Genomic DNA, 113,950 nt, shown 5'->3' with positions numbered 1-113,950 from the left:
AATTCGCCGCCGAGAAAAAACTCCGTGAAGCACTGGGCGACCTGCACATCCAGATCGTCAACGTCAGCGGTGGCCAGCAGATCCTCGAACTCAGCGGCCCGAACGTGCGTCAGGTGCTGATGAAGTCCACCAGCTACGACGTGCACCCCAACAACTTCCCGGTGGGCAAGGCTGTTGGCACGGTGTTCGCCAAGTCGCAACTGGTGATCCGCCATACCGCCGAAGACACTTGGGAACTGCTGATTCGCCGCAGCTTCTCGGATTACTGGTGGTTGTGGTTGCAGGATGCGTCGGCTGAGTACGGGCTTAGCGTTCAGGCCTGACATGATCGTTCCCACGCTCTGCGTGGGAATGCATCCCGGGACGCTCCGCGTCCCAAAGCGGACGCAGAGCGTCCATGGCGGCGTTCCCACGCAGAGCGTGGGAACGATCAGTTTCGCTACAGGAGTCACCGCACTATGAGCCGCGCCCCAGACACATGGATTCTGACCGCCGACTGCCCCAGCGTCCTCGGCACCGTGGATGCGGTGACCCGCTTTCTGTTCGAGCAGGGCTGCTACGTCACCGAGCACCATTCCTTCGATGACCGGCTCTCGGGTCGTTTCTTCATTCGCGTGGAATTTCGGCAACCCGACGGTTTCGACGAACAAGCGTTCCGCGCCGGTTTGGCAGAGCGTGGTGACGCCTTCGGCATGGTCTTCGAACTGACTCCGCCGAACTACCGGCCGAAAGTGGTGATCATGGTCTCCAAGGCCGATCACTGCCTCAACGACTTGCTCTACCGCCAGCGCATCGGCCAGTTGTCGATGGACGTGGTCGCGGTGGTCTCCAACCACCCGGACCTCAAGCCGTTGGCCGACTGGCACCAGATTCCGTACCACCACTTTCCGCTGGACCCCAACGACAAACCATCGCAAGAGCGCCAGGTCTGGCAGGTGATCGAAGAGGCCGGCGCCGAGCTGGTGATCCTTGCCCGCTATATGCAGGTTCTGTCGCCAGAGCTGTGCCGCAAACTCGATGGCAAGGCAATCAACATTCACCACTCCCTGCTGCCGGGCTTCAAGGGCGCCAAGCCGTATCACCAGGCCTACAACAAAGGCGTGAAGCTGGTCGGCGCCACGGCGCATTACATCAACAACGATTTGGATGAAGGTCCGATCATCGCCCAGGGCGTGGAAGCGGTGGATCACAGCCACTATCCCGAAGACTTGATCGCCAAGGGGCGGGATATCGAAGGGCTGACCCTGGCGCGGGCCGTGGGTTATCACATTGAAAGACGCGTGTTCCTTAACGCTAACAGGACAGTTGTTCTCTAGCGTTTTTACTGCCTGAAAAGATCGCCTGTCTCTGTAGGAGCTGCCGGAAGGCTGCGATCTTTTGATTTACCGAGCAATCAACGCGCCGCCGCTTCCTGGCGACGCGACCGCTACATAAAAACAACAGCGAGGTGAAAGCATGTCTGGTAATCGTGGTGTGGTGTATCTCGGCGCTGGCAAGGTCGAAGTACAGAAAATCGACTATCCCAAAATGCAGGACCCGCGTGGCAGGAAGATCGAGCACGGTGTCATCCTGCGCGTAGTTTCCACCAACATCTGTGGTTCCGATCAGCACATGGTGCGCGGGCGTACCACCGCTCAGACCGGTCTGGTGCTGGGCCACGAGATCACGGGTGAAGTGATCGAGAAGGGCAGCGGTGTCGAGAACCTGCAGATCGGCGACTTGGTGTCGGTTCCTTTCAACGTTGCCTGTGGCCGTTGCCGTTCGTGCAAAGAGCAACATACTGGCGTCTGCCTGAGCGTTAACCCGGCGCGTCCGGGCGGTGCCTATGGTTACGTCGACATGGGTGACTGGACCGGTGGCCAAGCCGAATACGCGTTTGTGCCGTATGCCGACTTCAACCTGCTGAAACTTCCAGATCGCGACCGGGCCATGGAAAAAATCCGTGACCTGACCTGCCTCTCCGACATCCTGCCCACCGGTTACCATGGCGCAGTGACTGCCGGCGTTGGCCCTGGCAGCACCGTGTACATCGCCGGCGCCGGCCCGGTTGGCCTGGCAGCTGCCGCTTCCGCTCGCCTGCTGGGTGCTGCGGTGGTGATCATCGGTGATGTCAATCCGATCCGCCTGGCCCACGCCAAGGCACAGGGTTTCGAAATCGCCGACCTGTCGACGGACACCCCACTGCACGAACAAATCGCTGCACTGTTGGGCGAACCGGAAGTGGACTGCGCCGTCGATGCCGTAGGCTTCGAAGCTCGCGGTCACGGTCATGCCGGCGTGAAGCACGAGGCTCCGGCCACCGTACTCAACTCGCTGATGGGCGTGGTTCGCGTCGCTGGCAAAATCGGTATTCCTGGCCTGTACGTCACCGAAGATCCGGGTGCAGTGGACGCCGCCGCGAAAATGGGCAGCCTGAGCATTCGCTTCGGCCTGGGCTGGGCCAAATCCCACAGCTTCCACACCGGCCAGACGCCAGTGATGAAGTACAACCGCCAGCTGATGCAGGCGATCATGTGGGACCGCATCAAGATTGCCGAAATCGTGGGTGTGGAAGTCATCAGCCTGGATGACGCGCCACGGGGTTACGGCGAGTTCGACGCGGGCGTGCCGAAGAAGTTTGTGATCGATCCGCATAAGTTGTTTAGTGCGGCGTAAGGCTTGGAGCAAGACGGAAAAAAGGGCGACAGTGATGTCGCCCTTTTTTATTCTTCTATGGGGTTCTTAACGCTTGGTGAGAAGTTGTAATAGAGTCGATATAACTATATTGCCCGGATTAAATAAAAACAGGTGCTGCAGGTTAGAAAGGAAATGTGTGGGCTAGCTGTCGAGGGGCAGTGGTTTGTTGGTGTATTCGTGGCCGACAATTGTAATGTTGATTGCGTAGAGCTGTCCGTTGTCACCTTGGACGACATCATACGTTACCTTATCGCCGACCTTCGGATGATAGTCGCCTGGGTTGATGCAAAAAATAATCGGCTGAATGTCCGAATCTATATTTTCCAAGCTTTTCGATGGCAGCGACGTAGAGTCGTTCATAACCAAGTTGCCAAATTGTTCTAGTAGTTTCTCCATCACTGCGACCCCCTTAAAAATAGCCTGCGCATACGGCTATACAGCGCAGGCCTTATTGGATGCTCATACACAGAACGGTGTTTTTTTACTCTGGTTGCACTTGCTCGGCCTGCATTCCTTTCTGCCCTTTTGTTGCTACAAAAGAGACTGTCTGACCCTCTTTCAGGGATTTAAAACCATCGCTTTGAATTGCTTTGAAATGCACAAAAAGGTCTGCGGCACCACTATCTGGTGTAATGAATCCAAAGCCCTTTTCATCATTGAACCATTTAACTTTACCCTTTTCTCTGTCAGACATGTTGATGCTTCCTACCTAAGCGAAAACGAAGAAATGTGAGCTGCTTTTTACTGATTTACTCACAATTGCTGTTGTTACGAATTCAGCTTAATTATGCTGGACGGAAGCAGCAACTGTCAGAACTGACAGTTTTTTATATCGGTTGGATGTAAATGAAAGCTTTTTTATAGCTGCGAACAAGCCGAAGTATTCCATTGCTATTTTGGCGCTCCGTTCCAGAGGTAAAAATGGCTAACCCCGCAAGGAACAATGCCCCGCAAACCCCGGTCAAATCGGCAGTTTTACCGCTCCTGTTACCGGGCGGTCTTCATGTGGCACAAGAGGATGTCTGGATGAACGTTTCACGCGGTTTTGCATTGGCATCGCTCATGGCTGTCGCTTCGTTGACGACGCTGGCCGCCAGCCCGGCCTTTGCACAGTTAAGCCTTAGCGATGCGGTCAAGGCGGTGTCATCGATACAGGACGACGATGATGTCGAGGGTGTCGAGGCCGATGATGTCGATGGCATCGTGGCGGCGGCGCCCAAGGCGGCCGGTTTGCTCAATACCCTGGGTTCGCAGCTCGACATTACCCCCGAGCAGGCCATCGGCGGTGCCGGTGCGATGCTGGGGCTGGCGAGGAATCAGCTCAGCGGCCAGGACTTCTCCGAGCTGAGCAAAAATGTGCCGGGCCTCGCTCAGATCGCCGGCAACAGTGCCATGGGTAGCCTGACCGGATTGGGTGGGCTGCTTGGCGCCGGTTCGGACAAGAATGCGTTGCTCAATGGCTTGCTGGGTAACGTCAAGGACACCAAGGACCTGAACAACGCCTTCAGCGCTTTGGGCATGGACACCGGGATGGTCGGCGTGTTTGCCCCGGTGATCCTGCAATACCTCGGTCAGCAAGGCGTTGCCGGTTCGTTGCTGCAAAACCTCGGCGGGATCTGGGGCACAGGCGCCGGTAGCTGAGTCAGCCCTCGGCGCGTAGCGCCTGGATGCGCCGGTCCTTCTCGATCCAGAGCTGGTTGACCCAGTTCTGGATTGTTTCGCGAAACACCGGATCGTTTTCGTAATCGCCTTGCCACAGTGCCGGGTCCAGTTCGCGGGTGTGGATGTCGATGATCACCTTGGGCACGTTGCCGCTGAGCAAATCCCAGAACCCCGGAATCTTCTGCTGCGGATACACCACCGTCACATCGAGAATGGCGTCCAGCTGTTCGCCCATCGCCGCCAGCACAAACGCCACACCGCCCGCCTTGGGCTTGAGCAGGTGGGTGAACGGTGACTGTTGTTGGGCGCTTTTCGCCGAGGTGTAGCGGGTGCCTTCCAGGTAGTTGACCACGGTTACCGGCTGGCGCTTGTACAACTCGCAAGCTTGTTTGGTGATCTCCAGGTCCTTGCCGGCCAGCTCCGGGTGCTTCTCCAGGAACGCCTTGCTGTAGCGCTTCATGAACGGATAGTCCAACGCCCACCAGGCCAGGCCCAGGAACGGCACCCAGATCAGTTCTTTCTTGAGGAAGAACTTGAAGAACGGTGTGCGCCGGTTCAGCGTCTGGATCAGCGCCGGGATATCGACCCAGGACTGATGGTTGCCAATCACCAGATACGAGGTGTCGCCGCGCAGCTCATCGCCGCCGCGAATGTCCCATTGAGTAGGAATGCACAGGCGGAAGATCAGCTTGTCGATCTCGGCCCAGGTTTCGGCAATCCACATCACCGCCCACGAGGCGTAATCGCGAAAGTGCCCCGGCAGGAGCAGTTTGAGCAGCGCGAACACCATCAAGGGCCCGAACAGGACCAGGGTGTTGAGCAATAGCAGCAGGGTAACGAAACAGCCGGTGAGCAGGCGGCGCATAGGTAACTCTTGAAAGCGTGTGGGCGCGCCATGATAAGCAGCTTCGGTTGGCAGGCCAAATCGGTGGTGACGAATGTTTCACTTTCGCGGCGGTATGCTGGAAAAGTTCTGTAGGCGCTGCCGCAGGCTGCGATCTTTTGATTTTGGCCATTTCAGCGTCCGTCGAAATCAAGATCACAAGATCGCAGCCTTCGGCAGCTCCTACGCTGATATCGAACGAATTCAAAGGCAGCGGTTCTAAAATCCCGCTGTCCACTCTCCAAGGAAGCCCCTTACGTGAAATCTCTCCTTGCACTGCTTACCCTCGTGGCCCTGCCGGTCCTGGCCGCCGAGCCGACCCTGTACGGGCGTTATGAATACATCGCGCTGCCGGAAATCGGCGGTGAAGTCCTCAAGGCCAAAATGGACACCGGCGCCCTGACCGCGTCGCTGTCGGCCAAAGACATCGAAACCTTCACCCGCGACGGCGACGAGTGGGTGCGCTTTCGCCTCGCCACCAAAGGCGCGAGCAACAAGGTCTATGAACATAAGGTTGCGCGGATCAGCAAGATCAAGAACCGTGCCGATGAAGAAGATGAAGACAAGGTCGTGAGCGAAGTGACCAAACGCCCAGTGGTCGATCTGGAACTGTGCCTGGGCAACGTCAAGCGCACCGTCGAGGTCAACCTCACCGACCGCAGCAGCTTTAACTACCCGCTGCTGATCGGCGCCAAGGCCCTGCGCGAATTCGGCGCGGCAGTGAACCCGGCGCGTCGCTTTACAGCCGACAAACCCGACTGCTGATTGACGGCGAATCAGCCTTGGGGCACCGTTCGCCCACTTAACTTGCGGGCTCGGACGCCATGCCTCATATCCTGATTGTCGAAGACGAAGCGGCGATTGCCGACACCCTGATTTTCGCCTTGCAGGGCGAGGGCTTCACCACCACCTGGTTGAGCCTTGGCGCGGCGGCGCTCGAACATCAGCGCGCCACGCCCGCCGACCTGATCATTCTCGATATCGGTCTGCCGGATATCAGCGGCTTCGAGACCTGCAAGCAGTTGCGGCGTTTCAGCGACGTGCCGGTGATTTTCCTCAGTGCCCGTGACGCCGAGATCGACCGCGTGGTGGGCCTGGAAATCGGCGCCGACGACTATGTGGTCAAGCCGTTCAGCCCTCGGGAAGTGGCGGCGCGGGTCCGGGCGATTCTCAAGCGCATGGCGCCACGACCGGTGGCGGAGGTGTCGGAGGTGGCTTCAGCGCTGTTTCGCGTCGACGGCGAACGGGTGCAGATCAGCTATCGCAACCAGCCGCTGAGCCTGACTCGCCATGAGTTTCGTTTGCTGCAATGCCTGCTGGAACAACCTGAGCGAGTCTTCAGTCGCGAGCAATTGCTCGATGCGCTGGGCGTGGCCGCCGATGCCGGTTACGAGCGCAGCATCGACAGCCACATCAAGAGCGTGCGCGCCAAATTGCGCCTGGTGAAGGCCGACGCCGAGCCGATCCAGACTCATCGCGGCCTCGGCTACAGCTACAGCCCGGGGCACAGCTGATGTCACTGGGGATCCGGATTTTTCTGGTCTACGTGCTGTTCATCGGCCTGACCGGCTACTTCGTGCTCAACACCGTGATGGAAGAAATCCGTCCCGGTGTACGCCAGTCCACCGAAGAAACCCTGGTGGACACCGCCAACCTGATGGCCGAAATCCTGCGCGACGACTTCAAGGCCGGCACCCTCAGCCAGAACCGCTGGCCCGAGTTGCTCAAGGCTTATGGCGAGCGCCAGCCGAAGGCGAAAATCTGGGGACTGTCGAAGAATCAGGTCAACCACCGCATTTACGTCACCGATGCCAAGGGCATCGTGGTGCTGGATTCCAGCGGGATTGCGGTGGGCCAGGACTACTCGCGCTGGAACGACGTCTACCTGACCCTGCGTGGCGAGTACGGCGCGCGTTCGACGCGCAGCAACCCCGATGATTCGAACTCGTCGGTGATGCACGTCGGGGCACCGATTCGCGATAACGGCCAGATCATCGGCGTGGTGACGGTGGCCAAACCCAACAGCTCACTGCAGCCTTACGTCGATCGCACCGAGCGGCGATTGCTGGTGTATGGCGCCGGGCTGATCGGCCTCGGTTTGTTGTTCGGTGCGCTGTTGTCCTGGTGGCTGAGCGCGGCGCTGCGGCGGTTGACGGCCTATGCCCAGGCCGTCAGTGAAGGCCGCCGGGTCGAGGTGCCGCATTACCGCGGCGGCGAGCTGGAGCAACTGGCCACGGCACTGGAGCACATGCGCACTCAGCTCGAAGGCAAAGCCTACGTCGAGCGTTATGTGCACACCCTGACCCATGAATTGAAAAGCCCGCTGGCGGCGATTCGTGGCGCGGCGGAGCTGCTGCAAGGCGAGATGCCGCCGGCCCAGCAGCAGCGCTTCGTCAGTAACATCGACAGCGAAAGCGCGCGCATGCAGCAGTTGATCGAACGACTGCTGAACCTGGCGCAGGTCGAACAACGCCAAGGATTGGAGGAGCGGGTGGCGGTGCCGCTGGCGGACTTGGTGGAAGGACTGTTGAGCGCCCAGGCTGCACGAATCGAAGGCAGGCAGTTGCGTGTGGAACGGCAAATTGCAGCGGATCTGAATCTGCTTGGCGAGCCGTTTCTATTGCGCCAGGCGCTGGGCAATCTGCTGGAGAATGCCCTGGACTTCACCCCAGCGCATGGCGTGCTGCGATTTTGTGCCGAACGAGTCGGTGAGCAGATTGAGTTCAGGCTGTTCAACCAGGCCGAGGCGATTCCCGACTATGCGCTGCCGCGTTTGAGCGAGCGTTTCTACTCGCTGCCGCGTCCGGACAGTGGACGCAAGAGCACCGGTTTGGGGCTCAACTTCGTTGAGGAAGTGGTCAAGTTGCATGGTGGTGTGATGAGTATCGGCAACGTCGACGGCGGTGTTCAAGTGCGTTTGCGGTTGCCTTCAGGCCGCTGAAGATCGCAGCCTTCGGCAGCTCCTGCGCCGAGCGCAAATTCCACACACTCTCCACATTCTTCCCACAAAACCCCCACATACCCAATCCAGACTTTCCCCATCCAAACAGGGAGAGTCCCATGAACCGAAGCCTGACCCTAAAACTCGGGGCAATAGCCCTGCTGATTCTGTTGCTGCTGATCCCGCTACTGATGATCAACGGCGTGATCCAGGAGCGCCAGCAACTGCGTGACGGTGTACTCGAAGACATCGCCCGCAGTTCCAGTTACAGCCAGCAATTGAGCGGCCCGCTGATGGTGGTGCCCTATCGCAAAACGGTGCGCACCTGGAAAACCAACGAAAAAACCAACCAGCGTTATCAGGATGTCGGCGAGGAGCGCGGGCGTTTGTATTTCTTGCCGGAGCGTTTCGAACTCGACGGCCAGGTCCAGACGGAGCTGCGCGCCCGGGGTATCTACGAGGCGCGACTGTTCCATGCCGATAACCGCATCAGCGGGCATTTTTCGGTTCCGGCACAGCTGGGCATCAAGGAGGACTTCGCCGATTACCGCTTCGATCAGCCGTTCCTGGCCGTTGGCATCAGCGACATTCGCGGCATCGAGAATGCGCTGAAACTCGAACTCAATGGCCAGAAGCTGGATTTTGTACCGGGTAGCCAGGTGGGCTGGCTGGGCGAGGGTGTGCATGTGACGTTGCCGGCGCTGGACACCCAACAGGCCACGGAGCTGGCCTTCGGTTTCGACTTGCGTCTGCAAGGCACCGGCCAATTACAGGTTCTGCCGGTGGGCAAGACCAGCAAGGTTTCACTGGCGGCCAATTGGCCTCACCCCAGCTTCATCGGCAATTACCTGCCGGCCCAGCGGGAAATCACCGATCAGGGCTTTACGGCCAATTGGCAGACCTCGTTTTTCTCCACCAACCTGCAAGAAGCGTTGAACAGTTGCGTGTCGGGCGGTCATTGCGAGGCGTTCAGCGGTCGCAGTTTCGGCGTGAGTTTCATCGACCCGGTGGACCAGTACCTGAAAAGCGACCGGGCAATCAAATACGCATTGCTGTTCATCGTCCTGACCTTCGCCGGTTTCTTCCTGTTCGAAGTGCTGAAAAGCCTGGCGGTGCACCCGGTGCAGTACGCCTTGGTGGGGGTAGCGCTGGCGTTCTTCTACCTGTTGCTGCTGTCGCTGTCCGAACACATCGGCTTTGCCCTTGCGTATCTGCTGTCGGCGAGTAGCTGTGTGGCGTTGATCGGTTTTTATGTCTGCCATGTGCTGCGCAGCGTGCGTCACGGTTTGAGTTTTTCGGCGGGGTTGGCGGCGTTATACGGGCTGCTTTACGGCTTGTTGAGCGCCGAGGATTACGCGCTGTTGATGGGCTCGCTGTTGTTGTTCGGGCTACTGGGTGTGTTCATGGTGCTGACCCGCAAGCTGGACTGGTACGGGATCGGGCAGAAAACCGCGAAGCCCTTGGACTTTGATATAGGTGCCGTGGAATGAGCCGGTGGTTGGGGTTGCGCGAGGATCAGCGAGTGGGTGAGGTGTTGGCGACGCGGATTTGCCAGTTATTTCCGTCAGATCCGGTGTGGTGCCATCGCGAGCAGGCTCGCTCCCACATTGGAACTCAGTTGCGCACCTATTGTGTGAACAACACAAATCCCCTGTGGGAGCGAGCCGGCTTGCGATGAGGCCGGTACAGCCAGCGAAGATTTAAGCCTTGGGCATCGTCGCGATCATCGAAGGCCGCTGACTCACTTCGAAATACCACTCGGCCAACTTTGGATTTTCCTTGCGCCATTCCAGATCCGGATGGCGCAAATCCAGATAACCCAAGGCACAGGCCACACTGATCGCTGCCACATCGAAATGGCTGGTCAGCTCGGCAATCGCATCGGCCTCCAACAGCGCCAGGGCGCGACGAATCTTGTCGCGCTGACCGTCGAGCCATGCGTCCCAATGTTTCTCCGGTGAGCGCAGGGCCACTTCATAGCGAATCATCACGGCGGCATCCATGATCCCGTCTGCCAGAGAAGCCAGGGTCAAGCGCCGCCAGCGCGCCGAGCCTTCACGAGGAATCAGCGGATTGCCGACGTGCTGGTGATCGAGGTAATCGAGGATCACCCGGCTGTCGTACAACACATTGCCGTCGGCCAGGCGCAGCGCCGGAATCTTGCCCAGCGGGTTGTCTTTATTGAGAGCCTGATCCGGGCTGACCGGCGTGAGCTGGCAGGCTTGCAGCGCCACGCGGTTCGTTTGGCCGGTCTCGTACAGCAGCACCATGACTTTGCGAACAAAGGGCGAGGCGGGGTTGTGGAACAAGGTCATGCTGGGGGCGGACATGGCGGCATCTCGATCATGGGCAGTGTCGGGAGCATAGCGCTTTGGTGTTTGAGCTCAAGCTCGTTCCCACAGCAATTGTGTCGTTTGCCGATTTCGTGAACAGCACAATCCCTGTAAGAGCGAGGCTTGCCCGCGAAGGCGTCAGAACAGGCGCCGCTGATTCAGAAAGAAGGCGCTTGCCGCCGCCGCTTCCACTGACTCAGCCGCTGCTGCAGGTTCAACGGGCTATGAATCTGCTGCTGTCGCGCCCGGCTGAACAAAATCAGCATCAGCTCCGCCGTTGCCAAGGCATCGGCGCTGGCGTTATGCCGTTCGAAGACCTCCAGCTTGAACCAGTCGATCCACTCATCCAGCCCGGCCTCGCGAAAGTGTGCCTGGGGGCAAAGCAGCGGGGCGATGTCTGCCACGTCCAGAAACGGATGCTGCAGCTTGTAACCCAGATGTTCTTTCAGCGCACGCCCGAGCATGTGCTGGTCGAACGGCGCATGAAACGCCAGCACCGGACTGTCGCCGACAAACTCCATGAACTCGAGCAAGGCCTGCACCGGGTCGCTGCCCGCGGCAATGGCGCTCGGGCCCAGCCCATGAATCAACACGCTGGGGCCGAGTTTGAGTTCAGTGCATTGCAGCGTGCGTTCGAACTGCTGACTGAAGTCGATCGCGCCGTCCTCGATCACCACGGCTCCGATGGACAGCAGCCGATCCTTGTTCAGATTCAGCCCGGTGGTTTCCAGGTCGAGCACCACCCAGCGTTGCTCGCGCAGGCTGCAGTCGCTCAGCTGGGCCACGGCCGGCAAGCGCTGCAGACGGTGTTGCAGTTCGCCGGGCAAAACGGGACTGGCCGGGCGCAGCCATGAAAACAGGCTCATAACTGATACCGCAGGGTCAGGCTGCTTTGCAGGCGTTGGGCCTGGCGCAGGGATTCTCGCAGGATGCGTCGGTCCAGATGATTGAGGCTGTCGGGATCGACCCGGTTTGAGTAGGGCAAGTTCTCTCGGGTCTGTAGCTGATGTTGCTGCATGCGGGTTTGCTGGATGAAGTGATACGCCTCCTCATAGGCCGCGCCGTCCAGCTGTTCGATGACTTCTTTTTCCACCAGTTGGCGAAAGCGCTCCAGGGTATTGTTGGCGTCGATGCCGTGGGCCAGGGCCAGCACTCGCGCGCCGTCGACGAATGGAGTCAGGCCCTGGAGTTTCAGGTCGAGGGTGGCTTTCTCGCCATTCTTGCGCGCCAGCACGAATTCGCGAAAACGTCCTACGGGCGGACGGTTGCGCAGGGCGTTCTCGGCCATCATGCGCTGGAACAACCGGTTGTCGCCGACCTGATCGAGAATGCCTCGGCGCAGTTGCTCACAGCCTCGCTCATCGCCCCAGACCACGCGCAGATCGAAATAGATACTCGACCCCAGCAGGTTTTCCGGCGTTGCCTCGCGGATAAACGCCGCAAAGCGTCGTGCCCACTCGACCCGGGACAAACACAGCTCGGGGTTGCCGGCCATGATGTTGCCTTTGCACAAGGTAAAGCCGCACAGCGCCAGGCTCTGATTGACCTGCTGGGCGATGGGCAGCAACTTGCCGCGAATCTCGGCGGCGTGGGCCGCATCGCGAGCTTCGAACAGAATGCCGTTGTCCTGATCAGTGTGCAGCGTCTGTTCGCGGCGGCCTTCACTGCCGAAGCACAGCCAACTGAACGGCACGCCGGGGTCACCTTTCTCCGCCAAGGCCAGTTCGATCACCCGGCACACGGTGTGGTCGTTGAGCAGGGTGATGATATGGGTGATCTGCGTCGAGGACGCGCCGTGGGCCAGCATCCGCTCGACCAATTGGCCGATTTCGCCGCGGATCGCTACCAGGTTCTCTACCCGTTGGGCGCTGCGGATGGTCCGCGCCAGGTGCACCAGATCGACCCTTTGCAGGGAAAACAGGTCACGCTCCGAAACCACGCCGCACAGGCGCTGATCCTTGACCAGGCAGACGTGGGCGATGTGTCGCTCGGTCATGGCGATCGCTGCGTCGAAGGCACTGTGGTCCGGCGTCAGGAAAAACGGCGCCCGGGTCATGTGCCGCTCGATGGATTCATTGAAATCGCTGGTGCCGTTGGCCACCACATGCCGCAAGTCGCGCAGGGTGAAAATGCCCAGCGGCGCCTTTTGTTCATCGACCACCACAATGCTGCCGACTTGCTGATCGTGCATCAGCGTCACCGCTTCACGCAGGGGGGTGATCGGGCTGCAGGTAACCGGGTGACGCATGGCCAACTCGCCCAGCCGGGTATTGAGCGAATACTGGGTGCCGAGGGTTTCCACGGCTTTTTGCTGGACTTGCTGATTGACCTGGTCCAGCAAGCTGCTGACACCACGTAGGGCAAAGTCGCGGAACGGGTTGGACAGTGCGAACAGTTTGATGAACGCGAGCTTATTCAGCTGTAGGCAAAAGGTATCTTCGGCCGCCAGATGTTCGGTGCGGGTTGCACGTTCGCCCAGCAGCGCGGCAAGGGGGAAACACTCGCCGGTGGTGATTTCGAAAGTGGTTTCGGTGCCGCCCTTGGCCGTGTGCGGGCGTTCCCCCACGACCCGGCCCTGTTTGACGATGTAGAAATGCTCAATCGGGCCATCGGCAGGTTTGATGATGCTCTCGCCGGGGGCATAAAAACGCAGCTGGCATTGCTCCACCAGATAGGCCAGGTGGGCGTTTTCCATCTGATTGAAGGGTGGGAAGCGCTGCAGGAATTGCAAAGTGCCCTGGATGTTCTGCAATACCGCGGTTTTCCCTGCCTGGGTGAAGGCGTCCGCTTTACTCATAACCATTACCGCAGTCTTTTTCTGATGGTTGTGTCGGATCGTTGTGTCAGATCGTTCCAGGCATGGTCGACCCCTGCGGGCAGGGTGCCCATTGGACGTAAGTCTAGGTAGGCAGTGCAGCGGCCGGAATATGGGAAATGTCTGACACAACGGTGGGAAAAACCTCCTACATTGTCTATTGGAAAAGTTTCCGACGAAGTGCACATTGAAGTCTGCTGAGCGATGTCTGACACCCTGTATCAGGGATCGCATCGAAAACGTTGAGAACGCCATGTCCGACCACGATATTTTGAGTGATGCCGAGCGCGAAGCGCTCAGCGCCATCATGCTGGAACCAGACTTGCCGCCGCAGCGGGTGCTGATCGTCGATGACGATAAGGATGCCCGCGAATTGCTGTCGGAAATTCTGGGGCTCGATGGCATTTACTGCATGACGGCGGCCAGTGGCGAAACGGCGCTCAAAATGCTGGAAGAGAAGTCATCGATCGGTCTGGTGATTACCGACCTGCGGATGGGGCACGTCGATGGCCTGGAGCTGATCCGCCAGGTGCGGGAATCGCCACGTGCGGCGTTGCCGATCATCATCGTTTCCGGCGACGCCGACGTGAAGGATGCGATCGAAGCCATGCATTTGCACGTCGTGGACTTTTTGCTCAAGCCCATCGATAGCGAAAAATTGCTTGAGTTGGTCAAGCATGAGCTGGGGATGGATGTGTAGCGGCACAAATGAAAAGCCCTGATCTCTCGATCAGGGCTTTTTCACGTCCGGCGTCAGCGTTTACTCAAAGGCCGTTGGCAGCCTTGAACTCACGACGACGACGGTGCAGGACCGGCTCGGTGTAGCCGTTCGGCTGTTTGGTGCCTTCGACCACCAGCTCGACCGCCGCCTGGAAGGCGATGTTGCTGTCGAAGTTCGGGGCCAGCGGGCGGTACAGCGGGTCGTTGGCGTTCTGACGGTCAACCACCGGCGCCATGCGCTTGAGGCTTTCCATCACTTGCGCTTCGGTAACGATGCCGTGGCGCAGCCAGTTGGCGATGTGCTGGCTGGAAATACGCAGCGTCGCACGGTCTTCCATCAGGCCGACGTCGTTGATGTCCGGCACTTTCGAGCAACCTACGCCCTGGTCGATCCAGCGCACCACGTAACCGAGAATGCCCTGGGCGTTGTTGTCCAGTTCGTTCTTGATCTGTTCCGCAGTCCAGCTCGGATTCACAGCCAGCGGGATAGTCAGGATGTCGTCCACCGAAGCACGCGCACGTTTGGCCAGCTCGGCCTGACGGGCGAACACGTCGACCTTGTGGTAGTGCAACGCGTGCAGCGCAGCAGCGGTCGGCGATGGAACCCAGGCGGTGTTGGCACCGGCCAACGGGTGAGCGATTTTCTGTTCCAGCATGGCGGCCATCAGGTCGGGCATGGCCCACATGCCTTTACCGATCTGGGCACGACCTTGCAGGCCGGTGCTCAAACCGATGTCGACGTTCCAGTTCTCGTAGGCACTGATCCACTTCTCGGCCTTCATGTCGGCCTTGCGCACCATCGGGCCGGCTTCCATGGAGGTGTGGATTTCATCGCCCGTGCGGTCGAGGAAACCGGTGTTGATGAACACTACGCGCTCGCTGGCAGCCTTGATGCAGGCCTTGAGGTTGACCGTGGTACGACGCTCCTCGTCCATGATCCCGACTTTCAGCGTATTGCGCGGCAAGCCGAGGACATCTTCGATGCGACCGAACAGCTCATTGGTGAACGCGGCTTCCTCCGGGCCATGCATCTTCGGCTTCACGATGTAAACCGAGCGGGTGCGGCTGTTCTTGCGCGAGCTGTTGCCGTTGAGGCTGTGGATCGCCGCGAGGCAAGTCACCAGACCGTCGAGAATGCCTTCCGGCACTTCGTTGCCGTCTTTGTCTAGGATCGCGTCGATGGTCATCAGGTGACCGACGTTACGCACGAACAACAGCGAGCGACCGTGCAGGCTCAGTTCGCTGCCATCGACGGCGGTATAAGTGCGGTCGGCGTTCATGGTGCGGGTAAAGGTCTGACCGCCCTTGGAGACTTCTTCCGACAGATCTCCCTTCATCAGGCCGAGCCAATTGCGGTAGATCACCACTTTGTCATCGGCATCGACCGCGGCAACCGAGTCTTCGCAGTCCATGATGGTGGTCAGCGCGGCTTCCATCAGGATGTCTTTGACACCGGCCGCGTCGGTCTGGCCGACCGGGGTGCTGGCGTCGATCTGGATTTCGAAGTGCAGGCCGTTGTTCTTCAGCAGGATCGCGGTCGGAGCCGCTGCATCGCCGTGGAAACCGATCAGTTGAGCATCGTTGCGCAGGCCTGTATTGCTGCCGCCTTTGAGCGCGATAACCAGTTTGCCGTCAACGATTTTGTAGCCGGTGGAGTCGACGTGGGAGCCGGCAGCCAATGGCGCGGCTTCGTCGAGAAAGGCGCGGGCGAAGGCAATGACCTTATCGCCACGCACCTTGTTGTAGCCTTTGCCTTTTTCCGCGCCATCCGCTTCGCTGATGGCGTCGGTGCCGTAGAGCGCGTCATACAGCGAACCCCAGCGGGCGTTCGAGGCGTTGAGCGCGAAACGCGCGTTCATTACCGGCACCACCAACTGTGGGCCGGCCATGCGGGCGATTTCGTCATCGACGTTTTGCGTCGTTGCCTGGAAATCGGCCGCTTCTGGCAGCAGATAACCGATGTCTTGCAGGAAGGCTTTGTAGGCCACCGCATCGTGCGCAACACCTGCACGAGCCTGGTGCCAGGCATCAATGCGAGCCTGGAAATCATCGCGTTTGGCGAGTAGGGCTTTGTTCTTCGGTGCCAGGTCATGGATGACCTTGTCGGCACCGGCCCAGAACGTGTCGGCGGTGAGGCCGGAACCGGGAATGGCTTCGTTGTTCACGAAGTCGAACAGGACTTTGGCGACCTGCAGGCCACCGACTTGAACGTGTTCAGTCATTGCTTGCCTCACTCTGCTCAGCTATTTCGCTTTTCAGCTCTTCAATTTAACAATCAAGCCTCTGGCCATTTAAACCACAAACCCTTCTACCAGTACATGCCATTGCTGGCGGCTGGGTTCGGTCCGATCAACGGCGTTGCGGCCTTGCTGACGGGGCTTTCAGGGTTGCGAGTGTGCCTGCGGCAGACATCGATCCAACGTTATGTAGTGCGCGCTGCGGCATACTACATGATGAATTGCGGTTGTGAAAATTAGACTAATTACGTCGTTCTGCGACCCCATGACGCATTGCAGTCATGTCGGGGAACGGGATGTTCTCAAAAAACTATTGGATTGTTCCAGCTAAATATAAAAACTTGTACACGATTTATTGTTGGCCGTCGGATCGGCGGTGTCTTCTTCGCCAGGCGATACGACATCGAATTCGGACCTGCCACGGCGCCCGTCTCACCCTTGCCTATACTTGCCTTTCCATAACAAAAGTCATGACAAGAGGGCTGCGCCATGGACCATCTCGTACTCACGGTATTCGCCCCGGACAAGCCCGGGCAGGTCGAGCGCATTGCCCAATGCATTGCCGAGCACGGCGGCAACTGGCTGGAAAGCCGCATGTCGCGCATGGCCGGGCAGTTCGCCGGGATTCTTCGGGTGGGCGTACCGGCCGAAGCCTACGATGAACTGGTAGACGCCCTACAGGGGCTGTCGACCCAGGGCATCCGCGTGATGATCGCCGAAAGCAGCATCGAACAATCCTGCACCTGGAAGCCGATTGCCATGGAACTGGTGGGCAATGATCGTCCGGGCATTGTGCGGGACATTACGCGTCTGCTGAGTGAGCAAGGGGTGAGCCTGGAGCGGCTGGTGACCGAAGTGCGTCCGGCGCCAATGAGCAGTGAGCCGTTGTTCCATGCCGAAGCAATTCTCGCGGTGCCCCTGACCTTGTCGCTGGAGGTGCTGCAATCGCGCCTGGAAACCCTGGCCGACGATCTGATGGTCGAATTGGTGCTGCGCAGCGAACCTTGAACAGGTTATCCAAGTTATACGTGCACCTGCCTGTGGATAACCTGTAGAGACACCCCGCCAGCCCACGCCGGCCGGGCCTCTTCAGGATTTGATCAAAAAACCAGCAGTTTCAGTGACTTGCGCACAAACGCCGGGGATCACGCTGTGGATAACCTTGGGAAGGATGGATGCAGGCCACGGGAGACGTGGCCTGTAGAGGTTTGTACGTTTTCTGATCAGCTGCGGCGGCGCAGACTTATCCACGCGTCGACGCTGTATACCGCCAGACCTGCCCAGATAAAGATGAACGCCACCAGCGTGCTGGATGATAAGTGCTCGCCAAAAAGCAGAACGGCTTGCAACAACACCAGTGTCGGCGCCAGGTACTGGAGAAATCCGAGGGTGGTGTAGGGCAAGTGCCGTGCAGCGGCGTTGAAACACACCAGCGGCACCAACGTCACCGGACCGGCGGCTACCAGCCACCAGGCTTCGGAGCTGGTCCAGAATGCGGCTTGCGCGCTGGTCGCCGTCGGGTTGAACAGCAGCCAGGCGACAGCTATCGGCACCAGCATCCAGGTTTCCACCACCAGCCCCGGCAACGCCTTGACCGGTGCCTGCTTGCGGATCAAACCGTAGAAGCCGAAGGTCAATGCCAGCACCAGCGACACCCACGGCAGACTGCCGACCTGCCACACTTGCTGCGCGACACCGACCGCCGCCAGCCCCACCGCGATCCACTGCATGCGCCTTAGCCGTTCGCCGAGGATCAGCATCCCCAGCAGCACGTTTACCAAGGGGTTGATGTAGTAACCGAGGCTGGCCTCAAGCATGCGTCCGTTGTTCACCGACCAGACGTAAGTCAGCCAGTTGGCCGCGATCAGCGTGCCGCTCAGGGCCAGGATCGCCAGCCGCCGTGGATTCTCACGCAGCTCACGCCACCAGCCGGGATGTTTCCAGACGAGCAACAGCAAGGCGCCGAACAACGCGGACCAAAGCACTCGGTGGATGATGATCTCCACGGCGGGTACGTTGGCGATGGCTTTGAAGTAGAGCGGGAAAAGTCCCCAGATGATGTAGGCACTCAGGCCCAGGATGTACCCGCGACGCAGGTTGGCGGCTTGCATGAGAATCCTTGCTTAGGCAGCTAACAAAGTGGGGATTGTATAGATGTGTCATGACTTTTGTAGGCGCGAGGCTTACTCGCGAAGAACTTTAACGCCGTTTGCCGGGTAGCCCGCATCGATCTTTTCGCGGGCAAGCCTCATTCCTGCAAGGGGCGCGGCGTCAAAAGAGTTTCAACGGCTCTTCATTCAACGCAGCCAATTGCTCACGCAACGCCAACACTTGATCGCCCCAATAGCGCTCGGTGCCGAACCAGGGAAAGCTGCGCGGGAAGGCCGGGTCGTCCCAGCGGCGGGCGAGCCAGGCGCTGTAGTGCATCAGGCGCAAGGCGCGCAGCGGTTCGATCAGTGCCAGTTCCCGCGGGTCGAAGTCATGGAATTCGCTGTAGCCGTCCATCAGTTCCGACAATTGCCCCAGACATTCCTGACGGTCACCCGCCAGCATCATCCAGATATCCTGCACCGCCGGGCCCATGCGGCAGTCGTCGAGGTCGACGATGTGGAACATTTCGTCGCGGCACATCATGTTGCCGGGGTGGCAATCGCCATGCATGCGGATGTTCTGGTGCGGCGTGGCCTGATAGACCTCTTCCACGCGCTTGAGCAGGTCGCGGGCCACGGACTCGTAGGCCGGCAGCAGGCTGCGCGGGATGAAATTGCCTTCGAGCAAGGTGGTCAGCGAGTCATGGCCAAAATTCTTCACCCCTAGCGCTTCACGATGCTCGAACGGCTTTGTAGCACCGACCGCATGCAGACGCCCCAGCAATTGGCCCAGCCGATACAGCTGATCAAGGTTGCCCGGCTCCGGTGCGCGACCACCCCGGCGAGGGAACAGGGTGAAACGGAATCCGGCGTGTTCGTGCAGGCTTTCATCGTTGTGGATCAGCGGCGCGACCACCGGTATATCGCACTCGGCGAGTTCGAAGGTGAATTGGTGTTCTTCGAGAATCGCTTCGTCGGTCCAGCGCTGCGGACGGTAAAACTTGGCGATCAGCGGCTCGGAGTCTTCGATGCCGACCTGATAGACACGGTTCTCGTAGCTGTTGAGCGCCAGAATGCGCGCGTCGCTGAGAAAGCCGATGCTTTCGACGGCATCGAGCACGAGGTCTGGGGTGAGGGTTTCAAACGGGTGGGCCATGCTGACTCCTGCGCGCGGCAGGCTGCCGCGTCCGGCCAAGCATGGTAGCGCAGACGGGGCCTCTTTAGGGGGTGGGCTTGAGGTAAGTGTTGTTTGGGCTGACGCTTTCGCGGGCAAGCCTTGCTCCTGCAGTAGGCACGAGACTTGCCGCGAAGAGGCCCTGTCAGGCGCCGACGATCCCGCCATCCTCGCGGGTAATCGCCATCACCGAAGACCGCGGCTTGCCGTTGGGCAGGTGTTCCGGGAATGTCGACCCGCCGTTTTCCCCCGGATGCTGAATCCCGACAAACAAGGTCTTCTGATCCGGCGAGAAGCTGATCCCCGTCACTTCACAGCCCACCGGCCCCACCATGAAACGACGGATCTCGCCGGTCATCGGGTCGGCGCACAGCATCTGGTTATTGCCCATGCCAGCGAAGTCGCCCGCGTTGCTCGTGTCGCCGTCGGTCAGAATCCACAAGCGTCCGGCCTTGTCGAAGCCCAGGCCGTCCGGGCTGTTGAACATGTTCTGCGGGGTGATGTTCGACGAACCGCCCTTCGGCGTTCCGGCATGGACGCCCGGGTTGCCGGCGACCACAAACAGGTCCCAGGCAAAGCTATTCGAACCGTGATCGTCGCGGTCGGTGCGCCAGCGCAGGATCTGCCCGTAGACGTTCTTCTCGCGTGGGTTCGGGCCGCCCACCGGTTGGCCTTCTTCGCCGCGTTTGGCGTTGTTGGTCAGGGTGCAATAAACCTGGCCGTCCTTGGGGCTGACGACGATCCATTCCGGGCGGTCCATGCGCGTGGCGGTTACCACGCTGGCTGCGAGACGCGCATGAATCAGCACTTCGGCCTGATCGGCAAAGCCGCTGCTGGCGTCGATGCCGTTTTTGCCGTGGGTCAGTTCGATCCACTGACCCTGGCCTTTCGGATGATCGGCGTTGCCGTCGCCCGCATCGAAACGCGCCACGTACAAGGTGCCGTGGTCCAGCAGATCGCGGTTGGCTTTGGGGTTTTTGTGGTTGATCTTGTCGCGGCTGACGAATTTATAGATGAACTCGCCACGTTCGTCGTCGCCCATGTACACCACGGCGCGACCGTCACTGGTTTCGGCCAGGGCAGCGTTTTCATGTTTGAAGCGGCCCAGCGCGGTGCGTTTGACCGGCGTCGATTGCGGATCGAACGGGTCGATTTCCACCACCCAGCCGTGGCGGTTGAGTTCGTTGGGATTTTTCGCCAAGTCGAAGCGTGGATCGTGTTGATGCCAGTTGATGTCTTTGCTGGTTGCCACTGCGCCGTAGCGTTTCTGCGCGGCGTCGAATTTTTGCTCGGCATTGCTGCTGCCGAAGCAGTCGGTGAAGTTCTCTTCGCAGGTCAGATAAGTGCCCCACGGCGTTTTGCCGTTGGCGCAATTCTGGAAGGTGCCGAGGACGTTCTTGCCGTGTTTGTCGGCACTGGTTTTCAGCAGGTCGTGACCCGCTGCGGGGCCGCTCAGTTTGATCGGCGCATTACCGTGAATGCGCCGGTTGTAGCGCGAGCCCYGGACGAACTGCCACTGGCCGTTCTTGCGCTGCACTTCGATCACTGACACGCCTTCGCAGGCCAACGCCTTGCGCACATCTTCCGCCGATTGCGGCATGCCGCCGTGGGGGTAGAGGTAGCGGTAATTGGTGTATTCGTTGTTGATCGCCATCAGCGCCCGATCTTTGTCACCGGGGAATTCGAACAGGCTCATGCCGTCGTTGTTGTCGCCGAACTGGACTTCCTGAGCCTGGGCCGTGCCGTTACCGCTAGGGTCGAATGCCGGGCCATTCTTTTGCAGTGGCTGGCCCCAGCTGATCAGCACCGAGGATTTGTAGCCCGGCGGCAGGGTGATGGTGTCGGTGGTGGCGGCGGCGATGCTGTCGAAACCCAACAGTTTGCTGGAGCCGGCGCTGACGCTGGCGGCCAGCACGCTGCGACTCAGCAGGTTGCCACCGAGAAACATCGYCGCACCGCAGAGGGCGCCGGCGCTGATGAAGCCACGACGGCTGAGGCCGACCATTTTTTCGAGGTCGGTGGGTTGGTTGTCTTCTAATAGGCTCACATCAGGCTCCCTGCGGGTTTTTGCAGCCACCTTAAGGGCGGTTGATGAAGCTTTTGTTGCAGCGCCTACAGGCTAGAGCGGTGTACCCAGCAGGATGTTCGATGGCGCGAACTGCGCCTGCACCGGTTTACCGGCGGCAAGCCCGAGGGTTTTCAGGTGCAGTGGCTCGGCCAGGGCGCAAAGTGTCTGGCCATTGGGCAGGCCGATGCGCACTTCGCTGGGGCTGTCTTCGGCGTCGAGGATTTCTTCGATCGTGCCCTTCAGGCAATTGTTGCCATGTGTTGCAGCTTGATCGATGCCAAGCAGTTCCAGCCAGCCGGCCTTGATCAGTGCGACCACTTCGGTACCCGTTTCCAGCTCCAGGCGCAGGGTGCTGTCGTGAGTGATCTGCGCGTCGATGAGCAAGCCTTCGGCCAGTTCAAGGCGGATCCGGTCGTTGCGCCCCTGTGCATCGATCGCCACGACCTTGCCGTGCAATTGATTGCGCGCGCTGGTTCTGAGCATCAGCCGACCGAGCAAGTCCAGGTCGCTGGCCTCTTCAGCGGCTTCCAGAACCTGAGCTTGCAACGCTTGCAGCTTTTGATACAGGCGCAACACGCGCTCGCCTTCGCTGGACAATTTGGCGCCACCACCGCCCTTGCCACCAACGCTGCGCTCCACCAGTGGTTTCTGCGCGAGGTTGTTCAGCTCGTCGATGGCGTCCCACGCAGCCTTGTAACTCAAACCCGCGCTTTTTGCGGCGCGGGTGATCGAGCCCTGTTCGGCGACGTGTTGCAGCAACGCAATGCGTTGCGGACGACGGACAATGTGCTGGGACAACAACGTAGGCAAGGACATGGCAAGGCGCTTTGGGCTGTGGCGATGGATGGGACGTTGGCGGCTTGGCGTGCGGGAGTCAAGTCAGGCCCCATCGCCAGGTTTGGGGGTACGGGCCAGGCAGTAGACGTCGACCCGCGTCGCACCCGCCGCCATCAACAGCCGGGCCAGGGCCTGTGCGGTGGCGCCGGTGGTCAGCACATCGTCCACCAGTGCGAAGTGGCGACCTTTGACCGAAGCCTCGGGCGCCAGGGCAAAGGCGTGGCGCAGGTTCTTTTTACGTGCGTCGGCATTAAGGTCTTGTTGCGCGCTGGTGTCCTGAGTCCTCACCAACAGCGTTTCATCGCAAGGAATGTCGAGGCCGGCGCTGAGCCAGCGGGCGAGCATCGCCGCCTGGTTGAAACCCCGCTGGCGCAGCCGCTTGGGGGCCAGCGGTACCGGTATCAGCGTGTCGGGCCGATCCAGATCTTCATCGAAGCGATGTTGCAGGAACTGAGCAAGAAGTTCGGCGAGCAGGCGGCCAAACGGCCATGTTGCGCTGTGCTTGAAGCGGGTGATCAAACTGTCGACGGGAAAGCTGTAAGTCCAGGGCGCGGCGACTCGCTCGAAAGCTGGCGGTTGTTTCAGGCATTGGCCGCACGTCAGGCCCGTGGCAGGTAAGGGCAGGGCGCAGGTCTGGCAGTGATCGCCCAACCAGGGCAGCTCGGTTTCGCAGGCCATGCAGATCGGTATGGTGTCGTCCGCGACCTCTGAGCAGAGCAAACAGGATTGTTTGTTTTTTAACCAGATGTAAACCGGTCCTTCGTATCGTGGTTGACAGTGCATGAGTCTTCCTTAAATATGCCGAACATCCGTGTCGCGTCTGTGGGTATTCCATTCCCCAGTCGCTTGCCAAGCATAACCAAGGAATCGCCCATGAGCGCCAGCACCACTGCCACCCTGCGTCACGACTGGTCTTTGGCTGAAGTCAAAGCACTCTTCGTTCAGCCATTCAATGACCTGTTGTTCCAGGCGCAGACGGTGCACCGCGCGCATTTCGACGCCAATCGCGTCCAGGTTTCCACCCTGCTGTCGATCAAGACCGGCGCGTGCCCTGAAGATTGCAAATATTGTCCGCAGTCGGGTCACTACAACACTGGCCTGGAAAAAGAAAAACTGATGGAAGTGCAGAAGGTCCTCGAAGAGGCTGCTCGCGCCAAGGCCATCGGTTCGACCCGTTTCTGCATGGGCGCGGCGTGGAAACACCCGTCGGCCAAAGACATGCCTTACGTGCTGGAGATGGTCAAAGGCGTGAAAGCCATGGGCCTGGAAACCTGCATGACCCTCGGCCGTCTCGATCAAGACCAGACCGTCGCCCTGGCCGAAGCCGGCCTGGACTACTACAACCACAACCTCGACACCTCGCCGGAGTTCTACGGCAGCATCATCACCACCCGCACTTACAGCGAGCGCCTGCAAACCCTGGCCTACGTGCGTGATTCGGGGATGAAGATCTGCTCCGGCGGCATTCTCGGCATGGGCGAGTCCCTCGACGACCGCGCCAACCTGCTGATCCAGCTGGCCAACCTGCCAGAGCATCCAGAGTCGGTGCCGATCAACATGTTGGTGAAAGTCGCCGGCACGCCGCTGGAAAATGCCGACGACGTCGATCCGTTCGACTTCATCCGCATGCTCGCCGTTGCACGCATCCTGATGCCGAAATCCCACGTACGCCTGTCCGCCGGTCGCGAAGCGATGAACGAGCAGATGCAGGCCCTGGCGTTCTTTGCCGGCGCCAACTCGATTTTCTACGGCGAAAAACTGCTGACCACCGCCAACCCGCAGGCGGACAAGGACATGCAACTGTTCTCGCGTCTGGGCATCCTGCCGGAAGCCCGCGAAGAGCACGCCGACGAAGTGCATCAGGCCGCCATCGAACAGGCACTGGTGGAGCAGAAGAGCAGCGAGCAGTTCTATAACGCTGCTGTCTAATTCACGCGAAACCCTGTAGGAGCCGGCTTGCTGCCCGTCGTGCCGAAAATCTTTATCGCCAGCGCCCGCTGCTCGAAAGCCCTCAAGGCCCGGAAGTGGTGGTCGATGGTCAGCCGTTGCTGGCGTTCTGTAATAACGATTACCTGGGCCTGGCCAATCACCCCCAAGTGATCGAAGCCTGGCGCGCCGGCGCGTCGCGTTGGGGCGTGGGCGGTGGCGCTTCGCATCTGGTGATTGGCCACAGCGGCCCGCATCACGCGCTGGAAGAAGCCCTTGCCGAATTCACCGGACGCCCGCGCGTACTGCTGTTCACCACCGGCTACATGGCCAACCTCGGCGCGGTCACCGCATTGGTCGGGCAGGGCGATACGGTGCTGGAAGACCGGCTCAATCACGCGTCGTTGCTGGATGCCGGTTTGCTGTCCGGTGCGCGTTTCAATCGCTATCTGCATAACGACGCGGTCAGTCTGGCCAAACGCCTTGAGAAGGCCACCGGCAATACGCTGGTGGTCACCGACGGCGTGTTCAGCATGGACGGCGACATCGCCGATCTGCCGGCGCTGGCGCGGGAAGCCAAGGCCAAAGGTGCCTGGTTGATGGTCGATGACGCGCACGGTTTTGGTCCGCTGGGCGCCAATGGCGGTGGGGTCGTCGAGCATTTCGGCCTGAGTCAGGAGGACGTGCCGGTGTTGGTTGGCACCCTCGGCAAGGCGTTCGGTACGGCCGGTGCTTTTGTGGCTGGCAGTGAAGAGTTGATCGAGAGCCTGATCCAGTTCGCTCGCCCCTACATCTACACCACCAGCCAGCCGCCGGCACTGGCCTGCGCGACGCTGAAAAGCCTGGAGTTGTTGCGCAGCGAACACTGGCGACGTGAGCATTTGCAGGCGCTGATTCGCCAGTTCCGCCAAGGCGCCGAGCAGATTGGCCTGGAGTTGATGGACAGTTCCACGCCGATCCAGCCGATCATGATTGGCGATGCCGGGCGCGCGGTCCGGCTGTCGCAGATGCTGCGTGAGCGTGGCTTGATGGTGACCGCCATCCGTCCACCGACCGTGCCCGCCGGTAGCGCACGCTTGCGTGTGACCTTGACCGCCGCCCACAGCGAGGCGCAGGTACAGCTATTGTTAAATGGACTGGCCGATTGCTTTCAACAACTGGGACCGGAGCCAAGCCATGCGTGATCGTCTGATTCTGCTGCCCGGCTGGGGTCTCGGGATTTCGCCGCTGGAACCCTTGGCGGCTGCCTTGCAAGGCCTGGATGAGCATCTGCGCGTCGAAATCGAACCACTGCCGGAACTGGAATCGAGCGACCTTGAAGAATGGCTCGATGAACTGGATTCGACGCTGCCCCAGGATGCCTGGCTCGGTGGCTGGTCATTGGGCGGCATGTTGGCGTCCGAATTGGCGGCGAAGCGTGGTGACCGTTGCTGCGGTTTGGTGACCCTGGCGAGTAACCCTTCTTTTGTCGCCCATGAGCAGTGGTCGAGCGCGATGCCCGGCGAGACCTTCGACGCGTTTCTGGCCGGTTGCAAAGCCGACCCAGGCATGACGTTGAAACGTTTCTCGCTGCTGTGCACCCAAGGGGCCGCAGACCCGCGCGGGCTATCGCGGCTGTTGCTCGCTGGCGCACCGCTTTCGTCTCCATCGGTGCTGATGAGCGGCCTGGAGTTGCTTGCACAGCTGGATACCCGGCAAGCGTTGCAGGCGTTTCGCGGTCCGCAATTGCACTTGTTCGGTGGTCTCGACGGATTGGTCCCGGCCGAAGCGGCGGGGGATTTGCTGGCGCTGCTGCCGGATGTCGAAATCGGTCTGATTGAACAGGCCAGCCACGCGTTTCTTCTGGAAGACCCCCACGGTGTGGCGGGGGCGATTCAGGCCTTTTTGCATGAGTCCGGTGATGACTGATTTGTCCGTTCCCAACCTGCCCGGCGGCTTGCCCGATAAACGCCAGGTAGCGGCGTCCTTTTCCCGAGCGGCGGCGAGCTACGACAGCGTGGCCGAATTGCAGCGCGACGTTGGCAATGAGTTGTTGCGTCGCTTGCCGGAGGATTTTGTCCCGGGTCGATGGCTGGACATGGGTTGTGGCACCGGGTATTTCAGCCGTGCGCTCGGTGAGCGTTTTCCTGCCGGCAACGGGCTGGCCCTTGATATCGCAGAGGGGATGCTCAATCACGCCCGTCCCTTGGGCGGCGCCAACCATTTCATCGCCGGTGATGCCGAACGCTTGCCGTTGCAGGATTCGACCTGCGACCTGGTCTTCTCCAGCCTGGCGGTGCAATGGTGCGCGGATTTCGCCTCGGTGCTCAGTGAAGCGAATCGAGTGCTGAAACCAGGCGGTATTTTTGCGTTTGCTAGTCTGTGTGTAGGCACGCTGTATGAATTGCGCGACAGCTGGCGTCAGGTGGATGGCATGGTGCACGTCAACCGCTTCCGCGAGTTCGGTGTTTACCAGCAGCTTTGCGCGGACAGTGGCTTGAAGGTCATCAGTCTTGAAACACATCCACATGTGTTGCATTACCCCGATGTCCGCAGCTTGACCCATGAGCTCAAGGCACTGGGGGCGCATAACCTGAACCCCGGTCGGCCGGGTGGTTTGACCGGCAGGGCGCGAATCCTCGGCTTGATCGAGGCTTACGAGCAGTTTCGTCAGGCACAGGGACTGCCGGCGACTTATCAAGTGGTTTACGCCGTGCTGGAGAAACCCTTATGAGCGCAGCCTATTTCATTACCGGTACTGACACCGATGTCGGCAAGACCACCGTCGCCGCAGGTTTGCTGCATGCCGCGCGACTGGCGGGCTTGAGCACGGCGGCGGGCAAGCCGGTAGCCTCCGGGTGTGAGCTGACGCCCCAGGGATTACGCAACGCCGACGCACTGGCTCTGCTGGCCGAATGCTCGATACCGTTGACCTATGATCAGGTCAATCCGGTCGCGTTCGAGCCAGCGATCGCACCGCATCTGGCGGCGCGGGAGGCGGGCGTGGCGCTGACCGTGCAATCGTTGCTGGCACCAATGCGGCAGGTTCTCGATCTGCAGGCGGACTTCACCTTGATCGAAGGCGCTGGCGGCTGGCGAGTGCCGTTGGCGGATCAGGATAATCTGTCAGACCTGGCCATGGCGCTGGATCTGCCGGTGATCCTGGTGGTCGGCGTGCGCCTGGGCTGCATCAACCATGCGCTGCTGACGGCTGAGGCGATTGCTCGGGATGGTTTGCAGTTGGCGGGGTGGGTGGCGAACATCATCGATCCGAAGACCTCGCGTCTTGAAGAGAACCTGGCGACGCTGGCCGAGCGGATTCCCGCGCCGTGCCTGGGGCGGGTGCCGAAACTCAAGTCGGTGACAGCCGAAGCGGTGGCCGAGCATCTACAGCTGGATCTGCTGGACTGAGGTTTCTGGCGTGGGTTTTACCTATGATAAGGCACTGTGCCATTAGTGTTTTTGTCGGGCCTTTTGGCGGCGTGTCTGGTTCAATGGCCGCTGTTGATCCTTTGTAGGACGAGTTCTCCCATGGAAATCTCAGGAAACACCGCTTTTTACGCCGGTCTGAGCACTATTCAGACAGGGCAGAACCGTGTCGATCAGGCTTCGGGGCAGATCGCCAACACCACCATCGAGCGTTCGGTCACCAGTCAGTCTTCCGAGGTTCAGGTCGATCGTCTGCGCTCGGTAGACCGCAGCCAGCAATCGGATCTGGCCAGCAATGTGGTCGAGATGTCTCAAGGCAAGTTCCAGGTGGAGCTTGGCGTCAAAGTCGCCAAGGCCTCCGATGAAATGCTCGGTACGTTGATCGATACCTTCGCCTGATTCCTCACTGAATTCACTGCCCCAGCGCCGCGCCTGTCCGCGGCGTTTTTCTGCGTAAGTCCTTCTCCCTCAACTAATCTCTCCTACATGACGTGTTGCTCAATCAACGACGTTGCGCAACTGCGCGCCCAAGATTTTCATAGATCGAAGACGAACGGCCAAAGATCGGCGCTTGACAAGATTTGGGCGTAAACGTATGTTTCAAACAACTGTTTGACCGTCACAACAAAACACCACGGTCGTTCATTCCCGGTTACATCAGCAGAGGTTTATCGCTATGCCTGACTACAAGGCCCCCTTGCGTGATATTCGCTTCGTTCGTGACGAACTGCTCGGCTACGAAGCGCACTATCAGAGCCTTCCGGCTTGCCAGGACGCAACTCCGGACATGGTTGATGCCATTCTCGAAGAAGGCGCCAAGTTTTGTGAGCAGGTGCTGGCTCCGCTGAACCGCGTGGGTGACACCGAAGGCTGTACCTGGAGCGAGTCCGGCGTTAAAACCCCGACCGGTTTCAAAGAAGCCTACAAACAATTCGTCGAAGGCGGCTGGCCAAGCCTGGCCCACGACGTAGAGCACGGCGGCCAGGGCCTGCCGGAGTCTCTGGGCCTGGCTGTCAGCGAAATGGTGGGTGAAGCCAACTGGTCGTGGGGCATGTACCCAGGCCTGTCCCATGGCGCGATGAACACTATTTCCGAGCACGGCACGCCTGAGCAGCAAGAGGCTTACCTGACCAAACTGGTTTCCGGCGAATGGACCGGCACCATGTGCCTGACCGAACCGCACTGCGGCACTGACTTGGGCATGTTGCGCACCAAGGCCGAACCTCAGGCCGACGGCTCCTACAAAGTGTCCGGCACCAAGATCTTCATCTCGGCCGGCGAACACGACATGGCCGACAACATCGTCCACATCGTTCTGGCACGTCTGCCGGACGCACCTGCCGGCACGAAAGGCATTTCCCTGTTCATCGTGCCGAAATTCCTGCCGAACGCAGACGGCTCGATCGGTGCGCGCAACGCTGTGAGCTGCGGTTCGCTGGAACACAAGATGGGCATCCACGGCAACGCCACTTGCGTGATGAACTTCGACGCGGCCACCGGTTACCTGATCGGCCCGGCGAATAAAGGCCTGAACTGCATGTTCACCTTCATGAACACCGCACGTCTGGGTACCGCGCTGCAAGGTCTGGCACACGCCGAGATCGGCTTCCAGGGCGGCCTGAAATACGCTCGCGATCGTCTGCAAATGCGCTCCCTGACTGGCCCGAAAGCGCCGGACAAAGCCGCTGACCCGATCATCGTTCACCCTGATGTACGTCGCATGCTGTTGACCATGAAGGCGTTCGCCGAAGGCAACCGTGCGATGGTTTACTTCACCGCCAAGCAGGTCGACATCGTCAAATACGGCGTCGATGAAGAAGAGAAGAAGAAAGCCGACGCATTGCTGGCCTTCATGACGCCGATCGCCAAAGCCTTCATGACTGAAGTCGGTTTCGAATCCGCTAACCACGGTGTGCAGATCTACGGTGGCCACGGTTTCATCGCCGAGTGGGGCATGGAGCAGAACGTTCGCGACAGCCGTATTTCGATGCTGTACGAAGGCACCACCGGCATCCAGGCACTCGACCTGCTGGGCCGTAAAGTGCTGATGACTCAAGGCGAAGCGCTCAAGGGCTTCACCAAGATCGTCCACAAGTTCTGCCAGAGCAACGAAGGCAATGACGCGGTCAAAGAGTTCGTCGAGCCATTGGCTGCGCTGAACAAAGAGTGGGGCGAGCTGACCATGAAGGTCGGAATGGCGGCCATGAAAGATCGCGAAGAAGTCGGCGCGGCGTCGGTGGACTACCTGATGTACTCCGGTTACGCCTGCCTGGCCTACTTCTGGGCTGACATGGCGCGTCTGGCGGCCGAGAAACTGGCTGCCGGTACCACCGAAGAGGCGTTCTACACCGCCAAGCTGCAGACTGCGCGCTTCTACTTCCAGCGCATCCTGCCGCGTACCCGCACTCACGTTGCAACCATGCTGTCGGGCGCCAACAACCTGATGGACATGAAAGAAGAAGACTTCGCACTGGGTTACTAAACCCTACGCAGTCTCTTCACAAAGCCGCTGCTTCCTCGGAAGCAGCGGCTTTTTTATGCCCGACGCAAACGATCACGTCGGTAAATATTCCTGACTAAAACGCTAAGAAGAACGACTTTGCTGCCGTTAAAGAGGCTGCGATGTGACGCGTGTCACATCGCACGTGCTTAGCTGCGCCAAATGCAGGCACAATGCCATCTTTGTTTGCCGGGTCGGAGCTTTACCCTTGCCGCGTTCTTCCGCTGTACGTTTCAGCCATTTTTTGCCATCGCTGCTGTTGTTGCTCGCGGGGCTTGCGGCTGCCTACGTCAAGGATCTCAACGTCTTCTTCACTTCGCTGTTCAACGTGCTGCCCACTCTGGTGCTGTTGCTCGGCGGTGCGTATTGCGCGGTTTATCGACGTCAGCGTGAACTGTTTCTGATGGTCACGGTGTACATCGCCTATTTTCTGCTCGACACCCAGACTGACTATTACCGCGATAACGGCAAGGTTCGTGAAGACGCCGCGGTGGTGTTCCATCTGTGCTGTCTGTTGTTGCCATTGCTGTTTGGCTTGTTCGCCGCCTGGCAAGAGCGTACTCACCTGTTCCAGGACATGGTGGCGCGCTTCGCTGTGTTACTGGCGTTCGGCAGTGTGGCGCTGGGGCTGGAGCAAAGTTACCCACAGGCGCTGCTGATGTGGCTGTCGGAGATCCGCTGGCCGGCGTTGCATGGTGCGTGGATGAGCCTGATCCAATTGTCTTATCCCGTGTTCCTCGCCTCGTTCCTGTTATTGACCTGGCAATACTGGCGCAACCCAAGACCCTTGCACGCTGCGCAATTGGTGGGGCTGTTGGGATTGTTCTGGATGTTGCCGAAAACCTTCATCCTGCCCTTCACCCTCAACATCATGTGCAGCCAGGTGATGTTGATGATTGCCGCCGCGGTTGCCCATGAGGCCTATCAGATGGCTTTCCGCGACGAACTCACCGGCCTGCCGGGGCGCCGCGCCCTGAACGAGCGCATGCAACGGCTGGGGCGCAATTACGTGCTGGCGATGAGCGACGTCGATCACTTCAAGAAATTCAACGACACCCACGGCCACGATGTCGGCGACCAAGTGTTGCGACTGGTCGCCAGCAAGCTGTCGAAAATCAGTGGTGGCGGTAGGGCATATCGCTACGGCGGTGAGGAATTTGCCTTGGTGTTCGCAGGCAAGACCCTCGAAGAGTGCATGCCGCATCTGGAGGTCATCCGCGAATCCATTGCCACTTACAACATCCAGTTGCGCAATCAGGACAGCCGTCCCCAGGATGACCAGCAGGGGCGCCAGCGTCGCGCGGGTTCGGGCGCCTCGAGTGTTTCGGTCACCGTCAGCATCGGCGTCGCCGAACGCCTGGAACAACGCACCCCCGAAGAAGTGCTCAAATCCGCCGACCAGGCGCTCTACAGCGCCAAGGGCGCGGGGCGAAACTGTGTGATGGCCTTCGGTCAGAACCGCCGTGGCGCAGTGCGCATGGACGCCGCTGCGGGTTGAGTGATGATGGCGCATTCAGCGTCTGGACTGTGATTGTGAGGTGTGATGCACGGCAGTAGGTTTGAGCCATCTGCTGCCGGAGAAATGAACATGCCCGAGTACAAAGCTCCCCTGCGCGACATGCGCTTTCTGATCGATCACGTGTTTGATTTTCACAGCAACTACGCCGCGCTGGGGGCCTCCGATGCCAGCCCGGACATGGTCAATGCGATCCTCGAAGAAGGCGCGAAATTCTGTGAGAACGTTCTCGCACCGCTGAACCGCAGCGGCGACGAAGAAGGTTGCCATTTCGACAATGGTGTAGTCACAACGCCTACAGGCTTCAAGCAAGCATTCGCACAATACGTGGAAGGCGGCTGGCATGGTCTGGCGGCGGACCCGGCTTACGGTGGCCAGGGCTTGCCAAGCTCCTTGGGGTTGGTCATCAGCGAAATGGTCGGTTCCAGCAATACGTCCTGGGGCATGTACCCCGGCCTGACCCACGGTGCGATGTCAGCCATCCATGCCCATGGCACTGAAGAACAGAAAAACACCTATCTGAGCAAGCTCACCGCAGGCCAATGGACCGGCACCATGTGCCTGACCGAAGCCCATTGCGGCACCGATCTGGGCATCATCAAGACCCGCGCGGTACCACAGGCCGACGGCAGTTACGCGATCTCCGGCAGCAAGATATTCATCTCCGCCGGCGAACACGACATGAGTGAAAACATCATTCACCTGGTGCTGGCCAAACTGCCGGACGCACCAGTGGGGACCAAAGGCATTTCGCTGTTTATCGTTCCCAAATTCCTACCCAATACCGAGGGCGAGGCAGGCGAGCGCAACGGCGTTTCCTGCGGCTCGATCGAACACAAAATGGGCATCAAGGCCTCGGCCACCTGCGTGCTGAATTTCGACGATGCCAAGGGCTTCTTGATCGGTGAGCCGAACAAGGGCCTGAACTGCATGTTCACCATGATGAACCACGCGCGGCTCGGCACCGGCATGCAAGGTTTGTGTCTGGGGGAGGCGAGCTTCCAGGGTGCGGTCAAATACGCCAACGACCGTCTGCAAATGCGCTCGCTGACCGGCCCGAAAGCCCCGGAGAAACCCGCCGACCCGATCATCGTGCATCCCGATGTGCGCAGGATGTTGTTGACCATGAAGGCCTTCAACGAAGGCAACCGGGCGCTGACTTACTTCACCGCACAGTTGCTGGACGCTGCGCATATGAGCCCGGATGAAACGGCGCGTCAGGACGCCGAGGACTTGCTGGCGTTCCTCACACCGATCTGCAAAGCCTTCATGACCGACACCGGGCTGGAGGTGACCAACCTCGGCATGCAGGTGTTTGGTGGCCACGGTTTCATTCGTGAGTGGGGCATGGAGCAGTTGGTTCGCGACTGCCGGATCGCGCCGATCTACGAAGGCACCAACGGCATTCAGGCGCTGGATCTGCTTGGGCGCAAAGTCCTTGGCAGTCAGGGAAAACTGCTGCGCGGCTTCACCAGGATCGTCCACAAGTTCTGTGCGGCAAACGCTGAGCACCCGCAACTCGGCGGCTATGTGGCGCAACTCAACGATCTGAATCAGCAGTGGGGTGAATTGACTACCAGGATCGGCATGGCTGCGATGAAAAATCCGGATGAGGTCGGCGCCGCCTCGGTGGATTACCTGATGTACTGCGGCTACATCATCCTCGGCTACCTGTGGCTACGCATGGCGCTGGTGGCTCAGGCGCAGTTGGATGCAGGCACTGGGGATGCCGATTACTGCCAGGGCAAACTGGCGACCAACGAGTTTTACTTCAAGCGTTTACTGCCGCGTACGGCTGCTCATCGGGCAGCCATCGAGGCGGGTAGCGACTGTTTGATGAAGTTGCCGGCGGAGTTGTTTGCACTTTAATCATTCAAATCAGCCATAAAGAAGCCCGCCTTGCTGCGGGCTTCTTTATGAAGAACAGCTCAGTGACTAAAAATAACAAATCGGTCATGGGCTGACCCTATGTGTCGTAAAAGTTGTTGAGGTACACTCGGACACAACGAAATCACTATTCCTACGAACCACCTGTTTAGATCTTGCGAGGTTTGCCATGGCTGACTACAAAGCGCCCCTGCGCGATATGCGCTTCGTCCTCAATGAAGTTTTCGAGGTCGCCAAACTCTGGGCCGAACTGCCAGCGCTCGCCGAGACCGTCGATGCTGAAACCGTCGAAGCCATTCTGGAAGAAGCCGGCAAGGTCACCAGCAAAAGCATCGCGCCCCTGAGTCGTGCCGCTGACGAAGAAGGTTGCCACTGGGCCGACGGTGCCGTCACCACCCCGGCCGGTTTCCCACAGGCGTATCAGACCTACGCTGAAGGCGGTTGGGTCGGTGTCGGTGGCGATCCGACCTACGGCGGCATGGGCATGCCCAAGGCGGTTTCGGCGCAGGTCGAAGAAATGGTCAACTCCGCCAGCCTGTCGTTCGGTCTGTACCCGATGCTGACCGCCGGCGCCTGCCTGTCGATCAACGCCCACGCCAGCGAAGAGCTGAAAGCCGCGTACCTGCCGAACATGTACGCCGGGGTCTGGGCCGGTTCCATGTGCCTGACAGAACCGCACGCCGGTACTGATCTGGGGATTATCCGCACCAAGGCCGAACCTCAGGCTGACGGTTCCTACAAGGTCAGCGGCACCAAGATCTTCATCACCGGCGGCGAACACGACCTGACCGAGAACATCATCCACTTGGTACTGGCCAAACTGCCGGACGCGCCAGCAGGGCCGAAAGGTATTTCGCTGTTCCTGGTGCCGAAGTTCATGGTCAACGCCGATGGCAGCCTCGGTGCGCGCAACCCGGCGAACTGCGGTTCGATCGAACACAAAATGGGCATCCAGGCATCCGCAACCTGCGTGATGAACTTCGACGAAGCCGTGGGTTACCTGGTCGGCGAGCCGAACAAAGGCCTGGCGGCGATGTTCACCATGATGAACTACGAGCGTCTGGGTGTCGGCATCCAGGGCCTGGCCTCGGGTGAACGTTCCTACCAGAACGCCATCGAATACGCCCGCGACCGTCTGCAAAGCCGTTCTCCGACCGGCGCACAAAACAAGGACAAAGTGGCTGACCCGATCATCGTCCACCCGGACGTGCGTCGCATGCTGCTGACCATGAAAGCCTCGAACGAAGGCGGTCGTGCATTTTCCACTTACGTGGCGATGCAACTGGACACCGCCAAGTTCAGCGAAGACGCCAGCACCCGCAAGCGCGCGGAAGACCTGGTCGCACTGTTGACGCCTGTGGCCAAGGCATTCCTGACTGACCTGGGGCTGGAAACCACGGTTCACGGCCAACAGATTTTTGGCGGTCACGGCTACATCCGTGAGTGGGGCCAGGAGCAACTGGTTCGTGACGTGCGTATCACGCAGATCTACGAAGGCACCAATGGTATTCAGGCGCTGGACCTTGTAGGACGCAAGATTGTCGGCAGCGGCGGGGCGTTCTACAAACTGTTCGCCGACGAGATTCGTCATTTCACCGCGACGGCCAGTGCTGATTTGGCGGAGTTCACCAAACCGCTGAACGACGCAGTGGGCACCCTCGACGATCTGACTGCATGGCTGCTGGACCGGGCGAAAAACAACCCGAACGAAATCGGCGCTGCTTCGGTCGAGTATCTACAAGCATTCGGTTACACAGCCTATGCCTACATGTGGGCACTGATGGCCAAGGCAGCCTTCGGCAAAGAAGCGCAGGACGATTTCTACGCGAGCAAACTGGGTACGGCGCGGTTCTATTTCGCCCGTCTGCTGCCGCGTATTCACTCGTTGAGCGCGTCGGTAAAGGCGGGAAGTGAGTCGCTGTTCCTGTTGGACGCAGGACAATTCTGACCCTGTAACGTCATGTAAGCATTCTCTTACATGACGTGCTGCTGTTTTCCCATATGCGCAAATTGGATCCAGAGCTAATCTACTTCACATGGACGTCGCGCAGGAAGCGCAAAGCAACAACACGGACACGTAGGATTCTGCCAGGACGGCGGAGTGAAATGGATGTCAGGGAAACAGTCTGCAAAGCCCCGCTTCGGCGGGGTTTTCTTTTGCCTGAAGAAAAGTTCAGCTCAACCCATCCAGGGCCGTCGGGCTACGCAAATGCTCATCCATCACCTCTTCCAGCAATGTCCGCAACAACGCCAGCGAAGCTTGTTGCCGCTGCACATCCCGACACACCAACCCGACTTTAAGCGGTACCCGCGGCTCACTCAGTGGTTTCCACAGCAACTCTTGGTCGCCATGGGTCTTTTGCGAGCGTCCGGGCAGCACAGTCGCCAGCCGCGTGTGCGGCAGGCTGTCGAGAATCCCCGCCATGTTGTTCAGCTCGGCCTGCACCTGCGGCCGGCGTCCAAGACTGGCTAATTGTGCCTGCCAGATCTGCCGCACCTGGAACTCTTCACCCAACAGCAACATGGGCAACTCGGCGGCCTGGCTCATGGAGACCTTCTTGAATTCGCGCAACTGATGGTCCGCCGGGATGACAAGGGTCAGCTCATCTTCGTACAACGGCACGCCGTGCAAACCCGGCTGACGGGGCGGCAGGTAACTGATGCCGATGTCCAGCGAACCATTGAGTAGCCGCCGCTCGATTTCCAGGCCGGTCAGTTCATAGATCTGCACCACCAGATGCGGCTGTGCCTTGCGCACACGTTCGAGCATTTGCGGCACCAGGCTGGAGTGGACGGTCTGCAGCACGCCAATGGCCAAGGTTCGCAGCGCCTTGCCCTTGAAATTGCCCAAGGCTTCGCGCGCGCGTTGCAAGCCATCGAGCAAGGGCAGGGCGTGGTTGTACAACGTGTGCGCCGCCAGGGTGGGCAACAGACGCTTGCTGCTGCGTTCGAACAGGCTCACATCAAGGTTCTGTTCGAGTTGGCGGATCTGTTGGGACAACGCTGGCTGGGAGATAGAAAGCCGCTCGGCGGCCCGACCGACGTGGCCCTCTTCGTAGACCGCGACGAAATAACGCAGTTGTTTGAAATCCATAAGTAATACTTATCGAAAATGCTGAGAAATCGAAATGGCTCAGTGCCTTGCCTACGCCTAGTCTAACTGCATTCACAAGGTTTACAGGGCCATAAAGCACGATGAATACCGTTTACAGCGATGGTGTTTACATAGGCAAGGCAAAAAACCTCGGACGAGGTTTTATCCGATGAATCTGTTCAACCTGCGACGCAAGCCACCGAGCCTTGATGACCTGGCGATGGACACTTCCCTGCCGGCCAGAAGCGACAACTTTTCCAGCGAGTGCCTGATGCCCAGTGTCGAACGACCGAAACAGATTTTCGTGCGTGGCCAAGGCTCCTGGTTGTGGGACAGCGATGACCGCGCTTACTTGGATTTCTCCCAGGGTGGCGGCGCCAATAGCCTCGGACATAGCCCCTCGGCACTGGTCAAAGCGATTTCGGAACAGGCTCAGTCGCTGATCAATCCGGGTTTCGGACTGCACAACCGCGGCATGCTCAACCTCGCCGACCGGCTCTGCACCAGCACCGGCAGTGACCAGGCGTACCTGCTCAACAGTGGCAGCGAAGCCTGTGAAGCGGCGATCAAGCTGGCGCGCAAATGGGGCCAGCAACATCGTGGCGGCGCTTCGCGGATCATTGTGGCCAGTAAAGGCTGTCATGGCCGTAGCCTGGGGACGATTTCTGCGTCGGACAGTTCGAATCTGATCAACCGATTCGAGCCACAGTTGCCGGGCTTCAGCCATGTCCCGTTCAATGACCTGCCCGCCTTGCATGCGGCCGTGGATGCCCAGACGGTCGCGATCATGCTCGAACCGATCCAGAGCGAGACCGGGGTGATTCCCGCTACCGAGCACTACCTCAAGGGCGTCGAGCGCTTGTGTCGTGAGCTTGGCATTCTGCTGATATTTGACGAAGTGCAAACCGGCGTCGGGCGCTGCGGCACATTGCTTGCCGAACAGTCCTACGGCGTGCGGGCAGATATCGTGGTGCTCGGCAAAGGGCTCGGTGGTGGCGTGCCATTGGCGGCATTGTTGGCGCGAGGCAAGGCCTGTTGTTTCGAAATCGGCGAAATGAGCGGCACTCATCATGGCAATGCGTTGATGAGTGCCGCCGGGCTTGTCGTGCTCGACAGCGTGCAGGACAAGGGCTTTATCGATCATATGCGGGAAACCGCTCAGCATCTGGGCGAAGGCCTGAGTCGTCTGGCCCATCGCTATGGTCACGGCGAATTGCGCGGGCAAGGGCTGCTCTGGGGGCTCGATCTGTCCGACGATTCGGCCGACGCCGTAGTCAAGGCTGCGTTGTACGAAGGCTTGCTGCTCAATGCGCCGCAACCCGATTGCCTGCGCTTTACCCCGGCCCTTACGGTCAGCAAGGCCAATATCGACGAAATGCTCCTGCGCCTGGCCCGCGCCTTCTCCCGCGTACGCACTGCGCAACTGCAGTGCCGCAAAGGTATTGCGGTCTGATCAGACCCGTCCTACACGAATTTCCGAACCGTCTCGCGGTATAACGCAGCGCCCCACGTTTGATTCTTTTCGCGTGGGGCGTTTTTTTGTCTCTGCGTTTTGCCGAAGGCATTTCAGTTCTTGAGCGATAGCAGGATCAATGGTTGCCCGCGAATGGGGCGCTACGATTTCAGTCCGCCAACTCCATCACCCGCCGATAAAACAACCATTCCTGCTCCAGCGCATGGGCCTGATTGCCTGCCTTGCGAAAGCCATGACGTTCGTCGGCGTAGTAATGCGCTTCGACCAGAATGCCGTTGTCCTGTAATGCCTTGACCATGTCGCGGGTCTGTTGCGGCACCACCACGGCGTCCAGTTCACCCTGAAAGAAGATCATCGGAACGCTGATGTTGTTCGCGTGTAGCAACGGCGTGCGCGCGGCGTAGCGTTCAGCGTCCTCTACCGGGTCGCCGATCAACCAGTCCAGATAATCGCCTTCAAACTTGTGGGTGACGCGGCCCAGCGCAACGGGATCGCTGACGCCATACAGGCTGGCGCCCGCACGAAAGATCTTGTGAAAGGCCAATGCGCACAATGCGGTGTACCCGCCGGCGCTGCCGCCACGGATAAACGCTTTATCGCCGTCGATCAGTTCGCGTTCGGCGAGGTAGCCGACCACTGCGCAGGCATCTTCCACATCTACCTCGCCCCAACTCAAATGCAGCGCCTGGCGATAAGCGCGGCCGTAACCACTGCTGCCTCGGTAATTGAGGTCGGCCACGGCGAAGCCGCGTTGTGCCCAATACTGGATCCGCGGGTCGAACATCGGGTAGCAGGCTGAAGTCGGGCCGCCGTGAATGAACACCACCAACGGCGGTTTCGTGTCACCAGTCATCGCCGGGTAGAAGAAACCGTGGGCCTCGCCCGAGCCGCTTGGATAGCACAGGGTTTGCGGGCGGCTGATCTGTTCGGCGGGCAGCGGTGCGATACCGCCGGCCAGAACGTTGACCTGGCGTGTTTCACGGTCGATGGCAATGACTGCCGACGAACTGACCGGCGAAGCAGCGATGCAGTAGATGAACTGTTCATCCTGTGCGAGATGGCGGAAGCGGCTGTAGTTACCCGTGAAATCGTCACAGGAGCCATCGCCATGATAAAGCCCCAGTCGACCAAAACCGCCCTCGGTCCAACTCGCCAGATAAGTGTCTTCGCCCAACGGCAACCAAGTGCAACCCCCCAGTTGCCAGGGCGCCGGTCCATGGTCGGCGGCAGCATTCGTGAGTGGGCTCAGACCGTCGGCCGACTCCACCCACGGCTGCCAGAAACCGCCGCGATCGGTCAGACAATACAGACGGCCGCTGTCATCGAATCTCGGTTGTTGCAGTGACTCCTGAGCACCGTCACCGGCCACACAACGTGGCTGCGCAAAGGTGTGATCGCGCTGTCGCTCGGCAACCATCAGGCGAGTCGCGGTCCAGGGCTGATCCGGGCGATTCCACTCGATCCAGGCCAGTCGCCGGCCGTCGGGGCTCAGGGTCGGTGCCGCGTAGAAATCGGCACCCTCGGCCAGAAGATGACGTTGGCCGTCAGCCAGATCGATCGCCACCAGGCGATGCCGATCGCGGTTCTCTTCAACCGCCAGCACCTGCCCGTTGGCGAATTGCAGATCGCCGTAACGGTATTCACTTGAAGTCAGCACCTCAGGCGTCTCATCGGTCAGTGATTGCCGATACAGCTGCTGATCTGCCTCGTTGACGAACACCAGCCCGTCATCGGTCAGACAAAACGCGCCGCCGCCATATTCGTACACCCGGCTGCGCACACTGAAGGTGGGCGGTGTCAGGCAATGGGCCTGACCGTCGCGCCACTGCCAGACTCGGCAGGCAGCATCTTCGGGGCGGTACTCGTTCCAGAACAGGCCATGTGGCCCGACCTGCAACTCGGCGAAGTCGATGCCGGCCGCGACCGCCCTGGCGGCGCTCAAGGGTTCAACTTTTGGCGATGAGGCGTGAGTTTCGTTCATTGCGAAAGGCCAGTTGTTCGATGGTCTGGGTCGCGTGCTCGGCTTCTTCGCGGGCCTTGAGGATCACGCCGTGATGTTCCGACTTGCTGCACACCGGGTCGGCATTGCTCGCGTCACCCGTGAGCATGAACGCCTGGCAACGGCAGCCGCCGAAGTCCTTTTCTTTTTCGTCGCAGGAGCGGCACGGCTCGGGCATCCAGTCGTAACCGCGAAAGCGGTTGAAGCCGAACGAGTCGTACCAGATGTGCTGCATGCTGTGGTCGCGCACGTTGGGAAACTGCACCGGCATCTGTCGGGCGCCATGACAGGGCAGGGCGGTTCCGTCCGGCGTGACCGTCAGAAAAATACTGCCCCAGCCGTTCATGCAGGCTTTCGGACGTTCTTCGTAATAGTCCGGCGTCACGAAAATCAGCTTGCACGGATGCCCTTCGGCTTCCAGTTTCACGCGATATTCGTTGGTGATGCGTTCGGCGCGAACCAGTTGTTCCTTGGTCGGCAACAGACCGACCCGATTGAGCTGGGCCCAACCATAGAACTGGCACGTCGCGAGTTCGACGAAGTCTGCCTCAAGGGCAATGCACAGCTCGATGATCCGGTCGATCTTGTCGATGTTGTGCCGATGGGTGACGAAGTTCAGCACCATCGGATAGCCGTGTGCCTTCACCGCACGGGCCATTTCGAGTTTTTGCGCGAAGGCCTTTTTCGAGCCGGCCAGCAGATTGTTCACCTGCTCGTCGCTGGCCTGGAAGCTGATCTGGATGTGGTCCAGACCGGCCTTCTTGAAGTCGCTGATTTTCTGCTCGGTGAGGCCGATGCCGGAGGTGATCAGGTTGGTGTAGAACCCGAGTTTGCGCGCCTCAGCGATCAACTCGGCGAGGTCCTGGCGCACCAGTGGCTCACCGCCGGAAAAACCCAACTGCGCCGCGCCCATTTCCCGGGCTTCGCGAAAGACTTTGATCCACTGCTCGGTGGTCAACTCCCGGCCTTGCTCGGCGAAATCCAGCGGATTGGAGCAGTACGGGCATTGCAACGGGCAGCGATAGGTCAGCTCGGCCAGCAACCAAAGGGGCAGGCCGATTTCGGGCTTGGGCGGTAACTTGCCTGACACGGAATCAGGCAAGTTCGATCCAGTGCTGAGCACGGGCGACCTCCATGAATTGCTCGATGTCGTCACCGAGCTCGGGCACGCCGGGGAACTGTTTGTCGAGCTCGGCGATGATGGCCGCAACATCTCGCTGGCCATCGATCAAACCGCCGATCAGCGCGGCGCTATCGTTGAGTTTGATCATGCCTTCGGGGTAGAGCAACACATGGCCTTTTTGCGCCGGTTCGTACTGGAAACGGTAGCCGGGACGCCAGGTCGGGGTTTTGCTGCGATCGAAACTCATAAGGTGATTCCTTTATGCCAGACCCGCTGCTCGGTCACGCTGTGGTAGGGCGGGCGGTTCAGTTCGTAGGCCATGCTCATGGCATCGAGCATGCTCCAAAGAATGTCCAGTTTGAACTGGAGAATTTCCAGCATGCGCTCCTGGCCTTCCCGCGTCGTGTAATGCTGCAGCGTGATCGCCAGACCGTGCTCGACATCCCGGCGAGCCTGGCCCAGGCGCGTACGGAAATATTCGTAACCGGCCGGGTCGATCCACGGGTAATGCTGCGGCCAACTGTCGAGGCGCGATTGGTGGATCTGCGGCGCGAACAGCTCGGTCAGCGAACTGCTGGCGGCTTCCTGCCAACAGGCCCGGCGGGCGAAGTTGACGTAGGCATCCACGGCGAAACGCACGCCGGGCAGCACCAGCTCCTGAGAGCGCAACTGATCCGGGTCGAGGCCGACCGCTTGCCCAAGACGCAACCAGGCTTCAATACCGCCGTCTTCGCCGGGGGCGCCGTCATGGTCCAGCAGGCGCTGAATCCACTCGCGACGGATTTCGCGGTCCGGGCAGTTGGCCAGGATGGCGGCGTCCTTGAGCGGGATGTTCACCTGATAGTAAAAGCGGTTGGCGACCCAGCCCTGGATCTGCTCACGGGTCGCCCGGCCTTCATACATCGCCACGTGATACGGGTGATAGATGTGGTAGTAGGCGCCCTTGGCGCGCAGGGCCGCTTCAAATTCGGCGGGGGACATTGGAATGTCAGTCATTGCGGTTCTCCGGGAACAACCGGTGGATTCTTTGGTGTCTGGTCGGGCGCCTTCGCGGGCAAGTGCTCCCACAGAGATAGCGCTATCCCTGTGGGAACGTGGCTTGCCCGCGATGGGGCCATCCACTACAGCACAATACTCATGCCGTCATACGCGACTTCAACCCCGCGCCGAACCAGTTCCGCACGCTCTGGCGAATCCTCATCGAGAATCGGGTTGGTGTTGTTGATGTGGATAAGCACTTTGCGCTGCTTGGGCAGTTGTTCCAGCACTTCGAGCATACCGCCGGGGCCGTTCTGCGCCAGATGGCCCATTTCCCGACCCGTGCGCGTGCCAACGCCACGGCGCTGCATTTCGTCGTCATTCCACATCGTACCGTCCACCAGCAGGCAATCGCTGCTGGCCATGATCTTCAGCAGCGGTGCATCGACCTTGCCCAGGCCCGGTGCGTAGAACAGTTTACCGCCGGTGCTCAGGTCTTCGACGATCAGGCCGATGTTGTCGCCCGGATGCGGGTCAAAGCGGTGCGGCGAGTAGGGTGGGGCGGCACTGCGCAGGGGCAGCGGGGTGAAGCGCAGGTTCGGGCAGGCCGGCACGGTGAAGCTCTGATCGAGTTCGATACGGTTCCAGGTCAGCCCGCCGTTCCAGTGGGTCAGCATGGTGAACAACGGGAACCCGGTACTCAGGTCTTCATGGACCATGTCGGTGCACCACACTTGATGCGGGCAACCTTCACGCAGGCTGAGCAGGCCGGTGGTGTGGTCGATCTGGCTGTCCATCAGGATGATTGCGCTGATGCCGGTATCACGCAGCGCGCGTCCCGGCTGCATTGGCGCGAAACTCTGGAGCTGGGCGCGGATGTCCGGCGAAGCATTGCACAGCACCCAGTTCACGCCATCATCGGAAATCGCGATGGACGACTGGGTACGCGCTTCGGCCCGCAGGCTGCCGTCGCGAAAACCTGCGCAGTTCGCGCAGTTGCAGTTCCACTGGGGGAAACCGCCGCCGGCGGCGGAACCTAGAATCTGGACAAACATGGCCGCTCCATCATTGAAAACTGAAAATAAAAACGCCCCGGCAAGCCGAGGCGTAGCACTGCATTCTCTACCAAACGGCAGAGCTTAGCGGCTTGCGAAGTACATGGTGACTTCGAAGCCGATACGCAGGTCGGTGTAAGCAGGTTTGGACCAGGACATAGAAGCGCTCCTTCAGGTGGATGGGACAGTTGAGACCTACACATATAGTCCACCTCCAGCCGGAGATGTTCAGATAGTTAGGTGGCTATGTTACTCAAAATTACAGAGTGATTGGCTGCGAATCTTTGAGAAAGCTAATTGCAGCGCCGGTAATGATCATTTTGCCACTTGCCAACGCGTAGTCGGGCAAGGCCCGCTGGCCAGACAGCGCCAGCCACCTTCGGCCATATTCAGTCGCTGTGCCGCGGCTAGCAAGGCTTTGCGTTCGATCATTAGAATCGACTGAGGCAAGCGTTTCAGGTAATCCGACGAGTGGCCGGCCAGTTTGCCTTGCCAGAGCAGTTCGGCGGCCTGGGCGTTGGGCAGGGCGGTGCTGTCGAATTGATCGGCCAGGGCTTGGCGTTGGGCGATGAAGGTCAGCTCATCGATGCTTTCGATCATCCTTTCGAGCTCGCCGAGGAAATGTTCGATGTGTTGCAACAAGTCCAGAGGCGCGACGCTCGGCGATTGCACGCCGAATAGCATCCCGGTCTGACCGTTGATCTGGCGCAGCCCGCTGAACACGGCATAACCGAGTTGCAGCTCCACCCGCAGGCGCTGATAGAACGGTGTCTGGCACAGGTGTGCGAGCAAACGCCAGGCGGCTTCGTCGGCGATGTCATGGGTTGCCGTCGGACAAAAGAGTAACAGCGCGTGTTCGCTGGAGCCGGTATCGACCGCGTTCCAGAGATGCAGTGAGCCGATCGACAAAGGTGGTGTCGATTGATTGTCTGGTGTTCCCGGCACACGACTCAAGGCAAGCCCCATCGCTGCTTGCGTTTGGGCCGACAGACCGGTCGCCAGGCCATCCCAACGTGCGCTCGACCAGAGTTGCTGCAAGTCATCTGAGGCTGCGGTGTGCTCAGTGCATAGATCGGGCAGCACCTTGAGCAACTGTCGAATCGGCATCAATGGGATGGTCGTCGGTTCTTCCTGTGAGAAACGCGCATCAGGTTTTGTCAGCGCTTTCAGCGCATGTTCGAGGACTGTTGGCATCGGCTCCTGCAGGCCCGTCAGTTTCAGCAGCCATTCATTGCCCGATGCACTGAAGGAAACGTCGACACCCGCCTGACGCGCATCTTCGCGCAACGGCCCCAGGCTGTTTTCCAGATTCGTCTGAAGACGGCTGTGAGGCGCGGACTCCAGGCGCCAGCGCAGATACACCGCACCTTCATCCGTGTTGTCCGGCAACGCCTGACTGAACTGCATCGGCGATCGTTCGCGGCGACTGCGCGAACGATCCTGGGCAAAAGTCCGCAGGCCGCGGTGGGCGCTGGTCTGGCCGCGAATCAAGCCGGCATTCGGGGCTGGAGTCTCGGTACGCAAAAACGGGTTGGGGGTCGGCAGTTGCCACTGGCCGGTGAAGTTATCCACAGCGCCGATTTGTTTCAGGACTGCCTTGAGGGCGACAACGCCCTGTCCGGATAAACCCGGTTCAAGTTGCTCACTGTCCCATTGGGCCAGTTGCAAGGCGCTGCTGACTTGTTGTTGGCGCTGCTGCAGGGCTGCGTACTCTTCGCGCAATGGATCCCAATCCTGACGGGAGGCAAAAAAGCCCAGCCAATCCAGAAGTCGTTTGCGGATCACGCTGCCCGATTGCGTGGCGTTTGCGGGTAGTGTGAATTCGATGTGCAGCAAGGCTTGCCCGGCATAGCGGTAGAGCGGCGCGGCTTTCAGGTTGTCCGCCAGCCCAGAGTTTTGCAGCTGCGCCAACAGGCCGCCGGTTTTTGCGGCATTCAGCCAGTGGCACAGGAACGCCAGTGCTTCGGGCGATGAATCGGGAAGCGCTTCGAAGGTGAACAGCAGATCCAGTCGACGTTCTCCAGCCTGTTGATAACTATTGGCCGAAGAATCCATCAACAGGCTGGGCTTTGCCTGGGGGACTTTTTCACCGGCGGGAATGGCAACGGCAAACGCCTGCGCCGTCCCTTTCAATTCTTCGAGACTCTGCGGGCCGGCCAGGCTCAGCGTCATCTGCCCGGTCTGATAAAACTGCTGATAGAAGTCCTTCAACGCTTGCTGAAACTCGGGCTGTGGAATCGGCAGGCTGTAGCGGTTGCCAGCATGAAACGCCCGCAACGGGTGAGCCGCCGAGAGCCCATCGAACAGCGCGAATTGCTGTTGGGCTGTGGCATCCCGCGACCAGGCGACAAATTCAGCGTGCAGCACTTCCCGTTCCCGCCGCTGATCGTCCGGATTCATACGCGGATGGGCGAGCATGTCTGACAGACGCTCCAGCCCACCGTTGAACACCTGAGGCGGCAGTTCGAAAAAGAAGTCCGTCGTCCGTTCGCTGGTGCGCGCATTCACCTGCCCGCCATGACCTTGCACATAGGCCATCAGCCCTTGCCCGGCGGGAAAGCGCTCTGTACCCAGGAACAGCAAATGCTCGAGAAAGTGCGCCAGCCCCGGCCAGGCCGGTGGCACGTCGTGACTGCCGGCAGCGACCCGCAACGCCGCGGCGCAGCGCTTCAAACCAGGAGCATGACGCAGCGTCACCCGCAGACCGTTGGCCAGGGTTTCAGTGTGAAGGTGGGGGTGATTCAGCGCAGGCATGAGCACTTCCAGAACAGAGAAGCGCTAATGCTAGCGGATTAGGGGGCGTTCTCAATGAGTTTCCACACTGCGCCGGGGAAACTGATTGAGAACGCCCCCTCAGTGGATCAGCGCTTGTTCAGCGCGCCGTAAAGCTCGGGACGGCGATCGAGGAAGTAGCGATTGGCGGCGCGGGAATCGATCATCAGCTGGCGATCCAGCTCACCGACAATCAGCGCTTCATCAAGGCCGGCCTGGGCGATGCGGCTGCCATCCGGCGCGGCGATGCTGCTCTGACCGCAATACTGGATCTCGCCCTCGCTCCCGCAGTAGTTGGCGTAAGCCACATAACACTGGTTTTCGAAGGCCCGGGCGCGGACGGTGACGTCGGCGATGAAATCGTAGGGAATCATGTTCGCCGTCGGCACCAGGATCAGCTCGGCACCGGCCAACGCCAGACGCCGGGCGTTCTCCGGGAACTCCAGGTCGTAGCAGATCAAGAAGCCGAGCTTCCAGCCGTTGAGTTCAACCAACGGAAACTCATCCGGCCCGGGGCTGAACATCGAGTGATCGAGGTCACCGAACAGATGAGTCTTGCGGTAGTTGCACAGCCGCTCGCCATGGGCGTCGATCAACTGCACGGCGTTGTAGATCTGCCCGTCCTCGGTACGCTCGGGGTAGCCATACAAAATGGCGATCCCGGCTGCCTTGGCGATGCGCGCGATTTGCTGCGCCGATTCACCGTTGTGCACCTCCGCCAGCACGCTGACCGCATCGATGCCGATGTTGTAGCCGGTCAGGAACATCTCCGGCAGCACCAGCAAATCCGCGCCCTTGGCCTCCAGCGCCAGTTGATGCAGGCGTTGCAGGTTGCCTGCGACATCCAGGGGCAGCGGTGGGCATTGGTAAAGGGCTACGCGCATTTCGGATTCCTCTTACTCGGGCAGGGCGACCGGACCGATCTCGTTGAACACATCTCCTGGACCCGGGTTTTCGGGGTGAGTTTCACCGCCGAAGTGTTTCATGATGCCCCACACCGCGTTGAGCGAGGTCTGCACCGCGCCTTCAACCCACGCCGGTGTCCATGAAACGTCATCGCCGGCGATGAAAATCCCGCGCTGCTCGGGCGGCATGTCGTCCTGCATGAAGTGCGCGTACATGCGCTGGTTGTAGCGATAGTGGCCGGGCAGGGCGCCTTTGAAAGCCCCGAGGAAATGCGGGTCGGCTTCCCACGACACGGTGATCGGATCGCCGATGATGCGTGCGGCGATGTCGACTTTCGGGTAGATCTTCTTCAACGCATCCAGCGCCAGCTTCACGCGCTTTTCCACTGGCTGTGGAAGCATTTTCAGGGCGTCGCTCATCCACGAGTACGACAGGCAAATCACCCCAGGCTTGTCGTCGCCGTTATCGAACAAGTACGTGCCACGGGTCAGGCGATCAGTGAGGGTCATGCTCATCAGGTCGCGGCCGGTTTCCGGGTCTTTGTCCTTCCAGAACGGGCGGTCGACCATCACGAAAGTTTTCGACGACTGCATGTAGCGGGTACGGTCCAGGGCCATCCACATTTTTTGCGAGAACAGGCTCTCGTCGCATTCGATCTGGGTGGTCAGCAGCCAGCTCTGGCAAGTGGTCAGCACCGCTGCATATTCGCGGGTGTCGCCCCAGTTGTCGGTGACCGCAAAACGGCCGCCTGCCGCATGGGCAATTTTCTTCACGCCGGTACGCGGCGCGCCGTTGTGCAGGGAGCTGAGGCTGGTGCCTTCCGGCCAGTGCACGCAACGCTCCGGCACATGGCGCCAGATGCCTTGCGGCACTTGTTCCACGCCGCCGACCACCAGGTGTTGGTGATCGTCGCAGTTGGTCATTACCACGCGGAAGATTTCCAGCATCGAGTTGGGGAAGTCCGAGTCCCAGCCACCGGTGCCGAAACCGACCTGGCCGAACACTTCGCGGTGATGGAACGAGAGCTTGGCGAAGGCTTTGGAGGTGGCGACAAAATCGTAGAACGTGCGGTCGTCCCACAACGGCACGAGGGTGTTCCACAATTCCTTGAGGCGCGGCACGTCGCGGTCGCGGATGGCTTGCTGGATCTCGCCGAAGCGCGAACCGTCTTCCAGGGCATCGGCCCAGGCGTCAGCCACTTCCTGGAACAGAGCAGGAAGATCCGCCAGTTTCTGTGCGTAATGGGTTTTGCCTTCCAGATCGATCACCGTGCTGCCAGACGCGGGTGTCAGCGGGTTCGGGAAGGGCTTGGTCTCGAGGCCGAGCTTGTCGACGTAGTGATAAAACGCGGTGGACGACACCGGGAAACGCATGCCGCCGAGCTCGGCGATGATGCCTTCGGCACCGTTGAACGCCTGGGAGCGTAGACGACCGCCCATTTTCGAGGCTTCGTAGACGACCGGTTTGAGGCCCAGTTTCATCAGCTCATAGGCGGCCACCAGACCGGCAATGCCAGCCCCGACGATCGCCACTTCGGCGCCGTGATTGTGGGCCGGAATGCTGCCCAGGCCGGCCGGGTGTTCGATCCAGTCGTCAAAGGCGAAAGGAAAGTCCGGGCCGAAAATGGTGACTGGTTTTTTACCGTCTGCAGGATGGCGATTGTTGTTGTTCATGGCTGACCTTGCTGGCGACCCGACGCAGGATGCGCGTCTGAGTATAGGAAAAGATGGCAGCCATTCTAGAGAGCGTAGAACACGTTAATAAGACGCAATGTGTCGTCGTTTTGCTAATTGTTTTATCAATATGACGATATGTCACTACATATTGTAGGTGTGAGCAGTGCGGCGATCCGACTTGCCCGCGAAGAGTCGCGACCAGACACCGAAGGCCTCAAACCGGCTGCCCCCGATCAATCTTGCTGCTCAAGATGATCGAAGTCGTAGTCTTCTCCACCCCATCCACACTGCCGATCTGATCCAGCAACTGATCCAGCTGCTCCGGCGAATCGGTGCGCAACCACGCCACATAATCAAACTCGCCACTCACCGCACACAGCTGCTGCACCTGAGCCATGGCGCTAAGTCGTCGCAGCACTTCCTTGCCAGACCTCGGTTGCACCGTAATTCCGACGTAAGCCTGCAATCCGCCATCCACCACACGCTGACCCAGTCGCACACCGTAACCGGTGATCACCTTGGCCTTTTCCAACCGGGCCAGGCGCGAAGTAACGGTGGTCCGGGCGATCCCCAACTGCCGGGCGAGCATGGCCACACTTTCACGGGCATTGATCTGCAGGGCGGCGATCAATTGGCGGTCGATTTCGTCGAGAACAGGCGGGCGAGTGTCAGGCAAAGGGGTATCTCCAGCGGTACAGAGCAATGGGCAGGCATATTACAGGCAGTCCATGCCCTCAACGGGTTAATTGGATGGACACAAATTGTCACTCGTAGTCGAATGCGCAACCAGGGGCTGTGAAGCGAGGGGATCGAAATGAAGAGCATGCCTGCGGCTCTGCGCGACTATGCACTGCAGATTGCCAATCACGAAATGGGGCACTACGTCGTAGCCCGAGCCCTGGGTTTTGAAACGGGTGATGTGACCCTGAAAGTGACCATGGGCCTGACGCACCATGGCGGGGCCTCCATTACCTTGACGCGGTCCATTTCGTCCATCGATGCCATGAAGGAGCATTTGGAAGCCCGGATAATGGTCCTCGTCGCCGGCGCCATGGCGCAGACATTGCCCGCAAAACACTCGTCCGAGAAACGCGTCGATAAGTCGAAAGCGGCAGCCATCCTGAAAGGAGAGTTTGGGGCGGAACAGGATCACGCAAAAATAAGAGAATTGCGGTACTTGCTTCGAAACATCGCCTATCCCGATACGGATCCAGCGTCGTCCGACAGCATCATTGCTGAGCTGACAGACATTAATGATCGCTTGTGGTTGCGCACTCAAGAAATCGTCGAAGAATTGGCCGAGACGATTACTGGATTGGCAGGACTTTTGGTGGAGCGCATGGTCATTGTGGAGCAGTGGGGGCGGCCGGCGGATACGTATGAGGTTGTGTTGACGGGGGAAGTGCTTGAGCGGTTGCAGCCGGTGCAGGTCATTCCAACGTTAAGTGTTTGGGCTTAAGCATCCGAACGCTCGACCACGATCAGGAAGCCCCGAACAATCGGGGCGTGTTTCAAGAAATGAGCAGGCGCTATTCTTCGGACTCCGTCGCCGTCCGGGCAGGTCGCGGTGTCAGCACCTTCACCACATCATCAATCACCGCTTTGCTCATCGCCGTCAGATAGTGCGCGGCCCAGGCGTGGCGGTCGGTGTCTTTTGCGTAGGCTGCGTCCTCGGCAAATGATTTGGCGAGGGATAGCAGGTCGGAGGCTTGAGTCAATGCGTCGACGATGGGGACGCCCGCGCTGACGTGGAACAGGGGTTGATCCGAGCAATAGGTGAAGGGTGTGAAGCCGATGGTTTTCAGTTCGGAAGCTGCGGGCGGAATTGTTTTGGTCATGGTTCTACTCCTGGGTTCGAGGAGCTGCCCTTTTCGTTACCACACGAAAAGGTGGCAGCTGTACGCAGGGTGGTAAACCGGGAACCAAGGAAACCGGCACGCCCGAGGGCGTCCCACGCACAGCCGCCATATCAAGATCACAGGCATAAAAACTGCCTGTATTCGTAATGAGTGCACTGTTGCGCTGGTTTCACCGGGTTACCACACCCGATCGCTGCATTGGCAGCGACGTCTGGAGAGTATCCCGTCGAAGAAAAGCCCAACAAGGCGGCAAAGTGCCCAAATGCGCCCATTACGCAATTCTCGGAGTTTGCCTACAACGTTAGCGGACGTCATCCGATAACCCACCATCCGCGCAAAATATAACCTGGACGGCAGAGAGGAAAAATGACGCACGACCCGCCTCGGAGCAGCGCACATGGTGCGACCCGAGCTCCGACAGGATGACTGATGCTACAGAATGACCGCGATAATCTGGAACTCGATAAGCTCCAAGTCGAAATCCGGAAATTCATGGCCGAGACCCGCAAGTTTATGGACGAAGAAAGCAAGCTTAGACAGGAAGCTTTTTGGTATCCGTTTGCGGTGGGCGCCGGTCTGGTCACCGCCTTCGTCGCCGCTGTCGGGCTGTGGTCCAAGCTCTAATACCGAGCCCGTCAGAGCGCAGCCAATCATCGGCGGCACTTGAGTTTTGCCACGGAGCAGCTCACCGTATCCAACTAGGGTAAGCGCATTAGGCGGAGCCCGTGATCCACACAGGAAGAAGCAGTATGTCCACACCCCCCACGACTCAAGCCAGCATTGAACAGTTGCACCGAGACGTGGCTGCTTTGGCTGAAGACATGCGTAGCCCGGCCCCCACCGCGACCCGAGCGATACTACTGCCGTTCGGGCTCGGCGCCGCGCTGGCCCTGGTGACCTTTGTTGTCGTCGCCTTGGTGGCTCGTCTGGTCTGAACCCTAAGACCAAACGTCAATCTCAGAAAGCCAAAAGCCGCGCATTAGCGCGGCTTTCTTGTTTGGTGGGCCCACACGGACTTGAACCGTGGACCAAAGGATTATGAGTTGCTGGGCGAGCTGATATGCCTAGAGAAAGCGTTCGTAGGTGAACGTAGGTTGGCATAGCTGGAGGCCCCGTAATACGTGGTGTTAAGCGTAATTTTGAGAGGGTTGCTCAAGCTGAGTACTGTACCGTGGTTGTACTGATTTTGCGGCCTATGTTCAAAGTAACCCCCAATCCGCCGGCGAGGTCCAACGCTAAGATCATCGATCAACGCGCTGTTGATCGACTGTTGTCCCATATGATTTTGGGTCAGAGACGGCACCGAGAAATCGTGCCAGGGCTTCAGTCCCCCTCCGTGAACCGCCGCCGCGTCAGGAAAAGCACCACGCCCAGCGGCACGGCCAGCAGTGCTAGCAGCTCCAGGTCAAAGCCCAGCACCTGCTGCTCACCAACCTTGAAGATGCTGACCAAGCCCGTTGCCAGCAGCGCCAAACCCAGCCACTTGCGCAGCGGGTATGGTTTCAGAAACTGAACGAGGATCGCGCCCAGCACCAGAAGGACGACAGTTTGCATGATGTAGGGCATGTGCAGTTCCTCAGACCTTGATGACCAGCGTCACGACAGAGCGCTGTGGGCCAATCCCGCCATGGACCTCTCCCTCGATGCTGACCAGCACGTCACCTGCATGCAGGTTCGGCAGGGCCCCTTTGAGGTACCAGTTGACACCTGTCGTCACGACTGCACCTGAAGCCCAGCCAATGAGCGGCCCGCCCAACGCACCTACCCTCCCGGCAACGCCACCTGAGGCCGCAGCAATTCCCTTGGCGACGTTGCCGCGCATAGTGCTGATAGCATCGGTCTGCTGCCGGGTCAGGGGATTGGAAATGCAGACTGTCAGTAGGCATGGCAGGTTTCGAGCCTGCATTCGGTCGTACATATCGACGACCATGCTGTTGACTTGGTAATGGGCGCGTTTCGCTTCGCCAAAGTGCAGCTCGCGCAGGCGACCTCGGTCGCTTTCCATGAGGGTGATTCGAGACAGATTGAAGACGATCCCTTCCTCGGACCTGTACTGCGTGGTCTTCTCGAACTTCATGCGCGTATCCATTCGTGCAAAAAGACGATGATTTTCTACAAGCGGTGACTAGGATGCAAACCGTCTTTGATGTGAGGCCCCGGGGAATTTGACGTCTGCACGGGTCTCATCGCCAGCTACCGCACCCCCGCAAGGTCAGTTTTCGGTCAGCGGCAACAGCGACGGCTCATTCGGCGTCCGAAAGTGTGCTGTGGGACCTGAAGCAAGAGAACAATAGCTTCGACCTGGATTCGGCTTACGATCAGTATGATCGTGCTCGGGAGATGTCAGCTGCGTTGGAGCTGGGCACTATGCTGGGACGGTACTCCTTCGCGGTGCCGGATGAGGTTGCACGCGGTGAGTTGCGGCTGTTGCGCAATCCAGAGGATGACCTGTAGGCCAAGGCACCTCCTTGAAGCGCCTTGGCGGCTGGCGAACCAGCACTGTACCTAAATTGTACCCTTGGACCCTAGGACTGTATCTGTGGTGGACCAGCCAGAAACGCGAAAGCCGCGCAATGCGCGGCTTTGGAGTTGGTGGGCCCACACGGACTTGAACCGTGGACCAAAGGATTATGAGTCCTCTGCTCTAACCAACTGAGCTATAGGCCCTCAGTAGGCCGCGGATTATAGCGATGGTTTCTCGGCTGTGCTATCCGAAAAATCCGATACGGTTATACGAAGAAACGTCGCAGCGAATTCGTCGGGGGGAAGTGGCAGGCTGACGATGTAGCCCTGGATCTGTTCGCAGCCTTCGGTGGTGAGGAATTGTTGCTGGGCCTGGGTTTCGACGCCTTCGGCGATGACGGTGAATTGCATGCTGCGGCCCAGGGCAATGATTGCGCGGACAATCGCCGCGTCGTGCGGGTCGTCAGGCAGGCCACGGACGAAGGATTGGTCGATCTTGAGGATGTCCAGCGGCAGGCGTTTGAGGTAGCTGAGGGATGAATAACCGGTGCCGAAGTCGTCAATCGCCAGCTGCACGCCCAGGCGTTTGAGTTGGTGCAGCACCGCCAGCGCTTCTTCGGCCTGGCTCATGATGAAGTTTTCGGTAATTTCCAGTTGCAGAAAATCCGGTTTGAGGCGGTTGTCCTTGAGCAATTGCTCGATTCGGCCGAGCAGGTTCGGCTGGCGTAATTGAGCGCCCGCCAGGTTCACCGAGAGTGGGCCGAGACACTCATAGGCCTGATTCCACTCGTACATCTGCTGGCAGGCGGTCTCCAGTACCCAATCACCGATTTGCAGGATCATGCCGTTTTCTTCGGCCAGGGGAATGAAGTGCTCGGGGGGCACATCGCCGAAGGTCGGGTGATGCCAGCGAATCAGCGCTTCGGCACCGACCAGCCGATGATCCCTGAGGCTGATTTTTGGCTGGTAGTACAAAAACAGCTCATTGCGCTCGATGGCGCGTCGCAGTTCATGCTCCAGTGCCACGCGTTCGCTGGCCTGGGCTGTGAGGTCGCGGGTGTAGCTTTCAACCCGGTTACGGCCCTTGGCCTTGGAGCGATACATCGCGGCATCGGCGTTCTTGACCAGCGTGGCAACGTCGCAGCCGTCCTTGGGATACAGGCTGGTGCCGATGCTGGCGCTGATGAAAAACTCGTGCTCGCCGGCCTGGAAAGGGGCGCTGAAGCAATTGAGCAGCTTGGTGGCAATGTTGTCGGCGTCGCTGGCCTGTTGCAGGCCGGGGAGCAGGATGATGAATTCGTCGCCACCCAGCCGCGCCACGGTATCGATATCGCGCAATTGCTCCTTGAGGCGCACGGCAATGCCTTTGAGCAGCAGGTCGCCGACCGGGTGACCGAGGCTGTCGTTGATGTGTTTGAAACGGTCCAGGTCCAGGAACAGCACGGCGCCTTGGCCACCGTTTTCCTGCTGGTTGTTCAGCGCGGTCAGCAGGCGGCTTTCGAACAATGTGCGGTTTGGCAGGCCGGTCAGCGGATCGTGGTGCGCCTGGTAGTCGAGTTTGGCTTGCGCATGCTTGAGGCTGGAAATGTCCGCGAACACCGCGACAAAGTGGGTGATGAGTTTGTCCCGGTTACGTACGGCGCTGATGGTCAGCCAGCTCGGGTAGAGCTCGCCGTTCTTGCGCCGGTTGGAAATCTCGCCTTGCCAATGACCTTCGGCGGTCAGTTGATGCCACATCGCCGCATAGAAGGCGCTGTCGTGCAGGCCCGAGGCGAGCAGGCGAGGGGTGTGGCCCAGTGCTTCGGTCTCGCTGTAGCCRGTGATTTCGGTGAAGGCCCGATTGACCGCGCTGATGTGCTGTTGGGTGTCGGTGATCAAGACGCCCTCGGCGGTGCTTTCGAACACGGTGGCGGCCTGTTGCAGTTTCTCCTGCATCAGGTGCCGTTCGGTAATGTCCCGGGCGATGGTCAGCATGCAGTCTTCATCGCCGATGGGCAGCGGACGGCTTGAAACTTCGCAGAGCCGGATCTGTCCGTCCTTGCGGCGGATGTGGCAACTGAAGTCGCGGACGAAACCGTCGCGGTGCAACAATTCGAGCATCTGTTTGCGCTCGTTGAGATTGACCCAGATCCCCAGGTCCAGCGCCGACCGATCCACAGACATCGCGCTGTTGAACCCGGTAAGGCGGCTGAAACCTTCGTTGACTTCCAATAGCAGGCCGTCGCTCTGCCGGGACAGCAGCAAGCCGTCGGGGGATGCGTGGAAGGCCTTGGCGAATTTCTCTTCGGAGGTTTGCAGCTGTTGCTGGGTTTCCTTGAGCTGACTGATGTCTCGTACGACGACCACCAGGGCCGGGGTCGTGTCGAGGTCGAAAGGCTCGGCGGAGATCAGGCCGGTAAACACCTGGCCATTGTTGCGGCGAAAGGGCATCTCCAGGTTGCGGATACTGCCGGCCTGCAACCGCTGCAGCAAACCCGGTCCCACGCCAGGAACGCCCCATATATTCAGGTCGGTGGCCGTCTGGCCTATGACGTCTTCGGCCTTGAGGCCGATCTGCTCCTCGAACGCTTCGTTGACTTCCAGCAGACAGCCATCGGAAAGCCGTGCGATCACCAGAATGTCCGGGCATTGCTGGAACACTGAGGCGAACTTCTGCTCCGACAGGCGCAGCGCCTCTTCGGTGCGCTTGGCTTCGCTGATGTCGATCATCAGCCCGCGCAGGACCGGTTCATGGCCGTGTTCGATCAGGCTGACGATATCGCGGACCCACAGGCAGCGGCCATCAGCGGTGATGACCCGGTAATCGACGCTGTGATCGCGCCCGGCCGCCACTTCACGGTCGCAGAAGGCCTGGGCGCGGGTGAGGTCCGCAGGGTGGATGATGTTGCGCCAGAAGCCCGGAATCAGCCAATGGGACAGGGGATAACCGAGGAGGTCCTGAGCGTGGGGCGACACGTAGCTGTAGGTGTAATCGCTGATCTGCGCTTCCCAGGCGATGGCTGAAAGACTCTCCACCAGCCCGCGGTAATGGTATTCGCTGCTGCGCAGCTCTTGTTCCAGATTGACCCTGCGGGCAATTTCCGAGCTCAGTCGACGATTTATCCGGATCACCACTGCCAGCACGATCATCAGTGCCAATAGTCCTGGCAGGCCGTAAATCAGCACGTCGGACCAGAAGGTYCGATGATCCAGGACATTACCGACCCAATGTTCCTGGATGGCGCTGATTTCACTCGGGCTCATGTCTGCCAGGACTTTGTCCAGGATACTGACCAGCAGCTTATTGTTCGGGGGGACGGCCATCGCCAATTGGTAGCGGTAGGGCGTCTCACCGCTGACGTAGAGCCCTTCGAGCTTTAGCTGGCGCAGGCTCCAGACACTGGAGGCGAGATCGCCCACAACCGCGTCCACTTCGTCGGTAGCCAACGCTTGCAATGCCGAGCTGACATTGGGCATCGCCACCAGATTCAGGTCGGGATGTTGGGTGCGCAACAGTTCATGGGGGGCGTAGTTTTCCACCACGGCGATCTTCAGCCCGTATAGGTCTTTGAGTTTGCGCGGTTGGGGGCCTCCGACGTGGGCCAGAATGACAATCGGAAAATCGAGGTAGGGGCGGGTGAACGACAGGTAGGTCTGGCGCTCGGGGGTCGACATGATGCCCGGCAAGATGTCTAGCTTGCCTTGTTTGGCTTGCTGCAGCACTTCAGTCCAGCTGACCGGTTCGATGGGCGTGAGTTTGATGGCCAGCCGTTGCCGGATGACGTTGATATAGTCTGCTGCCAGGCCCTGATAACGCCCATGATCGTCGCGAAACTCAAACGGCGGCCAGGACGCATCGACGCCCAGGCGCAATTCCGGGTGAGCCGCCAGCCAGCTACGTTCTTCGTCGGTCAGAGTCAGCGCGCCAGCCGTTGCGGTCCAGGTCATCAGCGACAGCAAAAAAAGCACGGTCGACCATCTGGGCATAACGGTCTCGTTATGGCTTTAGGGGAATGCTTCGAGTGTAGACGGGCTATTCGGCGGGGGGGGGCGTGCGGGGCATTAAATCTGCATAAAGCAAAACCCCCGGCCTGGGCCGGGGGTTTTGTGATCACTCGTCGAGGAAGGAGCGCAAATGCTCGCTTCTCGTCGGGTGGCGCAGCTTGCGCAGCGCCTTGGCTTCGATCTGACGAATCCGTTCACGGGTCACGTCGAACTGCTTACCAACCTCCTCGAGGGTGTGGTCGGTATTCATGTCGATACCGAAACGCATGCGCAAAACCTTGGCTTCACGGGCAGTGAGGCCGGACAGGACTTCGCGTGTCGCTTCTTTAAGGCTCTCAACGGTGGCGACATCGATTGGCGACTGCATGGTCGAGTCTTCGATGAAGTCACCCAGATGGGAGTCTTCGTCATCACCGATCGGGGTTTCCATGGAGATCGGCTCTTTAGCGATCTTCAATACCTTGCGGATCTTGTCCTCAGGCATTTCCATGCGTTCGCCCAGCTCTTCCGGGGTCGGTTCGCGACCCATTTCCTGCAACATCTGCCGGGAAATACGGTTGAGCTTGTTGATCGTCTCGATCATGTGCACCGGAATACGGATGGTGCGGGCCTGGTCGGCGATCGAGCGAGTGATCGCCTGACGGATCCACCAGGTGGCATAAGTCGAGAATTTGTAGCCACGGCGGTATTCGAACTTGTCTACCGCTTTCATCAAGCCAATGTTGCCTTCCTGGATCAGATCGAGGAACTGCAGGCCACGGTTGGTGTACTTCTTGGCGATGGAGATCACCAGACGCAAGTTCGCTTCGACCATCTCTTTCTTCGCGCGGCGGGCCTTGGCCTCACCGATCGACATGCGACGGTTGATGTCCTTGATCTCGGCGATCGTCAAACCGGTTTCGGTTTCCAGCGCGGTCAGCTTCTGCTGGCAACGAATGATGTCCGGTTGCAGGCGACCAATGGCTTCAGCGTATTTGCTTTTGCCTTTGGCCAGTGCGTCGCTCCAGCTTTCGTCGACTTCATTGCCCGGGAACTGGCGCAGGAAGTCGGCACGCGGCATGCGGGCATCACGAACGCACAATTGCATGATCGCGCGCTCTTGCTGACGCAGACGATCCAGGGCACTGCGAACACGCTCGACCAGGCCTTCGAATTGCTTCGGCACCAGTTTGATCGGCATGAACAGCTCAGCCAGGGCCAACAGCTCGGCAATCGCAGCCTTGTTGTAGCGACCGTGCTTTTTCAGCGCCTTGCGGGTGATTTCCATCTGATCGGCGACAGCGCCAAAACGCTGTGCGGCGATGACCGGATCCGGACCGCTTTCGGCTTCTTCTTCGTCATCGCTTGCTTCGGCGTCATCGTCGTCGGTGTCGTCGTCCGCTTTCACGGCTTTCGGGTCGACAGGCGGTGGCACTTCGGCTGCAGGCGGCGCAATGCCGTCGTCCGGGTCGATATAACCGCTCAGGACGTCGGACAGGCGGCCACCTTCGGTGGTGACGCGAGTGTACTCGGAGAGAATATGGTCAACCGTGCCAGGGAAGTGCGCGATTGCGCCCATCACTTCGCGGATGCCCTCTTCAATACGCTTGGCGATTTCGATTTCGCCTTCACGTGTGAGGAGCTCTACCGTACCCATTTCACGCATGTACATGCGCACTGGGTCGGTGGTGCGACCAATGTCGGTCTCGACCGCTGCCAACGCTGCAGCTGCCTCTTCGGCCGCGGCTTCGTCGGTATCGGCGTCGGCCAGCATAAGGGAATCCTTATCTGGCGCAACCTCGAATACGTTGATCCCCATGTCATTGATCATGCGGATGATGTCTTCCACCTGTTCCGGATCTGAAATATCCTCCGGCAGGTGGTCGTTGACCTCCGCGTAAGTCAGGTAGCCCTGCTCACGACCAAGTGTGATCAACTCTTTGATACGAGACTGCTGTTGCGCTTTTCCGGACATAACACCCTATCCACTGAAGGTCTTGGCGGGCAAAAAACAAGCCGAGGATTATACCTGAGCTATGACCTCACGCGCCAGTTGAGGTCGGGTTTGATGCGCAAACATTGCGGCTTAAAAGGTCGCGCAGTTGATTTTTCTCTTCGGCACTCAATTCACTTTGACGCGCTTTTCGAAGAAGTTGTTCCAGATTTCGCTCGCGTTGGCGGGCTGACAAGCTAGTAATGGTGTCGAAAAACTGTTGTTCAAGGTTATCTCCATCAATCAGCCATTCCTTTTCTGCCAGCGCTTTCAGCAGTCGGCCCTGTTCAGTACCGTGCCAACGCGCAATCAGTTGAAATGAGTTTAGCTTGGGATTCTTCTGTACGGCTTCGAGCAGGGCGACCAGCAGTTGCGTGTTAGTGTGGTCTTCGGCCGCAAAGTGCCCGGCATCCTCGACTTTTTCAGCCAGTTGCGGGTGATGCAGCAACGTGCGCAAGGCGGCCAGGGTAGGTGGCTCTACAGCAGCCGGAACCCGTGGCGCGCGCGGTTGGTCGCGATCACCGCCGCGTTTGCCGTTCTTGTCCCACGGCTTCTTGTCCCATTTCTTGCCGCCTGCACCGGGTTTCTTCGGCGTCCACTCCTGCTGCGGCACATACATCTCTTGCGCCTGCGGCTGATGGTAGTCGCTGTAATCGGGCATGGCGTCGTAATCAATGCCCGGATCGTAAGTCGGTGGTGCTTCCTGAGGTGCGCTTTGCACCAGTTGGCTCACGGCTTCACCGCTGAGCCCGGTAATTTCGGTCAGGCGCTGGCGCATCAGAATGCGCAGGTTGGCGCCCGGGACTTTGTCGATCAGTGGCGCGGCGAGGGTGGCCATATGGGCCTTGCCTTCAAGCGAGCGCGGGTCCGATTCCTCAGTCAGCTGTTGGAAAAAATAATCGGCCAATGGCTGTGCATGCTGATTGATCCGCGCGCGGAAGGCGTCAGTGCCTTCGGAGCGGACCAACGTGTCCGGGTCTTCGCCTTCGGGCAGGAATAGAAAACGTGCGCGCCGTCCGTCCTGCAGGCTCGGCAACGTCGCCTCCAGGGCGCGCCACGCAGCGTTGCGGCCGGCCTGGTCGCCGTCAAAGCAGAACAATACGTTGGGCACGACGCGAAACAGTCGCTTCAAGTGCTCTTCGCTGGTGGCGGTACCCAGGGTCGCCACAGCATTGCGCAGGCCTTGCTGGGCGAGGGCGATGACGTCCATGTAGCCTTCGACGACGATGATTTCGTCGAGGTTGCGGTTGTTCTTGCGCGCTTCGTAAAGGCCATAGAGTTCCTGGCCCTTATGGAAAACCGGGGTTTCCGGTGAGTTCAGGTATTTCGGCTTGTCATCGCCCAGTACCCGGCCGCCGAAGGCGATGATGCGCCCGCGGCTGTCGCGGATAGGGAACATCACGCGATCGCGGAAGCGGTCATAGCGCTTGCCGGTTTCGGCGTTCTCCACCAGCAGGCCGGCATCGATCATGGCCTTTTGCTGCAGGGTGTCGCTGCTCAGATGCTTGAACAGATTGTCCCAGCCGGGCGGAGCGAAGCCGAGGCCGAAATCCCGAGCAATTTCGCCGGTCAATCCACGACCTTTCAAGTAATCCACAGCCGCTTTGCGCGCCGGATGGCTTTTCAGGGCCTGGCGGTAAAAATCGGCGGCAGCGGTGAGCAGCGGATACAGCGGCGAATCGGTGGGCTGTCGCGGTTTGTGCGGTCGACCGCTTTCTTCGCGGGGGATTTCCATGCCGGCGGCTTTGGCCAGTTCTTCGACCGCCTGGGGGAAGTCCAGGTTGTCGTGGTCCATGATGAAGCCGAGGGCGTTACCGCCAGCGCCGCAACCGAAGCAGTAATAGAACTGTTTGTCGGGGCTGACGCTGAAGGAGGGGGTTTTCTCTTTGTGAAACGGGCAGCAGGCGGTGTAGTTCTTGCCGGCCTTTTTCATTTGCAGGCGCGAGCTGACCACATCGACGATGTCGGTGCGGTTCAGAAGGTCGTCAATGAAGCTCTGGGGAATTAGCCCGGCCATGGCGTTCTCGTCATCTGCGCTGAAATGGATCCGAAACGAAGTGCGGCCGAACGCTGGTCATTGTTTGAGGCGCGCAGGGTGTGCGGCTCGACCGGTGTCGTCTGCGTAATCGCTGTCGGGAAGTGTATCTGCCGAAAATCCACTGACGTTAGTACCAATCAGCATTCGACTATTCGAAAGTGTTTCGCTGAGTCCGGCGACGGCCAATCAATGGCCTCGGATAGCTCAATAAGCGGGCACGCAAGAAGGTACCTTGGGCTGATCGTCGTGAGAGGAATCAGTGGGTGTGCTCGTCAGTAGCCTTGAAAGGCTCGTCAGAAAAGACGTGCACCGCTGGCAAAAGAGCCAGGTCTGACGCTGTGAAGCAGGTTTGTCTCGGTCGCGTCTGCGGCTTTGACGGTGAAGCATCAAGCGTTGTCCGCAAATGCCATTAGCCCGGCTGAGGGCCGGGCTTGGCAGAAGCTTGCTACGATCGTCTGTGTATTAGTACAGACGAACGGCGCGGCGCTGTTCGCGCTGTACTTTCTTGGCGTGACGCTTAACAGCGGCTGCTGCTTTGCGCTTACGCTCAGAAGTAGGCTTCTCGTAAAATTCGCGGCTACGAACTTCAGCCAGTACACCGGCTTTTTCGCAGGAGCGCTTGAAACGACGCAGAGCTACGTCGAAGGGTTCGTTCTCTTTAACTTTGACGGCTGGCATCCAGAGCTACCTTCATTCATTACCGGGGTCAACATCCTCGCGGCAAAAGAGCACTTGAAGACGTCGGTTTTTAAGGGTTGCGGATGTTAACCCCTCATCGCTCGGAATGCAAAGCCTCTGATCGAAAACCGCTGGTCGGGGCATCACGCGACGACTATTATGCGCGCCTTCGAATTCAGCCTCTACAAGGCGCAAACCCATGCTAGTACTGGGATTAGAAACCTCTTGCGACGAAACCGGTGTCGCACTTTACGACAGTGAACGCGGGTTGTTGGCCGATGCGCTGTTCAGTCAGATCGACCTGCATCGCGCTTATGGCGGCGTTGTGCCGGAGCTGGCTTCGCGCGATCACGTCAAACGCATACTGCCCTTGATCCGTCAGGTGCTGGCGGAGGCCGACTGCGTGCCGACCGAGATCGACGCCATCGCTTATACCGCCGGCCCCGGCCTGGTCGGAGCCCTGCTGGTAGGGGCTTCCTGCGCGCAGGCGCTGGCTTTTGCCTGGGGTATCCCGGCGCTGGGCGTGCACCACATGGAAGGTCACTTGCTGGCGCCGATGCTGGAGCCGCAGCCACCGGAGTTCCCGTTCGTCGCTTTGTTGGTCTCGGGCGGTCATACGCAGCTGGTTCAGGTCGACGGGATCGGTCAGTACACGCTCTTGGGCGAGACCCTCGACGATGCCGCCGGCGAAGCGTTCGACAAAACTGCAAAAATGATGGGCCTCAATTACCCGGGCGGTCCGGAGATTGCTCGTCTGGCGGCGCAAGGCGTTGACGGACGTTTCGTCTTTCCGCGTCCGATGTGTGATCGTCCGGGCCTGGCGTTTAGCTTCAGCGGCTTGAAAACCTTCGCCTTGAACACCTGGCAGCAATGCGTCAGCGCCGGGGACGACGGCGAGCAAGCCCGTTGCGACATCTCGCTGGCGTTCCAGCAGGCCGTGGTGGAGACTTTGACCATCAAGTGCAAGCGAGCCCTGAAACAGGCCGGCATGAAGCGTCTGGTGATCGCTGGCGGCGTCAGCGCCAACAAGGCGTTGCGCACATCACTGGAAAAAATGCTCGGCGACATGAAGGGCGATGTGTTTTATGCCCGTCCGGAGTTCTGCACCGACAACGGTGCGATGATTGCGTTTGCCGGTTGCCAGCGCTTGCGGGCCGGCCAGCACGAAAGCCTGGCAATCAGCGTGCAGGCGCGTTGGCCGATGGAGCAGTTGTCGGCGCTGTGATGAGTGGCGCTCACGTGCGGTATTTAAAAATGCCGTTCGCGCCCGGCAAACAGGTCGCGTAGATTGCCGCGATGACGCCAGACGATCAGCCCCGTGAGCGCGCTCATGGGCAGCAGTGCCGCCGGTTCTTGCCAGGCGAGCAGCGGCAGGGTCAGGGGTGTGGCAATCAGCGCGGCGAGTGAGCTGGTGCGGGTCAGGTAGAACGTCAACAGCCAGGCACAGACCGCCAGCAGCGCAGCGGGTGGATAGAGCCCCAGCAGCATGCCGGCCGCGGTGGCGACACCCTTGCCGCCGCGAAAGCGGAAGTACAGTGGAAACAGGTGACCGATGACGGCGAAGACGCCGATCCAGGCCTGTTCCTGCAGTGAAAGGCCCATTGCACCTGCGACCAGCACTGGCAGCAGGCCTTTGCAGAGGTCGCCGAGCAAGGTCAGGATGGCGAGTTTTTTGCCGGCCAGACGAAACATATTGGTGGCACCGGCATTGCCCGAGCCACTCATTCGCGGATCGGGGTTACCGGTCAGGCGGCTGAGCAAAATGGCGAAGGACAGAGAGCCGAGCAGGTAGGCGAAAATCGCCAGTGACCAAAACATGCTAACTATTCCGGGCGAGGACGCCCTGATTCTAACGGCGCATTGCGCCCTTGTCGTGCAGCGGAGAGAAGTGCTTGGACAGAGTGTTTATCGAGGGCCTGGAAGTCGACACCGTGATTGGTGCCTACGACTGGGAACGAGGCATCCGACAGTGTCTGCGACTTGATCTGAGCTTCGCCTGGGACAATCGTCCGGCCGCTGCTGGTGATGACCTGACCCTGGCGCTTGACTACGCGAGCGTTTCGTCACGCATCCAGGCTTTTGCCGAGCAGGCGCAGTTCCAGCTGGTCGAGACGTTTGCCGAGCGTCTGACGCAAGTGCTGATGAGTGAGTTCAAGATCACCTGGATGCACCTCAAGCTGACCAAGCCAGGTGCCGTTCCGGCGGCCAGGGGCGTGGGTGTGGAGATCGAGCGCGGATGTCGCTGACTCAGGTGTACCTCGGGCTCGGTAGCAACATCGAGCGCGAATCCCATTTGCAGGCTGGCCTGGACGCCCTGGCGGGTTTCCTGGTGGATATGCGCTGCTCGGCGGTGTTCGAAAGCCAGCCGGTGGGGATCAAGAGTGGGCCGTTTTTCAACTTTGTGGTCTCGGCCCATACCGATCTACCGTTGACGGAGCTGGATCGACGGCTGAAATTCATCGAAGCGGATAACGGCCGTTACGCGCCGGACCGCAAGGGCTTGCCGCTGGATATCGACGTGCTGTTGTTCGGCGATCTGGTGGGCAACTTCGATGGCTTGATCTTGCCCCGGGCAGAGATCCTGAAAAACGCCTTCGTGCTATGGCCGTTGTCGCTGATTGCGCCGGACAGAGTGCATCCGGGTGTAGGCAAAAGCTTTGCGACCTTGTGGAGCGAGGCGCGGATCGATCAGGTGTTGGCGCCGGTGGCTTTTGAGTGGCGCGGTGAGCAGTTAACCCCCTCCGATATGCTGTAAAGCAAAAGAACGCAGCCTGCGGCAGCTCCTACGCCGATCTTTGTAGGAGCTGCCGCAGGCTGCGATCTTTTGCCCTTGCTTACGCTTGTTCTTTGTAAGCCTTCAACGCCTTGAGCCGCTCGCGCTTGATCGCTTCGCCCAATTCCGGCCCCTTGAATCCCTTCTCCAGCAACGGCTGAACCGCCACACTTCGCGCCGCAGTCGCCGCCCCGCGCAAATAATCCGCCTGTGGATAACTTCGCTGTTCCAGGCCTTTGCGCCCTCGAGCGTCCATCTCGCACGCCGCAATAAACTCCTCAAAGCGCTGAGGTCGACGATAGACGTCGAAACTCTGCAGCAACTCCAGCAAGGTCGACGGTTTCAGCTCCAGAGCTCGGTGGCCATGGGTGTGATACTCGCCCACCAGCAGTGCCAATTCCTGACAATCCTTCGGTGCCTTGAAGCGCTCGTTGACCGCTTTGATCAGCTTCAGGCCTTTATGCTCGTGGGCGATGTGGCGGGGCCATTCCTCCTCGGGCGTCAGTCCTTTGCCCAAGTCATGCAGCAGGCAGGCCCAGCGCACGGTCAGCGGTTGTTTGTGCTGTGCCGCTTGCTCCAGCACGCTCAGGGTATGCACGCCTGTGTCGATTTCCGGGTGGTGGGCCTCGGGTTGCGGTACACCGAACAGCGCATCGACTTCCGGCATCAGCACTTTGAGCGCACCGCACTCGCGCAGCACCTGGATGAACACCTGGGGTTGGTCTTCCATCAGCGCGCGGGCGATTTCTTTCCAGCTGCGTTCCGCGGTCAGTGCCTCCAGTTCACCCGATTCGCTGAGCTGCCGCATCAGCGCGAGTGTCTCGGGGGCGACGGTGAAACCCAGCCCTGCATAACGCGCGGCGAAGCGGGCAACGCGCAGAACACGGAGCGGATCTTCAGCGAACGCGGGGGAAACGTGACGAAGCAGGCGAGCCTCGAGATCCCGCTGGCCATGGTAGGGGTCGGTCAGGTTCTGCTGATCGTCTTCGGCCATGGCGTTGATCGTCAGGTCACGACGAATCAGGTCTTCTTCGAGCGTGACTTCGGGGCTGGCGTGAAAGGTGAAGCCGCCGTAACCGCGCCCGCTTTTGCGCTCGGTGCGGGCGAGGGCGTATTCCTCACCGCTTTTGGGGTGAAGAAATACTGGAAAATCCGCACCCACCGGGCGAAAGCCCTTGGCGAGCATTTCTTCGGTGGTGGCGCCTACCACGACCCAGTCGATATCGGTGACAGGCTTGCCCAGCAGGCGATCGCGTACCGCACCACCGACTTTATAAATCTGCATAAAAAACCTCCGTTAGCCCGACAGAATAACCTTTGCGTCGAACTTCCGGAGGCCGAAACAGGATCAAAGATGAATGACAGCCAAGTCTAACCGGCCGTAGTCCCCCTCGCCGTGTTCGCTTCTGGGTGGAACATGGTGGGTTTTCACCACCTGATCCCCTTGCAGGGTTTCCAGGTGAATGTCGAAGCCCCAGAGTCGGTGCAGGTGCTTGAGCACTTCCTCGGTGGAATCGCCGAGCGGCTTGCGGTCGTGCTGCTGGTGACGCAGGGTCAGCGAGCGGTCCCCGCGCCGGTCGATGCTGTAGATCTGGATGTTGGGTTCGCGATTGCCCAGGTTGTATTGCGCCGCCAGGGTTTCGCGAATGGTTCGATAGCCCTCTTCGTCGTGGATCGCCGGAACCAGCAGATCATCCTTCTGGTCGTCATCGAGGATGCTGAACAGCTTCAGGTCGCGGATCACCTTGGGTGACAGGTACTGCAGGATGAAACTCTCGTCCTTGAAGCTGCTCATGGCGAATTTGATGCTGGACAGCCAGTCTGTGCCGGCGATTTCCGGGAACCAGCGGTAGTCCTCTTCGGTAGGCTGTTCGCATATCCGCCGAATATCGCGATACATGGCAAAACCGAGGGTGTAGGGGTTGATTCCGCTGTAGTAGGGGCTGTCGAAGCCCGGCTGGAAGACCACGCTGGTATGGGACGTCAGGAACTCCATCATGAAGCCATCGGTGACCAGGCCTTCGTCATACAAGTCGTTCATCAAGGTGTAGTGCCAGAAGGTGGCCCAGCCTTCGTTCATCACCTGTGTCTGGCGCTGTGGATAAAAATACTGGGCGATCTTGCGCACGATTCGCACGATTTCACGTTGCCAAGGCTCCAGCAGCGGGGCGTGTTTCTCGATGAAATACAGAATGTTTTCCTGGGGCTCGGCGGGGAAGCGTGCGTTGTCCTTGTCGCTGAATTTGTCCGCGCCTTTTGGAATGGTCCGCCACAAATCGTTGATCTGCTTTTGCAGATGTTCTTCCCGATCCTTCTGCCGACGGCGTTCTTCTTCGGCGGAAATCGGATAAGGGCGTTTGTAACGGTCGACCCCGTAATTCATCAGCGCATGGCAGGAATCGAGCAAGTCCTCTACCGCGTCGATACCGTGGCGTTCTTCGCACTGCATGATGTACTGCTTGGCGAACACCAGGTAATCGATGATCGAGCTGGCGTCGGTCCAGGTGCGGAACAGGTAATTACCCTTGAAGAAGCTGTTATGGCCATAGCAGGCGTGAGCCACCACCAGGGCCTGCATGCAGATGGTGTTTTCTTCCATCAGATAGGCGATGCAAGGGTCCGAGTTGATCACAATCTCGTAGGCCAGCCCCATCTGGCCGCGGCTGTAGGATTTTTCGGTACTTAGGAAGTGTTTGCCATAGGACCAATGGTGATAACCCAAAGGCATGCCCACAGAAGCGTAGGCATCCATCATTTGCTCGGCAGTGATGACTTCGATCTGGTTGGGGTAAGTATCGAGCGCATAGCGGGCCGCGAGACGACTGATTTCGCGGTCGTAAGCCTGGATCAGCTCGAACGTCCATTCGGAGCCGGTGGAAATGGGTTGGCGCTTTTGCTCTTTGGCGGTCATGTCACTAACCTGCGCTGGAAGAGTTCACGGAAGACCGGATAGATATCCCCGGCCGAGACCAGTTGCTGCTGGGCAAAAGTGTCAGAGAAGGCTTCAGCGATGCGTTCGTACTCGAACCACAGGGCCTGGTGTTCGCGCGGGGTAATCTCTACATAAGTGTAGTACTGCACGAACGGCATGATCTGGTTGATCAGAATGTCGCGGCAGATTGGCGAGTCGTCGTTCCAGTTATCGCCGTCGGACGCCTGGGCGGCATAGATATTCCACTCATTGCTCGGATAACGCTCGGCCATGATCTCCTGCATCAGTTTAAGGGCGCTGGAGACGATGGTGCCGCCGGTTTCCCGGGAGTAGAAAAACTCCTCCTCATCCACTTCGCGGGCACTGGTGTGGTGGCGGATGAACACGACGTCGATTTTGTCGTAGTTCCGCTTGAGGAACAGGTACAGCAGGATGAAGAAGCGCTTGGCGATGTCCTTGGTCGCCTGGGTCATGGAGCCGGAGACGTCCATCAGGCAGAACATCACTGCTTTGGAGCTCGGGTTCGGCTGTTTGATCAACAGGTTGTACTTGAGGTCAAAGGTGTCGAGAAATGGCACTCGGTGAATGCGCGCACTGAGTTTCTCGATTTCCGCTTCGAGTTCCTGGATGTCGCCAAAGTTGTCCGGCTCCTCCCGTCTAAGCCGGGCGAGCTCCTCTTTGACTTCACGCAGTTTTGCCCGGCTGCTGCCGGACAGGGCGATTCGCCGGGCATGGGCCGAACGCAACGTACGGATAATGTTGATCCGTGACGGGTTGCCCTCGTTGCTGATGCCCGCGCGTACGGTCTTGAAGGTGTCGGTGCCGGTCAGGTGACGTTTGACCAGGTTAGGCAATTCAAGGTCCTCGAACATGAATTCGAGGAATTCTTCCTGGGTGATCTGGAAGACGAACTCGTCCATCCCTTCACCCGAGTTACCGGCCTTACCGGGGCCTCTGCCGCCGCCACCTCCGGGCGGACGGGCAATGTGCTCGCCGCTGGTGAACTCCTTGTTGCCTGGGTGCACGATGGTCTGCTTGCCGCCCCGGCCATGGTGAAGCACCGGCTCGTCGATGTCGCGGCCGGGAATGCTGATTTGCTCGCCGTGTTCCATATCGGTAATGGAACGCCGGCCTACCGCTTCTTCGACGGCCTTTTTGATGTGATCACGGTAGCGCCGCAGAAACCGCTGACGGTTTACCGTACTCTTGTTCTTGCCATTGAGACGTCGGTCGATCACATAGCTCATGACTGCTCCTTAGAAGCTGTCCTGAAAGGGGCGAGCGGTTACGCAGCATTCGACTATGCCGAGGGATGTTTACGCTCCCCCAAGCGTTTCTGGATGCTGCCTGAACCTCGTTACCGACTTTCGAACACCTCCCAGAGGTCTGTGTAACAGAAAAAGCGTACACAGGCCTCTGGCTAACGACAACCGGTCTGACCGGCAGCGGGTTACTGTGATTTTCTGACCCGCAAGTACCACTCGGACAGCAGTCGTACCTGTTTGTCGGTGTAGCCCCGCTCGACCATCCGTGTGACGAAGTCGTTGTGCTTCTGCTGGTCCTCTTTGCTGGCCTTTGCATTGAAGCTGATGACCGGCAGCAGGTCCTCGGTGTTGGAGAACATTTTCTTCTCGATGACCACCCGCAGTTTTTCGTAGCTGAGCCAGGTTGGGTTCTTGCCGTTGTTGTTGGCACGGGCGCGCAGTACGAAGTTGACGATTTCGTTGCGGAAATCCTTCGGATTGCTGATGCCGGCCGGTTTCTCGATTTTCTCCAGTTCCTCGTTCAGGGCTACGCGGTTGAGGATCTCGCCGGTTTCCGGATCGCGGTATTCCTGATCCTGAATCCAGAAGTCGGCGTACAGCACGTAGCGATCGAAGATGTTCTGGCCGTACTCGCTGTAAGACTCGAGGTAGGCAGTCTGGATCTCCTTGCCGATGAATTCGATGTAACGCGGCGCCAGGTACTCTTTCAGGAAGCGCAGATAGCGTTCGCGGGTCTCGGCCTGGAATTGTTCCTGTTCGATCTGCTGTTCCAGCACGTAGAGCAGATGCACCGGGTTGGCGGCGATTTCGTGTGGATCGAAGTTGAAGACCTTCGACAGGATCTTGAAGGCGAAGCGGGTCGACAGACCGTTCATGCCTTCGTCGACACCTGCAGCATCGCGATATTCCTGGATCGACTTGGCCTTCGGATCGGTGTCCTTGAGGTTTTCGCCGTCATACACGCGCATTTTGGAGTAGATGTTGGAGTTTTCCGGCTCTTTAAGGCGCGAGAGCACGGTGAACTGAGCGAGCATTTTCAGCGTGTCGGGGGCGCAATGGGCCTTGGCCAGCGAACTGTTGAACAGCAGCTTGTCGTAGATCTTCACCTCGTCGCTGACGCGCAGGCAGTACGGCACTTTGACGATATAGATCCGGTCGATGAAGGCTTCGTTGTTCTTGTTGTTGCGGAAGGTGTGCCATTCCGATTCGTTGGAGTGGGCCAGCAGAATCCCGGTAAACGGAATTGCCCCCAAGCCTTCGGTGCTGTTGTAGTTGCCTTCCTGAGTGGCCGTCAGCAATGGGTGCAGCACCTTGATCGGTGCCTTGAACATTTCGACGAATTCCATCAGGCCCTGGTTGGCCCGGCACAGCGCGCCCGAATAGCTGTAGGCATCGGCGTCGTTCTGCGGGAACTCTTCCAGTTTGCGAATATCGACCTTGCCCACCAGTGCCGAGATGTCCTGGTTGTTTTCATCGCCCGGCTCGGTTTTCGCAACTGCAATCTGGTTGAGGATCGATGGATAGAGTTTCACCACGCGGAACTGGCTGATGTCGCCGCCGAATTCGGCCAGGCGCTTGGTGGCCCATGGCGACATGATGGTGTTGAGGTAGCGCCGGGGAATGCCGAAGTCTTCCTCGAGGATCGCGCCATCTTCAGTGGCGTTGAACAGACCCAGGGGTGACTCGAAAACCGGCGAGCCCTTGATTGCGTAAAAGGGCACTTTCTCGATCAGCTGTTTGAGCTTTTCGGCCAAAGATGACTTACCGCCACCGACTGGGCCAAGCAGGTAGAGGATCTGTTTCTTTTCTTCCAGACCCTGAGCGGCATGGCGGAAATACGACACGATCTGGTCGATGCATTCTTCCATCCCGTGGAAGTCTTCAAAGGCCGGATAGCGGCGGATCACCTTGTTGGAAAAGATGCGCGACAGCCTCGAGTTGGTTGAGGTGTCGAGCAGTTCCGGTTCACCGATGGCCAGCAACAGACGCTCGGCCGCGGAAACGTAGGCGCTGCGGTCCTTTTTGCACAGTTCCAGATACTCTTGAAGCGAGAGTTCTTCCTGGCGCGTGGACTCGAAGCGTTGTTGGAAGTGGCTAAAGATACTCATGACGTCACCTCGCTCGATACGTGGAGCCGACGCCGGATCACTCAGTCGATGCTGGCAGCAACCGAACAGGCAGTTGCTGTTTACCCCCCAGAACTCTTCCGGAGCTGACTACTCCGAAAGCTACTCCCGATGACCCGTGCGCCGGTGTACCGGCTCTCCCCTGTTTTGGATGGCCTGCGCTTAAGGATAGTTGGGAATTTGGGAGGTAAAGGCAAGATACGTAATTAGTTGTGGCAGACCGTTCGTCTGTAATCGCGCGAGCCCACGGGGGCCGGGGCTTGCGCATCACAAAATAATTATTCGGAAGTGCCTTGCGCCGTTTCCGAAGGATAGGTCGTACGCCACAGCTCAAAACCGCCGTCCATGCTGTAGACGTCGGAAAAGCCCTGGCTGATCAGATAAGCAGCTGCGCCCTGGCTGGAATTTCCGTGATAGCAGACCACTACCGTCGGCGCATCCAGATCGGCGCCCTGGATGAAAGCGTGCAGGGAATGGTTATCCAGATGCTTCGAACCGGTGATGTGCAGCGCGGCAAATGTTGCCGGGTCGCGGACATCGACCACCACCGCGCCTTGTTCGCGCAGGGCCTGGGCCTGTTCTGGGGGGATACGTTTGAATTCGCTCATGGCGGGCTCCTGTGGCTCGGCTGAAAGCGCAGTCTAGCGCGGGGCGCTGGCTGACGTTTGTTCGGGTCTAAGTGGGGCGACTGGCGACAGGGCAAGGCCGTGCTCGTCGCATTGACAGGACAGGCGTTCGCCGCTGTCGACGTTCATCAGGGTCAAGGCGCCACCCCAGACACATCCTGTGTCGAGGGCCGAGATGCCCGGTTCGTTGCATCGGCCTTCCAGAGCGGCCCAGTGACCGAAGATGATCTTCAGGCCCTTGGTCTTGCGCTCTTTGTGCTGGAACCAGGGTTTGTAGCCCGGTGGCGCGTTGTCGAGACCTTCCTTGCTTTTGAGGTCAAGCTTGCCCTCGGCGGTGCAAAACCGCATGCGGGTGAAATAGTTGGTGATCACCCGCAGGCGGGTCACACCTTTGAGATCGTTGTCCCATTTCGCCGGGTCGTTGCCGTACATGCCATCGAGGTAGGGTGGTAACAGGTTGTCATCGCGCAATGCAGTCTCGACTTCGCCGGCATACTTCAAGGCCTTGCGCAGTGACCACTGGGGCGGAATGCCGGCATGTACCAGGGCGACATTGCGCTGTTCGTCGTAGTGCATGAGCTTTTGCTGGCGCAGCCACTCCAGCAGTTCCGCGCAATCGGGCGCTGCGAGAATCTCGAGCAGGGTGTCGGACTTCTTCAGGCGTTCGATGTTTTTGCCGGCGGCCAGCAAGTGCAGGTCATGGTTGCCGAGCACCCACACCAGCGATTCGCGGATGCTATAGAGGAAGCGCAAGGTATCCAGCGACTGCGGGCCACGGTTGACCAGGTCGCCCACCAGCCACAGACGATCCCGTGTCGGGTCGAAAGCGACCTGCTTGAGCAGGCATTGCAAAGCTTGAAGGCAGCCTTGCAAATCGCCGACGGCATACGTCGCCATCAGTGCAACGCCCCGGGTACCGCCAGACGGAACGGCGCGATGATGGCGTCGAAGTGCTTACCGTCTTCGGCGAGCATCTGGTAGGTGCCCTGCATCGTGCCGACCTTGGAGGTCATGACGGTGCCGCTGCTGTAGGTGTGGCTCTTGCCAGCGTCGATCAACGGCTGCTGGCCGACAACGCCTGCACCGCGAACCTCCTCGACATGGCCGTCACCGTCGGTGATCACCCAGTGCCGTGACAACAGCTTGGCCGGTAGCTCGCCATTGTTGTGCACGGTGATGGTGTAAGCGAAGGCAAAGCGGTTGTGCTCGGGTTGCGATTGTTCTGCCAGATAGCGGGTGACGACGCTGACGTCGACCTGATAACGAGGATCGGACATGCAAGAGGCCTTAAATCAAAGCGGGACGCGGGGCGTAGCTGATACAAATCAGTCTAGGCCAAGTATCGGGTAGTAAACCAGAGTGGCGTCCTACCCGATAGCGCTCATCGCCTGTCAGTCGGTGGCAGGCTTTTGCAGGACTTGTTCGCTGAGCTTGTCGGCCAGGCGCACGAAGGCGGCCAGGTCGAGCTGCTCGGGGCGCAGGCTGCCATCGACGCCGGCGGCTTCGATTTCGGCATTGCTCAGCAATAGTTTCAGCGTGTTGCGCAGGGTTTTTCGGCGCTGATTGAAGGCTTCACGCACAACGCGCTCCAACAGGCGATGGTCCTTGGCCGGGTGCGGCAGTACCGCGTGGGGCACCAGGCGCACGATCGCGGAGTCGACTTTGGGCGGAGGATTGAACGCGCCCGGGCCGACGTTGAACAGATGCTCGACCCGGCAATGGTACTGAACCATGATCGACAGCCGACCCCAATCGCCGCCGCCAGGACCCGCCGCCAGACGTTCGACCACTTCCTTTTGCAGCATGAAGTGCATGTCGCGAATCAGGTTGGCGTTGTTCAGCAGATGAAAGATCAGCGGCGTCGAGATGTTGTACGGCAGGTTACCGACCACTCGCAGGCTGTTTGGCGCAGCGTTCAGGCTGTTGAAGTCGAACTTCAGCGCGTCACCCTGATGCAGGTTGAAGTTGCTCTTGCCGGCGAACTGCTGATTGAGAATCGGGATCAGGTCCTTGTCCAGCTCTACGACGTCCAGTTGAGCGCCGCTGTTGAGCAGGCCGGCGGTCAATGCACCCTGTCCCGGACCGATTTCCAGCAGGCGGTCTTCAGGTTTGGCGTGAATGGAGCGCAGGATGCGGTCGATAACGCCCGCATCGTGCAGGAAGTTCTGGCCGAAGCGCTTGCGCGCCCGGTGTTGGTAATGCTCGGTCATAAACGGGTCTCGGCCATCTGGTAGGCGGTTTCCAGGGCGACTTGCAGGCTGCCGGTGTCGATGTTGCCGCTGCCGGCCAGGTCCAGGGCGGTGCCGTGGTCGACCGAGGTGCGGATGATCGGCAGGCCTAGGGTCACGTTGACTGCCGCGCCGAAGCCTTTGTATTTCAGCACGGGCAAGCCCTGGTCGTGGTACATCGCCAGCACCGCGTCGCAGTGCTCCAGATATTTGGGGGTAAACAGAGTGTCGGCGGGCAGGGGGCCGCGAAGGTCCATGCCCTCGCCGCGCAGGCGCTCTAATGTAGGTTCGATGATGTCGATTTCTTCATGGCCCAGGTGACCGCCTTCACCGGCGTGCGGGTTAAGCCCGCAAACCAGGATGCGTGGCTGGGCGATGCCGAATTTTTCTTGCAGGTCAGTGTGCAGAATCCGTGTGACCCGCTCCAGCCGCTCCGGCGTGATCGCGTCGGCAATCTCGCGAAGGGGCAGGTGAGTGGTGACCAGCGCCACGCGCAAGCCGCGAGTGGCGAGCATCATCACCACTTGCGCAGTGTGGGTCAGGTCAGCGAGAAACTCCGTGTGCCCGGAAAAGGCGATCCCGGATTCATTGATCACGCCCTTGTGCACCGGTGCGGTGATCATGCCGGCGAAATGCCCATCCAGACAGCCCTGGCCAGCACGGGTCAGGGTTTCCAGAACGAAAGCCGCATTGGCCTTGTCCAGTTGCCCGGCGGTGACCTTGGCGTTGAGAGGCGTATCCCACACATACAGGCTGTTGGCGGGGGCAGGAGCATCCGGCCAGCTGTCCGGCGTGACCGGCAGCAGATCGACCACCACGCCCAGCTGCGCGGCCCGCTCAAGGAGCAGGTCGCGGCTGGTAATGGCAATCAGGGGATGTGGCTGGGCTTGCGAGGCGAGCAGCAGGCACAGGTCGGGACCTATGCCGGCTGGTTCGCCGGGGGTCAGCGCGAAACGCTTGGGTTTCACTGCGCTGCCTGGTCTGCACCAGGGAGTTTGATTTCTACGTACGCTTCGTCACGGATCTGACGCAGCCAGGTTTGCAGCTCTTCGTCGTATTTGCGGTTACGCAGTACGGTCATCGCTTGCTGCTCACGGGCCTGGGCAGTGCTGTCGGTGGCACGGCGGCCAAGGACTTCCAGTACGTGCCAGCCATATTGGGTCTTGAACGGCTTGGACAGCTGACCTTGCGGGGTCTTGGCCATCACTTCGCGGAACTCAGGCACCAGCGCGTTCGGGTCGATCCAGTTCAGGTCGCCACCGTTGAGGGCGGAACCCGGATCTTCCGAGAARCTTTTCGCCAGTTCGCCGAAATCTTCACCCGCTTCGATACGGGCATAAAGCGACTGAGCCAGGGCCTTGGTTTTTTCTTCGTCGCGGATCGGACTCGGTTTGACCAGGATGTGCCGCACATGTACTTCGTCACGCACCTGCGCTTCGCCGCCACGCTTGTCGAGGATCTTCAGGATAATGAAGCCGCCCGGGGTGCGCATTGGCTGGGTTACGTCGCCAACGGCCATGGTGCCCAGCAGACGATCGAATGGAGGTGGCAGTTGAGCGGCTTTACGCCAGCCCATGTCGCCGCCTTCCAGGGCGGTTTCGCTGGCGGATTTGGCGATTGCCAACTGACCGAAGTCAGCGCCTTGCTTGAGTTGCTGGTAAACCGCGTCGGCTTGCTTGGCGGCATTCTGAATCGCCTCGGAGTTGGCGCTTTCCGGCGTAGGAATCAGGATGTTGGCCAGGCGGAACTCTTCGGACAGCTGCATTTTGCCCAGATCGGATGCCAGGAAGTTCTTCACTTCCTGCTCGGACACCTGGATGCGCTCCGCCACACGGCGCTGACGCACACGGCTGATGATCATTTCGCGGCGGATCTGGTCGCGGGCGGCGTCATAAGACAGGCCGTCGCGAGCCAGAGCGGCGCGGAATTGTTCGATCGACATGTTGTTGCGCTGGGCAATGGTGCCGACAGCCTGATTCAGCTCTTCATCGGTAATGCGGATGCCGGAACGCTCGCCGATCTGCAGTTGCAGATTTTCGACGATCAGACGCTCGAGCACCTGCTGATCCAGTACGCCGGCTGGCGGTACGGCAGCACCGCGTTTGGCGATGGTTTGCTGAACTTCATGGACACGCTGATCCAGCTGGCTCTGCATGACCACGTCGTTGTCGACGATGGCCACCACTTTATCGATGGGCTGTACCGCGGCGTTGGCCGCGGTACCCAGGAACAGCGCGCCCAGCATCAGCGGGCGCAGACAATCAGAAAGCTTGGTCTTCACGTTCACGATAACCTTGGATGCCTTTGTCGAGGAAACTCTCTACTTTGGCGCCGGTGAGGCCGCCGAGTCCCTTCAGAACAATTTGGAGGAAGACGCCGTGGTCGCCTTTTTCGTTTTGTGGAGCTTCCTGACTGAATTCGTCATAGGAAACCCAGTAACGGTTGATCAGGCGTAGTTTCCAGCAGCAGTTGTCGTACTCGAAACCACCAAAGGCTTCCAGAGTACGGTTGCGGTTGTAGTCATACTGCCAGCGGCTGATGGCGTTCCACTGCGGCACGATCGGCCAGATCACCGAGAAGTCGTGCTGTTTGATCTTGTAGTAGTCCTTCACGTAGCCAGGTTGACCCGGAGTGCCGTAGTCACCGCCGCCCACCGACCATTTACCGGTGTTCTGGTCATAACGAACCTGGTCATTGCGATAGCGATAACCGGCATTGATGACCTTGTTCGGGTTGTCTTCAGGCTGGTAGTGGAACATCGCGCTGCCCGAGCGAGGGCTGCGGCTGTCCGGGTCCCAGTTGTAGTCGGCCGTGGTACGCCAGTCGCGGTTCCAGCGGTATTCGTATTCCAATGCGTACGGTGAAACGTTGGCTTGAGCATCGGCGCGGGTTTTTGCATCGATACCTGGCAACTGGACTTCGCGGTCCTTGAAGTACAAGGCTTGGCCGACGCTGATACGTTGACGTTCGAAACCATTGTCTTCGATCCAGCGGCTGGTCACGCCCAGCGACAGTTTGTTCTCGTCGCCGACGCGGTCGGAGCCGGAGAAGCGGTTGTCACGGAACAGCGAGGCGTAGTTGAAGGTGTATTCGCTGGTGTCAAATACAGGAATATCCTTCTGGTCTTCCTCGGGTACATAGAGGTAGAACAGGCGCGGCTCGAGGGTCTGGCGATAATTCTTGCCAAACCATTGGGTGTTGCGATCGAAATACAGGCCGCTGTCGATACTCGCAATCGGCACGCCACGGTTCTGGTTACTGCCGAAATGACCATTGAAGTTTTCAGTCCCGGCTGCAGCTGCGGCTTGATCCTGGGCCACGATTTGGCTTTTGCCAGTACCATCCAGATCCAGTTGGTACTGGGTGTATTGGTACTTGAGCGATGGCTTGAGGAAGCCATATGTCCAGTTCAGCGGCAGGCTGACACCCGGCTTGAGATTCAAGCGGTCGCCGTTGGCGCGTGCCAGGCCTTGAACGTTGTTGTCAAGACGCGGTTCGACGGTGCCGTCTTCGTTTACGAAGTCACCGTTCTTCAAATCACGCTCAAACCGTACAACCTCAGTCTCGTAATCGAAGTTCAGCCCTTCCGGATGGTACGGCAGCTGACCATTGAAGGTGATCTGCGGCAAACGGTCATACGGCGTGATGTTCGAAACGGTCGCCAGCTGATAGGCCTGGGCGTTCAAGCGAGCGGTGTAGCTGTCGCCACGATAGGTGACGGAGCCCTGCTGGTTCACGTAGTCAGCGCTTTTCACGCCAATCTGGTCAGTCTGCAGATCCTGGAAGTAATACGGATCGCTGATCTTGGTGTAGTCGACTTGCGTAAAGACGCGCGAGTCGAGGCCACCCTTGTGCTGCCAGTTGTACATGTAGCGGTTTTTTTCGTAGTCGGTCTGCTTGCTGCGATCGGTATCTTCGTCGTTGAGGTACGCGGCGCCGAACTGACCTTCGCTGGACTTGGTCAGGTAGCGGAATTCGCCTTCCATCAACAGGCCGTGCTTGGCCATGTAGCGCGGGTACAACGTGGCGTCGTAGTTTGGCGCCAGGTTGAAGTAGTACGGAGTGACCAGCATGAAGCCGGTATCGCTGCCGGTGCCGATGGTCGGCGGCAGGAAGCCGGACTGGCGACGGTCGTCGATCGGGAAATAGATGTACGGCGTGTACAGAACCGGAATGTCCTTGACCCGCAGCGTCACGTTGGTCGCGGTACCGAAACCGGTGGCCGGGTTCAGGGTGATGTTGTTGCCCTTGAGCTGCCAGGCATTGCTGTTCGGTTCGCACGTGGTGTACGTACCATCCTTGAGGCGGATGATCGCGTTCTCGGCACGTTTGGCGTACAGCGCGTTACCGCGGATACGGGACTTGTGCATCACGTATTCGGCGTTGTCGACCTTGGCTTCACCGGTGTCGAGCTGCACGTCGGCGTGGTCGCCGACGATCAGTGCGCCATTGTCGCGAATACGCACGTTGCCGGCCAGTTCGCCACGGCTCTCGGCCTGGTACAGGTTCGCTTCGTCGGCTTCGACCTGCATGCTGCCCTGACGCATGACCACGTCACCGGCCAGGGTCGCGACTTGCTCTTCCTGCTTATAGCGGGAGGCCTTGGCACCGATAAAGGTTGGAGCGTCACTTTTATTCGTCTTGTCGTTCATGCCAGGACGAATCGGTTCGATATAGGAACCAGAGCAGTAAGGACCGGTTTCGGCCAATTGCGCTGCGGTGAGCTTCTCGCGCGGAACCCAGTCGAGGTGGCTGTAGTCTTCACTACGCGACTTCAGGCCGCGGCCCTTGGACTCGGTAACCAGCACAGGCTTGGCGCCGGTGTCTTCGCTGGAGGCGGTGCCTGCCGGGGTTTCGCCAGTGGCGGAAACTGCGCTGCCATCATGGACGGGACGCGGCGGCAATGCAGCGGCCGGTGCTTTTGGCGCACAGTCCCAGGCACCCGAAGCAGAGACTGAGCAGTCATACTGTTCCGCGGCGACCACGAACGACGTGGCCAGGGGTTGCAGGGCCAGCAGACTGCCGGTAACCAACAACGGAAATTTTTTACGAAACGCGGGGGATTTCAATGCCATCTTATTAGTCCGGGCTTCCTGCGTGCCATCTGCCCGCGGTGTGGGCCGCACGCCTCTCGATGGTCTGAAAAAGATGCTGGATAATAAAGCATGACCCGCTTGACGGCTAGCGCCGTCGGAGACCCTTGCAATGCCTGACCAAGATGTACGCTTGCAACACCTGAAAGTTTGGCTCGATGAACAGTTGGCTATCCTCTTTGCAGAACAAGGTTGGGGCGCCGTGCCCCCGGCCACGTTGACCGCGGCCAGTAGCGACGCGAGTTTTCGGCGCTATTTCCGCTGGGAAGGCGCAGGCAGAAGTTTCGTCGTGATGGACGCGCCACCGCCCCAGGAAAACTGCAAACCCTTTGTGGATATCGCTTTTCTGCTGGCGAAATCCGGCATAAACGTGCCGAAAATTTATGCCGAGGACCTCGAGCGCGGTTTCCTTTTGCTCAATGACTTGGGCAACAAGACTTATCTGGATGTGATCGACAGCGAAAATGCCGACGATTTGTTCAAGGATGCCCTGCAAGCGTTGTTGGCTTTCCAGCAATTGCCGATGGTGGCGCCGCTGCCGAGTTATGACGTCGCGCTGCTGCGTCGCGAGCTCGAACTGTTTCCCGAGTGGTACGTGAAACGCGAACTGGGTATCGAACTCGATCCGGCGCAGCAGGTGCTCTGGCAGCAGGTCAGTGACCTGCTGATCGACAGCGCTCTGGCTCAGCCTAAAGTCCTGGTGCATCGCGACTACATGCCGCGCAACCTGATGATCAGCGAGCCGAATCCCGGCGTGCTGGATTTCCAGGACGCGGTCTACGGGCCGGTGACCTATGACGTGACCTGCCTGTTCAAGGACGCCTTCCTCAGCTGGCCTGAAGAACGCGTGCGCGGCTGGCTGGAAGATTACTGGCAGCAAGCCGCTGCGCTCGACATCCCGGTTCAGCCTGACTTTGAAGATTTCCTGCGCGCCAGCGACCTGATGGGCGTGCAGCGTCACTTGAAAGTCATTGGTATCTTCGCCCGCATCTGCCATCGCGACGGCAAGCCACGCTATCTCGGCGATGTGCCGCGCTTCTTTGCTTATATAGACGCGGTCATTGCCCGTCGCCCTGAATTGGCGGAGCTGGATGTGTTGCTGGCCAGTCTGCGTGTTGGAGCGAAGGCATGAAGGCAATGATTCTGGCGGCGGGTAAAGGCGAGCGCATGCGCCCGCTGACCCTGACCACGCCAAAACCGCTGGTTCGCGCCGGCGGAGCACCCTTGATCGAGTATCACCTGCGCGCGCTGGCGGCAGCAGGGTTTACCGAGATCGTGATCAACCATGCCTGGCTCGGTCAGCAGATCGAAGATTATCTGGGTGATGGCTCGCGGTATGGAGTGAGCATTCAGTATTCGCCGGAAGGTGAACCGCTTGAAACCGGTGGCGGTATTTTTCGCGCGTTGCCGTTGTTGGGTGATGAGGCTTTTGTGGTGGTCAACGGCGACATCTGGACCGACTACGACTTCAGCGTGTTGCACCAGCCCATCGTCGGGCTCGCCCATTTGATCCTGGCGGACAACCCGGCGCATCACCCGAACGGGGATTTCAACCTGGTCGATGGCCATGTGCAGGACGGTCAGCCGGATACATCTACTCTGACCTACAGCGGCATCGCAGTGCTGCACCCGCAGTTGTTTGACGGTTGCTCGGCCGGGGCCTTCAAGCTTGCGCCATTGTTGCGCAAAGCCATGGCCGATGGGCAAGTGACGGGCGAACGCCTGAATGGGCATTGGGTGGATGTCGGTACTCACGAGCGCCTGGCTGAAGTAGAAACCTTGATAGAAGCGAGACGCTGACATGTTGTGGCCAGGGACTCTGATTGGAGCCGGAGCGGGCTTTGCCATAGCCAGCATTCCGGGGGCCATGCTCGGTGCTTTATTGGGACAGGCGCTGGATCGGCGCTTGCACCTGCAGAGCTGGGCGCATTTATGGGAAAAATTCGGTGGCCGCTCGGTGCTGCGCAACGATGAACTGCTGTTCGTGTTGCTGGGCCGATTGGCCAAGAGTGATGGACGGGTAGTGGATGGCCACATTCAACAGGCGCGACAGGAAATGCGTGCGCTGGAGATGACCGAGTCGGCGCAACGTCGGGCGATAGCAGCATTCAACCGCGGCAAGTCGGGACACGATCGGTTGCGTGGTTATCTGCGACGCTTGAGTGCTCAGCCCCATGCGGCGGAAGGGGTGTTGCGTGCCTGTTGGCGGATGGTCTGGGCCGATGGCCGCGCCGGTAGCTGCGAGCGCGAACTGATTGCCCAGTGGGGCAAATGGTTGGGCTGGACGCCGCAACAGGTGCAGGCACTGGCGAGTGACTACGAGCCGAAGCGACCATTGGTCAGCAGCGCGATCACGTATCAGGACGCCTTGCGGCTATTGGGAGTGTCGGCGACCAGCGAGCCGGCACAGATCAAACGCGCCTATCGACGCCTGCTCAGTCGCCATCATCCGGACAAGATTGCCGGCAGCGGTGCGACGGCGTTGCAGGTTCGTGAGGCGACGGACAAGACTCGTGAATTGCACAACGCCTACACGTTGATTCGTGAGCGGCGGGATTTTCGCTAGCAGGGCAGAGTTGTGTCGCCCGCGGATGGGGCGACGCGATCCATCAGTCCGCCGCAGGTTGCGGATTCAACCACCCGCGAACCCGACGAACCAGCTGCTCTTGCTCAGCCTTGGCATTGCCCGGCAGTGCCTTGAGCGATACCTGGCTGAACGCCGACGTCTTCAAGCGTTTATTGGCCTGCAAGCGTTCCAGTGCCGCATTGCGATCCAGTGGTTTGTCCATATAGAAGATGTCGGCAGTCGGCAGCTTGATCGTCGGCGTCAACTCGGCAAGCCCGGGCTTCGCCGTAACAGGCGTCTGGGCGGCGACCATCACGAACTTCTCGACTTGCGATGGCTGCTTCTCGCTCAGATAACGCGCAGCCCAGTACGCGCCGGTGCCATGCCCCAGCACGACGACCCTGCGCGCACTTTGCTGTTCGGCATAAGCGATGGCCGCGTCGATGCGGGCGAAAATTCGCTCGGCGTCGGCTTTGGCGTGTTCTTCGGTGGTTTCGGCGATGGCCTTGTCGGCCACCTCCGCTTCGCCGCCGGCGGCCTGTTCGATGGGCGCCGCGGTGGTTGAATCTTTGCTGCCGGCATCAGGCGCTTTGGGTGCTGGCGCCACTTCGGCGATACGAGGCGCGATGGCTTCGCTTTGCAGGTCCGGCAAGGTGATACTCAGGCTGCTCCACTCGGCGTCCGGCAATTGGCGGCGCAATGGGCTGATTGCTTGCGGCCAGTCAACGGTTTCACCGGCACCCGGGATGATAATCACCGCACCTTTGGGCTCGGCGGTATTGGCCGGTTTCCACAAGGCGAGAAAGGTGTCGGTGCCGGCTTGCAGTTGTTGCTGTTCCTGCGCAGGAATTTGTCGCTCAAGTGCCGTCGATTCTTCCTGGCTACGCTCAAGCAGCGGCTGGCGTTCGGCCGGTTTTTCTTCGGCGGGTTTTTCCGCAGTGGCAGGTGCCGGGTCGGCCGCCTCGACGGAAAAGGCGCACGGCAGGATCAGCGACAGGCACAATGCTGGCAGTGCCAGGCGGTAGACAGGGGGCATCGGATATTCCAGGCCAGAAGTTATTCCGGCAGCCTAATGGGTTGGTCAGTATTTGTCAGTGTGTGAGACTTCGATGATGCATTTTCGCTGCCTGTGGGTTATCGGCTGTTTGTGGTTTCCCTTGATGGGCTGGGCGGCTCCCGCGCCACCGGCGCACGTCGTGTCATTGTCTTCGGCGCAACAGCAATGGCTGGCGCAGCATGAAGAGTTGCGGGTCGGGGTGGTGTTGCAAGCGCCCTATGCCCAATACGATCGCCGCTTGCAACGCCTGTCCGGGGTCAATATCGAGTTGATGAAGTGGCTGGCCAAGTCGCTCAAGGTCGAGCTGAGCTGGCGTAATTATCCTGATCTTGCGCAACTGGAAGCCGCCGCGCGCGAAGGCGATATCGATATCGCGCCGGGGCTGACCCAAACCCCCGCCGGTTTACGACTCTGGCAATTTTCCGATCCGTACATGCGGGTGCCGCAACTGGTGGTCAGCGACCAGAAGAGCACCGGTGTGGTGGAGCTGGAAAAACTCGACAGCCGGACCCGCGTCGCCGTGCGCATGCCCAGCGTCACCGCCGATTTCTTGCGTAGTACCTATCCGCATTTGAACCTGCAGGGCGTGCCTCTGGAGCGCCAGGCACTGCAACTGTTGTTGAGTCAGCAGGCCGGTTACGCGGTGGTCGATGAAGCGCAATTCGGGCGTCTGTCAGCCGAGCCTGAGTTTGCCGGGCTGGCCGTGGTGGGCGACATCGGTTTCCCGCAACTGTTGCGGGTGGCCACGCGTCGAGACTGGCCGGAGTTGGCCGGCATCGTCGAAAACGCGCTGCGCGTGATTCCGGCCAAAGACCTCGAGCGACTGCACGATCAATGGCTGCAACCCAAGTACCCGCGGCTGTCCGATTCACCGGCTTTCTGGAAAAACCTCTGTCTGCTGTTGCTGGTGTTATTGCTGAGCAGCATGGCCATTGTGTACTGGCAGCGTCGTCAGCAACACAGTCTGGAGCAACGTTTGCTGGCGGCGCGCGAAGACATTGCCCTGCGCGAGGCCAGCGAAGAAGCCTTGCGCCTCACGCAGTTCTCCATCGATCAAAGCACAGTCGGCATCCTTTGGGTCAACTGGGACAGCCATGTGCGCTACGCCAACCGTGCCGCCGAAAGCATGCTCGGCTATCCGGCGGGCGGGATCATTGATCGGCCATTGATCGATTTCGAGCCCGGTTTGCACATGGACCGCTGGCTGAACCTGTGGAAGCGCGCCCGGGCCAGCGAGGAAGGGCCGCTAAGTTTCGAAACCAATTGCGTGCGGGCCGATGGCAGTATTCTGCCCGCGGATGTCTCGTTGAGCTTCTTGCGGTTTCGCGAGGGCGAATACCTGGTGGTTTACCTCAACGACGTCACCGAGCGTCGTCGCGCCCTGGCCGCCTTGCAGGAAAGCGAAGCGCGGCTGCAGGGCATCGCCGCCAACGTCCCCGGACTGGTCTTTCGTCTGGAGCGCGCACCGGTAACCGGGCAGATCGACTTTGCCTACATCAGTGAAGGCAGCGAGAACCTGGTGGGGTACTCGCCGGCCACCCTGGCCCAACGGGACAAAGGCCTGCGCAGCCTGGTGCATCCGGATGACAAGGCCAGTTATCACCAGACTCAGGACCATGCACTGGACACCGACAGCGACTGGTCGTGGCAGGGGCGGATTCTGACCCGTCAGGGCGAACAGCGCTGGGCCGAGATCAAGGCCATTACCCGCCGACTGGAAGACGGCGCCTATGTCTGGGACGGGATCGTCTGGGACATCACCGAGAGCAAGCGCATCGAACTGGAACTGGCCAGCTCCCGTGAGCAATTGCGCGAGTTGTCCGCGCACCTGGAGAGCGTGCGGGAAGAGGAGAAGGCGCGGATTGCCCGGGAAGTTCACGATGAGCTGGGGCAGATGTTGACTGTGTTGAAGCTGGAAACGTCCATGTGCGAACTGGCTTATGCGCAGCTCGACCCTGGCTTGCACGAGCGCTTGAACAGCATGAAGCGTTTGATCGCGCAGCTGTTTCAACTGGTGCGTGATGTGGCCACGGCGCTGCGGCCACCGATTCTCGATGCCGGGATCGCCTCGGCCATCGAGTGGCAGGCCCGACGGTTCGAGGCGCGCACGCAGATTCCGTGTCTGGTACAAGTGCCGGATAACTTGCCGATACTCAGCGATGCCAAGGCCATCGGCCTGTTCCGGATCCTTCAGGAAGCGCTGACCAATGTCATGCGCCACGCCCAGGCGCATACTGTTGAACTGACACTGGCCCTCGAGGGCGATGAACTCTGTCTGACTGTCAGCGATGATGGCGTAGGATTTGTCGCCGCGCCTGGCAGGCCGACATCCTTTGGCGTGGTTGGCATGCGTGAGCGGGTGTTGATCATGGGGGGGCAATTGTCGCTTGAGAGTGAGCCGGGGGAGGGCACGACCCTGACGGTGCGAGTGCCGCTGGATGAAGCCTGATGGTTTTGTGTTGTTTGAGCTGGCTCCTTTGCAGGCAAGCCCGCGATAGATCTTGGTTCTGACATAAAAAGAATGGAGAAGAACGTGATCCGTGTACTGGTAGCCGAAGACCACACCATCGTTCGCGAAGGCATCAAGCAATTGATCGGCCTGGCCAAGGACCTGCTGGTGGTCGGGGAGGCGAGCAATGGCGAGCAGTTGCTCGATACCTTGCGTCATGTTCCCTGCGAAGTGGTGTTGCTGGACATATCCATGCCCGGGGTCAACGGCCTGGAAGCGATTCCACGGATTCGCGCCTTGAACAATCCGCCTGCGATCCTGGTGCTGTCGATGCACGACGAAGCGCAGATGGCCGCTCGGGCGTTGAAGGTCGGCGCTGCGGGTTACGCGACCAAGGACAGCGATCCGGCATTGTTGCTGACAGCGATTCGCAAGGTCGCGGCAGGCGGGCGCTACATCGACCCGGACTTGGCCGACCGCATGGTTTTCGAAGTCGGCCTGACCGATGCGCGGCCGTTGCACTCGCTGCTGTCGGAGCGTGAATTTTCGGTATTCGAACGCCTGGCCCAGGGCGCCAACGTCAACGACATAGCCCAGCAACTGGCCTTGAGCAGCAAAACCATCAGTACCCACAAGGCGCGGCTGATGCAGAAACTCAACATCACCTCCCTGGCTGAACTGGTGAAGTACGCAATGGAGCACAAGCTCCTCTGAAACAGTACGCGATCACCCGTAGGAGCTGCCGCAGGCTGCGATCTTTTGATCTTGATCTTCGGCTATCTTGAGGCCGCCAAAAGATCGCAGCCTGCGGCAGCTCCTACAGGGACCGTATCGGCATACCCAATTGCGACATGCCTTCAACACTGCTTTTGCCGGTTCTTGCGGCTTGCAGCTTACCGCCCGTCGCCATCACGATTCGACATATCCATCCCCGCCATCCTTGTAGGGCAATCCCTACCCCCAACCTTCCATCCGGCTGAGGCGATTCTCTCCTGCGCCCCGATTTGCGCGGCTCCCAGCGTCCACTAGGCTTAATCCACAGCAGTCATCAATAACAAAGGTGTGGGTATGAGCCAGGTTGATTCAAGCGCAGGGGCCAGCGATATTCTGGTCAGCTTTCGTGGAGTGCAAAAGAGCTACGACGGCGAGAACCTGATCGTCAAAGACCTCAACCTGGAGATTCGCAAAGGCGAATTCCTGACCTTGCTCGGGCCGTCCGGTTCCGGCAAAACCACCAGCCTGATGATGCTCGCTGGCTTCGAAACGCCGACCGCCGGGGAGATTCAACTGGCCGGGCGTTCCATCAACAACGTGCCGCCGCACAAGCGCGACATCGGCATGGTGTTCCAGAACTATGCGTTGTTTCCGCACATGACCGTGTCCGAGAACCTGGCGTTCCCGCTGACCGTGCGCGGCTTGAACAAAAGCGACGTCAGTGACCGGGTCAAACGTGTGCTGAGCATGGTTCAGCTCGATACCTTCGCCCAGCGCTATCCGGCGCAACTGTCCGGCGGTCAGCAGCAGCGTGTGGCCCTGGCTCGCGCCCTGGTGTTCGAACCGCAACTGGTGCTGATGGACGAACCCCTCGGCGCACTGGACAAACAACTGCGCGAACACATGCAGATGGAAATCAAACACCTGCACCAGCGCCTCGGCGTGACCGTGGTCTACGTGACCCACGACCAGGGCGAAGCCCTGACCATGTCCGACCGCGTCGCCGTGTTCCACCAGGGCGAGATCCAGCAGATCGCGCCACCGCGCACGCTCTACGAAGAGCCGAAAAATACCTTCGTCGCCAACTTCATTGGCGAGAACAACCGCCTCAACGGTCGCTTGCACAGCCATACCGGTGACCGCTGCGTGGTCGAGCTCGGTCGCGGTGAAAAGGTTGAGGCCCTGGCGGTCAACGTCGGCAAGACCGGCGAGCCCGTCACACTGTCGATTCGTCCGGAACGCGTGAGCCTCAATGGTTCGAGCGAGTCCTGTGTCAACCGCTTCTCGGGAAGGGTGGCGGAATTCATCTATCTGGGCGACCACGTCCGGGTTCGCCTGGAAGTCTGCGGCAAGACCGACTTCTTCGTGAAACAACCGATTGCCGAGCTCGATCCTGCGCTGGCTGTCGGCGACGTGGTACCGCTTGGCTGGCAGGTCGAACACGTTCGCGCGCTCGACCCACTTCTAGAGGCGAACTGATCGCCCCCTGCTTCACCAACACCAACCCCTGCACGTGGAGAGAACAATAAATGTTGAGATCCCTGAAATTCACCGCCCTGGTCGTGGGCATGATGGGCGCGGCGCATGCAATGGCGGCGGGCCCGGACCTGACCGTGGTGTCCTTTGGCGGGGCGAACAAGGCGGCGCAGGTCAAAGCCTTCTACGCACCCTGGGAAGCGGCGGGCCACGGCAAAATCGTCGCTGGCGAATACAACGGCGAAATGGCCAAGGTCAAAGCCATGGTCGACACCAAGAGCGTGTCCTGGGACCTGGTGGAAGTTGAATCGCCGGAACTGTCCCGTGGTTGCGACGAAGACATGTTCGAGCAACTGGACCCGGCGCTGTTCGGCAAGTCCGAAGACTACGTTAAAGGCGCTATCCAGCCGTGCGGTGTGGGCTTCTTCGTGTGGTCGACCGTGCTGGCCTACAACGCCGACAAGCTGAAAACCGCTCCGACCAGTTGGGCTGATTTCTGGGACACCAAGAAATTCCCGGGCAAGCGCGGCCTGCGCAAAGGCGCCAAGTACACCCTGGAATTCGCACTGATGGCTGACGGCGTTGCGCCGAAAGACGTCTACAAAGTGCTGGCCGGCAAAGATGGCCAGGACCGCGCGTTCAAGAAGCTCGATGAACTCAAGCCAAGCATCCAGTGGTGGGAAGCCGGCGCACAACCGCCGCAATACCTCGCCTCCGGTGACGTGGTCATGAGCTCGGCCTACAACGGCCGGATCGCGGCGGTACAGAAAGAAAGCAACCTGAAAGTGGTGTGGAACGGCGGCATCTACGACTTCGACGCATGGGCCATTCCAAAAGGTCTGGACAAGACCCGTGCCGAAGCTGCGAAGAAGTTCATCGCCTTCTCGGTACAGCCGCAACAGCAGAAGACCTACTCGGAAAACATCGCCTACGGCCCGGCCAACACCCAGGCAGTGCCATTGCTGTCCAAGGATGTCCTGAAAGACATGCCGACCACCCCGGAAAACATCGCCAACCAGGTGCAGATCGACGTCAGCTTCTGGGCTGACAACGGCGAGCAACTGGAGCAGCGCTTCAATTCTTGGGCTGCGAAGTAACCACGCCACACGGGACGACGGTTCACCGGATGATCGTTCCCACGCTCTGCGTGGGAATGCCGCCCGGGACGCACCGCGTCCCTGTGACGCGGAGCGTCACTGGATGCGTTCCCACGCAGAGCGTGGGAACGATCAGCACCAAAAGTTCGAGGCGGCGTTTGCCACCTTTGCAATGATCAAAGATTTCCGGAGTACGCCATGGCTATCGCCGTTCCCGTGAACGCGGGCACCGACCCCACCTTGAAGCAGCGGCTAAAGCACGCCGAGCGAATCAACCGCTGGAAAGCACAAGCCTTGATCGCGCCGTTGGTGCTGTTTCTGTTGCTGGTGTTCCTGGTGCCGATCGTGGCGCTGCTCTACAAAAGCGTCGGTAACCCGGAAGTAGTCGGCGTGATGCCGCGCACCGTGGCTGCCATCGCCAGTTGGGATGGCCGAGGCCTGCCGGCAGAGCCTGTGTACAAGGCCGCCAGCGAAGACCTCGCCGAAGCCCGCAAGAATCAGACCTTGGGCGACTTGTCCAAGCGCTTGAACATGGAGTTGGCCGGCTACCGCAGCCTGCTGACCAAAACCGCGCGCGCCTTGCCGTTCGCCACGGAGCCTGCTTCTTATAAAGAAGCGCTGGAAGGACTCGACGAACGCTGGGGCGATCCGGCCTATTGGCAGGTGGTGCGCCGCAACACCAGTGGTGTGACGCCTTATTACCTGCTGGCCGCCGTCGACCACCGTATCGACGACCTCGGTGAACTGGCCCGGGCCACTCCCGATCAGGCGATCTACCTCGACATCTTTGCCCGTACGTTCTGGATGGGCCTGATTATCACCGTTATCTGCCTGGTGCTGGCTTATCCGTTGGCCTACCTGCTGGCGAACCTGCCCTCGCGGCAAAGCAACCTGCTGATGATTCTGGTGCTGTTGCCGTTCTGGACCTCGATTCTGGTGCGGGTCGCGGCGTGGATCGTGTTGCTGCAATCGGGCGGCTTGATCAACAGCGGCCTGATGGCCATGGGCGTCATCGATAAGCCGCTGGAGCTGGTGTTCAACCGCACCGGGGTCTACATCTCGATGGTGCACATCCTGCTGCCGTTCATGATTCTGCCGATCTACAGCGTGATGAAAGGTATCTCGCCGACTTACATGCGTGCGGCGATTTCCCTGGGCTGCCACCCGTTCGCCAGTTTCTGGCGGGTGTACTTCCCGCAGACCTATGCCGGTGTTGGCGCCGGTTGCCTGTTGGTGTTCATCCTCGCCATCGGCTACTACATCACCCCGGCGTTGCTGGGCAGCCCGAACGATCAGATGGTCAGTTACTTCGTCGCCTTCTACACCAACACCAGCATCAACTGGGGTATGGCGACCGCGCTCGGTGGACTGTTGCTGCTGGCGACCGTGGTGCTTTATCTGATTTACAGCTGGCTGGTGGGCGCCAGTCGCCTGCGCCTGAGCTAAGGGGAGAGTGAAATGCTGAGTCCTTACATGTCGCCCATCGAACGGGTGTGGTTCTACAGCTTGCGGATTCTCTGCGGCTTGATTTTGTTGTTCCTGATCCTGCCGGTGCTGGTGATCATCCCGCTGTCATTCAACTCGGGGAGTTTTCTGGTCTACCCACTGCAAGGTTTCTCGCTGCACTGGTATCAGGATTTCTTTGCCTCGGCGGAATGGATGCGTTCGTTGAAGAACAGCATGATCGTGGCCCCGGCAGCGACCGTGCTGGCGATGATCTTCGGTACGCTGGCGGCGATCGGCCTGACCCGGGGCGACTTCCCGGGCAAGCCTCTGGTGATGGCGCTGGTGATTTCGCCGATGGTGGTGCCGGTGGTGATCATTGGTGTGGCCAGTTACCTGACCTTCGCGCCACTGGGGTTCGGTAACAGCTATACCTCGTTGATCGTGGTGCACGCCGTGTTGGGCGTGCCGTTCGTGATCATCACGGTGTCGGCGACCTTGCAGGGGTTCAACCAGAACCTGGTGCGGGCCGCGGCCAGCCTGGGCGCTTCGCCGCTGACGACGTTCCGCCGGGTGACCTTGCCGTTGATTGCGCCGGGGGTGATTTCCGGTGCGCTGTTTGCCTTCGCGACCTCGTTCGATGAAGTGGTGGTGACGCTGTTCCTCGCCGGTCCCGAGCAAGCGACCTTGCCTCGGCAGATGTTCAGCGGCATCCGCGAAAACCTCAGCCCGACAATCGCCGCTGCCGCGACGCTGCTGATCGCATTCTCGGTGATCCTGTTGCTGACCCTGGAATGGCTGCGTGGGCGCAGCGAAAAACTGCGTACCGCCCAAGCCTGACGCGGTCCCCTGTAGGAGCTGCCGAAGGCTGCGATCTTTTGCCTTTGTTTTTGACAGATCAAAAGATCGCAGCCTTCGGCAGCTCCTACAGTTGTCTTGTGTGGTTTTCAGAATTTCCATTCATTCACCGTTTGAATAGCAGACAACCCCCAATCCCCAGCTACTATTGTGCCCAGCTCCCCTATCTATAAGAGGTTGCGCACATGAGTCTTTCCTCTTTCAAAATCGCTCACAAACTGATCACCGGCGCAGGTGCCATCGAGCAACTGGCGGCCGAGCTCACACGTCTGGACATCGACAACCCGCTGATCGTCACCGATGCCGCGCTGGTCAAGTCCGGCACGGTGGAGCTGGCGCTGGCGCAGCTGGGCGAGCGCAGTTACGAGATTTTCGACCGGGTGTTGCCGGACCCGGAAATCGCCATCGTCGAAGATTGCATGCGGGTTTACCGTGAGGGTGGACATGACGGGCTGATCGGCCTCGGCGGCGGCAGTGCCATCGATATCGCCAAGAGTGTTGCCGCCTATGCCGGTTACCACGGTGCGCTGGAGGATTTGTTCGGCATCGATCAGGTGCCGCGCAAAGGCCCGCCGCTGATCGCCATCCCGACCACCGCCGGCACCGGTTCGGAAGTGACCAACGTGGCCATCCTCTCCGACAAGGTCGCGCAGCTGAAGATGGGCATCATCAGCGATTACCTGTTGCCGGACGTGGCGCTGGTCAGCCCGCAAATGACCTTGACCTGCCCGCGCAGTGTCACCGCCGCCAGTGGCGTCGATGCGCTGGTGCACGCCATCGAGTCCTACCTGTCGCTCAACGCCTCGCCCATCACCGATGCCTTGGCCATTGGCGCGATCAAGCTGATTACCAAGGCACTGCCCAAGGCTTACGCCAATCCCGCCCACCTGCAAGCCCGCGAAGACATGGCCACCGCCAGCCTGATGGCCGGCATGGCGTTCGGCAATGCCGGGGTCGGTGCGGTGCATGCGTTGGCGTATCCGCTGGGTGGGCGTTTCAACATTGCCCATGGCGTCAGCAATGCCTTGCTGCTGCCGTATGTCATGACCTGGAACAAGATGGCCTGCGTGGAACGCATGCAGGATATTGCCGAGGCCATGGGGGTGAAGACCGCTCATCTGAGTGCCAGCGAAGCGGCGGACAAAGCCGTGGAGGCGATGACTGAGCTGTGCGCCGCCGTGGAGATCCCGCGAGGTCTGCGCAGTTTCGGGGTCCCCGAGGAGGCGATCCCGGCCATGGCCGTGGAAGCCGCCGGCATCGAACGCCTGATGCGCAATAATCCGCGCAAGTTGAGCGCCACCGATATCGAGAAGATCTACCGAGCGGCCTATCAGGACTTGCCCCAATCATCGCAGCACGGTGCGCGCGTCAAAGCATGAGGTATACAATGCGCGCCATCGTGATTCTGCTCAAAAAAGGTGCGTCATGCAGCCCTTCGTTATTGCTCCGTCGATTCTCTCCGCCGACTTCGCCCGCCTGGGCGAGGAAGTGGACAACGTCCTGGCCGCCGGCGCCGACTTCGTGCACTTCGATGTCATGGACAACCACTACGTGCCGAACCTGACCATCGGCCCGATGGTGTGCTCCGCGCTGCGCAAGTACGGCGTGACCGCGCCGATCGACGCGCACCTGATGGTCAGCCCGGTGGACCGCATCGTCGGTGACTTCATCGAAGCCGGTGCGACCTACATCACCTTCCACCCGGAAGCCACGCTGCACGTCGACCGTTCCCTGCAACTGATCCGCGAAGGCGGCTGCAAGGCGGGCCTGGTGTTCAACCCGGCGACCCCGCTGGACGTGCTCAAGTACGTGATGGACAAGGTCGACATGATCCTGCTGATGAGCGTCAACCCGGGCTTCGGCGGGCAGAAGTTCATTCCAGCCACCCTCGACAAGCTGCGTGAGGCACGGGCGCTGATCGATGCTTCCGGGCGTGACATTCGCCTGGAAATCGACGGCGGGGTGAACGTGAACAACATTCGTGAAATCGCCGCTGCGGGTGCCGACACCTTCGTGGCCGGTTCGGCGATCTTCAATGCGCCGAACTACCAGGAAGTGATTGAAAAAATGCGCTCCGAACTGGCGCTGGCTCGCCCATGAGCGGTTTTGAGCAGCTGTTCCCGGGGCGTCTGCCGCGGCTGGTGATGTTCGATCTGGATGGCACGCTGGTCGATTCGGTCCCTGACCTCGCAGCGGCTGTGGATAACATGCTGCTCAAGCTCGGGCGTGACCCGGTCGGCATCGAACCGGTGCGTGAATGGGTCGGCAACGGCGCGCCGGTACTGGTGCGCCGTGCACTGGCCGGCGGCATCGATCATTCGTCGGTCGATGATGGCGAAGCCGAAGGTGCACTGCAGATTTTCATGGAGGCCTACGGTGAGGGGCATGAGCAGACCGTGGTCTATCCCGGTGTGCGCGACACCCTGAAATGGCTGAACAAGCAGGGCGTGGCGATGGCGCTGATCACCAACAAGCCGGAGCGCTTCGTCGCGCCGCTGCTGGATCAGATGAAAATCGGCCGTTACTTCAAATGGATTATCGGCGGCGACACCCTGCCACAACAGAAACCCGACCCGGCCGCGCTGTTTTTCGTGATGAAAATGGCCAACATTCCGGCGTCGCAATCGTTGTTCGTCGGCGACTCGCGCAGCGATGTGCTGGCGGCGAAAGCGGCGGGGGTCAAATGCGTGGCCCTCAGTTACGGTTATAACCACGGTCGGCCGATTGCCGAAGAGTCGCCGGCGCTGGTGATCGATGATCTGCGCAAACTAATTCCCGGTTGCCTGGATCCTGCCGCTGAGATAACGTTGCCCGACGCTGTTCAACCCCCTGCTGGAAACGCCATCGTGGTGGTCACTCGCAAACTCTGGATGAAAGTCATCAAGGCCCTGGCCCGCTGGCGTTGGCGCGCCTGACTTGTTCCTGGCCGGCGTACCGGCGCGTTTGCATACCTGACCGTTAGACCCTCAAGCCACGAGGCACCTCATGATCCGCGAAGAATTCCTGCGTTTGGCCGCTGCCGGCTACAACCGCATCCCGCTTGCCTGCGAAACCCTGGCCGACTTCGACACGCCGCTGTCGATCTACCTGAAACTGGCCGACGAGCCGAACTCCTATCTGCTGGAATCGGTGCAGGGCGGCGAGAAGTGGGGCCGTTATTCGATCATCGGCCTGCCGTGCCGCACCGTATTGCGGGTTCACGATCACCACGTCAGCGTGACCCACGACGGCGTCGAGATCGAAAGCCATGACGTTGAAGACCCACTGGCCTTCGTCGAAGCCTTCAAGGCGCGCTATAACGTGCCGACCATTGCCGGTCTGCCGCGCTTCAACGGCGGTCTGGTGGGTTACTTCGGTTACGACTGCGTGCGTTATGTGGAGAAGCGTCTAGGCAAATGCCCGAACCCGGATCCGCTGGGCGTGCCGGACATTCTGCTGATGGTGTCCGATGCGGTGGTGGTGTTCGACAACCTCGCCGGCAAGATGCATGCGATTGTCCTGGCCGATCCGTCGCAGGAAGATGCCTTCGAGCAAGGTCAGGCGCGTCTGCAAGCGCTGCTGGAACAACTCCGTCAGCCAATCACTCCGCGCCGTGGCCTGGACTTCAGCAAGCAGCAATCGGCCGATCCGGTGTTCCGTTCGAGTTTCACCCAGGGCGATTACGAAAAAGCCGTCGACACCATCAAGGAATACATCCTGGCCGGTGACTGCATGCAGGTCGTGCCGTCCCAGCGCATGTCGATCGACTTCAAGGCTGCGCCTATCGACCTGTACCGGGCGCTGCGCTGCTTCAACCCGACGCCTTACATGTATTTCTTCAACTTCGGCGACTTCCACGTCGTCGGCAGTTCGCCGGAAGTGCTGGTGCGGGTCGAAGACAACCTGATCACCGTGCGCCCGATTGCCGGCACTCGCCCACGCGGGGCCAACGAAGAGGCAGACCTGGCCCTGGAAAAAGACCTGCTGTCGGACGACAAGGAAATCGCCGAGCACTTGATGCTGATCGATCTGGGGCGCAACGATACCGGGCGGGTTTCGGAAATCGGTTCGGTGAAACTCACCGAGAAGATGGTCATCGAGCGTTATTCCAACGTGATGCACATCGTGTCCAACGTCACCGGCCAATTGAAGGCCGGGCTGACAGCGATGGACGCACTGCGGGCGATCCTGCCGGCCGGCACCTTGTCTGGCGCACCGAAGATTCGCGCGATGGAAATCATCGACGAGCTGGAACCGGTCAAGCGGGGCGTCTACGGCGGCGCAGTCGGTTACTTCGCCTGGAACGGCAACATGGACACCGCAATTGCGATCCGCACCGCGGTGATCAAGAACGGCGAACTGCACGTACAGGCCGGTGGTGGCATCGTCGCCGACTCGGTGCCGGCGCTGGAATGGGAAGAAACCCTGAACAAGCGTCGCGCGATGTTCCGCGCCGTGGCCCTGGCCGAGCAAACCCCGGACAACTAATCCACATAAAAAACGCGGCGCCTGCGAGGGCTCCGCGTTTTTTATGCCTGCCATTTCCCCCGTAGGAGCTGCCGAAGGCTGCGATCTTTTGATCTTGTACCTCGGTCGCCCCCAATGCCGCCAAAAGATCGCAGGCTGCGCCAGCTCCTACGCAAACCGATGCGTCCTAGAAGTCCAGCGTCACCCCAACGTTGATGCCCTGCTGGGTGAAGTCATCATCCTTGCGAATGTCATAACTGGCCCGCAATGCCAGGTCCTTGGTGAGGTTGTGGCTCACGCCGAGGTTCAAGCGGTTCAGGTTGGTCTGCGGGGTATAGCCGGCCAGGGTGTAGCGGTTGTTCGGCAGGCTGTTGAGGTTCATGGTCACATTCCGGGTGTCGTCGTTGTACTCGCGCTCGTGGGCCAGTTCGCCAAACACTTGGGTTTGCGAGGTGATCTGGTACTTGCCCTGGATCCCGAGGCCAAGACGCCGGGAAATACGTGACTGGTCGTCAAATGTCAGCGCGGTGGAGTCGGCGCTGTTTTCCGAGTAACCGTCGACTTCAACCTTGGCGAAATCAGCGCTCACGAATGGCGACAAGTGCCACGGGCTGCTCGCCTCTGGCGCGATGTCATAACCCAGGCGGCCGCTGATGGCGACCAGGTAACCGTCGGTGTCGCCTTTCTCCCCGCGTTCATTGACCCCCAACTGGAATTTGCGTTTGAGACTGTCGTAGTCCAGATGCCCGGCCGTCAGTGCCGCGTCACCCCAAAAGCGATTCTGCTGGTATTGGGCGAAAGCGGTGCCCATGTAGGTGTTGAGTTTGTAATCCGAATCGTTATCGCCGGCTTCGAGTTTCTGGTTATAGAAGCCCGCCGCCAAGCCAACGCGCCATGCGTCATTGAGCCGATAGCTGCCACCGATATTCAGGTTGTAACCATTGCCGTCAGCGCTGGCGCCGCTGCGCTGGCTGTCGAAGTCCTGATGCTGGCCACCACCGGCGACAATCGCCCGCCATTGACCCACGCCTTGCCAGTTTTCCCAATCGGCCAGCCATTGGTTGCGCAGCTCATCCTGATGAGAACGCAAAGTGCCCTGGGCCATTTGTGGCAGCAGGGTTGCTTCCCATGGCGCGGCCAGCAGGGAGTAGGCGTAATCGGCAATCAAGCGCTGCCCGGTTTCGGTCGGGTGGACCGAGTCGTTATAGATCAGCTTGGTTGGGTCGGGGGTGACGCTGTTGATGCCGTATCGAGCGTTCTCGGTGCAACTGTCGCCGCTGAAGCAGGTGGCGCTCAGGTTCTGGTCGGTGGCGAGGCCGAACTGGCCAGGGTTGGCGAACGTCTCTTTGAGCAATGCCGGAATGTTCAGCGGGATGATGTTGGCGTTAATGCTCTGCAGTTGGCTGACCAGTTCGTTGTTGAACTGAGAGCTGAGCTGGGACGTGAAGGCCTGCAATGGTGTGCCGTTGAAAGCCGGGGTAAAGCCGATGTCCGGCAGCAGCCAAACCATGATGTAGCGGGCACCGGCCTGTTGCAGGGTCTGCGCGCTACTGGCCAGGCGATCGGCGGCGGCGCTGGCCTCGGGAAGGCTGGTCACTCGCCCCTGAAGGAAGTCATTGCCACCACCCGAGAGGTAATACAGTGCGTTCGGGTCGGCGCGGAAGTTGTTCGATGGCAGATAGCCTATGCGTGTGCGTTCGCCGGTCGCGGAGGTGCCGGTGATCGAGTCGAGAATCTGGTCGGTGCGATAACCGCCCACCGCCCAGTTGTTGCCATCGGGCAAGCCTTCGTTGGCACGTACCGCCGAGGAAGAAGACGCCGTCTGGTCCGGTGAGAACCCCAGTCTCCCACCGAGAATTTGCGTGGCATTGAGCGAGCGCACTTCACCGCTGCCGTCCAGATAGACCGGGCCGGTGCGATTGGTGAAACGTTGGGTCGCCCCGGCGGGTCCGCCGGTATCGGTGAAGGCCCCGGCATCGCTGAGGCTGTCGCCGAAAACAATAAAACTCGAATAAGGGTTGGGCGCGGCGATCGCCTGGGCGCAGGCCATGGTGAGCAGGCATCCGGCGAGCGGTACAAGCAATGTCTGTTTGATCATGAGCAAAGTCCGTTTTATTGATTGTTGTACTTAACGAAACGACAGTACCAAAAAAAACCTCCGGTCTTTTGCCATCCATCGCGAAGCCTTCGATAGTTTCGCAAGCCGTTGCTCCGGGCCATATTGCGCGCTCTGCCCAGCTAAGTTACTGTGCCCAAACGTATGAATGAGACCTTCCCCGTGTTGATCGTCAGCAAACTCCTGGATCAAGTCATCAAGGCACACGCCCGTTGGCGTTGGCGCGCCTGAATCTTTTCTGCCGGCCTGGCCGGACCTGTACCGCTTTGCCTTCTTTACCTGTATGAAATGCCGCTTTGCTGGCGCCACTCCAGCACCTGTCAAAGCGCAGCGCACTGCGGGTAAATCATTCGAAGGCCGTATTAAAAGTCAGTGAATTCAAGAGGTTCTTAACGCCATGTTGCTGATGATCGATAACTACGACTCTTTTACTTACAACGTTGTGCAATACCTCGGCGAGCTGGGCTCCGAGGTCAAAGTCGTGCGCAACGATGAACTCACCATTGCCGAAATCGAAGCCCTCAAGCCTGAGCGCATCGTCGTGTCTCCCGGTCCTTGCACCCCGACCGAAGCCGGTATTTCCATCGAAGCGATCAAACACTTCGCCGGCAAGTTGCCGATTCTCGGCGTTTGCCTGGGTCACCAATCCATCGGCCAGGCGTTTGGTGGCGATGTGGTCCGTGCCCGTCAGGTCATGCACGGAAAGACCAGCCCGGTTTTTCATGAGGACAAGGGCGTATTCGAAGGTCTGAATCGCCCGTTGACGGTCACCCGCTACCATTCGCTGATCGTCAAGCGCGAAACCCTGCCCGATTGCCTGGAACTGACTGCCTGGACCCAGCTCGAAGACGGCTCGGTGGACGAGATCATGGGCCTGCGTCACAAGACGCTGAACATCGAGGGGGTGCAATTTCACCCCGAGTCTATCCTCACCGAACAGGGACACGAGTTGTTCGCCAACTTCCTCAAACAAACCGGCGGCACGCGCTAAGGACTTTCCATGGATATCAAGACAGCCCTGAGCCGTATCGTCGGCCACCTCGACCTCAGTACCGATGAAATGCGTGATGTCATGCGCGAAATCATGACCGGGCAATGCACGGATGCGCAGATCGGCGCGTTCATGATGGCCATGCGCATGAAGAGCGAAAGCATCGACGAGATCGTCGGCGCCGTGACGGCGATGCGCGAGTTGGCGGACAAAGTCGAACTAAACACCCTCGACGGCGTGGTCGATGTGGTCGGCACCGGCGGCGACGGTGCGAACATTTTCAACGTTTCGACCGCTTCTTCGTTTGTGGTCGCGGCGGCCGGGTGCACCGTGGCCAAGCACGGTAACCGTGCGGTGTCGGGTAAAAGCGGCAGCGCCGACCTGCTGGAAGCAGCGGGTATCTACCTGAACCTGACCCCGGTTCAGGTGGCACGCTGCATCGACAACGTCGGCATCGGTTTCATGTTTGCCCAGACCCATCACAGTGCCATGAAGCACGCCGCCGGCCCGCGCCGCGAGCTGGGCTTGCGCACCTTGTTCAACATGCTCGGCCCGCTTACGAATCCGGCCGGTGTGAAACACCAGGTGGTAGGTGTGTTCAGTCAGGCGTTGTGCCGGCCGTTGGCCGAAGTCTTGCAACGCCTGGGCAGCAAACACGTGCTGGTGGTGCACTCGAAGGATGGCCTGGACGAATTCAGCCTGGCGGCCCCGACCTTTGTCGCGGAGTTGAAGAATGACCAGATCACCGAGTATTGGGTCGAGCCCGAAGACCTCGGTATGAAGAGCCAGAGCCTGCACGGTCTGTCGGTGGAAAGCCCGGTGGCTTCCCTGGAACTGATTCGCGATGCCTTGGGCAAGCGCAAGACCGAGAACGGTCAGAAAGCCGCCGAGATGATCGTGCTCAATGCCGGTGCCGCGCTGTACGCAGCCGACCATGCCAGCAGTTTGAAAGAAGGCGTTGCCCTGGCGCACGATGCGCTGCACACAGGCCTCGCTCGGGAAAAACTTGAGGAATTGGGTGCATTTACCGCGGTATTCAAAGTGGAGAATGAGGGATGAGTGTACCGACGGTTCTGGAAAAAATTCTGGCCCGCAAAGTCCAGGAAGTCGCCGAGCGTAGCGCTCGTGTGAGCCTGGCAGAGCTGGAAAACCTGGCCAAGGCGGCCGATGCACCCCGTGGTTTTGCCAAGGCATTGATCGATCAGGCCAAGAAAAAACAACCGGCGGTGATTGCGGAAATCAAGAAAGCTTCGCCAAGCAAGGGCGTGATTCGCGAGAACTTCGTGCCTGCGGACATTGCCAGGAGTTACGAGAAGGGCGGGGCTACCTGCCTGTCGGTGCTCACCGACATCGACTATTTCCAGGGGGCGGATGCGTATCTGCAACAAGCCCGGGGGGCGTGCAAGCTGCCGGTGATCCGTAAAGACTTCATGATCGATCCGTACCAGATCATCGAGTCCCGCGCCCTGGGCGCTGATTGCGTGCTGTTGATCGTCTCCGCACTGGATGACGTGAAAATGGCCGAGCTGGCGGCCGTGGCCAAAAGTGTCGGCCTCGATGTGCTGGTGGAAGTCCACGATGGCGACGAGCTGGAGCGGGCCTTGAAAACCCTCGACACGCCGCTGGTGGGCGTGAACAACCGCAACCTGCACACCTTCGAGGTCAGCCTGGAAACCACCCTCGACCTGTTGCCGCGTATTCCGCGCAATCGTCTGGTAGTCACCGAGAGTGGCATTCTTAACCGCGCCGATGTCGAGCTGATGGAAATCAGCGACGTGTATGCGTTCCTGGTCGGCGAAGCGTTCATGCGCGCCGAAAGCCCGGGTACTGAACTGCAGCGCCTGTTCTTTCCTGAGCGCGGTGTTCCGGTGAGCGGCTCTACGCTCGACTGAACACATTTTCGCAGGCAACCCGATCCCCTGTGGGAGCGGGCTTGCCCGCGAAGAGGTCATCAAGCGCCCCAAGGACTTCATGTCTTACGGAGTCATCCATGTCCCAGCCAACCTCTCTGACCATCGAAGCCGGCCTGCTTGCCGAGCAGGATCTGCTGGCCTCAGTCTGCGCTGGCGATTCAGAGTTCGGTCTGTTGTTCTGGCAACCCAGTGATCGAGCATTGGTCATGCCGCGGCGCTTGAATCGCTTACCGGGTTTCGAGGCGGCGTGCGAGGTATCAGCGGCGGCGGGTTGGCCGGTACTACTGCGTGAAACTGGCGGCGAGCCGGTGCCGCAATCGGCATCGACCCTCAACATCGCGCTGGTCTATGCGCCACCGCGCAGCGAAGGTGATCTAAACCGTATCGAATCCGGTTACCGGCGTTTGTGCGATCCGATCTGTCAGTTGCTGGATGAGCTGGGCGGCACTTCGTCGCTTGGCGAAATCGACGGCGCGTTTTGCGATGGCCGCTTCAACGTCAATCTGGATGGGCGCAAGATGGTCGGCACTGCTCAGCGCTGGCGCCAGAGTCAGGGCGGTCAGCGTCCGGTGGGACTGGTGCATGGTGCAATGCTGCTGGATAACGAGCGCGAATCGATGGTCGCTGCGGTCAATCGCTTCAATGAAGCTTGCGGTCTGGAGCAGCGGGTGCGTGCCGAAAGCCACATCGGCCTGCATGAGAAGTTCACGGCGCCAGACGCGCTGGCACGTCTCGACGAACTCTTCCGGCAAATGCTGGCACAGATGTTCGCCGCCTGAGTTTTCAAGCCTAGCGCGTACCGAAGACCACCATGGTCTTGCCTTTGACGTCGACCAGGTTGCGTTCTTCCAGATCCTTGAGCACGCGGCCGACCATCTCACGGGAACAACCGACAATCCGGCCGATCTCCTGGCGGGTCACCTTGATCTGCATGCCATCCGGGTGGGTCATGGCGTCTGGCTGCTTGCACAGCTCCAGCAGGCAGCGCGCAACGCGGCCGGTCACGTCGAAGAATGCGAGGTCGCCGACCTTGCGCGTGGTATTGCGCAGGCGTTGTGCGATTTGTCCGCTGAGCACGTAAAGAATGTCTGGATCCTGTTGAGACAACTCGCGGAATTTCGCGTAGCTGATTTCTGCGACTTCGCATTCGACTTTGGCGCGAACCCAGGCGCTGCGCTCCTGTTCCAGCCCGGCTTGCTCGAACAGACCCAGTTCACCGAAGAAGTCGCCGGAGTTGAGGTAGGCAATGATCATTTCACGGCCGTCGTCATCCTCGATAAGGATGGTCACCGAACCCTTGATGATGAAGAACAACGTGTCCGAGCGGTCGCCGGCACAAATGATGTTGCTCTTGGCGGCATAGCGACGGCGCTGGCAGTGCATCAACAGTTTGTCGAGGTTCTTGATTTTGGATATGGGGGTAATAGCAACCATGGTTGTATCCCGAAAAGACTGCACGGTATGTTTGTTTTTTGTAGGGGGCTGGTGAAGCCTGGGTTTTTTGTTCACTACAAAGCTGGCTAAGCGCCAGTGAATTGGCGTCAGCTTAACAGACACATTCCTTCAAGATTCGAGAATTTACCTACGACGCATACGGTTATGTCCTAGGAAGGCGAAGCGCTGCCAATCAAGGGCCCTGTGCTAAGCTGGCGACCCTTTTTTATACAGTGGAGTCTTGGCGATGAAGGCACGCATCCAATGGGCAGGCGAAGCCATGTTCCTCGGTGAATCCGGCAGCGGTCATGTCGTGGTCATGGACGGTCCGCCCGATGCCGGCGGTCGTAACCTGGGTGTCCGGCCGATGGAAATGCTCCTGCTGGGTGTTGGCGGTTGCAGCAATTTCGATGTGGTCAGCATCCTCAAGAAGTCGCGTCAGGCCGTCGAAAGCTGCGAAGCCTTCCTCGAAGCCGAGCGTGCGACCGAAGATCCGAAGGTGTTCACCAAGATCCACATGCACTTCGTGGTCAAGGGCCGCGGGCTGAAAGAAGCCCAGGTCAAGCGCGCCATCGAGCTGTCGGCCGAGAAGTACTGCTCGGCCTCGATCATGCTCGGCGCGGCTGGCGTGGCGATTACCCACGACTACGAGATTATCGAGCTCGGTTGAATCGACATTCAACTATCATAAAAGCGGTGCAGACTCTGGTGATCCATAGCTGACGTCTGCATAATGCGCCACTTTTTTCAGGGCAGCGATCGGTCACCCGACAGGTCGCTTGCCTGAACAGACAACCAAAATCGCCATCGCGAAGAGGTGTTAACCGTCCTACGCAGGTGCGTCGTTCGCATCTGACGGGCATGCTTGATCACGCGGCCAGCCCGCAATACATAGAGAGTTTTTAACGGTGAAAAGCAAACTCAAGCTCCACGGGTTCAATAACCTGACAAAGACCTTGAGCTTCAACATCTATGACATCTGCTACGCGGAAACCCCGCAAGACCAACAGGCTTACGTCGAGTACATCAATAAAGAGTACAACGCCAAGCGCCTGACGCAGATCCTCACAGAAGTTGTCGATATCATTGGTGCCAATATCCTGAACATCGCCAGTCAGGACTATGAACCCCAGGGCGCCAGCGTCACGATTCTGATCTCTGAAGAGCCGGTGACCCCCACCGACAGTCAGATTGAAGAGTCTCCGGGCCCGTTGCCCGAAATCATCCTGGCCCACCTCGACAAGAGCCACATCACGGTGCACACCTACCCGGAAATCCATCCGGTGGATGGTATCGCGACGTTCCGTGTGGACATCGACGTGTCGACCTGTGGCGTCATTTCACCGCTCAAGGCGCTCAACTTTCTGATTCACCAGTTCGATTCGGATATCGTGACTGTGGATTACCGCGTGCGCGGCTTCACCCGTGACGTTGAAGGCAAGAAGCACTTCATCGACCACGAGATCAACTCGATCCAGAACTATCTCTCCGAAGACACCCGCGACGCGTACCAGATGACCGACGTGAACGTGTACCAGGAAAACCTGTTCCACACCAAAATGCTGTTGAAGAACTTCGAACTGGATAACTACCTGTTCGGCGACGCCACCAGCAACCTGTCCTCTGAGCAGCGTGCCCAGGTGACTGAGCGTGTGAAACACGAAATGCTCGAAATCTTCTACGCGCGCAACATGTCGAGCTGAGAGTTCCGAGTACAAAAAAAGGCGACTACCGCAAGGTAGTCGCCTTTTTCATTGCTGTTGTCCGCGAAAAGGCCCGATCAAACAACGCAACCGTCAGATCCGATAAGTGCTCTTGGTCATCACCTTGGCCAGTAGACTCATCCCGAACTTCACCGGCGCAGGAAAACGGAACCCTCCAGCATCCAGCGCACTTTCGGCATGATGTTCTTCATCAATGCGCATCTGCTCAAGGATCGCCCGGGATTTTTCGTCCTCGGCGGGCAGTTGTTCAAGGTGTTCGTTCAGGTGTTTGCAAACCTGATGCTCGGTGGCGGCAACGAAACCCAGGCTGACTTTGTCGCTGATCAACCCGGCCACCGCGCCAATCCCGAACGACATTCCGTAGAACAGCGGATTGAGAATGCTGGTGTGGCTGCCCAACTGGTGGATGCGCTGTTCGCACCAGACCAGATGATCGATTTCTTCTTCGGCGGCATGTTCCATGGCAGCGCGCACTTGCGGCAACTTGGCGGTCAGGGCTTGACCTTGATACAGCGCCTGGGCACAGACTTCGCCGGTATGGTTAATGCGCATCAAACCGGCGACGTGTCGGGTGTCCACGTCGCTCATTTGTGCATCCGGCTGCACGATGGCAGGCGACGGACGGTAGGGCTGGCCACTGAAGGGCAGCAAAGTACGCATCGCGGCATCGGCTTGCAGCAGAAGACGGTCAATTGGCGAGTAGTGACGTTGGGTAGTCATGCTGACCTCCGGGAAGAATCTCGGCGGCCAGTTTAACCCAATCGGCCGGGGAGGGTTTGCGCTGGGTCATTTCCACTGTTTGCAGCAAAAGCAAAAGATCGTCCGAACGCGGCCCGAGCCTTCGGCAGCTCCTACAGGGAAATAGCGTGTATGAGCTGCCGAAGGCTGCGATCTTTTGACGGTTTTATGAATCAGCCCGGAGGCCAGTGCATCTGGCGCTGACCCAGCACGTGCATATGAATGTGATAAACGGTCTGCCCGCCCAATTCATTGCAGTTCATGACCACCCGGAAACCTTCTTCACAGCCCAGTTCCAGAGCCAGACGCTGCGCGGTGAACAGAATATGCCCGGCCAGAGCCTTATCGTCCTCGGTGAGGTCGTTAAGGGTGCGTACCGGTTTCTTCGGGACCACCAGGAAATGCACGGGGGCCTGTGGCGCGATGTCGTGGAAGGCCAGTACCTGGTCGTCCTCGTAAATGATCTTCGCCGGGATTTCCCGGTTGATGATCTTGGTGAACAGAGTATCCACAGCTGTTTTCTCCGTTGTTTGGCTGGCTTGAGTGTACGCATGGGCCCTGCCTGAGCCCAGTTTTTTACCTTGAAGGCTGGTCAGCGCGGGCAGTACGCCTTATTGACCATGCCCGCGATTGTCCGGGTCAGCCAGCGCGAGCCGAGCCGTGGCAGGAAGGCGAACCAGCGATTCAGGCGACCGGGGATGATAATGGCGCGATTTTTCTCCAGGGCGCGCACGGTATAGAGCGCGACTTCCTCTGGGCTCATCAGCAGTTTGCTCTCGCCCAGCTTGTCGGTGTTCAGTTGCGCGGTGCGGAAAAACGCCGTGCGGGTCGGGCCGGGGCAGAGCACTGACACCTTGACCGCGCATTTTTTCAGTTCGACGCGCAAGCCTTCGGAAAAATTCAGCACATAAGCCTTGCTGGCGTAATAAGTGCTCATCCAGGGGCCGGGATGGAACGCCGCAACCGAGGCTACGTTCAGAATCTGCCCGCCGCCCTGCAAGGCCATGCTGTTACCAATGGCATGACACAAGCGAGTGAGGGCCAGGATGTTCACTTCGATCAGGTCCTGCTCGGTCATCCAGTCCTGGGCCAGGAATGGGCCACAGGTACCGATGCCGGCGCAGTTGACCAGCAGATCGATTTGCCGCTCACCCTCCTCCAGCTCCAGCAGAAATCCGGACAGGCGCAACGGTTCACCCAGGTCACAGGCACGAAACAAAACTTCCACGCCAAAACGTTGAGTCAGTTCAATCGCAATACTTTCCAGCTGATCACGCTGTCGGGCCACCAATAGCAGGCTGCGGCCGCGCCGGGCCAGCGCTTCGGCCATTGCCAGGCCGATGCCGCTGGAAGCGCCAGTGATCAGAGCGTAACGGGTCATGCAGTTCTCCATCGCAACAGCTCCGCGCCAGCGACGCAGGTGTCACGGGCGGGGAGCGCTGTTCATTCTTTTGCAGAGTCTACAGGGGGCTGGGCCGCTTCGGCTGCATCGTCGGTTGAATCTGCTGCCGAGTCGACTTCGACGGGCGCAGCTTCGACTTCATCGGTGGTCACGGAGCTGCTTTGATAGGCGCTATCAGTGGCGCTTTCGTACTCATCCTGAATTGCCGTGAGACCTCCGGTCAGCCCGCCAACGAACATGATCGCAATAAACACCAGCCACAATGAAGCCAGTACCCTGACTGCGTTGCTGTTGGGCGGCGGCGGTGCGCCATACCGATTGGCAGTGTTGTTACCCGGCACGATCATTATCACGAACGGGAAAGCGCCCCCCACGAACGGCACAAGGTTCAACAGCCAGAGCCAGCCAGACCAGCCGATATCGTGCAGGCGCTGCACACTGAACTGAATGCTGATGAACGCGAGTATCACGATCAGAATAACGGCCAGCAGACCCGCGACAATCAGGCCGGCAGTCGAGTTGGTGCTGATGAGGCCGAAGCCGAAAATGGCCAGCACCGAGCCAATGCCCAACGTCACCAGCGTCAGAGCCATTGTCCAGGCCAGAAAGCGCAGTCGGCCGATGCGGCCACTGAAACTGAATGCCTTGAGTGTGGCGAACTCCGGCAGCGCTTCGCCGACGGTGGCGCGCGGTGGAGCGTAGGGGGACTCAGGCTCTGCCGATGGCGATGGGCTGGTGTGAACGTCGGACAGGTTCAGCTCGATCGAGGGTTCGGCTTCAATTCGGGCATCGATGCCGGTTTTCGTCAGCGCCTGAAGATAAGTTTGCGCATCGGCATGTGACAGGTCGCGTTTGAGTGCAACCGTCCGGCCACTGAACAGGCGTTCAATAGCTGCGACATCGCTTTTGAACAGCTCGGCGAGATTGAGCTTGGCGGTGGTGGCGTCAACACCGGGTAGCAAAGCACCATCGAAGACGATCTTGAAACGGTTTTCGCTCATGGCCGAGGCATCCTTGTCGCGAGAGTTGTAATGGAAAGTGTAACAAGAGGGAGTGTAAGGCTGGCCGGGTTGGGCTGGCCAAACTTTCCTGTCAGCGCGGCCAGCGTTTGGGCAGTGCTGCCGCCAGTTCCAGCGCCTTGCGGTATTCGGTACCGAGACGTTCGATCAGTTGGTCGACACTCGGCAGATCCTCGATTTCCCCGACACCCTGGCCCGCAGACCACACGGTTTTCCAGGCTTTGGCTTCGTCGTTTAACGGCTTGAGCTTGGAGCCGAAGTCCACCTCGCCCTTGCTTTGCAGCGCCGCCATGTCGAAACCGGCGGCCTCCAGGCTCTGACGCATAAAGCTTGCCGGTACGCCCGACACCGCTGGAGTATGGACGATGTCTGCGGCTCTGGCTGTCAGGAGCATCTCCTTGTAGGCGTCAGGCGCATGACTTTCGGTGGTGCCGATAAATCGCGTACCGAAGTAGGCCAGATCCGCACCAAGCAATTGCGCAGCAAGAATCTCGTGGCCATGGTTCAGGCAGCCAGCCAGCAGCAGGGTCTTGTCGAAAAACTGGCGAATCTCGGCGATCAGCGAAAACGGGCTCCAGGTCCCGGCGTGACCACCAGCCCCCGCGGCAACGGCAATCAAACCGTCGACACCGGCTTCGGCGGCTTTTTCGGCGTGGCGACGGGTCGTCACGTCGTGAAACACCAGGCCGCCATAGCTGTGCACCGCATCGACCACTTCCTTCACGGCGCCGAGGCTGGTGATCACGATGGGTACTTTGTGTTCGATGCAGATCGCCAGGTCCGCCTGCAATCGCGGATTGCTGTGGTGGACGATCAGGTTCACCGCGTAAGGGGCGGGGTTTTCCAATGTCGCCAACCCTGCTTCGATTTCTTCCAGCCAGGCCTTGAAACCGCTGCTTTCACGCTGATTCAGCGCAGGGAAACTGCCCACCACGCCATTACGGGAGCAGGCGAGCACCAGCTCAGGATTGGAGATCAGGAACATCGGTGCCGCCACCACCGGCAGTCGCAAGCGTTGTTCGAGCAGAGCGGGCAGCGACATTGGAAGTACCCCGGGTGAGTGTGTCTGTTGGATTTAAAACGGCCGGACGACGACCAGAATGACGATAGCCAGCAATATCAGAACCGGCACTTCATTGAACCAGCGATAAAAGACATGGCTGCGGGTGTTTTCGCCACGGGCAAAGCGTTTTACCTGGGCGCCGCACATGTGGTGGTAGCCGATCAGGATCACCACCAGGGTCAACTTGGCGTGCATCCACGCGCCCTGGCTGAAATAGGCGCTCGGGTTGAGGCTGATCAGCCAGATACCGAACACCAGGGTGGCGATCATTGCTGGCCCCATGATACCCCGGTACAGCTTGCGCTCCATGATGCTGAAGCGTTCCTTGCTGACGGTGTCTTCGCTTTGCGCGTGATAGACGAACAGGCGCGGCAGGTAAAACAGACCGGCAAACCAGCAGACCATGCTGATGATGTGAAGCGCTTTGAGCCACAGATAAAGCATTTTTAGTTATTCCCAGGTTCACGGTAGCCCGAATAGTAGAGAAAGTGTCCCGTCTCGGACATAACTGTTCAATTTTGACGGTGTCTTTTGTCGCCATACTGCGTTGCCGCTCCTCGCCATAGCGGGCTATGACTCGTCGCGGCGCCTTGTCTGGCAACAAAATCCACWCGCCAAAACTTGAACGTATGCCCGAGACGGGACACATGAGCCGCCGCACGTCACCTTGACGGTTGTCGCAGGGCCGCGCGGCCCCTATCATCGACGGCTTTCCAGTGGGTTCGTTGAGGGCAGGTTTATGGTCAAGGTCGGTATCGTCGGCGGCACGGGTTACACCGGTGTCGAACTGCTGCGTCTGTTGGCACAGCATCCGCAGGCAGAAGTGGTGGTGATCACTTCCCGATCCGAGGCCGGCCTGGCCGTGGCCGACATGTACCCGAACCTGCGAGGCCATTACGACGGCCTGGCGTTCAGCGTTCCGGACATCAAGACCCTCGGGGCTTGCGACGTGGTGTTCTTCGCCACGCCGCACGGTGTCGCCCATGCCCTGGCGGGTGAGTTGCTGGCTGCCGGAACCAAGGTCATCGACCTGTCGGCAGACTTCCGTCTGCAGGACGCCGATGAGTGGGCCAAGTGGTACGGCCAGCCGCACGGTGCGCCGGAACTGCTGGAGGAAGCGGTCTACGGCTTGCCGGAAGTCAATCGCGAGCAGATCAAGCAGGCACGCCTGATTGCTGTACCGGGTTGCTACCCGACCGCGACGCAATTGGGTTTCCTGCCATTGCTTGAAGCCGGTCTGGCCGATACCACACGTTTGATCGCTGACTGCAAATCCGGTGTCAGCGGTGCGGGTCGTGGCGCTTCCGTAGGTTCGCTGTACTCCGAGACGTCGGAAAGCATGAAGGCCTACGCCGTAAAAGGTCATCGTCACTTGCCGGAAATCCGCCAGGGTCTGCGTCGTGCAGCGGGCAAGGACGTGGGCCTGACCTTCGTTCCGCACCTGACGCCGATGATTCGCGGTATTCACTCGACGCTCTACGCGACTGTCGTGGACCGTTCGGTGGATCTGCAAGCCCTGTTCGAAAAGCGTTATGCCAACGAACCGTTCGTCGACGTAATGCCAGCCGGCAGCCATCCGGAAACCCGCAGCGTGCGTGGTGCCAACGTTTGCCGTATCGCCGTGCATCGTCCGCAGGATGGTGATCTGGTGGTGGTGTTGTCGGTCATCGACAACCTGGTCAAAGGCGCGTCGGGTCAGGCTGTGCAGAACCTGAATATCCTCTTCGGTCTGGATGAGCGCCTGGGTCTTTCCCATGCGGGCATGCTGCCGTAAGGCTTTATCCCGCACAGCAAAAAGGCCCGTTGAACGGGCCTTTTTGCATTCTGGTCTGACAATTGGGTTGATTGATATACCGTAACAATAGTTGACCGATTTTCTGGGAGAAGCGGATAATGCGCGTCATCACGCATTATGGCGGCGTAACGCCGGGAGATAGTCAGCATGAGCGTCGAATCCTTCACCCCCACGGCTTTGCAATTCACCCACGGTGCTGCGCACAAGGTGAAGAGCCTGGTCGATGAAGAGGGGAATGATCGCTTGAAGCTGCGCGTATTCGTTACGGGCGGCGGTTGTTCAGGGTTTCAGTACGGCTTCACCTTCGATGAAGAAGTGGCCGATGACGACACCATTGTCGAGCGCGAAGGCGTCAGCCTGGTGGTCGATCCGATGAGCTTCCAGTACCTGGCAGGTGCCGAGGTGGATTACCAGGAAGGTCTGGAAGGTTCGCGTTTCGTGATCAAAAACCCGAACGCTACCACCACGTGTGGTTGCGGCTCTTCGTTCTCGATCTGATCGCAACTCACCGCATCAACAAGCGCCGCAGGGTCTCAGGACTCTGCGGCGTTTTGCTGTCTGGGGTTTAGGTTCAAGCGGGGTAGATGGCGCCGAGAATGCGCAGGCCACGGGCGCCGGTGACGCTTGGGCGGTTGGTCGCGATACCTTCCAGGCAGCAATGAGCCAGCCAGGCAAAGGCCATGGCTTCAACCCAGTCCGGGTCTACACCATAAGCGGCGGTGCTGCTGACTTTCGCGTTCGGCAACAGGCTGGCCAACCGCTTCATCAACGTGGCGTTGTGTGCGCCGCCGCCGCAGACCAGCAGCTCCCGGGTATCCGATTGAGCGCTTTGCAATGACTCGACGATGGTCAGGGCGGTCAGCTCAAGCAGTGTGGCCTGTACGTTTTCGGCTGCGAAGGTTGGCAGCTGTGACAGATGCTGCATCAGCCATGGCAGATTGAACACTTCGCGGCCAGTGCTCTTCGGGCCTTGAGTTACAAAGAACGGATCACTGAGCAGCTCATTCAACAGAGCTGGTTCAACCTTGCCGCTGGCGGCCCATTGGCCGTCGAGATCGAAGTTGTCGCCGCGTTGCCGGTGAATCCAGGCATCCAGCAAGACGTTCCCCGGGCCGCAGTCAAAGCCCGCGACAGGCTTGCCGGGTTCGATCAGGCTGAGGTTACTGAACCCGCCGACATTCAGCACCGCGCGGTTACCGGGCTGCTGTTCAAACAAGGCTTCGTGAAAGGCTGGAACCAATGGAGCGCCTTGTCCGCCAGCGGCTACGTCGCGGCTGCGGAAGTCGCTGACCACGGTGATGCCGGTCAGCTCGGTGAGCAAGGCAGGGTTGCCGATCTGCACCGTGAACCCGCGCGCCGGTTCGTGGCGAATGGTCTGGCCGTGGCTGCCAATCGCGCGAATGTCACCAGGCTTGAGGTTTTGTTGGTCGAGGAGGGTATGAATGCCCTGTGCGGCCAGTTTCACCCAGTTTTGCTGGGCAATGGCGGAGCGGGCAATCTCGTCCGGACCGCTGGCGCACAAGCCAAGCAGCTCGGCGCGCAGGGATTCGGGCATGGGGATGTAATGCGTGGCGATCAGCTTGATCGCCGGGGCTTGCTCGATCAGCGCAATGTCCAGGCCATCAAGGCTGGTCCCGGACATCACACCTATATAGAGCGCCATGGCTTAGCGTTTGCTCGAAGCCAGCAGGGTGGCTTTCTCTTGGTCCATGCGCGCCATCAGCGGTTGGCTTTGCGCAAGGAATCGTGAGCGTTCAGCTTTGGAGATCGGATCGGCCATCGCTACCTTCTGACCCAGTGGATCGACGTGCACACCATTGACCTGGAACTCGTAGTGCAGGTGCGGGCCGGTAGAGAGGCCGGTGGTGCCGATGTAGCCGATCACCTGACCTTGCTTGACGCTGCCGCCAGTCTTGATGCCTTTGGCGAAGCCCTGCATGTGGCCGTACAGCGTACGGTAAGTACTGCCGTGCTGGATAATCACGGTATTGCCGTAACCGCCGCGGCGACCGGCCAACAATACCTGGCCGTCGCCGGCAGCCTTGATCGGTGTGCCGCGCGGTGCTGCATAATCGACACCCTTGTGGGCGCGGATCTTGTTCAGGATCGGGTGCTTGCGGCCCATGGAGAATTTCGAGCTGATGCGGGCGAAGTCTACCGGAGTTCGGATGAACGCCTTGCGCATGCTGTTGCCATCAGCCGTGTAGTAGCTGCTGTTGCCTTGTTTGTTGGTGTAGCGCACGGCGGTGTAAGTCTTGCCGCGGTTGGTGAAGCGTGCGGAAAGAATCGGACCGTTGCCAACCGCTTTGCCGTTGACGACCTTCTGTTCATAGATCACATCGAACTCGTCACCCTGGCGAATATCCTGGGCGAAGTCGACGTCATAGCCAAACACGCTGGCCATATCCATGGTCAGGCTATGGGACAAACCGGCACGGGCTGCGGATTGCGACAGCGAACTGTTGATCACGCCATGTACGTAGGCGGTGCGAACAGTGGGCTTGGCGGTAATGCGGTTGAAGGTATAACCCTTGTCGTTCTTGGTCAGGCTGATGCTTTCCGTGTCGCTGACTTTGCTGTGCAAATTGGTCAGTTGGCCGTTCGGGCCGAGTTCGAATTCGAGCTTCTGGCCATGTTTGAGCTGGCTGAACTGCTTGGCCTGCTTGTCACTGGCCAGCACTTCATGCACCGAAGTGGCCGGAAGGCCGACTTTCTCAAACAATGTCGAGAGAGTGTCGCCTTTGGCAACGATCACTTCCCTGTGGCCTGGCGCCTTCTTTTCTTCGACGACTGGCGCGGGGGCGGCCTGGGCAGTTTCCTGCGGGGCTTCGGCGCTGTTTTCGATCTGCGCGAAAGGGGAGGCTGCCGGCTCATTTGTGGCTTGGACGACGTCGGCGGCGTCTTGATCTTGTGTCAGTTGTTCTACAGGGCTTTCCAGTTCAAGACTCAGGGTCGTCTTTTTGGCTTCAACATCACTGGAAGGAAATACCAGAAGCGCCAGGCTCAGAAGGGCGGCGATACCGCTTGCTGCGAGCAGGTGGGTCTTCGGGTAAAGCGGTGGCGCTTTAGACGATTCTTTGGTCATAAGTAATTTTGACTTTGAAAAAATGAATTGGAAAAGATGAATGACATGATGAAGACGAAATAACTGTATAAAATATAACCAAATCATCTCTGAAGCAAGCCTGCGGACGCTCTGTCCGTGGATTGGCGTCCGTGCGCCGGGCAAAACTTGTATTTGACGCCCGATCTTGTATGGTTGGTCCCCTTTGAATTCGAGTCTTGCAGGTCTGTTATGAAGTCGGTTGAAGAGCAGCTAGCGCTGATCAAACGTGGTGCGGAAGAACTGTTGGTCGAGTCCGAGCTGATCGAAAAGCTCAAGCGTGGCCAGCCGCTACGTATTAAGGCAGGCTTCGATCCGACCGCGCCGGATTTGCATCTGGGTCACACCGTGCTTATTAATAAGCTGCGCCAGTTCCAGGATCTGGGGCACCAGGTGATCTTCCTTATAGGTGACTTCACCGGGATGATCGGTGATCCGAGCGGCAAGAGTGCGACACGTCCGCCGCTCACCCGTGAGCAGGTTCTCGAGAATGCCGAGACCTACAAGACTCAGGTCTTCAAGATTCTTGATCCGGCCAAAACCGAAGTGGCGTTCAACTCCACCTGGATGGATCAGATGGGGCCGGCTGACTTCATTCGCCTGACTTCGCAATACACCGTGGCACGCATGCTCGAGCGCGACGACTTCGACAAGCGCTACACAACCAATCAGCCAATCGCCATTCACGAATTCCTCTATCCGCTGGTTCAGGGTTATGACTCGGTCGCTTTGCGCGCGGATGTCGAGCTGGGTGGTACCGATCAGAAGTTCAACTTGCTGATGGGGCGTGAGCTGCAGCGTAGTTATGGTCAAGAGGCTCAATGCATTCTGACCATGCCTTTGCTCGAAGGGCTGGATGGCGTGAAGAAGATGTCCAAGTCGTTGGGCAACTATGTCGGTATCCAGGAGGCGCCGGGTGTCATGTACGGCAAGCTGGTCTCTATTCCTGATGTGCTGATGTGGCGTTACTTCGAATTGCTCAGCTTCCGCTCCATGGAAGAGATCGATGCCTTGCGGGCTGACGTCGAGGCAGGTGCGAATCCGCGTGACATCAAGATCAAGTTGGCCGAAGAGATCGTTGCGCGTTTCCATGGTGAAGAGGCTGCGGCCAGTGCTCACCGTGCGGCGGGCAACCGTATGAAAGACGGCGAGTTGCCGGATGATCTGCCAGAGGTCGAATTGACCGCTGCCGAGGATATGCCGATCGCCGCTGTCCTTAATAAGGCGGGCCTGGTGAAGAACTCTGCCGTGGCGCGTGATCTTCTGGGTTCTGGTGGTGTGCGTATAGATGGTGAAGTTGTCGATCGCACCTTTATATACGCACTGGGCGCGACCCACGTTTGCCAGGCAGGGAAGAAGGCATTTGCGCGTATTACGCTCAAATCCGAATAAAGCTGAAATCAGGGGTTGACGGCAGATTCTAGACGTCTATAATTCGCCCCACTTCCGGCGCAGTCGAAACGGAAAACTCCTTGGTAAACAACGAGTTACGCAGTTTTCGACAGCGGTTACGCTTCAGTTCATCGAAGCCAGAAGGAGTTGGTAAGGCAGGATGTTGTCGCCTTATTAACGATTCGATCTTCTCGGTCGAAAGCGGAGAAAAAGAGGTGTTGACAGCAGCGACTAACGCTGTAGAATTCGCCTCCCGCTAACGAGAGATCGGAAGCGCAAGTGGTTGAAGTTGCTGATGTTTCTTACGGGAAACTTTGAAAACTTCTGAAAATAACCGCTTGACAGCAACAGAGGCTGCTGTAGAAAA

102 protein-coding genes and 1 tRNA gene (1 of these 103 cut by a window edge) are annotated in these 113,950 nt (G+C 59.5%); 49 read left to right on the top strand and 54 right to left on the bottom strand.

Annotation, left to right across the window (positions count from 1 at the left end; translation table 11 throughout):
- The 3 genes from AC1D2Q_RS19000 to fdhA form a co-directional block, all read left to right on the top strand.
- Positions 1-323, top strand: the 3' portion of a protein-coding gene (locus AC1D2Q_RS19000; RefSeq protein ID WP_305410345.1) for a sarcosine oxidase subunit gamma. It extends 310 nt beyond the left edge of the window; the window shows 323 of its 633 coding nt (coding positions 311-633); the start codon falls outside the window, past its left edge; it ends in the stop codon at positions 321-323.
- Positions 324-458: 135 nt separating this feature from the next.
- Positions 459-1,316, top strand: a complete 858-nt coding sequence (gene purU, locus AC1D2Q_RS18995) for a formyltetrahydrofolate deformylase (protein ID WP_477814177.1) — start codon at positions 459-461, stop codon at positions 1,314-1,316.
- A gap of 139 nt (positions 1,317-1,455) precedes the next feature.
- Positions 1,456-2,655 carry a formaldehyde dehydrogenase, glutathione-independent gene (fdhA, locus tag AC1D2Q_RS18990; protein ID WP_018928800.1) on the top strand — a complete coding sequence of 400 codons (1,200 nt, stop codon included), beginning with the start codon at positions 1,456-1,458 and terminating at the stop codon, positions 2,653-2,655.
- Between the two features lie 162 nt (positions 2,656-2,817).
- On the opposite strand, the gene AC1D2Q_RS18985 is transcribed toward fdhA, so the two are convergent.
- Together AC1D2Q_RS18985 and AC1D2Q_RS18980 are read right to left on the bottom strand one after the other, a co-directional pair.
- On the bottom strand, positions 2,818-3,072 hold the full coding sequence (locus AC1D2Q_RS18985; RefSeq protein ID WP_032830934.1) for a hypothetical protein: 255 nt from the start codon (positions 3,070-3,072) through the stop codon (positions 2,818-2,820).
- An 85-nt stretch (positions 3,073-3,157) separates the two neighbouring features.
- The gene (locus AC1D2Q_RS18980; protein WP_028939048.1) at positions 3,158-3,370 is read right to left on the bottom strand and encodes a cold-shock protein; all 213 of its coding nucleotides are present in this window, start codon (positions 3,368-3,370) and stop codon (positions 3,158-3,160) included.
- 332 nt (positions 3,371-3,702) lie between these two features.
- On the opposite strand from AC1D2Q_RS18980, the gene AC1D2Q_RS18975 reads away from it, so the two are divergent.
- Positions 3,703-4,317 (top strand): DUF2780 domain-containing protein, encoded by a 615-nt coding sequence (locus AC1D2Q_RS18975; RefSeq protein WP_477814176.1) that lies wholly within the window; start codon positions 3,703-3,705, stop codon positions 4,315-4,317.
- 1 nt (position 4,318) lies between these two features.
- Here the strand turns inward: AC1D2Q_RS18975 and AC1D2Q_RS18970 are convergent, their stop codons facing one another.
- Complete coding sequence (locus AC1D2Q_RS18970; RefSeq protein WP_477814175.1) at positions 4,319-5,203, bottom strand: acyltransferase; 885 nt, start codon at positions 5,201-5,203, stop codon at positions 4,319-4,321.
- 276 nt (positions 5,204-5,479) lie between these two features.
- Here AC1D2Q_RS18970 and rloA2 point away from each other — a divergent pair, with 276 nt between their 5' ends.
- From rloA2 to creD, 4 genes are all read left to right on the top strand, one after another.
- Positions 5,480-5,986, top strand: a complete 507-nt coding sequence (gene rloA2 / locus AC1D2Q_RS18965; RefSeq protein WP_019580694.1) for a retropepsin-like aspartic peptidase RloA2 — start codon at positions 5,480-5,482, stop codon at positions 5,984-5,986.
- 59 nt (positions 5,987-6,045) lie between these two features.
- On the top strand, positions 6,046-6,735 hold the full coding sequence (gene creB / locus AC1D2Q_RS18960; protein WP_477814174.1) for a two-component system response regulator CreB: 690 nt from the start codon (positions 6,046-6,048) through the stop codon (positions 6,733-6,735).
- Positions 6,735-8,162, top strand: a complete 1,428-nt coding sequence (gene creC, locus AC1D2Q_RS18955) for a two-component system sensor histidine kinase CreC (RefSeq protein WP_477814173.1) — start codon at positions 6,735-6,737, stop codon at positions 8,160-8,162. The genes creB and creC overlap by 1 nt, the downstream gene beginning before the upstream one ends.
- A gap of 119 nt (positions 8,163-8,281) precedes the next feature.
- The gene (gene creD / locus AC1D2Q_RS18950; protein ID WP_477758724.1) at positions 8,282-9,652 is read left to right on the top strand and encodes a cell envelope integrity protein CreD; all 1,371 of its coding nucleotides are present in this window, start codon (positions 8,282-8,284) and stop codon (positions 9,650-9,652) included.
- Between the two features lie 210 nt (positions 9,653-9,862).
- Here the strand turns inward: creD and AC1D2Q_RS18945 are convergent, their stop codons facing one another.
- The 3 genes from AC1D2Q_RS18945 to AC1D2Q_RS18935 all read right to left on the bottom strand — a co-directional run bounded on the left by AC1D2Q_RS18945 (position 9,863) and on the right by AC1D2Q_RS18935 (position 13,298).
- On the bottom strand, positions 9,863-10,492 hold the full coding sequence (locus AC1D2Q_RS18945; protein ID WP_477814172.1) for a glutathione S-transferase: 630 nt from the start codon (positions 10,490-10,492) through the stop codon (positions 9,863-9,865).
- Positions 10,493-10,653: 161 nt separating this feature from the next.
- The gene (locus AC1D2Q_RS18940; protein ID WP_477814171.1) at positions 10,654-11,361 is read right to left on the bottom strand and encodes a 3'-5' exonuclease; all 708 of its coding nucleotides are present in this window, start codon (positions 11,359-11,361) and stop codon (positions 10,654-10,656) included.
- A complete protein-coding gene (locus AC1D2Q_RS18935) occupies positions 11,358-13,298 on the bottom strand; it encodes a putative nucleotidyltransferase substrate binding domain-containing protein (protein ID WP_477814170.1) in 1,941 nt (646 codons plus the stop codon). The genes AC1D2Q_RS18940 and AC1D2Q_RS18935 overlap by 4 nt, the downstream gene beginning before the upstream one ends.
- Positions 13,299-13,563: 265 nt before the next feature.
- Between AC1D2Q_RS18935 and AC1D2Q_RS18930 the strand changes: the two genes are divergently transcribed.
- Complete coding sequence (locus tag AC1D2Q_RS18930; RefSeq protein WP_477814169.1) at positions 13,564-14,010, top strand: response regulator; 447 nt, start codon at positions 13,564-13,566, stop codon at positions 14,008-14,010.
- 64 nt (positions 14,011-14,074) lie between these two features.
- Here the strand turns inward: AC1D2Q_RS18930 and AC1D2Q_RS18925 are convergent, their stop codons facing one another.
- Positions 14,075-16,252, bottom strand: a complete 2,178-nt coding sequence (locus AC1D2Q_RS18925; RefSeq protein ID WP_477814168.1) for a malate synthase G — start codon at positions 16,250-16,252, stop codon at positions 14,075-14,077.
- A gap of 504 nt (positions 16,253-16,756) precedes the next feature.
- Between AC1D2Q_RS18925 and AC1D2Q_RS18920 the strand changes: the two genes are divergently transcribed.
- Entirely contained in the window at positions 16,757-17,275 is a 519-nt protein-coding gene (locus AC1D2Q_RS18920; RefSeq protein WP_007936467.1) for a glycine cleavage system transcriptional repressor, read from the top strand.
- Positions 17,276-17,490: 215 nt separating this feature from the next.
- Here AC1D2Q_RS18920 and rarD read toward each other — a convergent pair whose 3' ends face one another.
- The 5 genes from rarD to AC1D2Q_RS18895 all read right to left on the bottom strand — a co-directional run bounded on the left by rarD (position 17,491) and on the right by AC1D2Q_RS18895 (position 23,219).
- Entirely contained in the window at positions 17,491-18,378 is an 888-nt protein-coding gene (rarD, locus tag AC1D2Q_RS18915) for an EamA family transporter RarD (RefSeq protein WP_064620806.1), read from the bottom strand.
- Positions 18,379-18,538: 160 nt separating this feature from the next.
- Complete coding sequence (locus AC1D2Q_RS18910; protein ID WP_305410333.1) at positions 18,539-19,513, bottom strand: serine/threonine protein kinase; 975 nt, start codon at positions 19,511-19,513, stop codon at positions 18,539-18,541.
- 163 nt (positions 19,514-19,676) lie between these two features.
- Positions 19,677-21,578, bottom strand: coding sequence for a PhoX family protein (locus AC1D2Q_RS18905; RefSeq protein WP_477814167.1), 1,902 nt, complete (start codon positions 21,576-21,578; stop codon positions 19,677-19,679).
- A 72-nt stretch (positions 21,579-21,650) separates the two neighbouring features.
- Complete coding sequence (locus AC1D2Q_RS18900) at positions 21,651-22,415, bottom strand: TOBE domain-containing protein (protein ID WP_477814166.1); 765 nt, start codon at positions 22,413-22,415, stop codon at positions 21,651-21,653.
- Between the two features lie 63 nt (positions 22,416-22,478).
- Positions 22,479-23,219, bottom strand: a complete 741-nt coding sequence (locus tag AC1D2Q_RS18895; RefSeq protein ID WP_477814165.1) for a ComF family protein — start codon at positions 23,217-23,219, stop codon at positions 22,479-22,481.
- A gap of 90 nt (positions 23,220-23,309) precedes the next feature.
- Here AC1D2Q_RS18895 and bioB point away from each other — a divergent pair, with 90 nt between their 5' ends.
- The 10 genes from bioB (at position 23,310) to AC1D2Q_RS18845 (ending at position 35,621) form a co-directional block, all read left to right on the top strand.
- The gene (gene bioB / locus AC1D2Q_RS18890; protein ID WP_008008198.1) at positions 23,310-24,365 is read left to right on the top strand and encodes a biotin synthase BioB; all 1,056 of its coding nucleotides are present in this window, start codon (positions 23,310-23,312) and stop codon (positions 24,363-24,365) included.
- On the top strand, positions 24,365-25,546 hold the full coding sequence (gene bioF / locus AC1D2Q_RS18885) for an 8-amino-7-oxononanoate synthase (RefSeq protein WP_477814208.1): 1,182 nt from the start codon (positions 24,365-24,367) through the stop codon (positions 25,544-25,546). Before bioB ends, bioF begins: the two co-directional genes overlap by 1 nt.
- The gene (locus AC1D2Q_RS18880) at positions 25,539-26,270 is read left to right on the top strand and encodes an alpha/beta fold hydrolase (RefSeq protein ID WP_477814164.1); all 732 of its coding nucleotides are present in this window, start codon (positions 25,539-25,541) and stop codon (positions 26,268-26,270) included. The genes bioF and AC1D2Q_RS18880 overlap by 8 nt, the downstream gene beginning before the upstream one ends.
- A complete protein-coding gene (bioC, locus tag AC1D2Q_RS18875) occupies positions 26,263-27,075 on the top strand; it encodes a malonyl-ACP O-methyltransferase BioC (protein ID WP_477814163.1) in 813 nt (270 codons plus the stop codon). The genes AC1D2Q_RS18880 and bioC overlap by 8 nt, the downstream gene beginning before the upstream one ends.
- Entirely contained in the window at positions 27,072-27,752 is a 681-nt protein-coding gene (bioD, locus tag AC1D2Q_RS18870; protein ID WP_477814162.1) for a dethiobiotin synthase, read from the top strand. Before bioC ends, bioD begins: the two co-directional genes overlap by 4 nt.
- 120 nt (positions 27,753-27,872) lie before the next feature.
- Positions 27,873-28,169 carry a pyrroloquinoline quinone biosynthesis protein PqqE gene (locus tag AC1D2Q_RS18865; RefSeq protein ID WP_477814161.1) on the top strand — a complete coding sequence of 99 codons (297 nt, stop codon included), beginning with the start codon at positions 27,873-27,875 and terminating at the stop codon, positions 28,167-28,169.
- A 277-nt stretch (positions 28,170-28,446) separates the two neighbouring features.
- A complete protein-coding gene (locus AC1D2Q_RS18860) occupies positions 28,447-30,252 on the top strand; it encodes a phenylacyl-CoA dehydrogenase (protein ID WP_007936490.1) in 1,806 nt (601 codons plus the stop codon).
- Between the two features lie 226 nt (positions 30,253-30,478).
- Positions 30,479-31,768 (top strand): GGDEF domain-containing protein, encoded by a 1,290-nt coding sequence (locus tag AC1D2Q_RS18855; RefSeq protein ID WP_428635681.1) that lies wholly within the window; start codon positions 30,479-30,481, stop codon positions 31,766-31,768.
- A 90-nt stretch (positions 31,769-31,858) separates the two neighbouring features.
- Complete coding sequence (locus AC1D2Q_RS18850; RefSeq protein ID WP_477814160.1) at positions 31,859-33,655, top strand: acyl-CoA dehydrogenase C-terminal domain-containing protein; 1,797 nt, start codon at positions 31,859-31,861, stop codon at positions 33,653-33,655.
- 187 nt (positions 33,656-33,842) lie between these two features.
- The gene (locus tag AC1D2Q_RS18845; protein WP_477814159.1) at positions 33,843-35,621 is read left to right on the top strand and encodes an acyl-CoA dehydrogenase C-terminal domain-containing protein; all 1,779 of its coding nucleotides are present in this window, start codon (positions 33,843-33,845) and stop codon (positions 35,619-35,621) included.
- Positions 35,622-35,846: 225 nt separating this feature from the next.
- On the opposite strand, the gene AC1D2Q_RS18840 is transcribed toward AC1D2Q_RS18845, so the two are convergent.
- Positions 35,847-36,767: a LysR family transcriptional regulator gene (locus tag AC1D2Q_RS18840; RefSeq protein WP_477814158.1), complete on the bottom strand. Its 921-nt coding sequence runs from the start codon at positions 36,765-36,767 to the stop codon at positions 35,847-35,849.
- 169 nt (positions 36,768-36,936) lie between these two features.
- On the opposite strand from AC1D2Q_RS18840, the gene AC1D2Q_RS18835 reads away from it, so the two are divergent.
- Positions 36,937-38,220 (top strand): aspartate aminotransferase family protein, encoded by a 1,284-nt coding sequence (locus AC1D2Q_RS18835; RefSeq protein WP_477814157.1) that lies wholly within the window; start codon positions 36,937-36,939, stop codon positions 38,218-38,220.
- 169 nt (positions 38,221-38,389) lie between these two features.
- On the opposite strand, the gene AC1D2Q_RS18830 is transcribed toward AC1D2Q_RS18835, so the two are convergent.
- From AC1D2Q_RS18830 to AC1D2Q_RS18785, 10 genes are all read right to left on the bottom strand, one after another.
- Complete coding sequence (locus AC1D2Q_RS18830) at positions 38,390-40,222, bottom strand: S9 family peptidase (protein WP_477814156.1); 1,833 nt, start codon at positions 40,220-40,222, stop codon at positions 38,390-38,392.
- Positions 40,188-41,330: a pyrroloquinoline quinone biosynthesis protein PqqE gene (gene pqqE / locus AC1D2Q_RS18825; RefSeq protein WP_477814207.1), complete on the bottom strand. Its 1,143-nt coding sequence runs from the start codon at positions 41,328-41,330 to the stop codon at positions 40,188-40,190. The genes AC1D2Q_RS18830 and pqqE overlap by 35 nt, the downstream gene beginning before the upstream one ends.
- Before the next feature lie 4 nt (positions 41,331-41,334).
- On the bottom strand, positions 41,335-41,610 hold the full coding sequence (gene pqqD, locus AC1D2Q_RS18820) for a pyrroloquinoline quinone biosynthesis peptide chaperone PqqD (protein ID WP_019580716.1): 276 nt from the start codon (positions 41,608-41,610) through the stop codon (positions 41,335-41,337).
- Positions 41,607-42,359, bottom strand: coding sequence for a pyrroloquinoline-quinone synthase PqqC (gene pqqC, locus AC1D2Q_RS18815; RefSeq protein ID WP_477814155.1), 753 nt, complete (start codon positions 42,357-42,359; stop codon positions 41,607-41,609). Before pqqC ends, pqqD begins: the two co-directional genes overlap by 4 nt.
- Positions 42,360-42,484: 125 nt before the next feature.
- The gene (gene pqqB, locus AC1D2Q_RS18810; protein ID WP_477814154.1) at positions 42,485-43,396 is read right to left on the bottom strand and encodes a pyrroloquinoline quinone biosynthesis protein PqqB; all 912 of its coding nucleotides are present in this window, start codon (positions 43,394-43,396) and stop codon (positions 42,485-42,487) included.
- A gap of 84 nt (positions 43,397-43,480) precedes the next feature.
- Positions 43,481-43,555, bottom strand: a complete 75-nt coding sequence (pqqA, locus tag AC1D2Q_RS18805) for a pyrroloquinoline quinone precursor peptide PqqA (RefSeq protein ID WP_009045898.1) — start codon at positions 43,553-43,555, stop codon at positions 43,481-43,483.
- A gap of 156 nt (positions 43,556-43,711) precedes the next feature.
- Entirely contained in the window at positions 43,712-46,150 is a 2,439-nt protein-coding gene (gene pqqF, locus AC1D2Q_RS18800) for a pyrroloquinoline quinone biosynthesis protein PqqF (RefSeq protein ID WP_477814153.1), read from the bottom strand.
- Positions 46,151-46,257: 107 nt separating this feature from the next.
- On the bottom strand, positions 46,258-47,052 hold the full coding sequence (locus AC1D2Q_RS18795; protein WP_258612750.1) for a carbon-nitrogen hydrolase family protein: 795 nt from the start codon (positions 47,050-47,052) through the stop codon (positions 46,258-46,260).
- Between the two features lie 12 nt (positions 47,053-47,064).
- Positions 47,065-48,747: a flavin monoamine oxidase family protein gene (locus AC1D2Q_RS18790; protein ID WP_477814152.1), complete on the bottom strand. Its 1,683-nt coding sequence runs from the start codon at positions 48,745-48,747 to the stop codon at positions 47,065-47,067.
- A gap of 217 nt (positions 48,748-48,964) precedes the next feature.
- Entirely contained in the window at positions 48,965-49,426 is a 462-nt protein-coding gene (locus AC1D2Q_RS18785; protein ID WP_007980298.1) for an Lrp/AsnC family transcriptional regulator, read from the bottom strand.
- A 138-nt stretch (positions 49,427-49,564) separates the two neighbouring features.
- Here AC1D2Q_RS18785 and AC1D2Q_RS18780 point away from each other — a divergent pair, with 138 nt between their 5' ends.
- Positions 49,565-50,209, top strand: a complete 645-nt coding sequence (locus AC1D2Q_RS18780) for a peptidase M41 (protein ID WP_477814151.1) — start codon at positions 49,565-49,567, stop codon at positions 50,207-50,209.
- 70 nt (positions 50,210-50,279) lie between these two features.
- Here the strand turns inward: AC1D2Q_RS18780 and AC1D2Q_RS18775 are convergent, their stop codons facing one another.
- Entirely contained in the window at positions 50,280-50,588 is a 309-nt protein-coding gene (locus AC1D2Q_RS18775) for a DUF3077 domain-containing protein (RefSeq protein WP_477814150.1), read from the bottom strand.
- 450 nt (positions 50,589-51,038) lie between these two features.
- On the opposite strand from AC1D2Q_RS18775, the gene AC1D2Q_RS18770 reads away from it, so the two are divergent.
- Together AC1D2Q_RS18770 and AC1D2Q_RS18765 are read left to right on the top strand one after the other, a co-directional pair.
- Positions 51,039-51,233 (top strand): hypothetical protein, encoded by a 195-nt coding sequence (locus AC1D2Q_RS18770; protein ID WP_477814149.1) that lies wholly within the window; start codon positions 51,039-51,041, stop codon positions 51,231-51,233.
- Between the two features lie 125 nt (positions 51,234-51,358).
- The gene (locus AC1D2Q_RS18765; protein WP_428635673.1) at positions 51,359-51,544 is read left to right on the top strand and encodes a hypothetical protein; all 186 of its coding nucleotides are present in this window, start codon (positions 51,359-51,361) and stop codon (positions 51,542-51,544) included.
- A gap of 388 nt (positions 51,545-51,932) precedes the next feature.
- Here the strand turns inward: AC1D2Q_RS18765 and AC1D2Q_RS18760 are convergent, their stop codons facing one another.
- The 7 genes from AC1D2Q_RS18760 to rpsU form a co-directional block, all read right to left on the bottom strand.
- On the bottom strand, positions 51,933-52,175 hold the full coding sequence (locus tag AC1D2Q_RS18760) for a hypothetical protein (protein ID WP_054594326.1): 243 nt from the start codon (positions 52,173-52,175) through the stop codon (positions 51,933-51,935).
- A gap of 10 nt (positions 52,176-52,185) precedes the next feature.
- Positions 52,186-52,686: a hypothetical protein gene (locus AC1D2Q_RS18755; protein WP_477814148.1), complete on the bottom strand. Its 501-nt coding sequence runs from the start codon at positions 52,684-52,686 to the stop codon at positions 52,186-52,188.
- Between the two features lie 513 nt (positions 52,687-53,199).
- A tRNA-Ile gene (locus tag AC1D2Q_RS18750) sits at positions 53,200-53,276 on the bottom strand.
- 15 nt (positions 53,277-53,291) lie between these two features.
- Positions 53,292-57,038 carry a bifunctional diguanylate cyclase/phosphodiesterase gene (locus AC1D2Q_RS18745; protein WP_477814147.1) on the bottom strand — a complete coding sequence of 1,249 codons (3,747 nt, stop codon included), beginning with the start codon at positions 57,036-57,038 and terminating at the stop codon, positions 53,292-53,294.
- Between the two features lie 124 nt (positions 57,039-57,162).
- Entirely contained in the window at positions 57,163-59,010 is a 1,848-nt protein-coding gene (gene rpoD / locus AC1D2Q_RS18740; RefSeq protein WP_007936542.1) for an RNA polymerase sigma factor RpoD, read from the bottom strand.
- A 67-nt stretch (positions 59,011-59,077) separates the two neighbouring features.
- Positions 59,078-61,045 carry a DNA primase gene (gene dnaG, locus AC1D2Q_RS18735; RefSeq protein WP_477814146.1) on the bottom strand — a complete coding sequence of 656 codons (1,968 nt, stop codon included), beginning with the start codon at positions 61,043-61,045 and terminating at the stop codon, positions 59,078-59,080.
- 483 nt (positions 61,046-61,528) lie between these two features.
- Positions 61,529-61,744 (bottom strand): 30S ribosomal protein S21, encoded by a 216-nt coding sequence (gene rpsU, locus AC1D2Q_RS18730; RefSeq protein WP_002551877.1) that lies wholly within the window; start codon positions 61,742-61,744, stop codon positions 61,529-61,531.
- A gap of 199 nt (positions 61,745-61,943) precedes the next feature.
- On the opposite strand from rpsU, the gene tsaD reads away from it, so the two are divergent.
- Complete coding sequence (gene tsaD, locus AC1D2Q_RS18725) at positions 61,944-62,969, top strand: tRNA (adenosine(37)-N6)-threonylcarbamoyltransferase complex transferase subunit TsaD (protein ID WP_477814145.1); 1,026 nt, start codon at positions 61,944-61,946, stop codon at positions 62,967-62,969.
- Between the two features lie 23 nt (positions 62,970-62,992).
- Here tsaD and plsY read toward each other — a convergent pair whose 3' ends face one another.
- Positions 62,993-63,562, bottom strand: a complete 570-nt coding sequence (gene plsY, locus AC1D2Q_RS18720) for a glycerol-3-phosphate 1-O-acyltransferase PlsY (RefSeq protein ID WP_018928842.1) — start codon at positions 63,560-63,562, stop codon at positions 62,993-62,995.
- A 74-nt stretch (positions 63,563-63,636) separates the two neighbouring features.
- On the opposite strand from plsY, the gene folB reads away from it, so the two are divergent.
- Together folB and folK are read left to right on the top strand one after the other, a co-directional pair.
- A complete protein-coding gene (folB, locus tag AC1D2Q_RS18715; protein WP_477814144.1) occupies positions 63,637-63,990 on the top strand; it encodes a dihydroneopterin aldolase in 354 nt (117 codons plus the stop codon).
- The gene (gene folK / locus AC1D2Q_RS18710) at positions 63,981-64,499 is read left to right on the top strand and encodes a 2-amino-4-hydroxy-6-hydroxymethyldihydropteridine diphosphokinase (RefSeq protein ID WP_477814143.1); all 519 of its coding nucleotides are present in this window, start codon (positions 63,981-63,983) and stop codon (positions 64,497-64,499) included. Before folB ends, folK begins: the two co-directional genes overlap by 10 nt.
- Before the next feature lie 79 nt (positions 64,500-64,578).
- On the opposite strand, the gene AC1D2Q_RS18705 is transcribed toward folK, so the two are convergent.
- From AC1D2Q_RS18705 to AC1D2Q_RS18655, 11 genes are all read right to left on the bottom strand, one after another.
- Complete coding sequence (locus tag AC1D2Q_RS18705; RefSeq protein WP_007936556.1) at positions 64,579-65,802, bottom strand: multifunctional CCA addition/repair protein; 1,224 nt, start codon at positions 65,800-65,802, stop codon at positions 64,579-64,581.
- 63 nt (positions 65,803-65,865) lie between these two features.
- Positions 65,866-67,428 carry a SpoVR family protein gene (locus AC1D2Q_RS18700; protein ID WP_018928846.1) on the bottom strand — a complete coding sequence of 521 codons (1,563 nt, stop codon included), beginning with the start codon at positions 67,426-67,428 and terminating at the stop codon, positions 65,866-65,868.
- A complete protein-coding gene (locus AC1D2Q_RS18695; protein WP_018928847.1) occupies positions 67,425-68,696 on the bottom strand; it encodes a YeaH/YhbH family protein in 1,272 nt (423 codons plus the stop codon). The genes AC1D2Q_RS18700 and AC1D2Q_RS18695 overlap by 4 nt, the downstream gene beginning before the upstream one ends.
- Before the next feature lie 203 nt (positions 68,697-68,899).
- Positions 68,900-70,822, bottom strand: a complete 1,923-nt coding sequence (locus AC1D2Q_RS18690; protein ID WP_007904259.1) for a PrkA family serine protein kinase — start codon at positions 70,820-70,822, stop codon at positions 68,900-68,902.
- Positions 70,823-71,118: 296 nt separating this feature from the next.
- Positions 71,119-71,448 carry a thiosulfate sulfurtransferase GlpE gene (gene glpE / locus AC1D2Q_RS18685; protein ID WP_018928848.1) on the bottom strand — a complete coding sequence of 110 codons (330 nt, stop codon included), beginning with the start codon at positions 71,446-71,448 and terminating at the stop codon, positions 71,119-71,121.
- A gap of 33 nt (positions 71,449-71,481) precedes the next feature.
- Positions 71,482-72,363, bottom strand: coding sequence for a symmetrical bis(5'-nucleosyl)-tetraphosphatase (locus tag AC1D2Q_RS18680; RefSeq protein WP_477814142.1), 882 nt, complete (start codon positions 72,361-72,363; stop codon positions 71,482-71,484).
- Positions 72,363-72,743, bottom strand: a complete 381-nt coding sequence (gene apaG / locus AC1D2Q_RS18675) for a Co2+/Mg2+ efflux protein ApaG (protein ID WP_477814141.1) — start codon at positions 72,741-72,743, stop codon at positions 72,363-72,365. Before apaG ends, AC1D2Q_RS18680 begins: the two co-directional genes overlap by 1 nt.
- Before the next feature lie 114 nt (positions 72,744-72,857).
- Complete coding sequence (gene rsmA, locus AC1D2Q_RS18670; protein ID WP_305479220.1) at positions 72,858-73,676, bottom strand: 16S rRNA (adenine(1518)-N(6)/adenine(1519)-N(6))-dimethyltransferase RsmA; 819 nt, start codon at positions 73,674-73,676, stop codon at positions 72,858-72,860.
- Complete coding sequence (pdxA, locus tag AC1D2Q_RS18665; protein WP_477814140.1) at positions 73,673-74,662, bottom strand: 4-hydroxythreonine-4-phosphate dehydrogenase PdxA; 990 nt, start codon at positions 74,660-74,662, stop codon at positions 73,673-73,675. Before pdxA ends, rsmA begins: the two co-directional genes overlap by 4 nt.
- The gene (gene surA, locus AC1D2Q_RS18660) at positions 74,659-75,975 is read right to left on the bottom strand and encodes a peptidylprolyl isomerase SurA (RefSeq protein ID WP_477814139.1); all 1,317 of its coding nucleotides are present in this window, start codon (positions 75,973-75,975) and stop codon (positions 74,659-74,661) included. The genes pdxA and surA overlap by 4 nt, the downstream gene beginning before the upstream one ends.
- Positions 75,956-78,769, bottom strand: coding sequence for an LPS-assembly protein LptD (locus AC1D2Q_RS18655; RefSeq protein WP_477814138.1), 2,814 nt, complete (start codon positions 78,767-78,769; stop codon positions 75,956-75,958). Before AC1D2Q_RS18655 ends, surA begins: the two co-directional genes overlap by 20 nt.
- A gap of 130 nt (positions 78,770-78,899) precedes the next feature.
- Between AC1D2Q_RS18655 and AC1D2Q_RS18650 the strand changes: the two genes are divergently transcribed.
- Genes AC1D2Q_RS18650 through AC1D2Q_RS18640 form a run of 3 tightly spaced genes read left to right on the top strand, consistent with a single transcriptional unit; the run spans position 78,900 to position 81,353 of the window.
- Entirely contained in the window at positions 78,900-79,919 is a 1,020-nt protein-coding gene (locus AC1D2Q_RS18650) for an aminoglycoside phosphotransferase family protein (protein WP_477814137.1), read from the top strand.
- Entirely contained in the window at positions 79,916-80,587 is a 672-nt protein-coding gene (gene murU / locus AC1D2Q_RS18645) for an N-acetylmuramate alpha-1-phosphate uridylyltransferase MurU (protein ID WP_477814136.1), read from the top strand. Before AC1D2Q_RS18650 ends, murU begins: the two co-directional genes overlap by 4 nt.
- Position 80,588: 1 nt before the next feature.
- Positions 80,589-81,353 (top strand): TerB family tellurite resistance protein, encoded by a 765-nt coding sequence (locus tag AC1D2Q_RS18640; protein WP_477814135.1) that lies wholly within the window; start codon positions 80,589-80,591, stop codon positions 81,351-81,353.
- A 43-nt stretch (positions 81,354-81,396) separates the two neighbouring features.
- On the opposite strand, the gene AC1D2Q_RS18635 is transcribed toward AC1D2Q_RS18640, so the two are convergent.
- Positions 81,397-82,389 carry an alpha/beta hydrolase family protein gene (locus tag AC1D2Q_RS18635; protein WP_477814134.1) on the bottom strand — a complete coding sequence of 331 codons (993 nt, stop codon included), beginning with the start codon at positions 82,387-82,389 and terminating at the stop codon, positions 81,397-81,399.
- A 73-nt stretch (positions 82,390-82,462) separates the two neighbouring features.
- Between AC1D2Q_RS18635 and AC1D2Q_RS18630 the strand changes: the two genes are divergently transcribed.
- The 10 genes from AC1D2Q_RS18630 (at position 82,463) to trpE (ending at position 94,914) form a co-directional block, all read left to right on the top strand.
- A complete protein-coding gene (locus AC1D2Q_RS18630) occupies positions 82,463-84,859 on the top strand; it encodes a PAS domain-containing sensor histidine kinase (protein ID WP_477814133.1) in 2,397 nt (798 codons plus the stop codon).
- 84 nt (positions 84,860-84,943) lie between these two features.
- On the top strand, positions 84,944-85,573 hold the full coding sequence (locus AC1D2Q_RS18625; protein WP_007936601.1) for a response regulator: 630 nt from the start codon (positions 84,944-84,946) through the stop codon (positions 85,571-85,573).
- A 354-nt stretch (positions 85,574-85,927) separates the two neighbouring features.
- Entirely contained in the window at positions 85,928-87,052 is a 1,125-nt protein-coding gene (locus tag AC1D2Q_RS18620) for an ABC transporter ATP-binding protein (protein WP_007936603.1), read from the top strand.
- A gap of 50 nt (positions 87,053-87,102) precedes the next feature.
- Positions 87,103-88,146 carry an ABC transporter substrate-binding protein gene (locus tag AC1D2Q_RS18615; RefSeq protein ID WP_477814132.1) on the top strand — a complete coding sequence of 348 codons (1,044 nt, stop codon included), beginning with the start codon at positions 87,103-87,105 and terminating at the stop codon, positions 88,144-88,146.
- A gap of 198 nt (positions 88,147-88,344) precedes the next feature.
- Positions 88,345-89,592, top strand: coding sequence for an ABC transporter permease (locus AC1D2Q_RS18610; RefSeq protein WP_477814131.1), 1,248 nt, complete (start codon positions 88,345-88,347; stop codon positions 89,590-89,592).
- Positions 89,593-89,604: 12 nt separating this feature from the next.
- Positions 89,605-90,429: an ABC transporter permease gene (locus AC1D2Q_RS18605; protein ID WP_253418073.1), complete on the top strand. Its 825-nt coding sequence runs from the start codon at positions 89,605-89,607 to the stop codon at positions 90,427-90,429.
- Positions 90,430-90,632: 203 nt separating this feature from the next.
- Positions 90,633-91,826 (top strand): iron-containing alcohol dehydrogenase, encoded by a 1,194-nt coding sequence (locus AC1D2Q_RS18600; protein ID WP_477814130.1) that lies wholly within the window; start codon positions 90,633-90,635, stop codon positions 91,824-91,826.
- Between the two features lie 46 nt (positions 91,827-91,872).
- Positions 91,873-92,547 (top strand): ribulose-phosphate 3-epimerase, encoded by a 675-nt coding sequence (gene rpe, locus AC1D2Q_RS18595; RefSeq protein WP_007941649.1) that lies wholly within the window; start codon positions 91,873-91,875, stop codon positions 92,545-92,547.
- Positions 92,544-93,362 (top strand): phosphoglycolate phosphatase, encoded by an 819-nt coding sequence (locus AC1D2Q_RS18590; protein WP_477814129.1) that lies wholly within the window; start codon positions 92,544-92,546, stop codon positions 93,360-93,362. The genes rpe and AC1D2Q_RS18590 overlap by 4 nt, the downstream gene beginning before the upstream one ends.
- Positions 93,363-93,432: 70 nt before the next feature.
- Positions 93,433-94,914, top strand: coding sequence for an anthranilate synthase component I (trpE, locus tag AC1D2Q_RS18585; protein WP_477814128.1), 1,482 nt, complete (start codon positions 93,433-93,435; stop codon positions 94,912-94,914).
- A gap of 166 nt (positions 94,915-95,080) precedes the next feature.
- Here the strand turns inward: trpE and estP are convergent, their stop codons facing one another.
- Positions 95,081-96,991, bottom strand: a complete 1,911-nt coding sequence (gene estP / locus AC1D2Q_RS18580) for an esterase EstP (protein WP_477814127.1) — start codon at positions 96,989-96,991, stop codon at positions 95,081-95,083.
- Positions 96,992-97,406: 415 nt separating this feature from the next.
- Between estP and AC1D2Q_RS18575 the strand changes: the two genes are divergently transcribed.
- The 4 genes from AC1D2Q_RS18575 (at position 97,407) to AC1D2Q_RS18560 (ending at position 100,692) form a co-directional block, all read left to right on the top strand.
- A complete protein-coding gene (locus AC1D2Q_RS18575) occupies positions 97,407-98,000 on the top strand; it encodes an aminodeoxychorismate/anthranilate synthase component II (protein ID WP_019650349.1) in 594 nt (197 codons plus the stop codon).
- Positions 98,001-98,009: 9 nt separating this feature from the next.
- Positions 98,010-99,059: an anthranilate phosphoribosyltransferase gene (trpD, locus tag AC1D2Q_RS18570; RefSeq protein ID WP_477814126.1), complete on the top strand. Its 1,050-nt coding sequence runs from the start codon at positions 98,010-98,012 to the stop codon at positions 99,057-99,059.
- Positions 99,056-99,892: an indole-3-glycerol phosphate synthase TrpC gene (gene trpC / locus AC1D2Q_RS18565; RefSeq protein WP_019650350.1), complete on the top strand. Its 837-nt coding sequence runs from the start codon at positions 99,056-99,058 to the stop codon at positions 99,890-99,892. Before trpD ends, trpC begins: the two co-directional genes overlap by 4 nt.
- A gap of 98 nt (positions 99,893-99,990) precedes the next feature.
- Positions 99,991-100,692 (top strand): lipoate--protein ligase family protein, encoded by a 702-nt coding sequence (locus tag AC1D2Q_RS18560; RefSeq protein ID WP_477814125.1) that lies wholly within the window; start codon positions 99,991-99,993, stop codon positions 100,690-100,692.
- Positions 100,693-100,702: 10 nt separating this feature from the next.
- On the opposite strand, the gene crp is transcribed toward AC1D2Q_RS18560, so the two are convergent.
- Positions 100,703-101,347 carry a cAMP-activated global transcriptional regulator CRP gene (gene crp, locus AC1D2Q_RS18555; RefSeq protein WP_018928873.1) on the bottom strand — a complete coding sequence of 215 codons (645 nt, stop codon included), beginning with the start codon at positions 101,345-101,347 and terminating at the stop codon, positions 100,703-100,705.
- A gap of 247 nt (positions 101,348-101,594) precedes the next feature.
- Here crp and AC1D2Q_RS18550 point away from each other — a divergent pair, with 247 nt between their 5' ends.
- Positions 101,595-102,017 carry an OsmC family protein gene (locus tag AC1D2Q_RS18550; RefSeq protein ID WP_007941657.1) on the top strand — a complete coding sequence of 141 codons (423 nt, stop codon included), beginning with the start codon at positions 101,595-101,597 and terminating at the stop codon, positions 102,015-102,017.
- A gap of 238 nt (positions 102,018-102,255) precedes the next feature.
- Positions 102,256-103,050, top strand: a complete 795-nt coding sequence (speD, locus tag AC1D2Q_RS18545) for an adenosylmethionine decarboxylase (protein WP_007941658.1) — start codon at positions 102,256-102,258, stop codon at positions 103,048-103,050.
- A 93-nt stretch (positions 103,051-103,143) separates the two neighbouring features.
- Here speD and coq7 read toward each other — a convergent pair whose 3' ends face one another.
- From coq7 to hemJ, 6 genes are all read right to left on the bottom strand, one after another.
- Entirely contained in the window at positions 103,144-103,791 is a 648-nt protein-coding gene (gene coq7, locus AC1D2Q_RS18540; protein WP_477814124.1) for a 2-polyprenyl-3-methyl-6-methoxy-1,4-benzoquinone monooxygenase, read from the bottom strand.
- Positions 103,792-103,982: 191 nt separating this feature from the next.
- A complete protein-coding gene (locus AC1D2Q_RS18535) occupies positions 103,983-104,321 on the bottom strand; it encodes a histidine triad nucleotide-binding protein (RefSeq protein ID WP_007906873.1) in 339 nt (112 codons plus the stop codon).
- An 80-nt stretch (positions 104,322-104,401) separates the two neighbouring features.
- The gene (locus AC1D2Q_RS18530; protein WP_018928876.1) at positions 104,402-105,190 is read right to left on the bottom strand and encodes an SDR family NAD(P)-dependent oxidoreductase; all 789 of its coding nucleotides are present in this window, start codon (positions 105,188-105,190) and stop codon (positions 104,402-104,404) included.
- A gap of 62 nt (positions 105,191-105,252) precedes the next feature.
- A complete protein-coding gene (locus tag AC1D2Q_RS18525) occupies positions 105,253-106,212 on the bottom strand; it encodes a DUF805 domain-containing protein (protein ID WP_019650352.1) in 960 nt (319 codons plus the stop codon).
- Between the two features lie 91 nt (positions 106,213-106,303).
- Positions 106,304-107,272, bottom strand: a complete 969-nt coding sequence (locus tag AC1D2Q_RS18520) for an NAD(P)H-dependent flavin oxidoreductase (RefSeq protein ID WP_477814123.1) — start codon at positions 107,270-107,272, stop codon at positions 106,304-106,306.
- Positions 107,273-107,305: 33 nt separating this feature from the next.
- Entirely contained in the window at positions 107,306-107,737 is a 432-nt protein-coding gene (gene hemJ / locus AC1D2Q_RS18515; RefSeq protein WP_258698822.1) for a protoporphyrinogen oxidase HemJ, read from the bottom strand.
- Between the two features lie 295 nt (positions 107,738-108,032).
- Here hemJ and argC point away from each other — a divergent pair, with 295 nt between their 5' ends.
- A complete protein-coding gene (gene argC / locus AC1D2Q_RS18510) occupies positions 108,033-109,067 on the top strand; it encodes an N-acetyl-gamma-glutamyl-phosphate reductase (RefSeq protein ID WP_007941665.1) in 1,035 nt (344 codons plus the stop codon).
- 168 nt (positions 109,068-109,235) lie between these two features.
- Positions 109,236-109,586: an iron-sulfur cluster insertion protein ErpA gene (gene erpA, locus AC1D2Q_RS18505; protein WP_007906865.1), complete on the top strand. Its 351-nt coding sequence runs from the start codon at positions 109,236-109,238 to the stop codon at positions 109,584-109,586.
- Positions 109,587-109,659: 73 nt separating this feature from the next.
- On the opposite strand, the gene AC1D2Q_RS18500 is transcribed toward erpA, so the two are convergent.
- Positions 109,660-110,751, bottom strand: a complete 1,092-nt coding sequence (locus tag AC1D2Q_RS18500) for an anhydro-N-acetylmuramic acid kinase (RefSeq protein WP_477814122.1) — start codon at positions 110,749-110,751, stop codon at positions 109,660-109,662.
- 3 nt (positions 110,752-110,754) lie between these two features.
- Positions 110,755-112,173: a peptidoglycan DD-metalloendopeptidase family protein gene (locus AC1D2Q_RS18495; protein WP_477814121.1), complete on the bottom strand. Its 1,419-nt coding sequence runs from the start codon at positions 112,171-112,173 to the stop codon at positions 110,755-110,757.
- Positions 112,174-112,383: 210 nt separating this feature from the next.
- On the opposite strand from AC1D2Q_RS18495, the gene tyrS reads away from it, so the two are divergent.
- A complete protein-coding gene (gene tyrS, locus AC1D2Q_RS18490; RefSeq protein WP_477814120.1) occupies positions 112,384-113,583 on the top strand; it encodes a tyrosine--tRNA ligase in 1,200 nt (399 codons plus the stop codon).
- Positions 113,584-113,950: the final 367 nt, after the last annotated feature.

It is taken from the genome of Pseudomonas sp. P1_A1 (assembly GCF_056406935.1).
Note: the sequence above shows the minus strand (reverse complement) of the source record. Positions and strands in the feature narration are given on the sequence as shown.

Bases quoted from the DNA above. Each gene is read 5' to 3' on its own strand.
- tyrS (WP_477814120.1), top strand. From the start codon at position 112,384: ATGAAGTCGGTTGAAGAGCAGCTAGCGCTGATCAAACGTGGTGCGGAA.
- rpoD (WP_007936542.1), bottom strand. From the start codon at position 59,010: ATGTCCGGAAAAGCGCAACAGCAGTCTCGTATCAAAGAGTTGATCACA.
- AC1D2Q_RS18860 (WP_007936490.1), top strand. From the start codon at position 28,447: ATGCCTGACTACAAGGCCCCCTTGCGTGATATTCGCTTCGTTCGTGAC.
- AC1D2Q_RS18610 (WP_477814131.1), top strand. From the start codon at position 88,345: ATGGCTATCGCCGTTCCCGTGAACGCGGGCACCGACCCCACCTTGAAG.
- purU (WP_477814177.1), top strand. From the start codon at position 459: ATGAGCCGCGCCCCAGACACATGGATTCTGACCGCCGACTGCCCCAGC.
- AC1D2Q_RS18985 (WP_032830934.1), bottom strand. From the start codon at position 3,072: ATGGAGAAACTACTAGAACAATTTGGCAACTTGGTTATGAACGACTCT.
- AC1D2Q_RS18640 (WP_477814135.1), top strand. From the start codon at position 80,589: ATGTTGTGGCCAGGGACTCTGATTGGAGCCGGAGCGGGCTTTGCCATA.
- creD (WP_477758724.1), top strand. From the start codon at position 8,282: ATGAACCGAAGCCTGACCCTAAAACTCGGGGCAATAGCCCTGCTGATT.
- AC1D2Q_RS18635 (WP_477814134.1), bottom strand. From the start codon at position 82,389: ATGCCCCCTGTCTACCGCCTGGCACTGCCAGCATTGTGCCTGTCGCTG.
- AC1D2Q_RS18695 (WP_018928847.1), bottom strand. From the start codon at position 68,696: ATGAGCTATGTGATCGACCGACGTCTCAATGGCAAGAACAAGAGTACG.
- AC1D2Q_RS18945 (WP_477814172.1), bottom strand. From the start codon at position 10,492: ATGTCCGCCCCCAGCATGACCTTGTTCCACAACCCCGCCTCGCCCTTT.
- AC1D2Q_RS18650 (WP_477814137.1), top strand. From the start codon at position 78,900: ATGCCTGACCAAGATGTACGCTTGCAACACCTGAAAGTTTGGCTCGAT.
- rarD (WP_064620806.1), bottom strand. From the start codon at position 18,378: ATGCAAGCCGCCAACCTGCGTCGCGGGTACATCCTGGGCCTGAGTGCC.
- AC1D2Q_RS18590 (WP_477814129.1), top strand. From the start codon at position 92,544: ATGAGCGGTTTTGAGCAGCTGTTCCCGGGGCGTCTGCCGCGGCTGGTG.
- creC (WP_477814173.1), top strand. From the start codon at position 6,735: ATGTCACTGGGGATCCGGATTTTTCTGGTCTACGTGCTGTTCATCGGC.
- rsmA (WP_305479220.1), bottom strand. From the start codon at position 73,676: ATGACCGAGCATTACCAACACCGGGCGCGCAAGCGCTTCGGCCAGAAC.
- AC1D2Q_RS18630 (WP_477814133.1), top strand. From the start codon at position 82,463: ATGATGCATTTTCGCTGCCTGTGGGTTATCGGCTGTTTGTGGTTTCCC.
- pqqC (WP_477814155.1), bottom strand. From the start codon at position 42,359: ATGACTGACATTCCAATGTCCCCCGCCGAATTTGAAGCGGCCCTGCGC.
- AC1D2Q_RS18765 (WP_428635673.1), top strand. From the start codon at position 51,359: ATGTCCACACCCCCCACGACTCAAGCCAGCATTGAACAGTTGCACCGA.
- pqqB (WP_477814154.1), bottom strand. From the start codon at position 43,396: ATGTTTGTCCAGATTCTAGGTTCCGCCGCCGGCGGCGGTTTCCCCCAG.
- AC1D2Q_RS18575 (WP_019650349.1), top strand. From the start codon at position 97,407: ATGTTGCTGATGATCGATAACTACGACTCTTTTACTTACAACGTTGTG.
- AC1D2Q_RS18980 (WP_028939048.1), bottom strand. From the start codon at position 3,370: ATGTCTGACAGAGAAAAGGGTAAAGTTAAATGGTTCAATGATGAAAAG.
- fdhA (WP_018928800.1), top strand. From the start codon at position 1,456: ATGTCTGGTAATCGTGGTGTGGTGTATCTCGGCGCTGGCAAGGTCGAA.
- AC1D2Q_RS18605 (WP_253418073.1), top strand. From the start codon at position 89,605: ATGCTGAGTCCTTACATGTCGCCCATCGAACGGGTGTGGTTCTACAGC.
- pqqD (WP_019580716.1), bottom strand. From the start codon at position 41,610: ATGAGTTTCGATCGCAGCAAAACCCCGACCTGGCGTCCCGGCTACCGT.
- trpE (WP_477814128.1), top strand. From the start codon at position 93,433: ATGATCCGCGAAGAATTCCTGCGTTTGGCCGCTGCCGGCTACAACCGC.
- AC1D2Q_RS18690 (WP_007904259.1), bottom strand. From the start codon at position 70,822: ATGAGTATCTTTAGCCACTTCCAACAACGCTTCGAGTCCACGCGCCAG.
- AC1D2Q_RS18680 (WP_477814142.1), bottom strand. From the start codon at position 72,363: ATGGCGACGTATGCCGTCGGCGATTTGCAAGGCTGCCTTCAAGCTTTG.
- AC1D2Q_RS18600 (WP_477814130.1), top strand. From the start codon at position 90,633: ATGAGTCTTTCCTCTTTCAAAATCGCTCACAAACTGATCACCGGCGCA.
- AC1D2Q_RS18705 (WP_007936556.1), bottom strand. From the start codon at position 65,802: ATGCAGATTTATAAAGTCGGTGGTGCGGTACGCGATCGCCTGCTGGGC.
- argC (WP_007941665.1), top strand. From the start codon at position 108,033: ATGGTCAAGGTCGGTATCGTCGGCGGCACGGGTTACACCGGTGTCGAA.
- estP (WP_477814127.1), bottom strand. From the start codon at position 96,991: ATGATCAAACAGACATTGCTTGTACCGCTCGCCGGATGCCTGCTCACC.
- AC1D2Q_RS18925 (WP_477814168.1), bottom strand. From the start codon at position 16,252: ATGACTGAACACGTTCAAGTCGGTGGCCTGCAGGTCGCCAAAGTCCTG.
- rpe (WP_007941649.1), top strand. From the start codon at position 91,873: ATGCAGCCCTTCGTTATTGCTCCGTCGATTCTCTCCGCCGACTTCGCC.
- AC1D2Q_RS18845 (WP_477814159.1), top strand. From the start codon at position 33,843: ATGGCTGACTACAAAGCGCCCCTGCGCGATATGCGCTTCGTCCTCAAT.
- AC1D2Q_RS18835 (WP_477814157.1), top strand. From the start codon at position 36,937: ATGAATCTGTTCAACCTGCGACGCAAGCCACCGAGCCTTGATGACCTG.
- trpD (WP_477814126.1), top strand. From the start codon at position 98,010: ATGGATATCAAGACAGCCCTGAGCCGTATCGTCGGCCACCTCGACCTC.
- coq7 (WP_477814124.1), bottom strand. From the start codon at position 103,791: ATGACTACCCAACGTCACTACTCGCCAATTGACCGTCTTCTGCTGCAA.
- AC1D2Q_RS18830 (WP_477814156.1), bottom strand. From the start codon at position 40,222: ATGAACGAAACTCACGCCTCATCGCCAAAAGTTGAACCCTTGAGCGCC.
- hemJ (WP_258698822.1), bottom strand. From the start codon at position 107,737: ATGCTTTATCTGTGGCTCAAAGCGCTTCACATCATCAGCATGGTCTGC.
- AC1D2Q_RS18525 (WP_019650352.1), bottom strand. From the start codon at position 106,212: ATGAGCGAAAACCGTTTCAAGATCGTCTTCGATGGTGCTTTGCTACCC.
- trpC (WP_019650350.1), top strand. From the start codon at position 99,056: ATGAGTGTACCGACGGTTCTGGAAAAAATTCTGGCCCGCAAAGTCCAG.
- AC1D2Q_RS18520 (WP_477814123.1), bottom strand. From the start codon at position 107,272: ATGTCGCTGCCCGCTCTGCTCGAACAACGCTTGCGACTGCCGGTGGTG.
- AC1D2Q_RS18550 (WP_007941657.1), top strand. From the start codon at position 101,595: ATGAAGGCACGCATCCAATGGGCAGGCGAAGCCATGTTCCTCGGTGAA.
- plsY (WP_018928842.1), bottom strand. From the start codon at position 63,562: ATGTTTTGGTCACTGGCGATTTTCGCCTACCTGCTCGGCTCTCTGTCC.
- glpE (WP_018928848.1), bottom strand. From the start codon at position 71,448: ATGAGCGAATTCAAACGTATCCCCCCAGAACAGGCCCAGGCCCTGCGC.
- AC1D2Q_RS18780 (WP_477814151.1), top strand. From the start codon at position 49,565: ATGAAGAGCATGCCTGCGGCTCTGCGCGACTATGCACTGCAGATTGCC.
- AC1D2Q_RS18775 (WP_477814150.1), bottom strand. From the start codon at position 50,588: ATGACCAAAACAATTCCGCCCGCAGCTTCCGAACTGAAAACCATCGGC.
- apaG (WP_477814141.1), bottom strand. From the start codon at position 72,743: ATGTCCGATCCTCGTTATCAGGTCGACGTCAGCGTCGTCACCCGCTAT.
- AC1D2Q_RS18620 (WP_007936603.1), top strand. From the start codon at position 85,928: ATGAGCCAGGTTGATTCAAGCGCAGGGGCCAGCGATATTCTGGTCAGC.
- pqqF (WP_477814153.1), bottom strand. From the start codon at position 46,150: ATGCCTGCGCTGAATCACCCCCACCTTCACACTGAAACCCTGGCCAAC.
- AC1D2Q_RS18560 (WP_477814125.1), top strand. From the start codon at position 99,991: ATGTCCCAGCCAACCTCTCTGACCATCGAAGCCGGCCTGCTTGCCGAG.
- AC1D2Q_RS18910 (WP_305410333.1), bottom strand. From the start codon at position 19,513: ATGGCCCACCCGTTTGAAACCCTCACCCCAGACCTCGTGCTCGATGCC.
- crp (WP_018928873.1), bottom strand. From the start codon at position 101,347: ATGGTTGCTATTACCCCCATATCCAAAATCAAGAACCTCGACAAACTG.
- AC1D2Q_RS18795 (WP_258612750.1), bottom strand. From the start codon at position 47,052: ATGCGCGTAGCCCTTTACCAATGCCCACCGCTGCCCCTGGATGTCGCA.
- AC1D2Q_RS18530 (WP_018928876.1), bottom strand. From the start codon at position 105,190: ATGACCCGTTACGCTCTGATCACTGGCGCTTCCAGCGGCATCGGCCTG.
- AC1D2Q_RS18790 (WP_477814152.1), bottom strand. From the start codon at position 48,747: ATGAACAACAACAATCGCCATCCTGCAGACGGTAAAAAACCAGTCACC.
- AC1D2Q_RS18940 (WP_477814171.1), bottom strand. From the start codon at position 11,361: ATGAGCCTGTTTTCATGGCTGCGCCCGGCCAGTCCCGTTTTGCCCGGC.
- rpsU (WP_002551877.1), bottom strand. From the start codon at position 61,744: ATGCCAGCCGTCAAAGTTAAAGAGAACGAACCCTTCGACGTAGCTCTG.
- AC1D2Q_RS18895 (WP_477814165.1), bottom strand. From the start codon at position 23,219: ATGCACTGTCAACCACGATACGAAGGACCGGTTTACATCTGGTTAAAA.
- creB (WP_477814174.1), top strand. From the start codon at position 6,046: ATGCCTCATATCCTGATTGTCGAAGACGAAGCGGCGATTGCCGACACC.
- tsaD (WP_477814145.1), top strand. From the start codon at position 61,944: ATGCTAGTACTGGGATTAGAAACCTCTTGCGACGAAACCGGTGTCGCA.
- AC1D2Q_RS18770 (WP_477814149.1), top strand. From the start codon at position 51,039: ATGCTACAGAATGACCGCGATAATCTGGAACTCGATAAGCTCCAAGTC.
- AC1D2Q_RS18900 (WP_477814166.1), bottom strand. From the start codon at position 22,415: ATGTCCTTGCCTACGTTGTTGTCCCAGCACATTGTCCGTCGTCCGCAA.
- AC1D2Q_RS18840 (WP_477814158.1), bottom strand. From the start codon at position 36,767: ATGGATTTCAAACAACTGCGTTATTTCGTCGCGGTCTACGAAGAGGGC.
- AC1D2Q_RS18760 (WP_054594326.1), bottom strand. From the start codon at position 52,175: ATGCCCTACATCATGCAAACTGTCGTCCTTCTGGTGCTGGGCGCGATC.
- AC1D2Q_RS18970 (WP_477814175.1), bottom strand. From the start codon at position 5,203: ATGCGCCGCCTGCTCACCGGCTGTTTCGTTACCCTGCTGCTATTGCTC.
- bioB (WP_008008198.1), top strand. From the start codon at position 23,310: ATGAGCGCCAGCACCACTGCCACCCTGCGTCACGACTGGTCTTTGGCT.
- AC1D2Q_RS18495 (WP_477814121.1), bottom strand. From the start codon at position 112,173: ATGACCAAAGAATCGTCTAAAGCGCCACCGCTTTACCCGAAGACCCAC.
- AC1D2Q_RS18700 (WP_018928846.1), bottom strand. From the start codon at position 67,428: ATGACCGCCAAAGAGCAAAAGCGCCAACCCATTTCCACCGGCTCCGAA.
- AC1D2Q_RS18500 (WP_477814122.1), bottom strand. From the start codon at position 110,751: ATGGCGCTCTATATAGGTGTGATGTCCGGGACCAGCCTTGATGGCCTG.
- AC1D2Q_RS18615 (WP_477814132.1), top strand. From the start codon at position 87,103: ATGTTGAGATCCCTGAAATTCACCGCCCTGGTCGTGGGCATGATGGGC.
- AC1D2Q_RS18930 (WP_477814169.1), top strand. From the start codon at position 13,564: ATGTCCGACCACGATATTTTGAGTGATGCCGAGCGCGAAGCGCTCAGC.
- AC1D2Q_RS18920 (WP_007936467.1), top strand. From the start codon at position 16,757: ATGGACCATCTCGTACTCACGGTATTCGCCCCGGACAAGCCCGGGCAG.
- bioC (WP_477814163.1), top strand. From the start codon at position 26,263: ATGACTGATTTGTCCGTTCCCAACCTGCCCGGCGGCTTGCCCGATAAA.
- AC1D2Q_RS18935 (WP_477814170.1), bottom strand. From the start codon at position 13,298: ATGGTTATGAGTAAAGCGGACGCCTTCACCCAGGCAGGGAAAACCGCG.
- AC1D2Q_RS18880 (WP_477814164.1), top strand. From the start codon at position 25,539: ATGCGTGATCGTCTGATTCTGCTGCCCGGCTGGGGTCTCGGGATTTCG.
- AC1D2Q_RS18975 (WP_477814176.1), top strand. From the start codon at position 3,703: ATGAACGTTTCACGCGGTTTTGCATTGGCATCGCTCATGGCTGTCGCT.
- murU (WP_477814136.1), top strand. From the start codon at position 79,916: ATGAAGGCAATGATTCTGGCGGCGGGTAAAGGCGAGCGCATGCGCCCG.
- erpA (WP_007906865.1), top strand. From the start codon at position 109,236: ATGAGCGTCGAATCCTTCACCCCCACGGCTTTGCAATTCACCCACGGT.
- AC1D2Q_RS18755 (WP_477814148.1), bottom strand. From the start codon at position 52,686: ATGAAGTTCGAGAAGACCACGCAGTACAGGTCCGAGGAAGGGATCGTC.
- dnaG (WP_477814146.1), bottom strand. From the start codon at position 61,045: ATGGCCGGGCTAATTCCCCAGAGCTTCATTGACGACCTTCTGAACCGC.
- bioD (WP_477814162.1), top strand. From the start codon at position 27,072: ATGAGCGCAGCCTATTTCATTACCGGTACTGACACCGATGTCGGCAAG.
- AC1D2Q_RS18850 (WP_477814160.1), top strand. From the start codon at position 31,859: ATGCCCGAGTACAAAGCTCCCCTGCGCGACATGCGCTTTCTGATCGAT.
- AC1D2Q_RS18655 (WP_477814138.1), bottom strand. From the start codon at position 78,769: ATGGCATTGAAATCCCCCGCGTTTCGTAAAAAATTTCCGTTGTTGGTT.
- folK (WP_477814143.1), top strand. From the start codon at position 63,981: ATGTCGCTGACTCAGGTGTACCTCGGGCTCGGTAGCAACATCGAGCGC.
- AC1D2Q_RS18865 (WP_477814161.1), top strand. From the start codon at position 27,873: ATGGAAATCTCAGGAAACACCGCTTTTTACGCCGGTCTGAGCACTATT.